Here is a 115,343-nt window from a genome sequence, read left to right as displayed (position 1 = left end):
GAAACCAGCCAAATGCATCGCATAAGCCATTTCTCTGTCTCCATTCACACCTTTCTCTCTGATAATGGCCGCTTTAATTCCAGAAGCTTCTTTACGGTCAGGGTTCAAGCCTAAAGCCTCATATTGACCTTGGAAATCTTCAGGGAAAGTGAACTGTAGAGGTTGGTTTTTATAGTTCTGGAAACGCTCATTGGCCATGGCAGAACCACTTTGCTTTTTGTCAAGTAGGTAAGAAGTTTTGTACCAAGTGTCCCTTTTCTCTTCAATATTGAAAGTGTATTCCTTAGCAGAAGTTTTAACCACAACATCTTTACCCGCTAAAACAGGCACAGCAATTTCGTAATGAGCAACTTCAGCTTTTGCTAATCTTTCCTTGATTTCAACATCATGTTCGTTCGAAATCTGAACAAGCAATCCTGGTTTTTCAGAGAATAACAACTGGATATCGTCAGCAGAAGCGATAGCAGAAAGGTCAACCATAAGGCCGAATTCATTCTGAGCAAAACACATTTCAAGCAGTGCGGTAACCATACCACCAGCAGAAATATCGTGGCCTGCTAATATTTTTTCTTCTTCGATAAGGGCTTGAATCAGATTGAAGGCAGCTGCAAACTTGTTGCTGTCTTTAACAATAGGAGCAGACGTTCCTACTTTGCCAACCACTTGCGCTAGAGAGCTACCTCCCAATTTGAATTCGTCTTCCGAAAGGTCGATATAAAGAAGCGTTGAATTAACGATAGGCTGAAGCACAGGCTCAACCACTTTTTTCAAGTCGGTTACTTCGCCTACGGCAGAAATGATTACCGTACCTGGCGCATAAACCACATCGTTTTCGTATTTCTAAGTCATGGACATAGAATCTTTTCCTGTCGGAATGTTGATTCCTAAGTCGCAAGCAAAATTGCTTACACCTTCCACTGCTTTGTAAAGTCTGGCGTTTTCGCCTTCATTTTTCGCAGGCCACATCCAGTTAGCGCTTAGTGAAACTCCTTTCAAACCATCCTGAATTGGAGCCCAAATTAAGTTGGTGAGTGCTTCGGTGATTGAAAGCTGAGAACCTGCCACAGGATCTACCAAAGCAGAAACTGGGGCATGTCCAATTGAAGTAGCAATGCCCTTATTGCCACGGTAATCCAAAGCCATTACGCCCACATTATTCAAAGGAAGTTGAATTGGGCCAGCCGTTTGCTGTTTTGCTACACGGCCGGTAACGCAACGGTCTACTTTGTTTGTAAGCCAGTCTTTACAAGCTACCGCTTCTAATTGAAGCACAGCTGAAAGATGTTCTTCCACTTTAGAAGTGTCATAAGCTACGTCAGCAAATTGGTTTGGCTGAGAAACATCTTCCAAAACAGTTTTAGGCGAAGAACCAAACATGTGAGAAAGGTTCCAATCGATTGGATTCTGGCCGCTTTCTTTGTTTTCGAATTTAAAATGATGATCTCCCGTAGCCTCGCCCACTACATAAATCGGAGCTCTTTCTCTTTGCGCTACGCGCTGAAGAAGTTCAATATCTTTTTGCTTCATCACAAGCCCCATGCGCTCTTGTGATTCATTGCCAATAATTTCTTTGTCAGAAAGGGTAGGATCACCCACAGGCAATTTTTTAACGTCAATGGTTCCGCCAGTTTCTTCTACCAGTTCAGAAAGGCAGTTCAGGTGACCACCGGCACCATGATCGTGAATGGATACGATTGGGTTTTCGTCCATTTCGGCCATAGCTCTTACAGCGTTGTAAACACGCTTTTGCATTTCAGGATTTGAACGTTGAATCGCGTTCAATTCAATGCCACTAGCAAATTCGCCAGTGTCTACAGAAGATACAGCGCCACCGCCCATGCCAATGCGGTAGTTGTCGCCACCCATGATTACGATTTGATCGCCAGTTTCTGGACTATCTTTTAGGGCGTCTTTCTTTTTGCCATAACCGATACCACCAGCCATCATCACCACTTTATCGAAACCATATTTTTTGCCAGCTTCTTCGTGTTCGAAAGTCAGTACTGAACCCGAAATAAGCGGTTGGCCAAATTTGTTTCCGAAGTCAGAAGCTCCGTTAGAAGCTTTGATCAAAATATCCATTGGAGTTTGGTAGAGCCATTTACGCTCTGGCATATTGGCTTCCCAAGCTCTGTCTTTTTCTAAGCGAGAATAAGAAGTCATGTAAACGGCAGTTCCAGCTAAAGGCATAGAACCTTTTCCGCCCGCCATTCTATCTCTAATTTCTCCTCCTGAACCAGTGGCAGCACCGTTGAAAGGTTCTACTGTGGTCGGGAAATTGTGTGTCTCAGCTTTTAATGAAATTACTGATTCAAAATCTTTGGTTTCAAACCAATCGGCTTTGTCTTGAGTTTTTTGAGCGAATTGCTCTACTACTGGCCCTTCTACAAAAGCTACATTGTCTTTATAGGCAGAAACCAATCGGTTTGGATGCTCTTCCGAAGTTTTTCTGATCAATTTGAAAAGGGAAGTTGGCATTTCCTTTCCATCGATAATGAAAACTCCGTTGAAAATTTTGTGGCGGCAGTGCTCCGAGTTTACTTGAGAAAAACCGAACACTTCACCGTCAGTAAGTTTTCTGCCAAGCTGCTTACTTACGTCTTCTAGATATTCAATTTCTTCAGAACTTAAAGCCAAACCTTCTTTGAGGTTATAAGCTGCCATATCGTCTATGAAAAGAACCGCTTCTGGCTGAATATCGATAGTGAAAATTTCTTGATTCAAGCCATTATAAAGTACCTGAAGCATTGGGTCGTAAGCAATATCGTCAGGGTTTACCTTATCGAATTCTTCAATTCTTTCAATGCCAGAAACACCCATGTTTTGAGTGATTTCCACAGCATTTGTACTCCAAGGCGTAATCATTTCCTTTCTTGGGCCTACAAAATGGCCGCTGAGCGAGTCAGCATCGATAAGTGAGGAATTTCCGAATAGCCAGTTGAGCTTGGGTATGTCTTGATTTTGGAGCGGTTTAGACAAACCTACTGCATAGATTTTGTCATTCCCTGCATCGAAAAACTGAATCATTAGAAAGGGGTTTTGGGTGTACTTTTTACAGCCGCAAAATTAGTAAAAGATTCGGGTTTGGTATTTGCTTTTTGCGGAATTCATGTGTTTGTCTGTAACAAGTATTTTCGATGTGTTTGTTGTTGGTTTTTGTAAGATGAAATTGAGAGATATCTTCTTCCTTTAATGTTGTTTTGGCTTTTGCATTACTACTCAATTCTGTAGGTATTTTTACCTGTAATAAAACTTAGGTTATAAGAGGTTGAGAATAAATTATATACTTGAATAGTAAATCATTCTAATTTTTTAAGAGAACCAAATGAAACTTGTAGACAAAACAATTGTGGCTCCCATGCGGGCGAAATGGGCCGATGTTCAAGCCAGAGATATTGCTTCGCTTTTTTTTAAAGAAAATCAAGAAGTAAAGTCGGACTGTAATTGCACTAATGAATTTGCGCGTTTAGCGGCCATCGATTTGGGCACCGCTTCAACAGAATTTAGAGAAGCTGTCGGAAAGTGCCTTTCTGACGATTTATCGAGCCTTTCTATGCAGTTGGCAGTTGATGAAGAAAATGGCTTTATGGTCTTTTTCTCTTTTCAAACGAAAAAATCGGTAGATGACTTGAATCCTACAACTCAGGAATTTATTTCTTCCGCTTCTGATATGGGTAAAGTTTACGTGAGCAACAAGTCTAAGGAAATGCCAAATCGAAGGAAATTTGGGATTTCAGCCGAACTGAAAGATCAGTTGTGTATTAACTGGTGGTTTACGCCATACACTACCATGGGCTCTTTTTTTAGCAGTGTTGGGCCAAAAAAACCAGGAGAGCATATTTTTACCAAAAGAGGAAAAATTGATCCTTACTCATTGACCTATTACAGGGCTTTGATGTATCCTGTGGTTGGCAAAAACTTAGAGGCACTGGGTAAAATTCTGCGTGATAATTCTCAGGTCATTATCCACTTTGGAATTAATCCATCAGATGCATTTTATAATGAAGATTTGTTCACTCTAATCATTGAAGTGAATAATCCTGTGGGAGCGAATAAAGAATTGGCGCTGCCGCATGAAGATTATAATGATGAAGACGATGATTCGAATTTCTTGGATTTTGTTCAAGCTTGTCCACCACTGTGTTGCCGACCTGGCGAACCAGATGATCCGTGTAAACAGAATTAGGATAATAATTTGAAAACGCCTGTTGGTGTAAGATTCAAGTGACTAACTTGTATTTATTTCAACCAAATAAATACAGAGACTTGGCTGATTCAGAATTGATTAGGATTGTGGAGGGTTATGCGAAGCAATCCTTTTACCTCATTTTTATTCCAGTAATTGTGGGAGGAATATTTTTTAAAAGATTGAATTACGAGCAAAGGGTTTTGTGGCTTGCTGTGCTTTTGGCGCTGCTAAATGATAGTATTACTTATATACTCAGAGAAAAAGGCCAGTTTAATCTCTGGGTTTACCACATTTATGTGCCCTTGCAATTTGTAATTATGAGCATTATGTATGGCAGAATGTTGTCCGATTTGGTAAAGCCAAAGCGGATTTATGCTTTAGCCTTGGCTTTTGCTTTACTTTCTGTTTTAAACAGTCTGTTTCTTCAAACCATAGACACATTTAACAGCCATGCCATTGTGCTGAGTAATTTATTGCTGATTGCTTTTTCAATCATGTACTTTTTTCAATTGTTGAGAAAACCTCCCGTATTGAAATTGGAAAAACTCCCTCAGTTTTGGATTAACCTTTCGGTGTTGATTTATTACACCAGTTCGCTTTTGCTCTTTGTTTCAACCACCTATGTGTTGAAAATGTCGGTTGACGTTATCGTGATGGTTTGGATTATGAACATCATTCTCTATCTCATTATGAACGGCCTTTACACCATTGGATTGATGAAAATAGCCCCAAAACAGAATGAGCTGGTCTGACTTTATTCTCACCGGTACACTGGCGCTGTTTCTACTGGCCCTTGGGGTTGTGCTTTTCTTTGTGGCTTACCAACGGAGATTGCTTAGCCAACAAAAGGAACATCAAGCCAAGGAAGCCGAGTATCAGCAACAGCTGCTCAGGGCCAATTTGATGAGCCAAGAAAGGGAGCGAAACCGAATTGGAAAGGATTTGCATGATGAAGTAGGAGCCATGCTTACAACTTCAAAACTATATTTCAGGCATTTAAGTCAAGATTCGGAACCCAATAATTTTAATCAGGTAAAACAAAAAGCCTTGAGTTTATTGGACGAAACAATGGTTAGTGTGCGCAGCGTTTCTCACGATTTAAGACCTGTAGTTTTGGAAAGATTGGGTTTGGTAGAAGCCATTGCCAACATGGCCGATCAAATTAACGAAGCAGGTGGCGCTCATCTTGAATTTAAAAGCCCTCATAATCTTTCTTTAGATAAAGAATTTGAGCTGAACTGGTTTCGTATTGTGCAAGAGCTAATTAACAATACCCTCAAACACGCTCAAGCTTCAGAAATCACGATCGAAATCTTGGGACAAGATCAAATGCTAAAGTTGATTTATCGGGACAACGGATTGGGTTTCGATTCAAAAAAGACAATTGAAAAGGGTTTGGGGATGCAAAATATCGAGACCCGATTAAAGCTGATGGAGGGTGAAATGATTGTGCTGAAGCAGGAGCAAGGCATCAAACTTGAACTTATTTCTCGAAGTTTTCCCACGAGCAAAAAACTGTAAAATCAACAAAGCAATTAATATAATTCGAAATGATAAGAGTAGCTGTAGCCGATGATCATAATCTTTTTCGCGAGGGAATCCGCTTTTTGCTGGACCAGATGGAAGGAATTTCCCTTGTTTTCGAATGCTCTAATGGGGAAGAGCTGCTAGGTCAATTGAGAGAAAAAGATGTGGATGTAGTGCTGCTCGATTTGGACATGCCCGTTTTGGACGGCATTGATGCTTTGAAAGAAATTAGGCCTCTTTACCCGGATTTGGGTGTGATTGTTTTAACCACTTATAACGATTCTAAAATGATGGCTTATTTGATGGAATTGGGAGCGAACAGCTATTTGCTGAAAGATTCAGAAGCTGAAGTCCTCGAAAAGGCAATTAGGAGTGTTAATAACGAGGGTTATTATTTCACAAAGGAAGTTTCGCAGGCTATGCTCACAGGTTTAAAGGGCAATTCGAAGAAAAAGCCAGTATTGAAAAACAACCTTGTTCTAACTTCTCGCGAGATTGAAGTTCTTGAGCTGATCTGTCAAGAGTTTACTGCGAAGGAAATTGCCGACAAGCTCTTTATAAGCCCCAGAACGGCAGAAGGTCACAGAAGAAATTTGATTGACAAATTGGGCGTGAAAAACACTGCTGGCCTTATCGTAAAGGCCATTAAAGAAGGTATAATTCAGATTTAATTCTGAACGAATCTACTCCAATCCGTCAGGTGTAATACTTTGGTTTTTATGGCCACAATTCGTTATTCTCAAGTTTTCTGAAAGCGGAAATTGATGAGCTTCCGTTTCGTAGAAATGCATCATATAACCTGCAGTATTTGGAAAACAAACCATGTCGCCCACTTCAGGAATGAAGGAAAGACGAATCGATCTTTTCAAAATCAAGTCTTGTTCCAAGCAATAAGCACCCACAAAGTAGACACAAACCGATTGTTGGTTGGTTTTCTTTTCTTTTTGAGGAATTACAATCGGATCAAGAAGAAAATCGGCACTGCTGCTCATCATTTGAGTGCGGTTCATTTCCAACCCAATCAAAAGATTGTTTTGGCTATCATACTTTCTGAAAACGACTTTGGCTAGTGTAATTCCACACTGGTCTAGAAGTGATCTGCCTGGTTCCAGCCTGAGTTGAATGCCTCGTTCTTTCAAACGCTGAGCCACTGAATCTTTCAATGGTTTGTAGGTTAGAACCCTTTCTAAAAACTTCTCTTTTGGGGTTTTATTGAAGTAAGGATAAGTCTCTAATTTCCCAATCAATCGGCCGCTTTCTAGTTGATATCCCAGCCCATTGTTCTGAAATGTAATGGCAGGCCTTTGTTTTTTAACGGCTTTTTTTAGCTCTTTCTCAAAGGTTTTCCATTCTTCCTCGCTTTCCAGGTAGTTCATTAGCAAACCACCGCCCATGTCGATAAAGTGGGTATCAACGCCCATCGATTTTAGCGTGTCCGCGCATTGTACTAAGCTCAGAATGGCAACGCTGCGTTGTTCCATGCAATAACCATTCAGGTGGAAATGAAAGCCTTGGAAGTTAAGGAGGTTGTTGGGCTGAATATAGGTTTGCACAATGCGCACGATACTATCAATATCAAACCCAAAACGGCTGTAGAGTTTTTCGGAATCTACCTGAAATCCGCTGACCCTAATGCCAATATTTACAACTCTATCTAGTTCTTTGGCAATAGTTGTCACGGCTTTGATTTCATCAAGATTATCCAGCACAATGAGTACATCGTGTTTTACAGCCAACTCAATCAATTTTTTGGGTTTAACAGCCGCTGTAACCACCAATTTCGATGGTTGAATGCCTTCTTTCAAACATTGTTCGAGCTCATTGTAACTGGCTGTATCTACTCCAAAACCTTCTTGATGTGCCGCTTTTACAAACGAAATGCACTTGTTTGCTTTTCTGGCATATAAGATGGTGTGGTCAATTTCGTGACGATCCAATACATTTTTATAAGCTCTGTAATTTTCTAAAAAAGGATCGGTATTGATAATGTTAATAGGTGATCCATATTGCTCAAAGAGCGCGTTAAGCGTTTTCTTCTGACCCAAAAAATCTTTGATCCAATCACTTAGAATTGGAGTTAATGGTGGGTTTTCAATCATGTTTGATTTATTATGAGAAGATGTCATTTAAATGATGTTTTTAATTTGAGAAGCCCAGCTACTCACCAGATTATTTCTGTAGGGGGTGAGCGCATCGTTGTCGTAAGTAATGCCTTCGGTAGGCGTACCGGTTGCTGCTAGTGTAGCCGAAGTGTTGGTAAGGGAGTTTTTGACAAAACCTTTTGAGGTAAGGTCGAGTCCTCCAGGGCTGTAGGTGGTGGCTGAGTAAGGCGAGTGATTCGTATAGGGTCTTATCAATTTTTTTTTCAACAGATTGTTATATAGAGAGTGCCCGTTATTCTGAAGAGAAAATTTTGGTATTCGGGCATCCACCAGAAAATCCGTTTCGATGCTTGTCTTATGGTATTTAGGTGTAATCACGTACTTTTCAATTTCTGATTTATAGCGAACGCTTTCCGCAGGGCCACAACCGAAATCCAAAATTCCAGCTTGGGCCAACGCCACTATTTTTTGCATACTTTTAACCGGAGGTCCATAAGTGATTCGGCAAAGTGTACTGGCAAAGTCGGAGTCGAATTCTTTTTGAGACTCTGGTGTAAGCCCCCCGAACTTGTAAATCACTCCGAACAAATCGCAGGCACATGCCCAAACTTTACTTAATGCTACTAATGGATTTTCTCCTGCCTTCGCAATAAGTTGTTCATTCAAATTGTTTAGGTATTCTGTAATAAATTCATGAGTTTCTTCTGAAGAATTGATCTTTCGGTGAATCAAAGGGCTGATGAGTTCTTTGATATTCAAAACTGGACTTTCAGGGTGTTTTTGATGAAATTTTTTAACGGCCTTTTGTAGTTCTTCGAATGTTTTTAACTCTTCTGAATTGACCTCAAAACCTTTATTCTTGAAAAGCACTTTATAATAAGCCAAAGTCATATCTTGTTGAATGAGCGGCCATACCTGAGTTTTAAAGTCTAGCTTTCCAAACTGATCACCCTCAAGGTTTTTTGTGGCTTCCGAAGTAAAAAACTGCAATTGAGGTTTTGAATCCTGTACATCGACAGTTCGGGGGATCATCGGCATTCCGCTTCTGGAAAAAGGATAGATTTTAGAAGGTTCTTTCCCCGATGGTTTATAAACTAACCTTTCGTTTTCTGTTTTAAATTCTCCATCTCTGCCTTCAGTTAAGGCCAAGACGGCATCCACAAAAGTCAATCCCATTCCTTGCAGCGCCACAGTACTACCTGCTTCAATCTTTTTCAATTTTGTTTCTACAGGATAAATGAAAGGGATGAAGGATGAGGCAGAGGTTTTCGTTTCTTCTTTAGTATAAAACCGATGTACATCCGTTTCTCTCGGATGACCTGTGGCCAGAAGCACATGCTTGTAAGTTTGCGTGTTTTCTGTTTTTCCATCTAAAAGAAGTGAATAGCCTTCTTCCGATGAATGAATATCGATTACCTCACCTTTGATTTTTTTCAGTTGAATATTCGCTGGTAGATTCTTTTCGATTTGTTCGAATCCCCATTCCAGATATTCGCCAACCAAAGCCCTTGGGGGGAAGTCGTCAGTGGTTAAGTTTTTTTCGGTAAGCCATTCTTCGAAATTCAAATGATTAGGAACCACAGATTCTGGCAGTTCCTTCCACCACATATCAATCTGAGAAGTGCTGATGTTCATTTTCAGAAAATCGGGCTGATCGGGGCGATATACATCACCGGACCCGAAGTGTGGGCCACGGTTGTATATATGGATTTCCAAAGTTTTTGAAGTTTGCAGGGTATTGAATTCGGCCACTAGCCGTTCGAGCCCATACATCCCTTTTGGCCCACCACCGATTATGGCTACCGCACAAGAACTCATGCTACTTTCTCATTTAAAATCGGAGTTAAATTTTCGTTTGTTTCTTCATCCAAGTTCAAATCAATTTCTCCGAAGTGTTCTCGAACCCAGTGTTTTGAATAAACCGTATTCAAATATCTTTCGCCTCTATCGCAGAGAATAAGCACGCAATTGGAGCCTTCCGGAATTGTAGGGAGAAGTTTGTAAAAGGCCATTACAACCGCGCCCGATGAGCCTCCAGCCAAAATGGCTTCTTTGTCGAGCAAATGGTTACAGCCAATTACACATTCTTTATCACTGATGTGAACCACATGATCGATCATTTCGGGCTTTAACAACTGAGAAGCTCGACCTGCACCGTGTCCGGGAATCAATCTTTCCGAAGGTTGATCGTTGAAAATGACACTTCCCATAGCATCTACCGCAACCATTTTAGTTTGCAGCCCACGCGATTTCAAATAATTGGCGCATCCCATAATGGTTCCGCAGGTGCTGGTGGCCGCGAATACATAATCGACTTTGCCTTCCAGTTCTGAGACAATTTCTTGCATGGTCTGTTTGTGAGCCATCGGGTTTGCCTGATTCGCATATTGGTTTGGCCAAAAGGAATTCTCCGTTTCTTGAAGTAATTGCTGAACACGTGATAAACGAGCATTCAAAAAGCTTCCATTTTCTTTTTGATAAACCATTTCAACTTGAGCTTTGTAAGCTTCTAAAATCTTTATGGTTTGGCTGTTGATCATCGGGTCTACCACAACGATCAGTTTAAAGCCATATCGTAAGCAAGATTGAGCCAAGCCAATGGCCATATTGCCCGAACTAGATTCAATTATCGTATCTCCTTTTTTAAGCCTTCCGTTGCTAATCGCATCCATAAGAATGTGATGCGCAGTTCTGTCTTTTATACTTCCGCCTGGATTGAAGGCTTCTAGTTTTCCGTAGATATTTACATTACTCTTCGGAAAAATATCGTGTAAGCAAATCAGGGGCGTGTCGCCAATGGTCGAAAGGATGCCCTGATTTGGATAGTGTCTATGTTGATGTATCATTTGATTCAAGCTGATGTTTCTGTCAGAAAGAGATTGTCTCTTTCCTATTGCTCAGTGCATCAAATCAAACCCGTTTGGAAAAAATGACTTCTTGAGTTAAACTTTCGAGCGTACCGGATTGATAAAACTTGCACAAAGTTTCAGTCTCAGGTTCAAATGATTTGCCATTCTTAATGAATGGCTTTAAAGCCAATAAATGGCGGTAGGATGGTTTTTTAGTGGAAAATCATCACAAATTAAGAAAGGGTGATGTGTAATATTTCCTCAATCTTTAGGCTTATGTAAAGGTGGTTACTGCAATGTTTTTATCAATTGGCCTACCATCATAAGCTCGAGAGCAAAGAGTGCCATGCAAATAAAAAAGAAGAGTTTGATCCGCATTTCACTTTTGAAATCTTCCCAATAATCGCCTCGAAGCAAAGAGATTAAATCCCATCTAAAAAGGTATTTCAAGCAGTAATTGAAGTCTTCTTTGCTCTCGAAGAAATGCCTGAAAAATGCTTTCCAAATGGGAATGTCAATAAGAATTAAAATAGGGATTGAGATAAGGAAAATGATCGTTGCACTCATTGAATTCTATACTCCTGATTAATTATTGCCCCCTTTTCACGGTAGGATAGGTAACCCCAAGCTGTTCTAAGTAAGTTTTGAACTTGGTTTCGTCAAAGTAAAACTTCTCAAGCTGAGGTCTAAATTCATCCATGATCTTCTTATTCAAATAAATTGGTGGGGCATCATCAGCCGAGATCATCGGTTTGTATTGGGTTTCTTTGATTTGCTCATTATTGAAGTAATCCCAAGCTTGTTCTACCAATTCAGGTTTTAAAAGAAAATCGAGAATGGTCATGGCTTCAGCTTTTGCCCCCGCAGTGGCTCCTTTGTGGGCAATAGGAGTGGCCATAGCGATGGCGTTGCTCCAATGGTGCCCAGGTAGGCCTGGGATATTGGATGGAAAACGCAAAGTAACTGTTGGCACTTTCCAAGAAACATCACCAATATCATCGGAACCGCCACTGACTGGACGCTCTACAGGAAGCCCAATGTCGGACAAGCGAGTACTCAAGCCGCGCGGGTTATCGTTGCCAAGTTCAGATTGAACTGCTTTGGCTAAGGTTTGGTCTTCTGTACTCCATTCGGGTAAGCCAACTTGGCGAATGTTGTGAAACATGGTTTCTGCAATCACTTTGTTGAAATGTCTTGGCCATGCCGTCCCCAAAATCCTTGAACTCATTTGAGTGTCTGTCATCAATGCTGCACCTTTCGCAATGTTGTTTGCTGACTCGTACATATCCATAATTCCTTCGTAAGAAACATCGCGGAAATAGTACCAGATTGATGCTTTGGAAGGAACTACATTGGGCTGATCTCCACCATCGGTAATAACAGAATGTGATCTTTTGAGTGGATCGAGGTGTTCTCTCTTGTAATTCCAGCCTACATTCATCAATTCTACTGCATCCAAAGCGCTTTTTCCTCTCCAAGGTGCTCCGGCAGCATGTGCGGCTTCTCCATCGAAAGAATATTCTACGGAAATAAGTCCTGTTCCAGCTGCTTGCCCCCATGAAACAGAAAGATTACTGCTTACATGGGTGAAAATAGAAATGTCAACATCATCGAAAAGGCCATCTCGGGTATACCACGCTTTAGCCGCCACCAATTCTTCGGCTATGCCAGGCCAAACTATCAAAGTGCCTTGAATATTTTCTCTTTCCATGATTTGCTTTACCGCAAGGGCAGCAGTGATATTCAATGGAATGCCGGAATTGTGGCCTTCACCGTGACCAGGCGCTCCTTCAACAATAGGTTTATGATAGGCTACTCCCGGGTACTGAGAAGCTTTTGGGATACAATCCACATCGCTACCCAAGGCGATAACTGGGCCATCTCCTTGGCTCCATTTTGCAAACCAAGCTGTAGGAATTCCTGAAACTCCTTCTACGATTTGAAAGCCGTTTTCTTTTAAAATACCAGTCAGATATTTTGAGGATTCGAATTCTTGAAAACCCAATTCGGCAAAGCTGAAAACCTTGTCGATCATGATTTGTGTTTGATCGTGGCGATCTTCAACAATTTGAGCTACTTCGGTTTTAAGCTTTTCGATTTGCTTAGGATTGAACTTTTTTTGAGCGCTTAAAGAAAAGCTCAAAAGGCAGGCAAGGCATAAAAAAGTGACTCTCATGGCATGAAGATTAAGGTTGATAGAACCAAAATAGACATTTCTTGACAACGAAGGTTTACCGTTCTTAAAGTTTGAGAGTCACTAGGTTGATTATTCGCTTTTAATGGCCACTGCAATGCGCGAATCGGCAGTGCCATAATATAAAAACCATTGATTTTTGAAGTATACCAAACCTTCAACAAAACAGACTTCGTTTACTTCGCCCACACGCTCATAATCTTTGTCCGGATGAATAAAGTATTCTTGGGTTCTGTCAATAAGTTTGTTGGGATTTGACTTGTCAAAAAGGGCTTGACCAGCCGCATAAGTGAATTTTGGTAATTCAGGATCGTTCAAATTAGCTGCGTTACTGGCATTGTAAATCAAAACAATGCCTTCTTCTCTTAAAAGTGCATAAGGGCCTGGCTCCACCAATCTACTGTCGAAATATCCACTGCGAGGATGAAGCACGGAGATTAGCTTTTGATTTTCTTCATTTTCAACAGCCTGCCAATGGACTAAATCGGTTGATGTTGCCATGAAAAGATCAGTATCTCCAAAATACATCCAATACTTTCCATTGATTTTAGTAGCTACCATTCTGCTGCCAGACTGCTTCGCTACAATGGCTCCAGATTTAGACCAGAAATCCTTGTATTTGCCTTCGCCTAAAACCGGGCCGTATTTAGTCCATGTTTTAAGATCTTTTGAAGTGGCTAAACACAAACGTGCAGTTTTACCATCGTACGAAGTGTAAGTAAGAATGTAGGTTCCGTCTTCGCTTTCAACAATTCTAGGATCTTCAACGCCTCCGGGCCACTCATAATCTTTCATGTTGTCGTCCGCTGGGTAGAAAATTGGCGCATCTTGTTTTTCAAAGTGAATGCCGTCATCGCTAATGGCCAAACCAAGGCGGGAAGTCATATTGTTGTCTTGAGCACGATAAATCATGTAGACTTTATCGTCTTTAACAATGGCTGTGGGGTTCAGTACATTTCTTTCTTCCCAATGCACAAGGTTGTTGGAAATAGGAGAGGTGAAGCTCAATTCTGAAGAAGGCTGCATGATGGGATTGGCCTCATCAACTTTTTTAAAGCCTGAGAGCGTCCAATCGCTTTGCGCTTCAACTTTAGTGCTTTCGGTTATGGTTACAGGATTACAAGCGGCAAGAGCCATTGCCGTGGCGGAGAGAAAAATAACTTTTTTCATAAAAGTTTAAGGTTGTAAATATTATTGCAATCCGCAAAATGGCTTTTATTCTTGAAAATTAATAGTACTCGAAATATTGTGTTGAAATTTATGGAAATCGTTAGCAGTCTAATGTGCTTCTGTATTTAATGTACGATGGTTCTAAAAGTCAGATTGATTCTTGGTTCGGTTACTTTTTTTGTTTTTGGTAGGCTGTGGAGCCAATGGCTTTGAGTGCTGCCTTTCATAAGTAGTAAACTTCCAGATTCTAAATGGACTTCTACTTTCTCTTTGGTGGTTTTATGTTTGAAGGCGAATTTTCTTTCTGCTCCAAAGCTTAATGATGCAATTACACCGTTTGGTTTCAGCTCTTTTTCGTCATCCGTATGCCAGCTCATGCCTTCTTCCCCTGAATGGTAAAGATTCAACAAACAAGAGTTGAAGGTTTCTCCGGTTTTTTCTTCCGTGAGTTCTTTTAAATCCATCAAAGCCCTTGTCCATGGAAGTGCATTTCTCACAATTTTGGAATATGAATAAGAAAAAGGCTGACTTCCGTACCAAGCTACTTTTCGTTTTGTAATGATGTGTTTGCCGTACATTACCGCTTCATCGTTTTTCCATTCAATGTTATTCATCAGAACCTTAAAGAAATTAAGGCTTTGATCTATGCTCATGACTTGGCCATAATAGTTTACGATTCCATCCTGAGGAAGCAGATTTTTAGCTGGGTTAGAAGGAAGGTCAAATAAATTCATAGTGAAATGAGTGAGAACACTAGAGCGTGCCTTAACTTCGAAAACAAAATTGGTGATAATTCCTGTTATCTGTTCAAAACTAAAAGTATGCGATCTCTTAAAAACCTTCTTTTCCTTTTCTTTTTTGTCATTTATGCCTGCGATGGTCAAACTTCTACCGAAGAACCCAAGCAAACTGAGAACTCTTGAATCTTCAGCCTTGGTTCCTGAGTTGGTAATTGATGGATTACAAAACCCTTGGGGTATGGCTTTTTTGCCTGATGGAAAAATTTTACTTACGGAAAAGGAGGGCAAGATTCTTCTTATTGAAGGAAACAGCATTATAGACGGAGATGTTCAAGGCGGGCCGAAGTTTAAACTTCAAGGCCAAGGAGGACTTTTAGATATTGAATTGCATCCTGAATTCACTACAAATCATTGGGTGTATTTTACTTTTTCTAGTGATGAAGGAGAGGGAGAAGGTGCTATGACTGCACTTTCTAGAGCCCAATGGAATGGTACAGGTTTCGAAAATCACGAAGTTCTTTATAAGGGTTCTCCTAACACCACAGCCAGTCAGCACTTTGGAAGTAGAATCGCCTTCGATTCTCAAAAGCATGTGTTTTTCTCTATTGGTGATAGAGGAAACCGCGATGAAAATCCACAAGATATAACCCGCGATGGTGGTAAAATTTATCGTTTATACGATGACGGTTCAATCCCTTCTGACAATCCTTTTGTGGGCGTAGAAAATGCTAAGGAGGCTATTTACTCATATGGTCACCGCAACCCACAAGGTTTAGCGCATAACCCAAATACCGGTGAAATTTGGGAACACGAACATGGTCCACAAGGTGGTGATGAGGTGAATATTATCCGCTACGGAAATAACTATGGCTGGCCCGTGATTACCTATGGTGAAAACTATGGTGGTGGGGCTATTTCTGACAAAACTGAAATGGAAGGAATGGAACAGCCGGTAACTTATTGGGTGCCTTCGATTGCCCCATGCGGGATGGCCTTTGTGAGAAACTCCAAATACAAAGGTTGGGATGGAGATTTAATTGTAGGCTCGTTGAAGTTCAATTATTTGGAAAGGTGTATTATCAAGGATAATCAAATTGTAAAGCAAGAAAAGGTTGCTGAAGGGATTGGCCGAGTAAGAAATGTTGAAATGGGCCCTGATGGCTATTTATATGTAGGTATTGAAGGTAAAGGACTTTATAAATTGGTAGAAAAGAAATAAACTTTGGGTGGAGATAAAAAGGGGAGGCTTTCTGAAAAGCTTCCCCTTTTTTTGCTATTTCTTGAAGATGAAATAAACGGCTAATATTAGAAAGCAGAATCCAATAATATGATTCGTGCGAATGGTTTCTTCCTTAAATGCTATGAGCGTAAAAATAGTGAATATGATAAGTGTTATGGCTTCTTGAAGCACTTTCAGTTCTACTAAAGAATATGGGCCACCATTTCCTTTAAAACCAATTTTATTGGCAGGTACCTGGAAGCAATATTCAAAAAGAGCAATTCCCCAACTGATTAGAATAATTGAAACAAGACCAAGCTTGCTAAACCATTTCCATTCGGAAAACTTTAAATGGCCATACCATGCTAATGTCATAAATGAGTTGGAAAGCACCAACAAGCCAATTGTAAGCAGATGTTTCATAAATACAGATCGAGATTTTTTGACAAATGTCGATCTGCGATTGAAATTTTTAATACTTACTTCGGGATTTTTTTTCGACTATACTTCGCTTAATTCCTTGGTGCTCAGTATGCTTTCATTGATGCCGTCCCAAAGCTGAATTCTCTGTTCTAAGGCTAGTTCGGCTACGTTCATTGCTTCTTGCCATTTTTGCGGATCGTCTCCACAAAGTTCAGCGATCATTCTCAATGAAAGAGGGCCATGTTCATCACCATCTAATTCAATATGTCGCTTTAGGTAATAAGTAAGCTTGCTGTAAGATTTTTGAGATTCCTTTTCCGCTCGATTAATGATTTCGATAAACATGTCAGGAATTAAATCTTCGCGCCCAAAGGTAAATGCTGAAGCAATTAAATGAGGTTTTCCAGTTTCGATTACTGAAAAAGTGAAATTCACAAAATCGCGTGTGGCGTGATCTATTTTTACTTTACCAAGGGCATTCTTTACAGAAATTCCATTGGCTATTTGATTGATAAACTGATGGATAGGTAGGGTTTTGGCTCCTACTTGTTCCATCGCATCTATATACATTTCAAAATGACTTTTGGCTTCTCCTAACTCGTTTTCGTCACTTTCTTCACCCAAAACAATTTCATTAATAAATCTGGCAATGGATGGGTTGGTTGCGGGAATCCATGGGTATGAGGTGCATGTAAGGTTTTGCTGAAGGGCCTTTAGTAAAGACATAAAATCCCAAACGGCATATACATGCTGTTCCATGAAAATCTTAATATCATCTAACGATGAAAGGTGGTCGTAAAGGGGGTGTTTCTGGAGTTGAACTTTCAACGGCTCAATCGCTCTCTCAATCTTCTCTAGTTCATTCATAACTTCCGTAATCAGCGGACAAAGGAAATACACATAATCTCGTCAAGCAACAGAAAATCAATGGATTTTGTTTCTCACTTTTACTAGAACGAAAAGTATGTGGTTTTGAAACCTTTGTGAGTTTTAAAAGATGTTAAAATGAAAAGCTGGTTGCTTTTGGATAGTTAAAAGTCATTCAGCAATGGACTCCATACCATCAAAAATGCCAGTAGGTTTACCATCAATACTCTTTACGTTCTTTTCTTCCCAATAAGTCTTAACACCGTCTTCACCTTTAACTTTTGCCCAATCGGTTAGAATTTCGCGATCTTCTTTGTAGTCCATGAAAGGAACGGCAAAACCGCATGAGGTTTGAACAGTCTGCACATCGACCACAAAAATGTTTCTTGCCCCATGATCTGGAGTGAAGAGCTCATAGTAAGTGTCCCATTGAGCATCTTGGCGATGGATAGTTTTTGCTGAACCAAAAAGTCGCATGATCATAGGCTTGCCTTCAAAAGCACAAAACATAATGGTGATTCTGTTGAGCTCTTTTAAATGAGCGGCCGTTTCGTTTCCGCTCCCGGTTAAATTCAGCCATGCTACTTTGTTTGGCCCCAATACTCTGAATGAATCTAAACCTTTAGGTGAAACATTTACCCGGCCATCGGGCGCTGCTGTACCAGTGAAAAAGATTTTCTGAGCTTCTATAAACTCTTGTTGCTGAGGGGAAATCGAATCGAAGAACTTGGCCATTTTTAAAATAGATGAGTTTGAAGTTAAGGTTTTAACCTGAAAATGGCAGAAGTAATTCCTTGTTTTGGCTTTTGCATAAAAAAAGCTCTCTCCAAACGGAGAGAGCTTTCAGGTGTATATTGTTAATAATTGTTAGTCTTTTTTGCTCATTCTTAAACGAGTATTCTCGTCTAAGTAGATTTTTCTCATTCTAATGTTCTGAGGAGTGATTTCCAAATACTCATCTTTTTGGATGTATTCCATGGCTTCTTCCAAAGAGAATCTTTTTGGAGGAGCAATTTTAGAGTTGTCATCAGAACCAGCTGCACGCATGTTGGTAAGTTTTTTACCCTTTTGGATGTTCACTACCAAGTCGTTTTCACGGCTGTGCTCACCAATTACCTGTCCGGTGTAAAGGTCTTCTCCAGGAGCAACAAAGAATACGCCTCTGTCTTGAAGCTTGTCGATAGAATAAGCAGTTCCAGGACCATTTTCCATAGAAATCAATGAACCGTTTTGACGGCCTTTGATTTCACCTTTCATTGGTTGATACTCTTGGAATCTGTGGTTCATTACAGCTTCACCAGCAGTAGCGGTAAGAATGTTGTTTCTTAAACCGATCAAACCACGAGAAGGAATTTCAAACTCCAAATGTTGCTGATCGCCTTTTGGCTCCATGATTTTCAGCTCACCTTTTCTTTGTGTAGCCAATTCAATTACCTTTCCGGCAACAGTTTCTGGCACATCTACTACCAAAGATTCGATAGGCTCACATTTGACGCCATCAATTTCTTTATAAATAACCTGAGGCTGTCCAACCATCAATTCATAACCTTCTCTTCTCATGGTTTCAATCAAAACAGAAAGGTGAAGAATTCCTCTACCGAAAACCAAGAAACGGTCTTCAGAATCGGTGGTTTGAACTTTAAGCGCAAGGTTCTTTTCAGTTTCTTTGAAAAGTCTATCTCTTAAGTGGCGAGAAGTCACAAATTTACCTTCGCTACCAAACCCAGGTGAGTTATTGATAGTGAAAAGCATGTTCATAGTTGGCTCGTCAATAGAAATACGCTCCATTGGTGCTGGGTTTTCAAAATCGGTAAGCGTATCACCAATTTCGAAATCTTCTAAGCCCACAATAGCACAAAGATCGCCAGCCTTAACTTCGGTTACTTTAGCTCTGCCAAGCCCTTCAAAAACTTGAAGCTCTTTGATTCTAACTCTTTTCATAGAACCGTCAGCTTTTGTCAAGCCCATTGATTTACCTTCTTCCAATTTGCCTTGGTAAACACGGCCAATTGCAATTCTACCCACGAAAGGAGAATAATCGAGAGAAGTTACTTGAAACTGAGGGGTTCCTTCTGGAGATGGAGCTTCAGGGATTACTTCAATAATTTTATCAAGAAGAGGGAAGATGTTATCGGTTGGTTTTGTCCAGTCTTCACTCATCCATCCTTGTTTAGAAGAACCATAAATGGTTTGGAAGTCCAATTGTTCTTCAGTTGCGTCTAAGTTGAACATAAGGTCGAAAACTTGTTCGTGAACTTCGTCAGGACGACAGTTTTCTTTATCCACTTTGTTTACTACAACGATAGGAGTTAGGCCAAGCCCCAAGGCTTTGCTCAATACGAATCGAGTTTGTGGCATTGCACCTTCGAAGGCATCTACCAACAAAAGTACACCATCGGCCATTTTGAGCACGCGCTCAACTTCGCCACCAAAGTCTGCGTGACCAGGAGTGTCAATGATATTGATTTTAATGCCTTGGTAAACTACCGAAACGTTTTTAGAAAGAATGGTAATTCCTCTTTCACGCTCCAAGTCGTTGTTATCCAGAATCAATTCGCCTGATTCCTGATTTTCTCTAAAGATTTTAGAGGCGTGGATGATTTTGTCAACCAAGGTAGTTTTGCCGTGGTCTACGTGTGCGATAATCGCGATATTTCTTATGCTTTGCATAGCCGCTTAAAATTGAAGCCGCAAAGGTAAGGTTTAATTATGAATTCAAGATTAAGAATATAAAATGAATTATAGCAAGTGTTGGAAAATCAGGTAATTGAACAAGTGGGAAAACTAAATATACCTTCTGCGGGGCGTTTTGTGACTATAAAACCTCGATTAGAAGTTTTTTGCCTTCGGAATCAAAAATTCTGAATTTCGTTTGATTTAGAATTGAAATGTTTTCGCTGGTTTCAATAACTTCACCTTTTGGGTTTATAAAGTAGATAATGCCAGCTTCGTAGCCTTTTGATTTATACCTTCCCTTTTTTTGCTCTCCAATGGTGATGTTTTCAATAAGCTCACCTTGCTCATAAGCATTGAGTTTTACATCAAATTTGGCCTTTACATCGCCATTAATGAAGAATTCTGTAAAAGAACCATAGAGCTTGTTCATGTAGTATGTTCTTTCACTTTTTACTTCGCCAGAAACATAAAATTCCTGCGCTACTCCATTCAGTCTGCCATCTAGAACGCCATATCGAAATTTCAGCTTCTCATTTTCATAATAGTCAACAATGTCTCCATTGAAAATCTTTTCATGAAAATAATATACGCCATCCTTGAATTCCACTTCTGAAATCAGAGCACTGTCAGAATCTTTATTAAAATCTGTTGAGAATGGGTTGAAGAAAAAAAATAGATAGAGAACAAAGTATGTCTTCATAAAAAGGTAGCAGGTTTTAGATAGTTACTTACAAATTTAGTTGAGTGAAAAAAAATCTACAAATTTTAATGTTGTGTTTTTGTTGAAAGGTTGAAATTTCTTTTCAACAGTATCGACACGTTTTGGAATTCTCTGGTTGCAAAATGACTTTAACCTTTTAATAAAATCCTTAGACATATCTGTCGTTAGTGGGTTTAGGTATAAAGATGGCTCTCATTCTTTAGTGCCAAACGAATTGCGTATTTTCGCCTGATTTTAACCTCAAAAACAGATTTTATTGAAAACCCGAATTCTTATAGTCGCAATTATCCTTTTGTTTCTTTCCGCAGGAGGTTATTGGTTTTTTGTTCTTAAACCTAAATCAGAAGGGAGCCACATTGCCAAGTGGATTCCAGCTAACAGTTTAGCCTTGGTGACAGTTGATAACTTGAAGAAAACCATTGATGATTATTCGGTATACGAATGGTGGGACGAAGCTAAAACGCTCCCTTTTATCAACGCACTAGTAAATGCTAATTCGAAGTTGGATTCTTTGATTTCTAAAGATGTGTTGCACTCAAAAGTCAATGAAAATCCTGTATATGTTTCGCTTCATATAACCTCAAATAGTGGGGTCGAACCCTTGGTTTTTGTAAAGTCAGAAGGCTTTGAATGGTTGCCTACCAACATAAAAAAACTAGCATCTATGTGGATGGGCAAAGAAGAAATGCTCTTTAAATCAAGGGTTTTTAGCGAACAATTGATTTATGAAGCCGATGAACCCGGAATGAAATGGGGATTTATTACAGTAGGAGATTTTCTTGTTGTTTCTACAAATTCGGTTTTGCTCGAAGATGTGATTCGCACTGAAGGTGGCAGTGAGTTTAGGCTTTTCAAAGAAGGGGAGGATGTACAAGTGGTTGAAGGAATTGGTTTCAGCTTGAATACATCTCGATTGAACCGAATAGAAACGGTGTTTAAGAGCAAGCCAGCCGGAGTTTATGCAAAATCTATGAGTGGCCTCGTAAGCTTTAAACTTTCACCAAACGATAAGGGCATTGTGTTTAATGGTGTGGGGGTGGTGGCTTCAGAATCGGTTCCTGCAAATGCTGAAATTAGGGTGGAGAATTTTATTCCTTCTTCAGCAACTTCCATCCGATGGTTCGGTTTAGACGATGCCAAAGCACAGATTCCGGAATTTAACATTGCCGAATTTTTAAAGGCTCAGAATTTTGAGTTATGTCAAATTCAAATGGATTTGGGAGGTGATGCTCAAACTACTGTGCTCTTGAATGAAGTAGAAAATCCTTTGGAAGTTTTAGGTCAATTGGAGAACCTTTCAACCAAGAGCAGAAATGCAGGAGATACTCTTTTTGTAGAAACTTATTTGGGTCAAGAGATCAGATTTATCAATAGAGCTTCTTTCTTTTCCGAAGCGTATGGCGAGAAATTTAAGGATCTGAATAAGCCTTATTATGCTATATATAATAACGTATTGTTAATGAGCGATAGGATTGATGGACTAAAAGCAGTGCTCAGCGATTATGACGCTGAGAATACTTGGGGTAGAGTTCCGGAGAAAAGAAGATACTTGGATAATCTCATTCGCGAAGCAAACATTACTCAACTCAATAACTTTGAATACTTTTTAGATCCCTTGGTCAATTCTTTCAATCCCAAATGGAAAGAATTCTTTAAGAATCATGAAAGTTTTTTTTCTGCCTTAGATAACTTCAACTATCAGGTAAATGCCAGTTCAGACAAGGTAATTGTTAGCGCGTCCTTAACGTTTAATGAATCTGCTGGCGGAAGAATAAAACCGAATCGCCCAAAAGTTGAGGCTGTTGATGCACTAGAATTGAAAAGCAATGGTTACGCTGATGCAAAAATCGTAACCAAGCCCTTTGTGGTAAAAAATCACAATAACGGAGATCAGGAAGTGATTTTTCAAGATGAAAACTCACAAGTTTACTTGTTAGATAAGTCAGGTAATATTCTTTGGAAAAAGCAATTGGATTCTAAAATCACCGGCCCTATAGAGCAGATCGATTTTTATGATAATCGTAAACTTCAATTCGTTCTGTTTACCGAATCTAAGCTTTATGTAATTGATAGAAACGGAGATGACGTAGAGAATTTTCCAGTGGATTTAGGTGCTGAATTACCAATGGTGTCTTACACAGTCGTGGATTACGACAAGAGTAAGAATTACAGATATGCTGCGGCCGATAGAAGAGGCAATGTTTATTTGTTCGATAAGGGAGGCGAAGCATTAGAAGGCTGGAATCCAAAGGTTCTGGGTTCTGGTTTGATGGCCGCTCCAGAGCATGTAAGAATTCGAGGTCGTGATTGCTTTATCATGGTTCAGTCGAACGGAGTGATTCATCTTACAAATCGTAGAGGAGAAGAGTATCCCGGTTTTCCATACAATTATAATAAGCGGCTAACCGGGGATTTCTTCATCCGTCAAGGGCCTTCTTTTGAAGATTCTTTTGTTAAGCTTTTGAGTGAAGACGGAGAAGCCATCAGTGTCGATTTTAATGGTAAGGTGAAGGGAAGGAATCAGATATTGAAACCTTCGACTACAAGTAAGTTTTATGCTGCAAAGGATAAGCTTTCTACAGGACTAATGTTGGTGAGACAAGATGGTGACCGCTTTACATTTTTTGACGAAACAGGTAAGAAGCGCTTTGAAAAACAGCTTTCCTCTTCAGGTACATGGAATTTTGAATATTATAATTTCAGAAATGATAGTGAATTGTTCGTTGTTCAAAGTTTGACTTCTGGAGATCTTGTAATTCTCGATGAAAAAGGAAACGAAAAAGTAAACCGATCTGCTTTTACTTCAAATTCAGTGGCTTTGGTTTATTATCAGAGTAAAAAAGAATACGAACTCTTTGCTAACTTCGATAATCAATCGGCCATCTTTACTTTTGCTAAATAGTTGTACCCCAATGAAGTACCTTATTACCAGTTTTTTACTTGTATTAGTTGTCTTTTCAGCCTCGGCTCAAGACGATCCTTTACCTAGTGAGTTCAATTCTCCGTATGAAGTGATTTATAATCACTTAAAATACCTTCAGGAAGACAGTTACGATCCTGCTCAGGCGGCCAAGTCTCTTCATTCAGGAAATCTCACGGAAGAAGAACTTGAAGATTTAGCAATTGAGTTGCTTCAGATTTTTGATGGTTCAGCCAATTACGTTTACCTCGATGAGGTGCCGCGCAGTCCGAATTATTACGATAGCGCTCTCTATAAAAATCGTTACGTTCTTTTCGAGGAATTTCCTGATATCTATGTTCAGAAATACGGTGATAAATGGCTTTATTCTGAGAAAACCGTTCAAAGGATAGATGAACTCCACAAAACAGTTTATCCCTTTGGAACGGATAAACTGCTCAACTTGCTGCCGAAGCTCGGTTCAAAAAAGTACATGGGTTTACACCTGTGGCAACTTGTCGGAATGCTCATCATTATCGCCATTGCCTTTACACTTCATTTGTTACTAACACTCTTTTTAAGAGGTTTGATTTTCAGGTTGGTTCATAAGTACGGAAAGGTTGATTTGGCTCATAATCTTATTTTGCCTGTAGCCAAACCGTCTAGTTTACTGCTGGTTTTTGGCTTGGTGAGTTTGCTAATCCCAACGCTTCAGTTGCCTATTTCCATTAGCAAGTATTTGATTTTAGGAGTGAATGCAGTTCTACCTCTTTTTGCCACTATTTTCTTTTATAAAATGGTAGATATTCTGGGCGCTTACATGAAGAAAATGGCGGAACGTTCGGAAAATACTTTAGACGATCAGCTTGTTCCCCTAGTTCGTAAAATCTTGAAGACTTTCGTGATTCTGGTGGGAATTATGGCGATTTTAAGAGGTTTAAAATTCGATATACTACCCATAATTACAGGGCTTTCAATAGGAGGTTTGGCCGTTGCGTTGGCTGCTCAAGACACACTGAAGAACTTTTTCGGTTCTGTAATGATCTTCATCGATAGGCCATTTCAAATCGGAGATTGGATTACATCTGATGATGTGGATGGAACCGTTGAAGAAGTTGGGTTTCGCTCTACGCGGATTCGTACTTTTAGGGATTCACTGATGTATGTGCCAAATAGTGTGATTTCAAATCAAATGGTAGATAATCATGGAAAGAGAACCTACAGAAGATTTTTTACCAAACTGTCCATTACTTACGATACTCCTGCAGATCTTATAGAGGTATTTGTAAAGGGCGTAGAAAAGATTGTTTTGGCTCACCCTGATACACGAAAAGATTACTATAATATTTTCTTGAATGATTACGGAGCTTCTTCTTTAGATGTAATGCTCTATATCTTCTTTAAAGTACCGAATTGGACGGAAGAATTGCGATGTCGTCAAGAAATTATGTTGAACATCAACAGGTTGGCCGAAGAGCTGGGCGTGAGGTTCGCCTTCCCAACGCAGACACTTATGGTGGAGCAGTTTCCCGGAAAACTTTCGCTAACCCCCAACTATAATCAAAGTAAAGAAGAAATGAACAGTCAAATGGAAAAGTTCTTTACTCAAAAAGGAATGGAAAATGGAAAATAATTCAAAAATGAAATTTGGAACCAAAGCGGTGCATGCAGGGGTAAAACCCGATCCTTCAACAGGAGCTATTATGACACCTATTTATCAAACCTCAACCTATGTTCAAAGATCTCCTGGAGATCATAAAGGCTTTGAATATTCCAGAACCCAAAACCCAACCCGTTTTGCTTTGCAAGATAGTATTGCGGCTTTAGAGAATGGGAAGCACGGACTTTGTTTTGGGTCGGGTTTGGCTGCTATCGATGCTGTAATTAAGCTGCTAAAACCTGGTGATGAAGTGATTACTGGTGATGATCTTTATGGTGGAACTTACAGGATTTTCACTAAAGTGTTTGCGAAGTATGGCATCAAGTTCAATTTCATTTCAATGGAAAATATTGATGATATTGAAACTCATATCAATGAAAATACCAAATTGATTTGGATTGAAACCCCAACCAATCCAATGATGAATATAATCGATGTACTAGGCGCTTCTAGAATTGCCAAGAAACACGGTTTGCTCTTGGCTGTAGATAACACTTTTGCTACGCCTTATTTGCAGAACCCTCTCGATTTAGGTGCTGATATTGTAATGCATTCTGTAACCAAATATTTGGCCGGCCACTCTGACGTTGTAATGGGTGCTTTGGTTGTAAATGACGATAAGCTTCATGCTGAATTGGCGTTTATTCAAAACTCATGTGGTGCTGTTTGTGGCCCACAAGATTCTTTCCTCGTGCTTAGAGGTATAAAAACACTTCATTTAAGAATGCAGCGACATTGCGAGAATGGAGAGAAGGTAGCTAAATACTTGGTAAATCATCCGAAGGTAGGCAAGGTTTATTGGCCTGGTTTTGAAGATCACCCAAATCATAAGATTGCCAAGGATCAAATGAGTGGTTTTGGAGGCATGATTTCTTTCGTGTTTAAAGAAGATGATCAAGCGCTTTCTTTTAGGGTTATGGAGAAGTTTAAGCACTTTGCTTTGGCGGAATCTTTAGGAGGAGTAGAGTTGCTTGCCAATCACCCAGCTACCATGACTCACGGGTCAATTCCGAGAGAAGAACGTATGAAAGTTGGCTTGTTGGATTCATTGATTAGACTCAGTGTTGGTATTGAAGATGTGGAAGATTTAATTGAAGATTTAGAACAAGCATTGACTTAACAAAATTAAATTTCAGGAAAAAGCCCGCTGTCAGCGGGCTTTTTTTGTTTTTAGTATTGACTCGAAATAAAATTCTGTAATGATGGGTTAATATTTAGGTCATTAAAATTTTATACTTTTTTTCTCCTTATCAGTAAACTTTTATAGAACTTTGTCGTCAAATAGAGAGTAAGTAAAAACGAGGAATTAAGACGAACGAAAAGCAAAAATTAAAATTCCTCTGATTAGCAAACAGAATCTCTAAAAAGCACAAGGTTACAAAGCAACAAGGTCATGAAAAAAGCACTCACCAATCAAAAAAGAATGTCAACCATTATGGCAATGGGTTTGGCAGCACTTATCACATTGTTTGCAGCTTCTAGCTCATTCGGTGTTACTTCTAACGAAGATTTATCAGAAGATGATGGCGCGTTAAGAAAAGAGATTTTAGATAGAGCCGTAGCCGATGTTATGAATGATAATCTCGACTTCAATATCGAAACGGATGATTCTTCTTTAATTAAAGTTTATGATAACGACAATCAGCTGGTGGATGTGATTTCATTGACTGCTGATGGAAGAATTGAGAACAAAAAGGACGAAATTTTGTTGAATAAAGCGGATTACCTTTCTACTTATGGAAAGACGTCAATCTACAGAATATCAAAATAAAGAAATAGTTAGTAAGTTAGTTAATAGTAAGGTTGTTGATAAGGTCAATCCAGTGGATTGACCTTTTTTATTTCGATATTTTTTAATATTTCAAAATTAAATATTAAAAAATAATATGATTTCAGATTTTAATTTTGAAATAGCTTCGTTTGTGGTTAACTTATTAGAATAGCAACCGTATAAAACACTTAGTGTTGGCAATCGATTGCTTTTTTGAAATTTAAATGAAGTGGCCATGAAAATCGTAACTCTTAAACAATCCGTATCGGCTTTGGCCTTTGTTGGCCTTACAGGTGTTTTGGCACTACTCATCGATACTTATTCCGCGCCAGTAGTAGAGGATGTTCCAGAAGAACTGATGCTAAATCAACAAGAGGTATTGAATAGAGCCTTGAATGATTTGAAAATTGAACCTTTTCAAATGATTGATGATGAACAAAAACCTCTTTTGATTAAAATTTATAATAGTGATGATCAGCTTGTAGAGCATTTTGAATCTACGGAAAGCCCTGATTTACTTTCTTCAATTCTGAAGCGGAAGGCAACTTTCCTTTCGGAATATAATAACACTGCTATTTATAAAATCATGCAGTAGTTCTCTTTCGCCTCAACCATTTTCTTTCCTCCTCTTGTGTCCATTTGTGTAAAAATGGAACTGTAATCACTTTTATTCCTGCTAAGTTTTCTATCTTTTGAAAGTAAGATTGACACTAGTACCCCAGTGTCTATACAAAAGACCAAAACTATGATCAAATCAAAAATTAAAAACAACCGAATTGGTCTGTTGTTGATGATCGCGTTTTGCCTTTTAGCATTTGATTCGAATGCTCAGAGGAGAAACAAAAAACAGCAGGCGCCTCAAGAAGATCTTCAGGCAAAAATTTACAATCAAATTGAATGGCGCTCAATTGGGCCTTATCGTGGAGGCCGATCGGCTACGGTAACGGGTGTGCCAGGTAAACCAAACTTATTCTATTTTGGCTCAACCGGTGGCGGTGTTTGGAAAACCGAGAATGGTGGAGAAACATGGCACAATATCTCCGATGGTTATTTTGGAGGTTCTATTGGAGCAGTAGCCGTAAGTGAATCCGACAACAACGTAATCTATGTTGGAGAAGGAGAAGAGACAGTTCGTGGTAACGTTTCTTCAGGTTTTGAAGGCATGTGGAAGTCCACAGATGGTGGTAAAACTTGGGCCAACGTTGGCTTGAAAGATGCCATGCACATAGGCCGAATTAAAATTCACCCAACAAACCCAGATGTCGCTTGGGTTGCTGTAATGGGCGATCTTTTTAAATCCACTTCGACTAGAGGAGTATACAAAACCACGGATGGCGGAAAGAATTGGAAGAGAGTTCTTTTTGCTAATGAAGATGCTGGTGCTGTTGATGTAAGTTATGATCCAAAAAATCCTGACTTCTTAATGGCTAGCACGTGGAGAGTAAGAAGAACTCCTTACAGCTTGACTTCTGGTGGTGAAGGTTCTGCCATTTGGAAATCAACTGATGGTGGTGAAACTTGGAAAAATGTGATAGAAAATCAGGGAATGCCAAAAGGACCAATCGGAATAAGTGGTGTTTCTATTTCTCCAGCTAATCCTGATCGCGTTTATGCCATTATTGAAGCGAATGATGGTGGTGTTTTCCGTTCGGATGACGCGGGTGAAACATGGAGAAAAATGAATTCAAGCCGTGACTTACGTCAAAGAGCTTGGTATTATTCAAGAATCTATGCCGATACTCAAGATGAGAATCGAGTTTATGTAATGAATGTTGGCTACCATGTTTCAAACGATGGTGGTAGATCTTTCGACAGAAGAAGTGCGGCTCATAGTGATCACCATGATCTTTGGATTGCACCTGAGGACAATCAACGCCTAATCATTGCCGATGATGGTGGTGCTCAAGTGTCTTATAATGCGGGTGGTTCTTGGTCTTCAATGGAAAACCAACCAACTGCACAATTCTACCGCGTAGTAACTGATAACAGCTTCCCTTACAGAATTTATGGTGCTCAGCAGGATAATTCTACCGTAAGAATTAGACACCGTTCTTTCGGTTTCGCCATTACAGGTAGTGATTGGGAAAATACAGCAGGTGGTGAAAGTGCACATTTAGCACCAGACCCTGACAATCCAGAAATTGTTTATGGCGGTAGCTATGGCGGTTTGCTGATCAGAGAAGATCATGCTTTGGGCATTAGCAGAAATGTGAATGCATGGCCTGATAACCCAATGGGGCATGGCGCAGAAGATTACAAGTATAGATTCCAGTGGAATTTCCCAATCTTCTTCTCACCACACGATTCTGATAAGCTATATACAGCTTCAAACCATTTGCATGTAACGCATAATGAAGGACAAAGCTGGGAAGTAATAAGCCCTGATTTAACCAGAGCTGAGCCAGACAAACTTGGTAAATCTGGTGGGCCGATTACATATGATGATACTTCAGTAGAGTACTATGCTACCATTTTCGCGGTAACTGAATCACCTTATGAGAAGGACGTGATTTGGGCAGGTTCTGATGATGGATTGATTCATGTGACTAAAGATGGTGGTAAGAATTGGGAGAATGTTACTTCTCCAGATATGCCTAAGTACTTAATGATCAATAGTATTGATGCAGATCCGTTTGTGAAAGGCGGAGCATATGTGGCTGGAACTCAATATAAATTAGGCGATTACCAACCTTACTTGTATAAAACCAAAGACTACGGCAAAACCTGGACTAAAATCACCACAGGTATTCCAAATGATTACTTTACCAGGGTTGTAAGAGCTGATCAAAAACGTCAAGGTTTGCTTTATGCAGGAACGGAAAGAGGTATGTTCATTTCGTTTGATGATGGAGCAACTTGGAAGCCTTTCCAAATGAATCTTCCTATTGTTCCGATCACGGACTTGACTATTAAAGAAGATAACCTGATTGCAGCCACTCAAGGTAGAGCTTTCTGGATGATTGACGATTTGACTTTACTTCATCAATTATCTGACGAAGTGGCCAATAAACCTGTCTACATGTTTAAACCAATGGATGCTTACCGCATTGGTGGAGGTTTCCGTTTTGGTAGAGGTGGAGGAAGCAACGATATGAGTTTGCTTTATGGCACGAATAAACCAGGTGGAGCTGTAATTTACTATAATATGCAAGCTGAGCCTGAAAAAGGAACGAAAGCAAAAATGGAAATCTTCGATCCAAAAGGTGATTTGGTGAAATCGTACCCTGTAAAGCCAACTGCTGGACTGAATTCTTTCAATTGGGATATGATGTACGACAATGCTGAAGGTTTTGACGGCCTCATTATGTGGGCAGGATCACTTAGAGGCCCAATGGCGGCTCCTGGCGAGTACACTGCAAAACTTACTGTAGGAGATGATACTCAGGAGCAAACTTTCAAATTATTGAAGGATCCTCGTTATGGATCAACAGATGCTGAACTTCAACAACAGTTTGACTTCTTGATTAAGGTGAGAGATAAGGTTACTGAAACTCATCAGGCCATAAAAGACATCCGTTCTGCGAGAGATCAAATGAATGATCTGATGTCGAAAATCAAAGGTGAAGAAAAGTACAAAGAAGTGGTTGATGCAGGAAAAGCGTTAATGGAGAAAATGACTACCATAGAAGAAACGCTGTATCAGACTAAAAATCAGTCTGGTCAAGATCCTCTCAACTATCCAATTCGCCTAAATAATAAATTGGCAGCCTTAACAGGAGTAGTGAGCAGCGGACATTATGCTCCAACGGCCCAATCCGAGACGGTTAGAGTAGAGCTTACTGAGCAAATTGATGCTGAATTGGCTAAGTTGAAAAACATAATGGAAAATGATTTACCGGCCTTTAACGAGTTGGTAAAACAGAAATCTGTTGATGCGATTGTAATTAAGAAGAAGTAATTCTAACATTGAAAAAGGAAAGGTCAGGTTGTTAACAGCCTGACCTTTTTTGTTTTATAGGCATTATTGTTTTACTGCTTAGTGTCATTTTACTATCTTCTAAAACTATTCTGTATAGTGCTTTTTTAACTTCAACCAAAACCTATGGATCGAACACGCAGAAATTTTATTAAGTCCGCCTCTACAGTGGCACTTGGTTTAAATACCTTTCCTTCATTTTTATCAGCGGCTCAAATGGCATCTCCAAATGACGTAGTCAGTATGGCCGTGATAGGCTGTAATGGCATGGGATGGTCAAATATTAGTTCTCATCTGAAAATGAATAATGTGCAATGTATTGCTCTTTGTGATATTGATGAGAATGTATTGGCAAGAAGGAAAGAGGAATATGCTAAGATGAGAACTAACGCTGTTTCACTTTACTCTGACTATAGGAAGCTTTTAGAAAATAAGGATATAGATGCGGTAGTTATTGGAACGCCAGATCATTGGCATTGCAAAATTATGGTCGATGCGCTAGAAGCGGGTAAGCATGTTTACGTAGAAAAGCCATTGGCAAATTCTGTAGAAGAATGCTACATCATGGAGGCTGCTGCAAGAAAATATGACAAGCAAGTGGTTCAAGTTGGGCAATGGCAACGAAGTGGTACTCATTATGCAAAGGCCATAGAAATCGTGCAAAGTGGTCAGTTGGGGAATATTAGGTTAGTCAAAGTTTGGGCTTATCAGGGTTGGATGAAACCTGTACCTGTTCAACCTGATAGTGCAGCCCCAAAAGGAGTGAATTATGATATGTGGTTAGGGCCAGCGCCCAAAAGAGCTTTTAACCCAAATCGCTTTCATTTCAATTTTAGATGGTTCTGGGATTACGCAGGGGGCCTCATGACCGATTGGGGTGTTCATGAAATCGATATTGCACTTTATGCTATGAAAGCTAGGGCACCTAAATCAGTAATGGCTTCTGGTGGCAAGTTGGCATATCCAAACGATGCTTCCGAAACACCTGATACTCTACAAGCCGTTTTTGAATATGATAATTTCAATATGCTTTGGGAGCATGCAACAGGTATTGATAATGGTAATTATGGAAGAACTGAAGGAATTGCTTTTATAGGTAATAATGGGACTTTGGTGCTTAATCGTCAGGGTTTTGAGGTAATTGTTGAGGATGAACAAGTGAATGGAGAACGTAAAGTATTGATGAATGAGATTCAACCTGAGCATACAAATGGTAATTATTTAGATTTCCATACACAGAATTTTATTGATTCCATTACTAAAAATGATCCTTCACTGGCCAAATGTCCACCATCTTCTGGAAGCGTTGCCGCTATTAACGCGCATATGGGGAATATAGCCTTTAAAACAGGTCGAAAGGTGTATTGGGATGCAGAAAAAAGGAATTTTGGAAGTGATAAGGAGGCGAATGCTCTAATCAAGGCGCATTATTACAATGGGTGGGTGAAGCCTAAAATTTAATAAGAAAGTGATTTGAAGAAATGCATAAGTGTTTTGGCGAAAGACTTATGCATTTCATTTTTTATTAGGCCCTAACCAACATGGCACCACTTGAGTAACCACCACCAAATACGGTAACTACAGCATATTCGCCTTTTTTCATATCATGGAAAATTTCTGAATAGCCAATGGACGAACTGGCTGCTCCCGTATTGCCGTATTCAGTCATATTGATTACCACCTTTTCTACAGGAAAATTTAAGGTTTCAGCCACTTTATTGATGATTCTGATATTGGCCTGATGAGGGATTAAGTAATCCAATTCTTCTACCGATAGGTGATTCGCTTTTAGAATGCTATCCGTTTTTTCAGACATAAAAGTAATTGCATTGTAGAACACATCGCGACCATCGGGCATTACAATTCCACCATCAAAAGGCTTAAGACAAACGCCTCCAGGGCCTCTGCCAATATGGGCGTGCCCTTCGGTAGAAATCCCTAAAATTTCGTGATCGTTCTCTGTTGCCCTTTCTTTGGAAATGAATACCGCTGAAGCTCCATCGCCCCATAAATGAGCCGAGATGGGATCGTCTTCATTCACATAAGCCCAATTGTGCTCAGCATTTACTACAATGGCTTTTGTGGCTTTTCCTAAAGCAAAATATCCTTCTACAATTTCCACAGCATTTAGAAATGAGCTACAGGCCGAAGAAATTGAAAATACAATTGCCTTTTCGATGTTGTATTTCTGTTGAATTACGTGAGCTAATGTGCCTACCGTATCGTAAGGCGAATAGGTAGCGCCAATGATTAAGTCTACATCCTTAATGTCATAGGGAAGTTTATCCAAGCCAGCATCTACGGCTGATACCGCCAAGGTGTTGGTGTTTTCGTTTTCAGAAGCCCTTCTACGGTTTTTTATGCCCGACTTTCTAATGATGGATTCTTCGTCCATTCCATTCTTATCTAAAAAGTAACTATTGGGAACTACATTAGAGGGAATGTAATGCGATGCTAAATTGATATACATGAAGTGTTGATACGTGAACTAAAAGCAATAGTTAATTATGGTTTCAAAACTAGAGCGATTTGAATAAAAACTCTAATCTGAACATGAGATATTCAAAAAATGTGCCCTTAAACTCTATATTTTAACTTTTTACCTGAAGAGTTTTGAGTTTTTTGTTGAATGCCAGATAGTTAATTAAAGGATTTGCTTTACCAGACTTTGTAATTCTGGGATAATCTGTTCCGTAAACCATTCATTTTTCTTCTGCCAAATGCCATTTCTTGGCGAAGGGTGAACCAATGGAAAATATTCTGGAAGGTAAGAATCGTAGTTTTTGACTGTCTCGGTTAAGGTACTTTTTCGCTTTTCTTTTAAATACCAAGCTTGAGCATATTGTCCAATCAATAGAGTGAGTCGAACTTGTTCGAGCTGAGATATAATGGTGTTGTGCCAAAGTGGAGCGCACTCTGGTCGAGGAGGAAGGTCACCGCCTTTTCCTTTTCCAGGATAGCAAAACCCCATAGGTATGATGCCAAAGTTGTTTGTATTATAGAATTCTTCAGAACTAACTCCTAACCAATTTCTGAGGTTTTTCCCCGAAGCATCGTCCCAAGGTATTCCAGAGGCATGTACTTTTGTGCCTGGTGCTTGGCCGATAATTAAAATCTTGGATTGTTGGCTTATGGAAACAACAGGCCTTGGCCCTAAAGGCAAATGTTTTTCGCAGAGTCTGCATGCTTTTACTTCGTTTAACAAACTTTGAAAATTCACCAAGCTCATGGTTGCAATAAAAGCCAAATTGATCGAATTCTTCTCCATTGATGACTTTTATGATTCAATAAAGTAAGAAAGGCAACATTTGGTGGCATGCTGAAGATTGGCTTAAATTCGTGGCGAATTGAATGCCTATGAAAACCGCTGATCTAATTTACTTTTTAGACCTTGGAGGAACGCTGGTTTTTGCAATCAGCGGATGGCTTACAGCTTCAAAAAAGGAATTAGATCCTTTTGGAGCTTCGGTTATTGCATTTATTACTGCGGTTGGTGGGGGAACCCTTCGCGATCTTCTGATTGGTAGTCAGCCAGTAGGGTGGATGCTCGATGAGAACTATTTGATCATGATTGGTTTGGGCATTGTTTGCGGCTTGCTCTTCAAAAAAGTACTTCAAAAACTTAGGCGAACCATGTTTCTATTCGATTCCATAGGTATTGGCCTTTTCACGATTTTGGGTATAGAAAAAACGTTGTCTTTTGGGCTAACGCCAACCATTGCGGTTTTGATGGGTACGGTTTCGGCAGTGTTTGGCGGTGTAGTTCGTGATACTTTGGCTAATGAAGTGCCTCTAATTTTTAGGAAGGAAATTTATGCCACAGCCTGTTTAACGGGAGGAATTCTCTTTTTGCTTCTCGGTTACTTCAACTTAAATGAAGACCTGACCATCGTAATTACGGTTTGTTACATTATCGCCTTGCGCATTATTTCTGTAAAAAATGGATGGTCTTTAAAACCCCTAAATTGATTTCAAGCATTTTAAAATAAAATGCCACTAGCATAAGCAGTGGCATTTGGGTTTGGGTATTAAGGTTTAGGTGAAGGGAGATAAAGCCAAATTGCTACATCTGATTTTGTGGACTTTTTGATGTTTATGGTATTGCCGTTTCAGCTTTATCAGGTTCACTTACGTAAGTCTTCACCGTTTTGGATTTTCTAGCGCTTTACTTTTCTCAACAAACTGTTGAAACATCCAACACATTGCTGTTGGGTTCATCATTTAAAAAAAAGCTGAAAAACTTCTTTAATTAATTAAGTTATTGGTTTTCAATTATTTGTGTTTTTTCAATTCTGTTGGCACAGCTTTTTCAATACACTTGGCACAAACAATTAATCATAAAACTAAAATTTAATAAATCATGAAAAAGCTAGTTCTAAGCATAATGGCCATCGCCACTTTCGGATTCACTTCTGTTGCATCATTTTCTCAAGCTACTGTAACGCCAGTGGTTCAAGAGCAACAACAAGAGCAAAAAACTGAAATCCTAATGAAGGATTTAACTAAAGAAGTTAAAGAAGGTTGGGAGAAAACAGCATATAAAGACGAGAATGTAGAGAAAATCTACAAAGTAAAATCTCAGTCTTCAGAATACATTCAGTTCATCGTTCAAGGTGAAGAAAACAAAATGGCTGTTGACTTCGACCTTACAGGTAAACTGTTGAGAGAGAAAGTAATTGACGCGAAATAGTCATGAAAACATTGGTTGAGCAACTTACATGAGTGACCCTTTGTGTTAGTAGAGTGGAGGCTGTCCGGACGGGATGGCCTCCTTTTTTTGTGAACAATTCTCGCCATTTGTGATTATTGAATCATAAATGGCTATCTACTTAATAAGCTCGGTAGGCCTGCGTTACAATTTTAAGGACTTTTGTAAAGTAATTTATGCAACAAACCATTCTAGTTGTTGATGACGATCCGTCTTTCAATAAGATGCTTTCTTCTTTCTTGAAGAGAAACGGATTTAATGTGAACTCGGTGTTTAGCTCAAAATCGGCTATTGAAAGCATGTCGGAAGACAGGCCTGATTTGGTGCTAACGGATTTCAAATTACCCGATTTGGATGGCTTAGAATTGATGGAGCTTATTAAAGCTAAAAGTCCTCAGTCGGGTATAATCCTGATGACAAATTATTCTGATATAAGAACGGCCGTAAGATCAATTCAATTGGGTGCATTTGAATTTGTAACCAAACCAGTTGTACCGGATCAGTTATTGATAACCGTAAAAGCGGCTTTAAAACAGAAAAATGAAAGTTCTCCAAAGACCGAGGAATCAAAGCCTAAATCCAGTGTTTCTAAGGTAAATCAATCAGAATATATCGTAGGGAAAGGAAAGGCTTCTCAGCAAGTCTGGGAACATATCCAATTGGTTGCTCCTACAAAAATGAGCGTTCTGATTTTAGGAGAAAGTGGTACTGGTAAAGAGTATGCTGCCAAAATGATTCACGATAAAAGCAAACGTGCTTCTAAAACTTTTGCAGCCGTAGACTGTGGATCGCTTTCCAAAGAATTGGCTGCAAGTGAATTGTTTGGCCACGTGAAAGGTGCTTTTACGGGGGCTTTGAAAGATAAAAAGGGCCAGTTTGAATTGGCCAACGGTGGAACGCTATTTTTGGACGAAGTTGGTAACCTGCCTTATGACGTTCAAGTTCAGCTTTTGAGGGCTTTACAAGAACGAAAAATCAGAAGGGTGGGCAGTGAAACAGATATTGCAGTAGATGTACGCGTAATTGCCGCAACCAATGAACAGATGATTGAGGCGATTGATGAACAACAGTTCAGGTTAGATTTATATCACCGTCTCAATGAGTTTGAACTGAGATTAAGTCCGCTTCGCGAAAGGCTAGAAGATTTAAATGAATACCTCGATTTTTTCTTGGCTCAGGCAAATGAAGAATTGGAGAAAGATATTCACGGCTTCAGTGATGAAGTTATGGCTGTGTTTAAAAAATACACTTGGCCAGGAAACCTGCGTGAATTGAGGAATATTGTAAGAAGGTCTGTATTGCTGTGTCAGAATTCCGTGATTGAATTAGGCCAAATACCTGAAACGCTTATCTCTGAATCAAAAATTTCTACTCAAAAGGAAGCTGAGAGTAAAACTGAGGACAAAACTCACCAGCCGAGCACAAATGATTTAAGAGAACTTCAGGAAAGGCAAGAAAAGGAAACCATTGAGAAAGTATTGATCCAAACCCGTTACAATAAGTCTAAAGCGGCAGCTATTCTGAATATTGACAGAACTACGCTATATAACAAAATTGCTAAATATAAGATTGAGGCTTAATGTTTTGAAGTTCTTCATCCACTTCTTCAAGCAAAGGAATCAAGTCTTTAGAAATGGTGAACATCGCCTCATGTTTGCCCAAAGTATGATAAACTTCTATGCTTTTTAAGGCTTCAGCAATTGATGTCAGGTTGATGCTATCGTAAGTGTGAATCATCTTGTGAGCCAAATTGGAAAGTAAAACCTTATTTTCTTGATTGAAATGCTGTTTGAAAAGCTCTACATTGGCGTGATTGTGAATGACCAATTCTCCGATTAAATCGGTAAGCAATTCATTATCATCTCCCGTAAATTCCTTGATATGTTCAAAGTTGAAATCGAAAGTTTTATCGTTGGGTATGGCTTCTATTATCGATGTTTTTTCACTCGGAAGTGTTTCTGAAAGAACCTGATCAATTCGGCTTTCCTTGATAGGTTTAATGATGATGTCTTTAAAGCCTTCGTTTTTGAAAGCTTTGATTTTTTGAGGTAGCGCATGTGCTGTAAGCGCTATCACGGCTATTTCAGGGAAATTCTGCCTTATTTTCTCCAATACTTTTAGGCCACTAATTTGAGGCATATTAATGTCCGTCATCACAACATCAACTTCTGCTGGGTGATTTTGTATTAGAGCTAAAGCTTGATGGCCATCCTCAAAAAGAGAAAGTCTTCTGACTTTTTTAGAAAGCATACTTTTCAGCAGTTTATGATTCCATGTATCATCATCAATAATAATTAAATGAATATCGAAAAACAGCTTTCCTTCAAGTTGAACACTTGTTTTTTCTTCTAAAATATGTTCTGTAAAAGGAAGGGCAATTTTCAGCGTAAACGTGGTGTAAGAATCCAGTTGGCTGTCCACCATGATTTTGCCATGCATGGCATCCACCAATTTCTTCACAATGGCGAGCCCCAAGCCCGTTCCGCCATATTCCTTGGTTACGGAAGCATCTTCTTGTTCAAAAGAGTTGAAAATCGTCTTGAATTTAGATGGCGCAATCCCTTTCCCCGTGTCATGAACTTTTATCGTCAGCTCCTGTCTGTTGTGTTTATTAATTGATTTAATATCGACACTGATTTCCCCTTCTTTGGTGAATTTAAGAGCGTTGCCTAATAGGTTGGTCAAAATCTGTTTTAGGCGAAACTCGTCTCCAATCAGATCAATTTCTCTTAAGTCCTCATCGTATCGAATTTTGAAATCAAGGCCCTTATCCGCGCATTGAAGTGAAAATAGAGATTCCATATCGGCCAATAGCTGAGGCATGTAAAAAGGTTCTGATACCAAATCCACTTTGTTCGACTCTAGTTTTGAGAAATCCAGAATGTCGTTTACCAAACTGATGAGAAAGGTCGTGTTTTCGGAAAGGGCATGAGTGTATTGCTTTTGGGTTTCATCGAGCTGAGTTTTCTTCATGAGTTCAGAAAACCCAAAGATGCTATTGAGTGGGGTTCTGATTTCGTGACTTATATTGGCCAAAAATTCCTCTTTTACCTTAGCTAAATGGTTGGCTTTGTTTTTCTCAAGCTCTAGTCTTTTACTCAAGTAATGCGACTTTGTTAAATCTCTGCCAATGGCAAAAAGAAATATGCCGCCTAGTACAATTCCTGCAATTCCAAATGCCAAAACCGCCTTACTAGAACTGCTAGTAACCGCGTAAATTTCTTCTTTTCTTTTAAGATCCTTTAGTCCTTCGGCCTCCTGCAATTGATTAATAAGTCGATCTATTTCCGCTCTTAGTTTAATGTCTTGGCGAAGCAAATTGAGTTCTTTGGCTGAAAGAATGTATTGGCTTCTGAACTCCTGATTGGCTACTTCTTGCAAAATGTTTTTCACTTTCAGCAGTACAGTATCGGGGTTGTAATTGGTGAAATGTAGTGTGTCGATCACTACTTCCATACTGCGAACCGTATCATTTTCTAATCGGTATACCGTGTCGACACGGATATTCTTTGACCCGAAAATTCTTTTAATGCCTTCCCAAACGCCTTTTGCTTTGTATTCTTTTTCTACCAAGTCCTTTACGATTTTAGGCTTGGCTTTTTCAATGGTTTTCAGTTTGGTTAATACTTTGGCATCGGTAGCCGTGCTGTCCGCTGTTGAGCTTTCTATTTTTTCTAAAGCTTCTGAACTGAAATTTTTCCTTTGATTCTTCTGCTTTTCTACTAGAAAATCACTCAAATAAGTCAGTTTTTGAAGGAAGAGAATTTCGAGTGAATCTACCCGTTGAATTTGCAAACTGTCTTCAGCCATTCTATCGCGCAGCTTATCTATGCTTAGTTGCACATTGTTGATTTCCTGTTTATAAAGAGAATAAGTTTCAGTTTCGTTGGTGAGAATATAGGATTGAATATAGTTTTCAGCTTTGGTAATGCTTTGCACCGTGCTCTGAATTAAAGCGGTCTTATCGTCAGGGCTCGAAAGTTGATTGATGGAATCTGTTAGCTCTTTATAGCTTCTATAGCTCCAAAACACAGCAGCACCAACCATAATTAAAATGATGATGAAGACAAGCCAGATTTTGGTGGTTGATCGCGTATTTCGGGAAATACTCATGACCTATATAACGCACAAAAGGCACAATGTTCTTTTTGAAAACCAAAAAGTTATACCAACTAATTGGTAAAGTTTTGTGTCGAACCTAGTGTGTAAAAGATGATGATATGAAAAAGACGATTGCTCTATTTTTTAGCCTAGGGTTTCTTCTGACTACTGCCTGTGATAAAGATGAGGAACCTGATTGTTATGTTCAGATTGAAAACAAAAGTCAGGTTTCAATGGAGGGTGTTACGGTTTACATAGGAAGTCAAAAACGAGAATATGGAGATATTGCGGCAGGGGCTACATCGGACAAGTATGTTTTTACAGGAGCTTACGTTGCTGATTCTGTGGTATTAACAATTAATCAGTCTGAGCAAAAACTTTATCCAAACGATGGACTAATCAATTGGATGCCCATTGAAGCGGGAGCTACTTACCGCTATCAACTCGATTTGAACCAGCAGAATTTTGTGTATTTAGACATCATTCAACTTCAGTGATTCTGAATGATTAAACAAGGGCTAGTAGGTTACCAGCCCTTTTATTGAGTTCAGAAATGGTTAAGCTTTATTCAGTTTTTCGTAATAAAGGAAAGAAACGGCTAAGAACGCTAGAAATATCACGGGCATTATGGTGTAAGAAATGGCATCTCCGCTGGCAGCATGCGCTATGGTGGCTGAAATTAGGTTGATGGTAAAGCCAGCATATGCAAAGAATTTGACTTTGTAAGGTAGTTTCGGCAATAGCAACACTATGGCACCAAGGAGTTTGGCAATACCTAATTCAATTCTGAAATAATCGGGAAATCCTAAGTGCACAAAAGCTTGCTTCACATCTTCTACATAAAAATAATTGTAAGCGCTAAAGAGCATCATTAATGAGAAAATGACGGTCGTTGACCAATAAATGATTTTTGCTGTTTTCATGATTCTATTGTTTTAGTTTCTATTCTTCTTCAAAAAGAGTACAATAGTAAAATGATTACTATATAAAATATAGTTGTTTACTAAATTGTAGTGCTATACTTTTGTATAGTAATTTGAAATTCAGAAGCTTATGTGTGGTAAAGAATTAGGGTTTCATGATGCGGTGAGTTGCTCATCAAGTTTTGTAGTGGCAATCAACGACACCTTGAATGTGATTAGCGGGAAGTGGAAATTGCCCATAATTGGCTCTCTTATTTATGGAAAGAAACGTTTCAAGGATTTGGAAGCGGATATTGACAAAATCACGCCACGAATGCTTTCTAAAGAACTGAAAGAGTTGGAGTTGAATGGTATTGTAAAGCGAACAGTTTATGACACAACTCCCGTAAAAGTGGAATACGAATTGACCGAAAGTGGTAAATCAATCAGATGTGTGTTAGAATCGATGATTCAGTGGGGAATGCACCATAGAAAGACCGTAATGGGTAAAAAGTAAAAAGCCACCCCAGCACTGCTGAGGTGGCTAAACAGAAAGAGATTGCAAGGCTTTCTGTTCGATTTGACTCTCCACCGTTAAAAGAGAGTATGATTGATTGTATTATTTCTTTAGAGCGTAATGTTTACGCCTGCTATAATTTGTCTAAACCCACCAGGGAATATGCCTGAAGCCGCTCTGTTCAATCTTGAAGCCCTGTAGACGTTGTTCGTGATATTTTTTGCATTGATAAACACATTCAACTTGTTAAAACCATCTACGTGGAAATCGTAGCTCATTTGAGCATCCATATTGAAGTACGATTTCAATTTTCCGATTCCACCATCGGCAGATTCGCTCTCGAAATTGGCAAACTCCGCATATTGCTCGCCTACATAACTGCCTGTAAAGCCTAGCGAGAAGTTTTGGTAGGTATAATTCAAGTTTCCGCTAAGGTTCATTTTTGGCGTATAAGGCACCTCTGCATCTTCAACATAACCCTTGCCGTAGTGAGTAACTGCTCTGGTAATGTTATCGAACTGAGCACTGGTTAATGTGGCATCGGTAATTTCTACCTCGTTGCCTTGACCATTGGTTGTGTACAAATCATAGGCGTTTCGGTTAGCGTTTACCTTTGCAATGAATTCATTCTTTGTGGCCTGAGAATGAACGATTGGGCCGAACAAATCCTTGTCTTCTACGGCTCCAGCCGAAATTTTGGTCCACATAAGGGTGGCGTTTAAGTTTAAAGTAAGGCTGTGTAACGAAGACCTAGGAATAAGAGAAGTAGCAAGAGAAGCTTCAATTCCCTGAATATTCACTTTGCCTGGTTGGCGGAAAAGCTCGTTTTCTCCTGCTGCTACAAAATTATCAACGGCTGTATTGAAGAAGGTGGCTTGGCCTAGGAGTTTATCCATAAGAAGACTTCCTCTCCAGCCAACTTCTACATTCACGCTAAGCTCAGGTTGAATATTCAAGGTTTCGCCTTGGGTAGGAGTGGTAAGTACTCCATTGCGTTCTACAAAGAAGCCGAAAACCTTAGATGGCGCTATAAAACCACGATAAATACTTGTGAAGAATTCGTGATTACCCACTTTATAATCTGCCGTAAATCCTGGTAGGGCAACCGTGTAGCTGTTGTTCAGTGTATATTCATCAGGGCTTTGAATGTTAGGATCGGCCGAAAGTGCAAGCAAATTTTGCTGATCCATATCCACATGCTCAATGCGGACGATAGGGGTGAGTGTCCAATTGTTTAGGTTGAATTGGTTTCTGATGAATCCAGAAGCAGACCACATGGCGAACTGTTGATCCGTTGCAGGAGCTCCGCTGCGTGCCCATCGTGAATTGTCTGCCACTAAGAAACGATTTTTATAGGTTTCGTGGTGAAGTTTAAAGCTCGCTTCTAGCTCATGTGTTTTTTCACCTGCTTGCCAATTGGCTTTTAAAAGTTCTCTCAAGCCACTCACTGTGAAAATCCATCGGCTATCCGTAGTACTTTCTTTTCCATTTAAAATTCTCCCAACGCGTACGTAATCATCCTCATCAAAATCATTCTGAGTGATATAACTGTAACGATCTTTGAAGATTTCTTCTCCCACATAACTGCGAACATCAGAAGCTTTTACCAATGTGGTCACTTGTCTCCACCAGTCTCTTTCAAAGTCAGAAGCATAGATTTTGGAAGTAAGATTGATCTTAGAATTCGGAACCCATTTATGGATAATATCCATTCCATATCTTCTCATGGTAAATCTGTCGGCATCAAAAGGGTTTTGAGTGGGGTCGTGTTCAAACGTAAATGGTGTGATAGAACTCAATGAAGCTTGATTATCTTCAAACTGCCCGCTCACTTTGAAATAAAGAGATTGGTCATCGGAAAGCTGTGCGAAGATTTTAGCGTTCAGGTTTAGAACTTCTACCGAAGAATTGTCAGTAAAGCCGTCAAACTTTTTGTAAACACCTTCTACTAAGGCTCCTAGATTGTTCCAGGTTCCTCCGTAGGAGAAAAGCCCTGTGGTATAATTTCTCTGTCCACCAATTAGTTTTACCCTTAGCTTTGGTTTTTGAGGTGGAAGAGCCGTGATATAATTAACGCCTCCATACATGTTGTTAGGGCCGTATCGTAACATGTCGGCTCCTTTGTAAACTTCAATGGCCTGAATTCTATCACTTACAGGATTATAGTAAGCACCAGGAGCTATGTAGGGTGCTGGAGCTGAAGGTGTTCCGTCTTCCATAAGAAGGATTTTCTTTGATCTACGACCCCAAGAGCCACGAATGCTGATGTTGGGCCGGTTGGAAAGCCCCATATCACCAACAATGTTTACGCCTGGTACAATTCGGAGTAATTCTTCAGTGTTCAGTGGGTTCGATCTTTCAATGAGTTTTGGATTCAACCTAAAGTTTGAACCCGTAAAATCGTCTCTATAGCTTTGAGAAGAGCCGGTTACGATAATTTCACTCAAGCTGGTTGGGTTGAGCTGAAGTACAATTGTGCCTAAATCTGAGGTTCCTGAAGTCAGTTCAATGGTTTTGGAAGTATAGCCCAGATATGTGATGGTAAGGTTTTGATCTTGAGAAGAAATGGCAAGGTCAAACTGACCTTGCTCATTTGTAATAGTGCCATTGCTGTTGTTTGTGATAATTTGAGCCCCGATTAAAGGTAGATTATCATTACTGGCAATGACTTTGCCTGAAACGTGTTTTTGGCTCTGGGCCCGAAGACCCAGACTGAAAAATGCCAAAAGAAGTATAAAAAGTGTTTTGTTAGATGATTGTAAGGTTTTCATAAGATTGAATCTTTTTGAAATTGTTAGGTTAGTTGGCTCCGTCTGTTCGAGCTAGGTTAATGGTATAATTGGCTACTTTTATGCCCTGATCAGTTCCTACTTCTGCATCAAAACTCCAGTGAATTCCCCCATACACCCTAGATACAGCAGCTTCTAAAGCCCAGTCTCTGTAGGTTTGTGCATGTTCTGGAAAAATATAAGCTAGAACTTCCGCTGCTGCGGCTGAAAAAACGCTATGTCCTGAAGTGTAGCTTGGGAAATTTGGAGTTCCAGCGATGGTTTTAAAATTTGGTATTTGCTGAATAGGTCTTGGGTAGTGGTAATAATATTTAGCGTCCCAGCAACTGATACCTGCATCCATCATAGCCATATTTAAATAGGCAAGAGTTCGCGCAGATCGGATGGGGTTTTGCTGATATTGAATAAGATATTCTTTCGCTATTCTGTTCCAGTGGCCTGGGGGGGTGTAAGTTCCCAAACCATCTTGCCAAAAATTCGCGATAGCTCTTTGCTCCTCAGTTACATTGTTGGCAATGTCTACCAGTTTTTTCACATCAGCTTCATAAGCTGGGCTTCCCGGAGCAGGAGGCGGAATGGGTCTTACCTCTTCTACAGTAGGAACATTCCACATTTTTACCTGCCCAAATAGGGGAGTTAAACCTACAGGACGAAACGGCTCTTCAAGATTGTCCCATTGCCAACCGTATCTTTCAAAGGCAGAAGCCTTAATAGAATCTGAAACCGCTTTCGAGGTTTGAGCTTTCGACATTTTATCTGTTTTGGCTCTTGCCAAGGCTGTTTTCGCAATCTCTTCGCCAATAAGTTTTCCGGCAGAAATATCACTTTCAACATTAATTCCTGCCCAGATTAAACTGTTCATATGCTGTTGAGCAAGCGACTTTAGGTATTCTTCTTCTAAAGGAAACATGGCGATGAGCACCTCGCAAGACGCAACAGCTACAACGGCTCCATCAGAAGGGTATGAAGGCAAATTGTTTTCGCTATAGGCTGGGGTGATTGTAGGATCAGTTTCCGATGGAGCAGGGCGATTGTAAGTGTATTTATAATGCCATGCAGAAATAAGTCCATCGAACTGCGCTACACTCATATAGGCTAAAGCTCTAACAGCGTACGGAGGGTGTGCAAATGGAAAAGGTGGTGGCCCATCAGGCGAATTTGGATTTGGTAATGTATAAGAACCATCATCGTTAGGGCCTGGGATCAAATTGTATTTTGCTACCAATTCCAGTGCAATTTCATTCCATCGTAGTACCGAATTATTAGTCCAATATTTTACGACAGATTTTTGATCAGCCGTAAGTGAGCTCATAGAGGCTTTCATATTGGCTAGTTCAGAGCTATAAGCTGAAGAGTTTACTGCTTCTGGTTCAGCAATTTCAATCTCGGAAGGGGAGGAAAGTAAAATCGGTTTCCAACTTCCAGCTTGTTCATCGTTGCTTGCGTAGTCGTAGGCTTCATATTTAGCCATAGTAGGTAAGTCTTCTTCGCAAGAAAAAATGGCTATGGCAACGCATAAGATCATAAGCTTTCTAAAAGCTGAATGATTATGGAATAGAGTTAAATTCTTTTTCATCATACCCCAAATTGAAAAGTGAGACCTACACCAACTTGCGTGAACTTACCTGCGTTTCGGCCATTTACATTATGCAATACATAGCCCATAGCACTAAGCCCAGGTAAAGGTTTTAAAAAGTACTGTGTAGAAAATCCGATTTGATCGAATTGAACTTTATTGGTGGGCTGTCCGGCATTATAAATCCGGATATCGTCTCCGCTTCGGGATTTTAAGCCCATATAGCTGAATTCTAATTTCCAAGTATTCTCAAAGAGCCATCGGCCAGCAAATACATGGTAATTCCAGGCATTAGGCACGTCCATAGTTGAAGTGTAATAGCTTCCATTTGCATAGTAATAATCACGTTCTGCTTCTGTTGTTCCTCGCCATAAATGGGCAAAGTCGGCTCTAGCAAACCATCCTTTTTTCAACTTGTATTGAAGTATGGCTCTAGTGTTTATTTCATTGGCTCCAAAGCCTATGCTGTAAGGGCGGTAATCTGAAAGGTAATTGGTGATGGGAGTCGAAAAGCCAACATTTGCTAATGCAGTTAAAGTACCTTTTTCTGTTTCATTACGATACAGTTGAACTTTTACATTCAAATTCAGGTCTTGTAGGCCTTTTGCTCCCGCCATTCTTCCACCGTTGGGTTCGCTAGAATGCGTTTTAACATAAGGTAGACTAACTAAAAGGTTCACACGATCGTGAATACCAATAGCAGCGGCAGCTTGAACAATCTCTCTATTTAACTGAGCTACATTTCCATTTTGTCGAAGGCGAGGCCCTTCCCAATAATGGTCCCAAGCCCCATGTTCATAGACAAGGACTGTACAAATTTCACGCTTCTTCATAAGTATGGCATCGGTGGTTGTTTGTGAATGCGCGTAATTCACACCGATCAAAAGAGCCATACCCGCCAGAACAGCAGATACTTTCATTGATTTGGTTTGTTTGATTGAAAAAAATTAGTGGGCAGAAATACCAACTAAAGGAAGCTCTTACAATATGTTATACAGCCATACACGGAAGGAAACGATTGCATGAACTAAGGTTCATGCACGAGCCTAATCAGGTGTTTTCTAAACACCAATAATGAGGTGTTTACCTATTTGAATTGGACTATTGCTTTAACTGTAAGGTTAAGCCGCCAGCCTTCATGTGAATGATTTGTATGGAATAAAAAAGAGCTTGTTTAAGCTCTCCGAGGAGGAGGGGTATTAACTGATATCGTATTGGCCACAAACAACGGATTGACAAAACTTTGATAGCTCTGCGGTATAACAAAAGTTGCTGGTGGAGTAATGTAGTTGGATTGACTAATGATATAGCGAGGTAGAAGCTGACTCAATAATTCAGCATCTTGATTATTTTTCCTTTGTTCGGAATCAGTATTTTCAGAAACGCTTTGACTAATTTTTAATCCTGATGGTCTCATTTGAAGAAAGGAATGATCTCCATTTTCATCTGTCTCGATCACAAAGCCATTAATATAGCCTAAAGAATTGAACTGGTCAGGAGAAATTTCAGATAGATTAAATTCTGAACCTGTTTCTTCATAAAGCAAATCAGCAGCAGACGATTCTATAGAATTCATCTGAATAGCAACCAACTCTTCTTTAATCACTTTAAAGCTAAAATAAGCCCCAAAACAATTAAAGAGGGTAATGGCCATTAAAAAATATGCACTGATAACCTTCATTAGATCAAATTCCAAAATGGAATATTAGATCGAATATTGGAAAAATATCTGGAATTGCAAAAGAATTAATTTTCCTCTAGAATATTTGTGGTTATAAGTTTTGTGAAAAACCTCATTTGAAGATTTAAATGAGGTTGTCTTCTTTGCTTGACTCAATACTTTTTTGCAGTCCTAAGATTTGATAGGCGTGAGATTTACACTGTTCCATAATCTGATCTTGCCTGGCAGAATCCTTCTCCATACATAAATAATAGTAAGCGCCTTCTAATACTGTATATATAAGGCGTGATGTAGTCGCGGGATCTTCAATAGAAATGGAGCCTTCCTTATTGCATTCAATTAAATGCATTTCCAGAGAAGTTCTAAGCGAGTCGTGGAGCTGCTTGTATTTAGTGCGGATAATCGAGTTTCTGAAAATCAAACTGTAACAACTATAGTATACATCGTCACTGATTAATGTATTCCACTTACGTGAAAAAATGTTGTCCAAAACATGGCGAAGTTGCTCAATGGGCGACTCATTTTTGCCGATTGTGTATACTCTTTGATACCTGCTTAATATATAGTCGATTAAGGCCAAAACCAGATCGTCCTTACTTTTAAAGTAATGTAGAATTAAACTCGGGTTAACATCCATAACCTCGGCTATTTTGGCAATAGACGTATTTTGAAGGCCTTCGCCCTTTGCCGTTTTATAAAAGGCTTTGACAATTTCTTGTTGTCGTGTGTCCTTGATACTTCTTCTCCCCATCAGTGGTCAATGTGTTTTCAGCGTTAAAGATGCATAAAATAGATTGATTGAGTATTCAATTAAAATTAAATCCCTGTTAACCCCGAGGTAACATAGCCGATCTACCTTTGATCAACTAAAAAATACTCAATTACAAACTTACCTCTATGAAAAGATCAGTACCAGTTTTTCGGATAAGCAAGCTGCCGTTGGGCAAGTTTTGCTTCATCCTTGTGTGTATGCTGATCAGTAGCTTGGCCAATGCTCAATCTGTTAAGGTTGAAGGTAAAGTTACTGATGCGAATGGTGCCCCGATTTTCGGTGTTACCGTTTTTGAAAAAGGAACTTCTAATAATGGAGTGGTAACCACAGCCGATGGTGATTACTCTATTACTGTAGCTAGTAAAGAATCTGTATTGATGTTTTCTTCAATAGGATTTATAAGACAAGAGATTGTTGTAGGAAACCAAACTGCTTTGAATGTAACGCTTCAAGATGATTTAACAGAGCTTGAAGAAGTTGTGGTGGTTGGCTTTGGTACTGAAAAGAAAGTGAACCTTTCTGGAGCTGTAGATATGGTAGATGCGGAGCAATTGGCAAAAAGACCAATTAGCAATGTAAGTGAAGGTTTGCAAGGGGTAATTCCTAACCTTAATATCATGAGCAATTCAGGAGCTCCGGGTTCTGCTCCAAACATTAATATCAGAGGTATTACTTCATTGAATGGTGGCGATCCATTGGTTCTAATTGATGGGATTCCTTCTAGCGTAGCCGACCTTAACAGAGTGGCTCCTCAAGATATTGAAAGTATTTCGGTTATTAAGGATGCTTCTGCTGCTGCAATTTATGGTGCTCGCGCTGCCTTCGGTGTGGTGATTTTAACTACCAAAACTGGAAAAGAAGGCAAAGTTAATGTAAGCTATACGGGTTACACTTCTTTCAACAAGCCAACCGTTCTTCCTAATAAAATCACGGATCCATATATCTATATGAGATTGTTGGAAACTTCTACTGACAATACGCCTTGGGATTACGTGAATTATACCGACCAACAATATTTGTGGGCAAAACAGAGGTCTGAAGATCCTTCAATTCCTGGTGTAAGAATTAACCCATCAAACGAAACGGCTTGGGAATATATGGGAGATCGTGATTGGTCTACTTATTTCCTTCAAGACCAAACAGTTTCTAACAACCATTCCTTGTCTATCAGTGGTGGACAGGATAAGGTAAACTATTTGCTTTCTGGTTCTTATAGCCGTCAGAATGGTGTTATGGCTATTGCAGACGATTATTTTGATAGATACACTGTTCGTAACAAGGTGAATTATTCGCCATTTGAGTGGTTGAAAGTAGGTAACAACACATTCTTAACAACTACAAAAAGAAAGCAGCCTTCTTACTTCGACTTAACAGGTATTTATGATTTGTTCCCAACAGATTGGAACATTAACCCTGATGGAACTTGGGCAAATTCTGGAGCAGGTAGAATGGCCGCTCAAATTACTGATGGAGGTGAAGATATTACCGAATTCACAAGCGTTCAGTCTCAATTTACAACCCAAATCGATTTTATTAAGAATAAGCTGACTTGGAATACTGATTTCACTTTCAGAAGAGGAAGACAAGACAGAAACTGGTTCCAAACCAAGTATCAAATTGGTTATGGCCCTGGAGATATTCGCGAAGAAGGGCAAAACACGGCTTACAGAGCCAATGTGGTTGAAAACTACTACGTGTTGAATACCTATATGAAATACAACGAGAAGTTTGGCAATCATGCTTTGAATGTTACTGCTGGTTTTAACCAAGAGCATAACAAATGGAATCAATTCACAGCACAAAGAAATAATGTAATTTCTGCATCGCTACCAACCATGGCTTTAGCAACTGGCGACCAGTTTGTTGACGAAAGCGTTTCTGAGTGGGCTGTGCGTGGGGCTTTCTATCGATTAAATTACATTTTTGACGATAAATACATTGTAGAATTCAACGGTAGATATGATGGCTCTTCAAAATTCCCAAGCAAAAAGAGATACGGCTTCTTCCCATCAGCTTCAGCAGCTTGGAGGGTTGAAGAAGAAAACTTTATGGCTGATTTAAGCCACGTTGTGAGCCAATTTAAACTGAGAGGTTCTATCGGTTCATTGGGTAATCAGGCCATTAGCCCATATGAATACATTTCTACCATGGATGCTTACCAAGGCAGTTATTTGATTGATGGAAAACGTCCGTTGAGCATTTCGGCTCCTCCATTGGTTTCTTCAAACTTTAGCTGGGAAAAAGTAGTAACTACCAACTTTGGTATCGACTTAGGTTTGTTCAAGAATAAGTTCGAGGCTTCTTTCGATATCTACAGAAGAGATACCAAGGATATGTTGACCCAAGGTAAGGAATTGCCAGATGTTTTAGGAGCTACTGAACCTAAAGAAAACGCTGCAGATCTTAAAACAAACGGATGGGAGCTTTCTTTGAATTATCAGAATGAGTTCAATGTTGGCGGAAAACCATTGTTCTTCAAAGCGGGTTTCCTTCTTTCTGATAGCAAAACTTTTATTACAAGATTTGACAACCCAAGCGGAAGCATTACTCAGTACAGAGAAGGAATGCAATTGGGCGAAATTTGGGGTTTACAAAGTGATGGATTATTCACTTCTGAAGACGAAATCGCTGCTTTAGATGAATCAGACATCATTCCTTGGGGAGCACTTTCAATTGTACCAGGCTGGCCTAAATACAAAGATTTGGATGGTAACGGTAGAATTGAAAAAGGGTATACCGTTGGCGATACCAAAGACCTTTCAATTATTGGTAACCAAGCGCCACGTTACAGCTATGGTTTCAACTTCTCCGCAAACTGGAATGGTTTTGATGTAAGCGCAATTTTCCAAGGAATTGGAAAAAGAGATTACTATCCTTTGGATTATTTGTACTGGGGATTCTATCAGCAGCCTTATGCCGGTGGTTATCCTCATTTGAACGATTTCTACAGGCCTACTACAGAAACTGGTGCTGACAGAGACAGACACTCTCAATCGTATATCGATGCTGGTTTAGCAGATCAAAACTTAGATGCTAAATACCCAATTCTTCAGTCTTGGTTGGCCGATAGAAACCTGGGGGAAAGAATTGACCAAGCACAAGGTTTGGCGGTTCCTCAAACTCGCTATATGCTAAGCGCTGCTTATTTAAGATTCAAAAACTTAACTATAGGTTATACGCTTGCAGAAAAATTCAGCAGCAAAGTTGGTTTGTCTACAGTTCGCTTCTACGTAAGTGGAGAAAACCTTTTCGAATGGTCTCAGCTTAAAGATTTCTTCGATCCTGAAGCCGTTAACAATGCCATTCAATACAATCCTAATGTAAGTCAGTCGAGATCAGTTGGTAAAGGTTACACTTATCCTTTCCAAAGAAGATACGTGATCGGCTTGAACGTGACCTTATAATCAACGACTTAAGAAGCATTAAAAAATGAAAAATTTTAAAATACTTATCGCCCTTTGCTTGGTGCTGATAGTTTCGGCTTGTAATGATGACTTCTTGGAAGTTGTTCCTGAAACTTCCATCGGGGTTGAAAACTTTTTCAATACTGAAGAAGACTTGAATATTTACATCAATAGCCTATACAACTTTCCTGGGGTTGGCATTTACAATGCGGATAGAGCTACTGATAACGCGGCTACAACAGGTAATACCGAGTTGAAAACCATGATGGTGAGTGATCCTAGCTCAACCACGATCACTTCTGGCTGGAGCTGGGGTACGCTAAGATCTATCAATTTGTTTTTAGAAAACTTCGACAAAGCTGCCATTCCACAAGAAAAGCTCGATCATTTCGAGGGCTTGGCAAGATTCTTCAGGGCTCAATTCTATATGGATAAAGTGAAGCGCTATTCAGATGTGCCTTACTACGATTATGTGATTGAAACTGGCGATCAAGAAGCTTTAATGAAGGCGAGAGACCCTAGAGAATTCGTGGTTCAGAAAATCTTTGAAGATTATCAATTTGCTGTAGAACACATTTTTGAAACCGCTGCTGAAGGTGCAGTAAACCGTTGGGTTGCCAAAGCTTACATGGCCAGAAATGCGCTTTATGAAGGTACTTTCAGAAAGTATCATGGCGAATTGAATTTGTCGGGTTCGGCAAATGAGTTTTTGACTATGGCTAGAGATTTAGCCAAAGACATTATGGACAATGGTGGTTTCAGCATTCAAAACTCAGGAAATGTAGAAACGGATTATCTTAACCTATTCAACAGTACAGATCTTAGCAATAATTCTGAAGTGATTTTTGCAGTATATGGTGAAGATCAAGTAGTGAACAGCGGTTGGAGTTCTACCATTTTCGGTAATTACGAAGTGAGCCCAAGCAAGGATTTAGTGCAGACTTATTTGATGAAGGATGGTTCGGCTTACACTGCGCAGCCTGACTATGAAATGAACTCTTTTATAGAAGAGTTTGAAAATCGTGACCCTCGCCTTGCTCAAACTTATGCTTATCCTGGTTTTCAGTTGATTAACACGAATACTTATGCTCAAGGTGGAGGAATTTACGTGCAACAATTGGCTAAAAATTTCTCTGGTTATCATCAAATCAAAGGTTATATGAACGTAACCGATCAGAGCGTAATCAACAGCGTAGATTTCCCAATCCTTCGCTATGCTGAAACGCTTTTGGTTTTTGCTGAAGCTAGAGCTGAGTTGGGTGAAATCACTCAAAGCGATTTAGACAATACCATCAATGTGTTGAGAGATAGAGTTGAAATGCCACATTTAAGCATGAGCGTTTCTGCCGATCCTGTATTGCAGGCCAAATTCCCAGGTATCAGTCCTCTATTATTAGAAATCAGAAGAGAAAGAAGGGTAGAGTTGGCTTTGGAAGGTTACCGATATGACGACATCATGAGATGGAAGGCTGGTAAATTATTGGAAGAAGAACCAAAGGGTTTGTATTTCGATGGCCTTGGTAAGCACGATCTAACAGGCGATGGTATTGAAGATATTGTGTTATTAGATGCTTCATCATCAATTCCTGATACTAAAGAGAAGAACTCATTAGGAACCACTTTGGTGTATTACAAAGCAGGAAATCCTGGTCAAGATGTAGGCGTTTTCCTTTCAGAAGGAGATAAAGGCTACATCATTACCGTAGCAGAAAGAGGAACTTTCAACGATCCTAAATACTACTACAGACCAGTACCAGCTTCTCAAGTAGCATTGAACCCAAACTTAACTCAAATTTTCGACTGGAATTAGGTTTTACATTATATACAATAACCGGTTGGGGTTTTGCCCCTTCCGGTTTTATTTGTTAACCGAAATTATTTATTCTTAGAGACTCCCATATTCACTTAACTCACCTCAAACCACAAAGCAATGAAAACTAAAATCCTCTTATGTTCTGCTCTTGTTTTGGCTGCATTTTCAAGTTGTCAAAAAACTGAGCCACAAAAAGAAAAAAAGGCCATCATGATTTTGATTGATGGAGTTCCAGCCGATGTTCTGGAAAAAGTAAACACACCTAATATTGACGAAATCGCAGCTCAAGGCGGTTATACACGTGCTTATCAAGGCGGTGAAGCAGGTGGTTATTCTCAAACCCCAACCATTTCTGCTCCTGGTTATATGAACATGATTACAGGCGTTTGGGGCTACAAACACAATGTTTGGGGCAATGCGGTAAGAAACCCAAATTATAACTATTGGAGTGCTTTTAGAGCGGTGGAAGAAGTCGCTCCAACTAAGAAAACTGCGATTTTTTCAACTTGGTTAGATAACAGAACCAAGTTGATAGGAGAGGGAAAACCCGCTACAGGCAATCTTAAGCTAGATTATGCTTTTGACGGTTTTGAACTTGATACTGTTAATTTCCCTCACTTACCAGATAGAAAGTTTATTTCTGATATCGATGAACATGTTTCGTCAGATGCGGCTCAGTATATCCTTTCAGAATCTCCTGACCTGTCTTGGGTTTATTTAGAATTTACCGATGACATGGGCCATGCCTTTGGCGACAGCCCCCAAATGGACGAAGCGGTAGCTAAAGCCGATGCGCAAATCGGTAAAATATGGAAAGCCATTAAAGAGCGTGAAGCCAATAATAATGAAGATTGGATGATCACAGTTACAACCGATCATGGTAGAACAGCCGAAAACGGAAAAGGTCATGGCGGTCAATCAGAAAGGGAACGCACAACTTGGATTGCTACCAACAAAAGCAATTTGAACAAAGAATTTACTGGCGCACCTGTGGTAGATATTATGCCAAGCGTATTACATCATATTGGTGTTGAATTGCCAGAGCAAGTAAAAGCTGAGGTGGACGGCATCTCTTTCATAGACGAAATCAGTTTGAAGAGCCCAAAGGCAACTTTAGCCAATGGCGAACTGAAAGTAACTTGGTCGCCATTGAGCCAAAAAGGTGATGTTGAAATTCTTTACACCACTACTAACCATTATGCCGAAGGTGAGAAAGATAATTACCAGTCTTTAGGTAAAGTGTCCGTGAGTTCGGGTGCTTTCGAAACCAAGCTTTCAAATGCTGGGGACACCGTGAAGGTATTATTGAAAGCACCACAAAACTGGGCGAATACTTGGGCTATCGAAAAATAGGAAATGGATAGAAGAAGCTTACTGAAAAACATTGGTCTTGCGGGTTCGGGTATCTTGGTTGGTGCTCAGAAGCCAAATTTTGCAAGAAAGCGTTCGCTCAGAATTGCTCATCTTACTGATGTTCATTTGAGAGATAAAGACAATGCTCCACAGATTTTCGCAAAATGCCTGAACTTGGTTCAGGATATGAAAGATAGGCCCGATATTATTTTCAATGGTGGTGATACTATTTTCGATGCATTGGGTGCTAATCGCTCAAGCGTAGATAATCAGTGGAAGGTTTGGGATTCGGTAATCAGTCAAGAAAATGACTTACCGATAGTTCACTGTATCGGTAATCACGATGTTTGGGCTGGCACAGAAAAAACGGATCCATTGTATGGTAAGAAGTATGCTATGGATAAAATGGGTTTGGTAAAACCTTACCATAGTTTGGAAAAAGCTGGGTGGAAGTTCATCGTGTTGGATAGTACTCATCCTGTGAATGGCGGTTGGTACACAGGAAAACTGGATGATGAGCAATTCGATTGGTTAGAAAACGAACTGAAGAGCACTTCAGAAAACACACCCGTAATGGTTATGTCTCATATTCCTTTGCTAACCGCAACTGGATTTTATGAAGGCAATGAAAAAAATGGCCATTGGGAAGTGCCTGGTTCATGGATGCACATCGATTTTAACAGAATCAAAAAGCTTTTCCTTCAACATAAAAATGTAAAACTCTGTGTGAGTGGACACATGCATTTGTTGGATCAGGTGATGTACAATGGTGTTACTTATTGCTGTAACGGGGCTGTTAGCGGCAATTGGTGGGGCAATGAATATTATTACGAAGCACATGCGGGCTTTGCCATCATCGATTTATTTGATGATGGGGCTTTCGAAGTTTCTTATCAAGAATATAGCTGGGATTAAAATGAGCGAAACGGTAATTGATATTGTAATTCAAGGAATTGGATGGTTAGGGACAATTCTCTTCATCATTTCCTATGTGCAGCTAAACCGAGAGGTTTGGACACTCCAAACCATTAAATACCATGTTTATAATGTTTTGGGTAGTCTGTTTCTGGTGATTAATACCGTTTACGATTTCTCTTATGCTGCGGCCATGGCCAATTTGTTCTGGGGCATTATAGCTTGTTATGGCTTGATGAAATACAGAAAGAAGAATAAAGCCGAAGCTGCAATAACGACTTAAGTGTTGTGATTAGATGTTGATAAAATCCGTTGGGTTTTACTTAAGGCTGCTGAAAAGTGGCCTTTTGTTTTTTGTGCTTGCTGGTATTAAATAAGCCTTGGTTCAGCTTTTAAGCAATTCATAAAATCTTCAATTAAAATTAAGTGAACCGAAAAACTTAAAATCCTTTCGTTAGTTATTTTCTCAATCTCGTTTTACTGAAAAATGTATATCCATGCCATAGGTTTTGGCTCTACATTTTTTAATCGAAGCAAGATTTCTGTTAGGTTAAGAGCAATGTTTTAGTCATATCTTTAGTCGCTTTATCGCATTGTCTCAACCATGAAAGGGCTCATTTTTATAAGGGTCTTAAAGAAATTATAGATGCAGCAGAAAAATAACGACTATCCATTCCTTTCTGGAGGAGGCGAAATGGGTGAACTTATGCGCTCAAAAGATTGGAGCGAAACATCTTTAGGTGATCCTGCAGATTGGCCACAGAGTTTACGAACAACTTTGAGTATCATTCTAAATTCTCGGTTTCCTATGTTTCTTTGGTGGGGGCCAGAGCTGTTGTGTTTCTATAACGATGCCTACCGACCAAGTTTGGGTAATGAAGGCAAACACCCTTCAATTTTGGGGATGAAGGCCGAAGAGGCTTGGAGCGAAATATGGGAAGTCATTCATCCATTGATCGGAAGGGTGATAGATCATGGAGAGTCTACTTGGAGTGAAGACCAGCTTATCCCGATTTTTAGAAATGGTAAAATCGAGGATGTGTATTGGACCTTCAGTTACAGCCCTGTAAATGATAAGTCGGGTAGTGTGGCTGGGGTTCTGGTCACTTGCTTTGAAACAACAGAGAAAACACTTGCTGCAAAAAATCTTCAGGAAAGCGAAGAACGATTTCGAACCATGGCCGAAGGATCCGATATGCTTATCGGTGTGGAAAATGAACTTGGGAATGCTACTTATTTTAACAAGGCTTGGCTCAACTTTACTGGCCGCTCCTTAAACCAACTGACTGAGTTTGGTTGGGTGGATTTAATGCATCCAGAGGATAAGGATAAGCATGTTCAGGCTTATATTGAAGCACGTAAAGAACAAAAAGCTTTCAGTTCAGAATTTCGAATTAAAAACGAAGAAGGCGAGTACAGGTGGTTTCTTTCCAACAGTCAGCTAAGACTTTTAAGCGATGGCCAATTTGCCGGATACATCGGTTCTTCGGTGGATATTACAAATCGTAAAAAGGTAGAAGAAGAGCACATTCGCTTCAAATTCATGGCTGATAATGCTAGCGATCCTTTCATTTTAATGCATAAGGATGGAAGTTTTGAGTATTTAAATAAAGCTGCGCTGGAAAAATGGGGATATACCGCAGAAGAGGCCAAGTCATTGAAAGTTGCAGATATCGATCCAATGTATCGGTACGATATCTTCTCCACAATTTTTGATAAGGGGCAAAAGGAGGACTTACCTCTTTTGGAAACGCTTCATCGCAAAAAGGACGGAACGCTTTATCCTGTGGAAATAAAAATGGGAGGTGTAAGTATCCATGGTGAAGAGTACATTTTTGCCATTGCTAGAGATATTCGCGACCGCAGAACCGCTGAGAAAAAAGTGAAACTGAGTGAAAGAAATCTCAGATTGATGATTCATCAGGCGCCTCTTGCCATTGCAATTTTCCGCGGTCCAGAATATGTTGTCGAAATAGCCAATTCTCATGCTTTAGAGCTTTGGGGGCATCAAAACGAAAAAATGATTGGTGTGCCTATTTTTGAGGCCATGCCTGAATTATTGGACCAAGGCATTAAAGAAGTTCTCGATGATGTATATAAAACAGGCCATCGGTTTGAAGCCAAAGAATTGCCTGTACGACTGCATCGTCATGGCGGTTTAAAAACGGTTTACATCAACTTTTCTTACGAACCACTTTACGATACAGAAGGAAACATCAATGGGATTATGCCTATTGGTTTTGATGTTACTGATCAAGTTGAGGCACGCAAAAAGATAGAAGCCACTACGGAAAAACTCAATATAGTCATTGAGGCTAGTGAACTCGGGACTTGGGAATACGATCTTCCTTCCAATGGAATTACGTATTCGGATCGATATTTGGAAATCTTTGGACATAAATCAGGAAGCAAAATTCCGCATCGTTCATTTTTGGGTCAGATTTTTCCCGAAGATTTAGAGGTTAGAAAGAAAGCCTTTGAAGAAGCTGCCAAAAAAGGGTCGTTACAATATATGGCTCGTATCATTTGGCCCGATGAAAGCATCCACTGGATTGATGTGAAAGGCAAAGTTTTTTATAATGAAGAAGGCGAACCCAACCGAATGATTGGTACGCTGCGAGATGTAACAGAAGAAAGGCATACACAGCAGAAGTTGGCTGAAAGAGAGCAGAAATTTAGGCTTTTGGCCGATTCTATGCCACACCATGTTTGGACAACCACCCCCGAAGGTAAACTGAATTACTTCAATCAATTTGTGTTCGATTATACAGGTTTAACACAAGAAGACATCGATAGGAATGGTTGGTCGCAGGTAGTTCATCCTGATGATCGGGAAATGAACAGAAAGCAATGGGATAAGTCGATTGAAACCGGGCAAGAATATATTTTCGAACACCGTTTTAAGCGGTTCGATGGAGAATATCGTTGGCAATTGAGCCGTGCAATTCCGCAAAGGGATGAAAATGGAGACATCAGAATGTGGGTTGGGTCGAGTACTGATATCCAAGATCAGAAGATGTTTCAGCATGAGCTTGAGAAACAAGTTTCGCAAAGAACAGCCGAACTCGCTGAAAAAAATCTTGACTTAGAAAGAATGAATAAAGAGTTGCAGTCTTTTGCCTACGTTTCGAGCCACGATTTGCAAGAGCCTTTGCGCAAAATTCAAGCTTTCTCTTCTCGTATTCTGGACAAGGAAATTGGAAACCTTTCCGAAAAGGGACAGGATTACCTTGTGCGTATGCAGAATGCCGCCAAAAGAATGCAAACCTTGATCGAGGATTTGTTGGCTTACTCACGGACAAGTACAGGCGATCAGAAATTTGAAGTCTTACCTCTGGAGTTTGTAGCGAAAGAAGTAGCCAAAGATTTAAATGAGGAACTGGAACAAAATAATGCCAAAATAGAGATTGAAGCACCTTGTGTCGTGAGGATTATTCATTTTCAGTTTAGGCAAATGCTCACCAATCTGATTAGCAATTCGCTGAAATTTACTAGGCCCGGAGTTTCTCCACTGATAAAAATTACAAGTCGCCAAGGCAAGGGTGAAATACTAAATGCCGACAGACTTGTTCATGGTACTTTTTACTGCCACATTAAAATTGAAGACAACGGTATTGGTTTTGATAAACAGCACAGTGAAATAATTTTTGAGCTTTTTCAGCGCCTTTATGGTCGGTCTGAATACAAGGGCACAGGAATTGGTTTAGCTATAGTGAAGAAAATTGTAGAGAACCATAATGGGATTATAGTGGCTGAAGGAGAGAAAAATAAAGGTGCTATTTTCAATATTTACCTTCCTGCTTACAGAGAAAATTAAACCGAAAATTTCTTAATATGGGAGAAAAATTAGTTCTCCCATTTATCCGCTTTTTTGTACGCTTATCGGCCAAGTGTACGCTACTTAACCCTTTTTGCTTCCTTTTACCCTACGCTAGCTAACGTTCATTTGGCTTTTTCGCCATTTCATCCTTGATTTTTGCAGGTTCATCCTGAGGTTGTACGCTAACCAATCAGTGGTGTACGTTTTTGTGACACTTTTTCGGGTAAATTCATCTGGTTAATTTTTAATTAACTGAAAATCAATTAATTAAAAGTATTGGCATGTGCGTTGTAAAAAGAATGGCACAACAGAAAATCAAAAAAAACAAACATAAAACAACACGGTCATGAATAGCTCAAAAGTTAAAACTCAAAAGAACATAAGTGCCATAATAGCTCTTGCTTTAGCAGTAGTAACATTGTTTCAAGCAAGCTATGCAAAATCGAATGAATCGGACAGCAGAGTAGTATCTAAACAAGAGGCTGAGCTTCTTGCAGAAATCGAAACCATGTTAATGGAAGATGAAGATACCTCAATTGTTGAAGAGGTTTATGAAGAAATGGAAGTGGAAAACACAGACAAGGTAAAAGTATTTGATGCCAACGATCAATTGGTAGGCGAAGGCTCAACTGTAGAAAATCAAGATTTAAGGTCTCTTGTGAATACAGCCGATTACCTTACTGAAAATGCTGGTCAGAAGTATTTCAGAATATCAAAATAACAACAGAGAGGCGATTGGTTACCGCCCCAGTTTAATAGAATAGTTAGTAGTTAAATAGTTTAGTCAAGTTTAGTTCAAGAAAAGTCACCTTTGGTCGGGTGGCTTTTTTGGCTTAAAGGGTTTTTCACACCCAACTATTTGACAATTAATTAACTTCAAGAGCTTAAGTAATCAATAACTTTTATGTTACTTACGAGTTGATTCGACAAACTCTTTAAGTTGAAAAGGCTCTATCCATACTTATCGCTTCTACTTTTTGCTTTTGCATGTTCCAATGCCGAATTGCAGACAGAGGTGAACAAAAAAGTTGAGCGAGCATTCGAACTTCAACCTTCATTAGCCAATACTTCTTTTTCTAAAACAGCCCTTTTTGATGTTGCCGAAAATGATTTCGCAGAATACAATGTGGAAGCTTTTGACCTGAACAAAGTCTATTTTCAGATTTCAGGAATAGAAGCAGGAACAGCAATGGGCTTAAGTTTAGAAGGTCTCGATTTTAAAGTAGGAGATGCCATTACAAATCTTAGGCAGTTTCTGTCGACTGATGAAAAATCCAGCCTAAGTCAGCTGCTTTCTATTGCATTAAGCACTTCTAATGGAATTATCCCATTATACGAGCAGGGAAGCGAAAAGGGGCTTTTGGATGAATCTTCCGATGCTATTTCTACAATCAAGAACCTTTTGAATCAGCAACAAGCATTTATTGTCAGTTTAAATGCAGCTATGAAAGGCGGTGAGAAGTTAAAAAGGGAAATTGTGTTCACCCTTGTTTTGGATGTAACAGCCAAAGTAACCTTGAATTGATCACTTTGGCCTTTTGATTTATTTTCCTTTAAAGTCAGGCTTTCTCTTTTCTACGAAAGCGTTCATGCCTTCTTTCTGATCTTCAGAAGCGAAAAGCAAATAGAAGTTCTTTCTCTCAAAATGTAGGCCTTCTTCCAAATGCGCTTCGAAAGATCTTTTTACCGATTCTTTCGCCATTTGAACAGCAATAGGAGACATTGCAGCAATTTCAGAAGCCAATTTTACTGCTTCATTCATATACATTTCAACAGGCACAACCTTATTGATCAGTCCGTAACTGAGTGCTTCTTCGGCACCGATAAACTTTCCAGTAAGTACCATTTCCATAGCCTTCGCTTTACCCAGCGCTTTGGTGAGTCGCTGCGTTCCCCCAGCTCCTGGCATTACTCCAATTTTAATTTCAGGCTGCCCAAATTGAGCAGTTTCAGAAGCTACAATCATATCGCAGGTCATGGCCAATTCGCAACCACCGCCCAAAGCAAAACCTGAAACGGCAGCAATGATTGGTTTGCGTGTTTTGTTAATCTGGTCCCAAGTGCTAAACTGGTCAACTTTCCACATATCGATGGTGGATTTTCCTGCCATCTGTTTAATGTCAGCACCTGCCGCAAATGCCCTCTCATTACCGGTTATAATAATTACTCGAACCATATCGTCTTGATCGAGTTCTTTCAATGTGTCTCTTATTTCACCCATTAATTGAAGGTTTAAAGCGTTCAATTCTTTAGGTCTATTCAATTCAATAAGAGCAATGTGTTGAGCAAAAGCTTTATTTACTTTAATAAATTCCATAGGTTAATTCCTCTAATTCCAATAAACAAAAATAGAAAGAAATACACATGACAAAGGTTAAGGTGCTGTTTGTTTGCTTAGGTAATATTTGTAGATCACCTTTAGCAGAAGGCATTTTTAAAGAAAAAGTTGAAGAGAAGGGTTTGTCGAGTCATTTTGAGATTGATTCTTGTGGCACTTCCAATTACCATATTGGTGAATTGCCCGATCCCAGAACAAGGGCCAATGCGCGCCAAAACGGTATTCAGTTGAACCATAGAGGGCGACAGTTTGAGGCTGAAGATTTTGTAACGTTTGACTACATTTTGCCGATGGACGAATCGAACATGGCGAATGTCAATAAGTTGAGGCCAGAAGATGCCAGGGCTAAAGTGGTGAAAATGCGTTTTTATGACGAAAAATCACCAGATGCTGATGTGCCCGATCCCTACTATGGCGGAGATCGAGGTTTTCAAGTGGTATTCGATATTCTTGAGCGTTCTACCGAAAAATTCTTGAACGAGTTGATAGAAGTTCATCACCTAAGATGATTGCAGAAGACTTCAAAGGACTTATTGAAAGCATGCTTTTTCAAGTTTTGGGAGAAGCTTTGGAAGTCGAAAATCTAATATTTCAGGGTGGAGGTTGTATCAACAATGGGGTTAAAGCAGAAACGAACAAAGGCAGTTTTTTCATCAAGTGGAATGAGCTTGGCTTTGATGATATGTTTGAGAAGGAAGCTTTGGGGCTTGAATTACTGTCAGAAGCTCGAGTGATTGGTGTTCCCAAGGTTTATGGTTTTGGAAAAGTAGGAGAGAAGTCCTTTTTAGTGTTGGAGTTTATCGAAGCTGAAGGTGATGCCGATACTTATTGGCGCAGCTTAGGCGAAGGTTTAGCAAGGCTCCATCAGTGTACTCACCAATTTCACGGGCTAGATCACGATAATTATATCGGTCGGTTAGTTCAGCCAAATCATCAAACAGAGCATTGGGGCGACTTCTTTATTCAACAAAGATTGAATGTTCAGGCGGGTTTGGCTTTTTACAATGGCCTTATCGATGAAGGTTTTTTGAATCGGTTCAAACGGTTTTATGAACGCATTCCAGAATTGATTCCCGCTTCAAAGCCAGCTTTGCTCCATGGCGATCTATGGAGTGGCAATGTGCTCCATGGTTTTAAAGGGCGAGGATATTTGATCGATCCAGCAGTTTATTATGGTTGTCGCGAAATGGATTTAGCCATGACGCATTTGTTTGGAGGCTTCAATCGAAAATTCTATGAGGCTTATCAAGCGATAAACCCTCTGGATTCTTATTTCGAAGCGAGAAGAGAGGTTTATAACCTATATCCACTTTGGGTTCATGTGAACTTATTTGGGCGAGATGCTGGCTATTTGGCAGGGATTGAGAAGGTATTAAGAAAATATGAGAGCAGATAAATTACCTGCTCTCAATTTCTTGTTGAATTTTCTTACGGATTGGGGTAAATACCAAAAACGGAAATACTACGCCTCCAATAATTAGAAAGGGCACCAGTTGAAAGGCCTGCATATTGTGTTTTACTCCCGCAGCAATAGATACAATAATGATGGCTACGCCAGTCAAAACCAACATCATTATTTGCAGCCTTTTAAAGTGCTTTTTCTTTTTGTTGAGTTCTTCCAAACTGTATCGTGCAAATTCGTTATTCGGTGCCATATCAATTTTCTTCAATGATTAATTGGATTCTAAAATCTTTAGAAGCTCATCTAATTTTGGAGTAAGAATAATTTCTGTTCTTCTGTTTTTCGCTTTGTTTTCAGCGGTGTCATTTTCTGCCACAGGAGAGTTATCACCTTTGCCTGAAGCTGAAATGGTAGTTGGGTTTACTCCGTTTTCAACCAAAATTCTTACGATGGAAGTCGCTCTCAAAACGCTCAAATCCCAGTTGTCGTTCATGTATTGACTTTTTCTAGAAATTGGAACATTGTCGGTATGGCCTTCAACCATAATGTTGATGTCGGGGTTGTTTTTAATCGCACCAGCCAACTGCTTAAGTGCATTAGCTCCTTTTTGGTCTACTTTAATGCTGCCCGAACCAAAGAGCAATTGCTCTGCAAGCGAAACGTAAACTTTGCCGTTTTTAACTTCAACTTTCAAATCTTCTTCTTGAAAATTGAGCAACGCATTAGTAACCTTGTTCTTGAGAATTTGAACGGCCGCTTCTTTATCGGCAATTACTTTTTCTAATTCAATTACTCTTTTTTCGCGCTTGGCTAAATCTTCAGCCAATTCTTGATTACGTTTTCTTTCAATTTCCAGATCGTCTTGAATTTGCAAGAGCCTTTTCTGCTGACGAACCAAATCTTGATTCAATTGACCACTGTTGGTTAAAAGATTTTCGTACAAACCTTTGATTCTGCTGTGCTCGGCCTTCAATTCTCTCAACTCTTTATCTACCAAGTTGAAATCGTTTTGAAGGGCAGCTTTTTCGTTTTTCAAATCTTCGAATTGAACTTCGAGCCTTTTGATTTTTTCATTGGCCACAGCCAAATCGTCTTCTAATTGAGTTTTGTCTTTTTCCAGACCAGTTTTTTCGTTCATCAGTGCATCGAAATCCTTTCGGGCTACACAAGATGAAACCATTACAGCAAGTAAAATGAGGATGGATGTTTGGGTGAAAATTCGCTTCATAAATGATACAATTTAGCTTCACAAATATGAGTAATCCGAACCACAATTTCATGAAACTCTTTCAGCAATCCATTGGGCGGTTATGCTGCATGCCTAATAATTTTTAACTTAGGAAAAGATAGAAAGTAACTATGAGAACAGATGGAATGCTCAAAGAAGGAGCGCTAAAGGGACAGACCATAATTGTAACCGGTGGAGGAACTGGTTTAGGCCGTTCTATGGGTAATTATTTTTTGGAACTCGGTGCCAATTTGGTGATTACTAGCCGAAAAATGGAGGTTTTGGAACAATCGGCTAAAGAACTGGAAGCCGAGACTGGCGGCAAGGTTTTACCCGTTCAATGCGATGTAAGAGATTATGAACAGGTTGAAAATGTGTTGAAAGTAACTGAGGAAAAGTTCGGCCAAATTCATGGTTTGCTCAACAACGCTGCGGGTAATTTCATTAGCCCAACGGAGCGTCTCAGCCATAGGGCTTTCGATTCTGTAATAGATATTGTTTTAAAAGGCACTACAAACTTTACTTTGGCTTTGGGTAAAAAGTGGATAGCGCAAGAGCAAGCCGGAACGGTGCTCAATATTGTGACGACCTACGCATGGACAGGTTCTGGCTATGTGGTTCCTTCGGCCTGCGCTAAGGCGGGCGTGCTAGCCATGACACGTTCTCTGGCGGTAGAATGGGCTAAATACAAAATCAGATTGAATGCGATAGCGCCAGGTCCTTTCCCTACAGAAGGTGCATGGAGCCGCTTGTTGCCAGGCGATTTGGTGAAAAAGTTTGACCCTGCTAAACTTGTGCCCGTGGGAAGGGTGGGAGAGCACCAGGAATTGGCGAATTTGGCCGCTTACCTTATGAGTGATTATTCGGCTTATGTAAATGGCGAAGTGGTGACCATTGATGGAGGTGAATGGTTAATGGGTGCCGGAGAATTCAGCCATTTAGAGAAAATACCGCAAGAAATGTGGGATATGATGGAAGCGCAACGCGGAAAAAAGGGATGAGCCCCAAGCTAATTTGGGGCTATTGGAAAGCGAAACGTAAACTTAAGCGAACTCAGATTCCCTGAGTTGAGCCATGTTTTATTTCATAAAATCTTTTTGTCACCCTGAACTTGTTTCAGGGTCTTTTTTTACCATTTGAGATTTTCATTCGATATTCTATTCAATAATTGAAAACAGCCTAAGTAGGCCTATGATTGTGAATAGTATCCAACAGGGTATATAGAATAAACTTATTTTTGTTTTAAAGTAGAATGTTAAAGCGAAATTCCAACCCCCTGTAACTAAAGCATTAAATCTTTCTATTAGGTCAGTGTCAAGTATGTCAAATATTCCATTTAAGATGAACATAATTGGGACTGGCGTTAACACGACAAGCAACATAAAAAGTCCTCCAAGAATTGGTAGGTCAAAGATATCTCTGAGCCATTCGGTTTCTGTTTTAAGTGAAATTATCATATTACCTTCCTCTTGATTAAAAATAGGAAATAATACATTTTTTAAGCAAAGCTTATTCCTGTTTCGCCAGTTTCAATTTTCAGTCTTTTGAGTTTTCTGATAAACGAGAGATTCAAAACAGAACCGATAATGAATAGATCGAGAGTTGAAATGACAACTTCAGCTTTTCTCTCTTATTATGTATCAGTACAGAGCGCGAAATTGTATTTATATATGATATAATAAGTCCTTTGAATAAAGTCTAATGGCCTTAATTGTTGGTGGTTACATGTTTTCGAATGATGATATTGGGAAGAGCTGAATTAAATTTGAGTGTGGAGGAATGTTAGAGTCTGTTTTAAAAAAGCTCGAAACCAAATGACAACGAATAAAATTTTAATCTTTAGGCATCTAATAAATCATGATTAAAAGCTGATTTTTTTTAATTTTGACCATTCAATTGCTTGCCGGATTGAGATTGAATTTTTTGATAAAAACTATCTATAGTTGATGTTGCATATGTGGATATTCTCAAGGTCTGTAATACTGAATAGGTATATCATTTCATGTTTAAGTTGATTGATGTGTTTTGAATTTTAATATTTTACTATTTGTTTTTGTGATATAATTCGAACGATTTTTTTAATTTTTTATGCTAAACAAAGCCTCAAATCTAGATGGCCTTTCATCTGAACAACGTAAGTTTCTTGAAATAAATGGATATTTAATATTAGAAGGCCTTCTTAATCCTAAGGAAATCCTAGAAATAAAGAAGCAATTAAATGAAATTAGGAACCACGAGGGACCTAGGGTAGGTGAATATGGTTATTCTAAGGTTCGGGAAGATCTTATTAGAAGGAATTCGAAATTTAAGTTGTGGAGCTTTGATCTCTTTTACAGCATTCTCAAATTTCTTTGTTCTTTCTTCCCTTTGGGAATAGTTTCCATTCAGTCAAAGTCTGCATTCTATAATGGACGGAATTCTTGGAAGATAGAATTCAGACAAATGCTGATTACAATCCGGGAACAATTTGATTCTAAGGATGAAAGAATTTGTGATCTTGTCAACAAAGGGGAAACCTTCTCAGTTTTTTATAGGCACCCAGTGATCTTAGATGCTGTAAAAAGTGTGGTGGGAGAGGATTTTAAGCTTTCTTCTCTTAATATTCGATCTCCAAAACGCAACAATAAGGCTCAAGATATGCATGTAGATTGGCCATGGGCAGTTGGGAGTGGTGAGTTTTTTGCATGTAATGCACTTTGGTTATTGGACGATATGGAAGAGTCGAATGGGTCGACAAGGCTCATCCCTGGTTCGCACAAATGGGGAAAGATTCCTTCTGAGGAAATGCAAAACCTTAAAGCTGCGCACCCTAAAGAAATCCTGATTACGGCTAAAGCTGGTGATGTTCTTTTTTTAAACTCACATACTTGGCATGGAGGAACTGCAAATGCCTCAGGGAAGCCGAGGGCTATAGTACAAAGTTATTTTGTCCATAAGGCACACCCTGCTCAACAATCGCAGAGAAACCAGATTCGAGAAACCAGTTATGATTATTTGACTGATGCGGATTTGAAAGTTCTTGATATTCCTATTAGGTAATCTATAAAGGGGTGTATTCAGGGTTCCGAATTAAGGGTTCCGGGTTTTTATTTATGTTCGCCATTCTTATTATAGCTAACGCGCAATGATTATCCGTAATAGGAACTTTTCAAAGTTCTTTAAAAGTATTGGATCGCACTAGCCTTTGCAAATGACTCAATAAGCTTATGGATGATAGTGTTTGGTAACGATATTTTTAAATTTTCAGTAGCAGATTAACTGCCCCTATTAGTATTGCAGCTGTTGATAAATACATTTCTAAATTTCTATTGAGCATTCGTTTGTCATATAGATCTCCGCCATAGGAAACTAATTTTATGTATGAACCCGATGATGGAGGAATGTACAGTCTACGGTAATTATTTAGTTGTTTTTTGATGACATTGACATCGTCAGGCATATATTCTACAATAACATAAAGTTTGCAAGTCCAGTGATTTCTCATGTATTGAATATTTTTCCAATACCTCAAATTCACCAAACCATCAAACTCTTTTCCTTTTAATAGAATCTCTTTGCTATCCTTATGGTCAACCCAGTTGATATATAGACTAAAGGAACCTACTATTATTAAGAGAGCTGATAAAGACATGTAAAAAAATGATTGCAATAATAACTACCCTCTAATTTAGAATGTATTTTCATTATCTGTTATCCATTTTTTTCTTATAATGCTTTTTTAAACCATCTAGAATTAGATGCCTTAATCTGTTCTTTCTTTTCAACTGAAAGTTTTGTGTTGCAGATTAAGGCATGTCTGCCTGATTCATCACATCTTCTTCATTTTGAAGGTTTATATATAGGCCTTCACTGATTTTCTGTATTGTTCCTATGGTTTTAATTGGCTACAACGTCAAGCTAGCAAGAGTGCGCCTAGGGCCGGGCAAGTTCCGATAAAACTAAGTGCTTCCAAAGTTTCAGAATTCACTGGGTTCTGCATGTGAAAAACTCCCACGAGCAGAAGTGAGTAGAGAGGATTGCCGATTCCCAGAGGCAGATTCATGGTCGAGTTTCATTGAGACTGGCTAAATGCTCAGTTCGCACATGCGTTCATATACAATGTTAGGTGCCGCTTACCTCGTTATGTTTGTAATTAGCCAGTTACCTGATTCTTTCGTTAGTTCTACGGTAATTTCTGGGGTCGTAACAATTCTATCAGTTCCTTCGATATAGAGTGCCTGTAACTTCACTGTTGCGGTTCCACCGTTGATTTTTTGTTCGAGAATTTCGATAGCGTTAACAGGTTCTTGAGACCAAACCCAGCGTTGATAGTCCAGAAAGTCACAATAGCCATCATAAAGAGGTTCTTCCAATTGATACTGTTCCCATGTCCACTGTCCAATGAAAGAATTGCAGCGTTGGAAGGTTCTAAGTTCGGAAGCAAAAAAGTCACTATGAAATGTTTTCAGCTTCTTCAGAGAGTCGAAGTACGGTTGATATTTCAGATATGTTTGACCGTCCTTCTCATCTGGGGTCACCAGTTGATAAATTTTGCCAGTTTCAAGCATGTTCAGATACCAGTCGTAGAATTTCGTGACTTGTTCCTTGGGCTCTAAGGTGTTCAGGGATAAAAGTAAAATCAGGAGTTTCATTCTGCGTTCTGTATAGTGAACATCTAACGGTCTCGGGTATGAAACGTAGGGCATTTCGAAGCTCTTAACTGTCCGCCTAAAACTAAGCTTGCTAAGAAACCGAAACTTGCGAAAACCACTGTCCGCCCTATGTTTTATACCCATTGTTGTGCTTTCGTGCTTTACTTTTTCTTCGACCGTGTGTGGCTTTTTACAAGTCTTCCCATTCTTCAGGAATTAGTTTTTCCCCTTTCCGCCAAACTTCGATTACTGAATTTTCGAATCTCTCATTTCTGAGATAGGCATGATCTGTAACTATTACTTGGAGTTTTGGAGTTAGAGATTCAACAACATCAAACATAAAATTGAACATCTTATTTACTGCAATATCATCTGAACTCTCACCTACTTCTACAATCTCTTCACTTTTTTCCGGAGGATAATAGACTTGGGTTGGTTGGTCAAAAACTATGAATCGGGGAGAAGGACGATCATTTTGAATGAAGTGCTTTTGGAGTGCGAATAGAATAAGTAAATGATAGGCAACCCAATTAGCTCCACTTCCAATTTGGGGCAAAGCAATTGGCTTTTTATCTGTATCGACATAAATGGTCAGTTTATTTAGATCAAACCTAATAGGCGAATCTTGGTACTCTACATCTAACTGACTAACCCATTTACTCATTTGTAAATTGATTTTATTGAGAATTGACAACAGTCTTTCTTTTTCGCTATCGGCATCTATCTGTGCTTCTAGTCGTTTTATTTGACCTTTAATGTTTTCAATCCGAATATCAAGTTCTGTATAATCGTCAACTACTTGAGTGCTTTCAAGAAACAAGCTTATTCGACCTAAAATCTTACCCCTTCTAATATTTAGATCTCGAAAAGTCTTGGCCCGTTCATTTTCCTGATAAATGGAAGCTATACTATTTTCAATATTTTTTAATTCCGTCTTTACTTTGTCTTCTTCTCCCTTTAATGAATCAATGTAAGATTGAAGCCTAGGGCTTTCTACGCTTGTTGTCTCTAAGTCTTTTCTTAGTTGGAGAAGTGAATTATTCAATTCTTGTACAGTTGGTATTGGTGTTTCCATTTCGCTTGAGCATAATGGACAGATTTCGCCTTTCTGGTTTTCCTTGCTCAGACCTAAGACGTGGATACTTGATAGCCGTATTTCTTGTTGTCGGACTTCATTGTTATAGCCAAGAGTAGTTTTGGTAAAATCACGAGCAGCTTTAAGATTATCTTCAACTTTATCTAATTCAATTCTTAATTCATTTCTTCGATCAATTAGTTCTTTCGTAACATTGTTGTCAGACTTAACTTCTAATGGTTTATACTCCCAATTAGATATTTCTCTAAGAAGTATAAATGCTTCGGCTTCATTTTCAGGTTTGGCTACGTTTTGAATAAGACCTATTTCTTTAGCTTCTTCAATTAAAGAGTAGGCTTGACTAATTCCTTCTGATTTGATTTTTTCTGACTCTCTTTTCTCACGAAGTAGCTTGTTAAGCTCCTTTTTTAATCGTGTAATTTCAGATTCAATACTTAAACTCTCCTCATTTATAGCACCAAGGAAATAGGGTAAAGTGTCTTTTATTGATTGTGGAATGAAGTCCTTATTCTGATTATAGAACAATTGATTAGGGTCTGCAACCAAGTATTGAGGTTGGTAACTATAAAATCGAGAATGTTTAAAATTTGCTTTTAATGGTTCCCTTGTTAGTAAGTCAGGAATGTGAATGTTTTCGTTGATTCCTATTTTTCGAGAGAGAAAATCTTTCAGGCTATCAATATTAAAGTTTGAATCTATTTCATCGGTCTTGGGAATGGAATCACCAATGTTTCTTATTAAACAAACTGAGGAAACAGCACTAACTTGTTTGATGTTTGGGTTTTGCCTTGCAATGAATGTTCTTTCACCATCATTGAACCTTACTACTACTGCAAAATAGTCAACTGTATCCTTAATCTTACCTTCTGAAATGTCACAGCTACTGCTAGCAAGACAGTAATCTAGAATTCCAATTATTGCCGTTTTACCTGACTTAGATTCACCCGAAATAATATTGATCTTGCCTAAATTGAATGGTAGAATTCTTGTTTCACCTGCTTTATTGTAGAGTATGATTTTTTCAATTTGCATGTTTACGGTGTTATTCTGAAAAATGAGAAAACAGAGTTGATGTTGCTATTATGTGATAACCACTTACCAAGCATTTCAGACTTTTTTAATATCATATTGACTTCATCTAAATCTTCTCCCCTGAATTTCTTGACCCTTTTGGGTGTTACTATTAATTGGCCTTTGTTATCGATCTCAATCAATTCATTTTGGATGAGAAAAAGAATTGCTTCCTTGGTAAAGGGAACCATTTGCTTAGCTCGAACTGAGAAATTGTAAAATAGGTCTTCATTATCTTCAACCCATGCAAAAAGATAGGAACGAGTAGTTTTGGGCATTCTGTCTCTAGTTTCTTTATGCAAGAGAATGGGTAGAATTATAAAGGAAAATGCAAATGGGAAATTTGAGTTCGTTGCTTTATTGTAAGAGTTCGCAGATTTTCTTATGACTTCTCCACAAAATGCAGGATTCAACAAGTTTGCAACAATTGGATTTCTTTGATTCCAAGCTTTCATCATATTAAATCTTTAAAGTTTGGATGCCAACCAATTCTTTTATTGTCGGATAATATCTGATAACTGCCACGAGTTAGATATTCTTCATTAAATTTTTCTCTGATCTTAACAGGTGGGCATTGTTTTGCAAATTGGTTTAAATAGAATTTATGGCCAATTTCCCTAATATGTTCAATCTCTTTTTCAGCACATTCATCTTGAATTATATCAAAGAGATTTTTCCAGTGATCATATAGCCTATCATCATATTCATTTTGTTCAGTTGGGCTTAAGAGCTCGAGTTTAAGCCATTTGGATCTTTGTTGATATGCTCTTCTAAAATCGCTTATTGCTCTCTTTGCAGTATTAGAAGACATGTTGATAGCAATTAGCTCTAATTGCTTAATGTAGGTTTTGTCTTTAACGTCTTTTACTTCTTGATCTGTTATTTCTAATTGCTTACCAAAGTGATTTGGTAGATTGTCCTGACTAAACGAATCTCTTATGCTGGATACCTTAGACTGTAATTCTTGGAAGCTTAGACTTTCTTTTTGACCGAGTAGGTGATTTATAGCGACTTGAAACCACCAACCTTCTAAAATTTCTAAGAAGCTGTTGATTTGATTGTATGGTGCGGATAAAGCTAATGCAGATCTCAACTTTTGAGTTATGTCATTAATATCAGCAGCAGAATCTGCTATATGAATGTTCTTCACTAGTTCTTTTTTGTTTTCAATTGAAAGACTGAGGTATTCATCATAAGCCTTCTTATTCGTAGCATTCTTAGAAGTTGTGGCAATCGAATCCATTTTTACGACCAATTCAGAAACAACGGTATCTGATTTTAAATCATCTTTTATCGTTTTTAGAAAACTATCTTCTGAGACTTCTTCTGTTGTTATAAGAGTAAAAATTGTTTTTGTTGGGTCAATTCTGCTATTGTTGATGTTATCTGCCCAAACCCTGACAGATTTCCAAAAGTCTACACTTGAATTTGTTAAGTTGGCTTTAGACTTGATTTTCAGCTTAGTCTGAAAAATTTCGATATCATTTGGAGTTTCAATTTCAATATCATCTAAGCTTTCGATTCTCAATAACGGGTTATGAATATTCCGATTTGAAAGAAGCAAGTAAAGACCATATCGAATTTGATAGAAATACCCCAAGGAGGGTTCTCTAGCTGCAAATTCCGAAATACTACTATGTTTTTCCATTCTAATTTAATGTCATTTATCTGTTCAAGCGTTTGCTAAAAACAGGCTCTTTTGGTTTTTCAGCGTTGCCTTTGCCTGTCAGCAAAACCAAATGTGCCTGTTTGCCTGTTTGCCTTTTCGCATGAAGCACAACTCGTTTATCCGCGGAATTTGCTAAAAACCTCAGCAATAACCTACTTTTGAAATAGAAACAGCATCATTTTTTCCTTAATTACTCATATTTAGCAAGTGCTTAAGTTGCCTTCGATTTGGCGGTTATTGCGGAACTACGATGGAATTATGACAACCCAAAGAAACGGATTCCGTGTTGCCCTAACTGAACCCTGAACCCTGAACCCTGAACCCTGAACCCTGAACCCTGAACCCTGAACCCTGAACCCTGAACCCTGAACCCTGAACCCTGAACCCTGAACCCTGAACCCTGAACCCTGAACCCTGAACCCTGAACCCTGAACTCTGAATTTTAATACTCTACAATTAGGAAATAACCTATTGATGGTCTTTCTTTGCAATACTTCAATTAGGAAATAACCATGGGTAAATATCAGATTGGCGAGTTTGAGGAAATAGTTTTGCTTACCATTGCCGTTTTGCATGGCGATGCTTACGGGGTGTCGATCAAAAAGCAAATCGAAGAGAAACTCAATAGAAAGGTGAGCGTGGGTGCGTTGCAGACTTGTTTAATGCGGCTTCGGGATAAAGGTTATGTAACTTCAAAAGAGGGTGAGGTAACAAGCGAGCGGGGAGGGCGCCCCAAGCGCTATTTCGAAATTACGGCTTACGGAAAGAAAACCCTTGAGGCGTCACGCGAGGTGCGCAACCAAATGTGGAACCAAATACCTCAAGTAATCCTCGACCTTTAATTTGTAGCCCTTTGAAACCTCAGCCACCCAAATTGTTTCTGGCCTTTTTCCGCTGGTTTAGCAAAAAGGATATTAGAAGCTCTATCGAAGGAGACTTAATGGAGCTTTTTGAAGAGAATCAACAGCAGAAGGGGCTCACTAAGGCCAAGCTCATCTTCATTTTTGAAGTATGCAAACTTTTCCGTCCAGGAATTATCAGATCATTTTATCCCACCTCAGTTCACATGCCTCACTTGTTTGTTAAAACCGCTTTTCGCCATCTTATTAAAAATAAGGCCTATTCGCTTATCAATTTGGTGGGGCTGGTGGTTGGCCTCACTACCGTTTTCTTTATGGCCAAATACCTAGGCTTTCACTTTACAACAGACGATTGGTGGCAGGGAAAGGAACAGGTTTATAAAGTAAGCCAAAAGGAATTTCAGGGAGAAAGATTGGTGTACGAGCGACAAGCTACTTTTTTTGGGTTTGGCCCATTCGCTAAAAATGAGTCACCTTCAGTAAAGGCCATGAGCCGCTATATCACCATCATTGAGTCGCTGGTAACAACTGAAAATGAGGCTGGAGAATTGGTGAAATACAACGAAGCGCATATTTCCGAAGTCGATCCTGATTTTTTGACCATGGTTCCTCTTATTTATTTGGAAGGTGGAGGAAAATCAGCTCTTGATAATCCCAATTCCGTGATGATCAGTGAGTCCATGGCTCGTAAATATTTTGGAGAAATCAACGCAGTAGGAAAAATGCTAAAAATGATTTCGCCTTGGGATGCTCGCAGTACCTTGCAAATCACGGGGGTGTTTAAGGATTTGCCCGCTAATTCTAGTTTTAAGTTTCAGTTCTTGAAGTCTTTGGTGGGGAAAGATCCGAAAGAAGATCCGCTTTGGGAATTCCCTTCATATAAAATCTTTCTTCAGATTGAAGAATCTACCGAAATCAAAAATCTAGAAGTCAATCTTCAACAGAAATTAGATGAAATGCCCTTTTTTAAGTCGGTAGGAAAAACCTTTGAGCTGGACTTTAAAAGCGTTAATAAAACCGAAATCAGCCAGTCGAATGCGCTACTGATTTTAGTGGGCATTTTGATTCTGGGCATTACTTGGGTGAACTACGTGAGCTTAAGCAGTGCCAAAATGCTTTCAAGGTTGAAGGAAATGGGAGTGAGGAGAATCATTGGTTCCGACAGAAAAACACTGATTATTCAATTTGTTACTGAAGGCTTGTTGCTCAATTTCATGGCTTTTTTGTTGACTCTGCTGTTGATTTACGGACTTTATCCTTTTGTTAATTCGCTCACTTTTGGCCAACTTTTGCCTCTTCAAGAATTCGCCTCATTTATCAACTTAGGCTTTGTTCTTCTGGCTTTTGTTTCAGCCTTGCTCTTTTCTTATTTGCCCATTCGTCCTTTTTTGTCCAATACGCCCACTTTTTTACTCAAAGGCCAAGTTTCAAAAAAAGGAACCAAACAAAGGGTTCAAAGTGTATTGGTGGTTTTTCAGTTTTCCATTTCCATCATTTTGCTGGTGAGTGTTTATGTGATTATGAACCAGCTTCAGCTTTTGAGAAATCAGGATTTTCAACCCGATTTAAACCAAACTCTGATTATAAAAACCACCAAAGATGGTTGGGATGGAAAACTCAAGCAACTCAGTACATTTAAGCATAATGCCCGTTCGTTGGCTCAGGTTAAGAGTGTGGCTTCTTCTACTAGAGCTCCAGGGCAAAGTCTTGGGCCTTCAATTTTTAAAGTTCAAGGCAGTAGTTTAGAAACGCAAATCTCGCTTTTGGGTGTCGATTCAGACTATTTTGAGCTATATGGAATTCCTCTTTTGGAAGGCGAGGCTTTTGAAAATGATCGTTTTGCCTTTAACAGGCGCTCTGTGATTTTAAGCCGTTCGGCTGCTTTGGCTCTTGGTTTTGAAAATTTGAAAGATGCTCTTGGTAAAAAAATTGAAAGCAATCGGTTTACATCCAATGAACTTCCAACTGTGATTGGCGTGGTTGAAGACTATCATCATCAGTCTGTGAAAGATGGATTGCAGCCCTTTATTTTCGATTATAATCCTTTTCGCGGGCATATTTCAGTGAAGTTTGAAGCCGCTACTTTTGGTGATTATGCTTCGCTTTCAAAGGCCATAGAAATGCTGGAAAAGGAATGGGATACGGTTTATCCCGGTCAGGTATTCGATTATTATTTTGCCGATCAGGCTTTTAATGAACAATACATGGAAGAAACCCTTTTTCAAGAAATATTTACCGTTTTTGGAGGCGTTTCGGTTACCATTACCTGTTTGAGTTTGATCGGATTGTCAATGTTTGCGGCTGCAAAACGAAGAAAAGAAGTGGGCATAAGAAAGACATTGGGCGCTTCTGTATTTCGGATTTTCATGCTCTTCAGCGGAAGGTTTCTTTCCCAAATTATGATTGCCTGTGTTATTGGCGCTCCAACGGCCTATTTTCTCATGAAACAGTGGCTTACCGATTTTTCTTACCAAACAGAAATTTCAGTATTTACCATCCTGTGGCCTTGTCTGCTCATGTTTGCCATTGCTTGGATGGCTTTGAGTTATGAAACGATTAAAGCCGCCTTAGTAAATCCAGTTGATGTACTGAAAGATGACTAAGAACGGCTTTTATTGAGTCTAAGGTTGTAAATCTTAAGTGAATTAATGGGTTACCATTTCACTTTTACGTTTTTCCAGAAGCACTTCCAGCTCTTTAATGGTATGAGCCACGGCAGCCTCATGCGATTCTTCCTGAGAAGAGGCAAAAATTCTTGGACCAGGGCAACTTAATCTGATTTCACAGATTTTTCCTTTGCCATGCGAATCGTTTTCTTCTTTAAAGAAAACATCAGCCCGAATGAGCCATTTGTATTTTTCCTTCAAATGACTCAGTTTCTCTTCCACCAACCTTTCGGCAATGGAGTTGGAAGAAGTATGAACAAATTGAATTATAGTATCCATGTTTTATGCTTGTTTAAGTAAAAGATAATGATGGGTGAAGTGAGTTTCTGCCAAGTGTTTATCTCCACAGGTTTTAGATTTCAAAAGACCAATCGAATATCACGTTTAACCGCATCTATTGTGATAACAACAGCCCAAAACGCAAATGGTTAGAGCTTTTGTAGGCTTGTGAAAAGGATCAAGGGTTATTTCAGACTTAAGCATTATGAGCAAGCTTTTGAATTTCATAGCTTTACACCATTAGAATCTCTTTATAAAATATTCCTCTTTTGAATAGTGAGAAGCTGGCTTTCTCGCTCATTTCTATTCGCTGATTTAGGCGAAATCAATATTCTATTTTCAAATTTTTGGTCGCTTACGGAAACTGTAAAGATGAGCACTTTGTGAAGTTCAGGCTAAAACGAAACTCTCAGCAAAGCAGTTCGAACAGGCAAGTGACCTAACTCATTAAATGAATCTAACATGCGTAGATATAAATCAATTGCCGTGCTTGGTGGCGCGGGCAGAACAGGCAAAATTCTAGTTGCTTATTTATTAAATCAGGGTTTTGGTGTGAAACTTTTGATTCGTAATCCAGTGGATTTCGATTTCAAACATTCAAATCTCCAAATAGCAAAAGGCGATGCTTTGGATTATTCTAAAATCGAAGAATTACTGAAAGGAACCGATGCCGTTTTGAGTGCATTAGGTCAAAGGCAAGGTGAGCCTTTGGTAGCGAAAGGGGTTACGGAACATGTTTTACGAGCCATGCAAAAGTTCGGTATTTCAAAATATGTTGTACTGGCTGGTATTAATGTCGATACTCCTTTCGATCGTAAGGGAATAGAAACTCAAGCGGCTACCGATTGGATGAAAATGAAGTTTCCAGAAATTCATCAAAACCGACAGGAGTCATATGAGGTTTTGCTGCAATCCGAAGCGGAATGGACTTTGGTTCGTGTGCCGATGATAGACTTTAGCGAAAAGGTTGAACCCATAATCGTGGATATTGAAGACTGTAAAGGTCAAAAAGTTACGGCAGGTTCTATTGCCGTTTTCATGACTGAGCAGCTTCAAAGTGATGAGTTTGTCCGAAAGGCTCCCTTTCTAGCAAATTAGAGGTAATGAAGAGGTCACTTTGAAAACTTAAACTTTTGAGGTGGCCTCTTTTGTTAGCAATTCTTTACATAAACTTCAAATTGCCTAGTTATTAAACTAACATTAGCGGTTTAGCTTGCCGATTGTGAAGCGAACTGTACTTTTTCCTCTGATTTTTCTGTTTGTTTCGGTTGTGGCTAATGCTCAAATCCGAAGCAATAACGTGCTAATTCCTACCTCCAGCAACTCGGCCAATACGCTTTCTGTTCAGCTGAGGTCATTTAATGAATTGGGGTCGTTTTACGCCTCAACGGATCCAGATTCAGCATTTTATTATGCGAAACTGGCTTTGGAAGAAGCTGAAGAAACAGGGAATGATTTTGATTATGCCAAGGCAAAACGCACCATGGGGCAGGTGTTCTATTTGCAAGGTGCTTATGACAATGCCATTGCCTATTTAACCGATGCGCTGGAAGTTTTTCAGCAAATGGACGAAAAAGCAGAGACCTCCAAAACCTTACTTTCTTTGGGTGCGGCTTATCAATTCCATGATTTATGGGCTAAGGCATTGCAGGAATTTCACGCGGCAAGGATCATGTTTTTGGATTTGGGCGATATGGTGGGCTTGGCAGAAACTTATGGAGTGATTGGTCATTATTATGAGAAAACCGCGGTTTACGATAGTGCTTTTTATTATCAGAAGAAGGCTTTGGGCTTGTATAAGCAACTGGATAACAATCGGGGGCTGGCGATTATTTACGATAACATCGGCAGTATTTATGAAGACCTCGAGAAATTCGAAGAAGCTTACGACTATTTTGTGCTCTCTGCCAAATACGATTCCTTAAGCCAAAATTTGCCTGCTTTGGTGAACACACTCAACAATTTGGGAGACACTTACCGGAAGCGAGGCATGGTTTCAGAGGCTGTTGGCTATACCAACAAAGCCCTGAAATTGGCAGACTCACTTCATTTGAATTATGAGATTTTGAGTGCCTATCATGATTTAGCGAAGGTTTACAGAGCCAATAAACGCGAGGATCTAGCGCTGATCTACTACGATAGCGCCTATGAATTTTCTCAAGATTTGTTCAATTCACAGATCGCTGGTCAGATTGCGAACTTTCAAACCCTTTATGAAACGCAGGAAAAGGAACAGGCCATCGTAAGGCTGGAAGCGGAGCAGAAAATCAGCAGACAAACCCGGAATTCTTTGATTTTGGGAACGGTTACCCTATTGCTTTTTGGAGGAGTGGTTTTCTATCAAGAAAGAACCAAGCGTTTTAAAGAGAAGCGATTTTTTGAAGCTGAAAAATCATTGGACAATGAAAAAATCAAGAATGCTGAGTTGAAGCGAAAAACTTTGGCCGCTGAACTTGAAAACAAAAGACTGAAGGAAGAACAGCTTCATGCTGAATTGGAATCGCGAAGCCGTGAACTCACTTCAAAGGCTTTACACATTATTCAGAAGAATAAGTTGCTAAGGGAATTGAAAGAACAGATTGATGGCTTGCAAAAAGAAACCAAAGACAGGACAAAGTCTAAATCTTTGAAGCAAGTTGCCGGACTGATCAACGAAGGTTTTCACTTCGATAAAGACTGGGAAGAATTTGAGAGCACCTTTGATCAGGTTCACTCCGAATTTTTTGAAAAGCTAAAAGAAAAGTTTCCAAAACTTACTTCATCGGAGCTTAGACTTTGCACTTTAATTCGCTTGAATTTGAATTCGAAAGATATGGCAGCCATTTTGGCGATTTCTCAAGACAGCCTTCGGATTGCGCGCTATCGTTTACGCAAAAAATTGGGACTTCAACAAGGAGAAAACCTCACGAGTTTTATTGTTGGACTCTAAGTTTTAGAGCAAAGTCTCCATGAAAAGGTCTTCAAATCCGATTTTCTATTCAGAATCATGAAATTTCATTGTTTACATAAGATCTGTTTTAACTTATTGAAAATCAATTTGTTGTTAGTGGTTGTTGCCTTTTTGTTTACGCAAAATGCCCATCTCTTGCCTTTTTCATAACCTTTAAGCAACACCCAGTTTTTGTTAGGTTTTCAGTTTTGTGTCAATCAAAACCTAATCAAAATCACATGACGAAACTTTTACACACGTTATTGTTATCACTTCTTATTAGTACTGTGGCTGTGGCCCAAAACGGTATTATCAGTGGTAGAATTACTGACGAAGTTGGGCTTGGCTTGCCGGGTGCGACTGTTTTTATTACAAGCATTAACAAAGGAAGTATTACCGATGTAAATGGAAATTTCACCATGGTTGAAGTGCCAGAAGGAGCTTACCAAATCATGGTTTCTTATGTAGGGTACAAAAAGCACGAGCAGAACATTACTGTAACTGCCGGAACTACTACCGAAATGAATGTATCACTTGAGCCAGGTTATACTGAAGCTGGTGAGGTGATTGTAATCGGAGATAGATTGAAAGGTCAGGCGAAGGCTTTGAACCAGCAAAGAACTAACGCGAACATCACTAACGTTGTTTCTGCTGATCAAGTAGGTCGTTTTCCTGATGCAAACATTGGAGATGCCCTTAAGCGTATTCCAGGTATCACCATTCAAAATGACCAAGGTGAAGCCAGAAACATCATCATCAGAGGTTTGGCGCCAGCTTTGAACTCTGTGACTTTGAACGGAGAAAGAATTCCTTCCGCAGAAGGTGACAACAGAAACATTCAATTGGACCTTATTCCTTCTGATATGATTCAAACAATTCAGGTAAACAAGGCGGTATTGCCAAATATGGATGCCGATGCAATTGGTGGTTCTGTAAACTTGGTAACGCGTTCTGAACCAACTGGCGAGCGTATTTCAGGAACTTTGGCTTCTGGTTACAACTTCCTTTCTAACAAACCTATTTGGACAGGTTCTTTAATTGCTGCCGATCGTTTCGCAAATGGTAAACTAGGGGCTGTACTTTCTGCTTCTTACAATAACCACAACTTTGGTTCAGATAATGTTGAGGCTGTTTGGATTCAAGGAGATGATGGAAACACTTACATCGATGAGTTGGATATCAGAGAATACCGCGTTCAGCGAATCAGAAGAAGTGCCAACTTGGCTTTGGATTACCAAATCAACAAGAACAACAAAATTTATCTTTCAGGTACTTACAACTGGAGAGATGACTGGGAAAACCGTTTCAGAATGCGTGTTTCTCAATTGGAAGATGCCTTCAACGATGGTGACTTTACTTCTCTTGGAAACAATAAATACAATGTTTCTGCTGCCAGAGTTGAATTTCAAACCAAAGGTGGTATTGGAAACGATAGAGTTGACAATCGTAGATTAGAAGATCAAAGAAATAGAAACCTTTCTCTAAAAGGTGAACACCAATTAGATAAGTTGAAAATTAACTGGTCCGCTACTTATGCAAAAGCTTCTGAAGAAAGACCGAATGAAAGGTACTTGAGCTACAGATCTAAAAAGCAGGATGTAACTGTTGACTTGAATGATCCCAAATTCCCATTGGCGATTTTGACCAACCCAGCTGATAACTTGGGAATTGAGTTTAATGAGCTTTCTGAGCAGTATAGCTACACTTTCGATAGAGATGTGAACAGCAAATTGGACTTTTCTCTTCCTTTGTCTAACAAAGCGGTATTGAAATTTGGAGCAAGAGCAAGGCTTAAGAAAAAGGAGAGAAACAATAACTTCTTCTCTTACGAGCCAGTTGACGAAGATGCTTTCGGAGCAACTATCGCTGATGTTCCCAACGGAAACTACTCTGATTCAGACTTTTTACCTGGTGGTAAGTACCAAGTTGGAACGTTTGCAACGCCTCAGTTTTTGGGTAGCATTAACTTAAACTCAGGTCAATTCGATAAAGTAGATGTTCCTGAAGAGTATTTGGCTGGTAACTATTCTGCTACTGAAAACATCATTGCCGGTTACGCCATGTCTGATGTTCAATTAAACGACAAACTTTCGGCAATTTTCGGATTGAGAGTAGAGTCAACTAGCGTTGATTATACAGGTTATGTATATGATATTGATGATGAAGAAGGTGATGGTAAAGTAGAAGATTCTAAAAACTACACCAACTTTATGCCAGGTGTTCACTTGAACTATAACTTCACGGATTACTCAATCTTGAGATTCGCTTTCACTAACACTATCGCCAGGCCAAACTATTACGATCTTGTTCCTTACGTTCAGTACAGTATCGAAGACCAAGAATTAGAGAAAGGTAACCCAGATTTGAAGCCTACTACTTCAATGAACTTTGATTTGATGTACGAAAACTACTTCCAAAACATCGGTATCGTTTCTGGTGGTGCTTTCTACAAAAACGTAGATAACTTCATCTATCCTCAAAGGGTTGAAGGTTACAATGATCCTGTTTATGGTAACGATCTTCAGTTTACAACTTCCCTTAATGGTGGTACTGCGGATATTTTTGGATTCGAATTCTCTTTCCAAAGACAAATCTGGAAAGGTTTAGGTTTATACTTGAACTACACCTTCACAGAATCTAGCACAACAGGTATTCAAGGTAGAGAAGCTGATGACCTTTCTTTGCCAGGAACAGCCAAGAACATGTTCAACGCTTCACTTTCATACGAAACTGATAAGTTGGTTTTGAGAGCTTCTTTGAACTACGCTAGCGATTATATCGATGAATTGGGTGGAGAAAACTTCGAAGATAGATTCTACGACAAGCAAACTTTCTTAGACCTTAATGGATCTTATGCATTCACTAAAAACTGGAGATTCTTCTTCGAGGTGAACAACTTGACTAATCAGCCATTGCGCTACTACCAAGGCATTAGCTCTAGAACCATGCAGGCTGAATACTACAATGTAAGATTCAACGCAGGTCTTAAGTTCGATTTGTTCAACAACCAATAATTGAAATAGGTGGTTTGATAAAATAAGGTCGCCCTGAGCTTGTCTCAGGGTAGACTTTTTTGGTAAAACCCTCTCTTTTTATCAACACGCCTACTTTATATCTTATGAAAAAAGCAACACCAATAGTTTTTTTGGCGCTTGCAGCGAGTGTTCTAACTTGCGGCAAGTCTGAAAAAACTGGCAATACAATAGAAGAGAAAGTAAAGCCAACCCTGGTTACCGAAGCTACCAAACACGATACAGACGATCCTGCAATTTGGGTCAATCCAAATGATCCTGCGCAAAGCATGATTATTGGAACGGATAAAGATGTTGATGGAGCTCTATATGCCTTCGATTTAGAAGGAAAAATCATTCCTGAAAGAACGGTAAGAAATCTACAAAGACCCAATAATGTAGATATTGAATATGGTTTGGTTGTGGGAAATGATACTGTAGATATTGCAGTTACCGGAGAGCGTTTAACGCATAACATGCGCATTTTTTCTTTGCCTGAAATGAAGCCTATCGACAATGGTGGAATTCCAGTTTTTGAAGGTGAAGAAGGTGCCGAATTCCGTGATCTCATGGGAGTAGCCCTTTATAAACGTCCATCAGACGGAGCCATTTTCGCTATTATGGGGAGAAAAGCTGGTCCTAGAGAAGGTTCTTATTTATGGCAATATCTTTTAGAAGGTACCGATGAAGGAACTGTAAAAGCTACTTTGGTTAGAAAATTCGGAATCTTTAGTGGGGTTAAGGAAATTGAAGCGATTGCTGTAGATGATGAATTGGGCTATGTGTATTACTCTGACGAGAACATAGGCGTGAGAAAGTATCATGCCGATCCAGAAATGGGAAATGAAGAACTTGCTTTATTCGGCACTGAAGGTTTTACCGATGATCATGAAGGTATTTCTATTTTTGATTCGGGAAATGGTAAAGGATTTATTCTGGTTTCTGATCAGCAAGCCAATCAATTTCAGATTTTCTCTAGAGAAGGGGTTTCAGGAAATCCTCACGATCATAAACTGCTGAAAGTGGTGAAGGTATCGACCAATGAGAGCGATGGTTCCGAAATTAGTAATGTCGCTTTTAATGAGACGTTTAAGAACGGAATTTTCGTGGCTATGTCTGATAACAGAACTTTTCAGTACTACAAAATAGAAGATGTTCTAGGTGATTTATTGAAGTAATCAAAGCTGAGTTATGAAATTTTACTCTTCTCGAATTGGGTGTGAACTTAGCTCGAGAAGAGTTTTTATTTACACTTAATTCCATTCAAAGACCTTTTTTTCAACATGAAAAGAGAATATCTTTGGTAAAATTCAAAAAACCTGTTCTACTTAGGTAGAACCGTGGTTAGTACTTTTATAATTTTTCGGCCGATTCATAACTTGTATGTCAACCCCTCCATTAAAAAGAAGATTACGTAGATATTGGCAGAAGTCAGGACCCGCCAGATATCTAAAGAACCGAAGAAATAGAATTCTTGATAGACTTTGCGAGGGTAATATTTTTAGGGTTCACAAAGAGCCGTTCAGTATTCTGGAAGTAGGATGTAACCGAGGGAAAGATTTAATTAAGTTTTTGGATGGCCGCAATGATCTTAAAATCTACGGGATCGATGTTCAGGATTTAAATATCAGACAAGAGAATTTCGAGTTCATTAATGCTGATGCTGAGCAAATGGATTTTCCTGATAAGCATTTCGATTTAGTAATCAGTTTCGGTATGATGGAACATATTGAACCGATTGAAAAGCTTTCTAGGATATTGAAAGAGATAGATAGAGTTGCTAAGTCATATTTAATTGTAGTTCCTAGTATTGATACTCCTTTTGAACCTCATGTAGGCAGATTTTTCTGGCAACTTAGAAGCCATAATAAAAAGAAGGCTTTTCGAAAATTGAATTATTATAGTGATGAAGCCTGGCTTCAGTTCGAAGGTTTCTCTGGCGCTAAAGTCAAACGTTTCTACTATATCCCTATGCTTGTAAAGAACCTTGTGATATACAAAAACGGGAATTAGGCTATTCTACACAGTTAATCACCAAACGAAATACCAACACCTTTTGCAGCTTTTACAAGAGAAGAATCAGGGTTGACCATCTTTACACTTTCAGTAGCGGCTTCTAAAGGAACCGTTCCAATTTGGTTGTTTTTGAAAGTCACCATTTTTCCGAAGTCACCTTGCAAGGCCATTTCCATTGCTTTAACTCCAAATTGAGTAGCTAATAATCGATCGAATGGAGTAGGGGTTCCTCCTCTTTGTAAATGCCCCAAAACAATTTCTCTGATATCGGCCTTGCAGCCAGCTTCTTTTAATTGGTGACTTAGTTCAAAAGCAACTCCCCCCAATCTTACGTTCTGATAACCGAATTCATCACTTTCTTTGGCGGTGATTGAACCGTCTTTAGGTTTTGCTCCTTCTGCAATTACAATGTTTACAAAACCTCTTCCGTTTTTATAACGAGCTTCAATACGCTCCTTTACCTTTTGTATGTCATATGGGATTTCTGGGATCAGGCATAATTCGGCCCCGCCAGCAATGGCGCTGTGTAAAGCAATCCATCCTGAATTTCTCCCCATTACCTCCAAAATCATTACTCTATGGTGGCTTTCGGCCGTAGAAACGAGCTTGTCTACCGCGTGAGTTGCTTCATCTACCGCGGTTTGGAAGCCGAATGTATAATCGGTACAAGCAAGGTCGTTATCGATGGTTTTGGGTACGCCAATCACTGGCATTCCCTTATCAAAAAGTCTTTTGCTAAGCCTTTGGGAGCCATCCCCGCCAATGCTGATCACGGCTGAAAATCCCATCGATTTGATTTTTTCTACCATTTCATCAGAACGATCGACCATCATTTTTTCACCATTGGGGAGCGTTTTTACAAAATTGAATGGGTCGGACTTTGTGGTTGTTCCTAAAATGGTACCTCCTTTAACATGAATGCCAGCAATTCGCTGATTGTCCAGTCTGATGATTTCTTGTGGATCGCGCAAAACACCATTGTAAGCCTCAATACTTCCGTAAACTTCAACATTGTTTTCTTGATCTGCACGTTTTACAATGGCTCTGATCACGGCATTTAAACCTGGGCAATCGCCACCGCCAGTCAGTACGAGTATTTTTTTCATGGAAAGGAATTTGTTGGGTTGGTTCTGTTAGAGGTTTAACAGAAAAGCCCTTCAAAAGTTGGTTTTTACCTAGCTTAATATGGCTGGCAAACTCATTTCTTTTGAAGGGCTTTTGGCCTTATTTATTTAATCGCTTTTTCCAGAGCAGTTTTTCCTCCTACTACAGGAATCGAAATGGTAGTTCCGTTTAAGTCGACTGTTAGTTCGGTGCCTGGTTCTGGCCAAAGGGTGAAATCTCGATCTGTTGACATGATCATTAAACCGATTTGCTGGCCAGCTTCGATAATTTGATCATCAGGTTGAAGTTCGAATGACATTTCATAGAATTTGCTAGGAACAAGCGGCTCACTTTCTCTTAATGATTTGTAATTCTGAGGGTCTGCCCAGCCGCGAGTGATTAAGTTGTCTGTTATTTTACTATTTCTTCCTTCTCTCCATGGCAATGAAACCAACCAAACAGAAAGGTTAGCTGCTGGTTTACTACTTGCCAACTTAATATTCACCTTCACTTTACCAGAAATGTGAACAGGTTCCTTCAAAGTAGGTGTTACATACAACAAACGATGATCAGTATTTTCTGCCTGGGCAAGTGTAGTGCCTGAAAAGGAATAATTGTCAACCAAAGTCTCAGTGCCTTGATTCGAACTTTGAGTAGTACTTAAGCCTCCTTTTTCTGGAGCTCCTTTGGATAAAAACATTTGAACCAGCTGAGCTGCTGGGTTTGGGTAATCAGCATAAGGAGTAGGCTCACCTTGAGCATCGTTTTCACGAACAATCCATGCTTTAGGATCATTCTCTACAACATTTTCAACGCCATGAAGATATCGTGTAAACCACTTGTTCATCATGCTTACAGGCGGAGGGCCTCCATGTCCGTTTTGGTGATAATAAATCTGATGCGGTAAGCCTTTGGCCTTTACAGCTTCATAAATTCTCAGACTATGCTCGGGCACCACATTCCAGTCGTTAAATCCATGAGACATAAGCAAAGCCGCCTTCATTGGGCCGAGGTCGTTAAGGTAATCACGGCCTGCCCAGAAATCGTTGTAGTCACCCGTAACTCTATCCATACCTTGGGCCATTTCAGTGTCCCGAATTACCTTGTCGCTGTATGCTCTTTTGGATTCATCTCCACTATGGATAAAATCGTAAAGCACATCAATGTCTTCGCCTAACCATCCGCCAGGATGCCTAATCAAACCATTAGATCTATAATAATGGTAGTAAGAAGTGTTTGGCGCTACTGGAATAATGGCTTCCAAGCCGTCTACTCCGGTGGTAGCTGCTGCTAAAGGAAGGGTTCCGTTGTAAGAAGTTCCTGTCATTCCTACTTTGCCCGTACTCCAAAATGCTTCTACTTTTTCATTGCCATCTGGGGTTGTATAGCCATTGGCGCGGCCATTTAGCCAGTCAATTACAGCTTTAGGCGCTAGAGATTCATTATCTCCACCCACGGTTGGCGACCCTTGAGAAAGGCCAGTTCCCGGAGAAGAGGAGTGAACCACGATATAGCCTCTTGGTACCCAAGTTTTGATTTGTGAATTAGAAATGATTGGTCTTTCACCTCTTCTTTTGATTGGTTCTGGGTGTTTTCTTTCCTTGGGTTGAGTGCCTAATTCTTGTCTTACATCCCAAAGTACACCGTTGGCCAAAGAAGCGGTTCCTGCGTAATATGGGCTTGATTCATAAACAATCGGAAGTTTTAATCCCTCAGTTTCAGTTTGTGGAGGGCGAGTAACATCCACATGTACTCTGTCTGGCTTACCATCTCCATCGCTGTCAAATTCTGTTTCTACCCAAAGGTCATGCCTGATCCAAGTGTCAGGATTATTGAATTCGGGAACGATTTGAGCTTCGCCATCTTTGAAAATGGGTTTTACTTTTTGAGCGTTTAATCCGATACTAAAGAAGAGAAGCATCAGTATTGAGTAGGCTCGTTTTGAGTTGAATTTCATATTCGTTTGAGTGTTTTATCTTAAAGATTATAGTTCACCACAAGTGACGACATATTTTATAGCTCCTTCATCACGCGTGTTGATTTCCCTGCGCGCATAATCAAAGAAATAATCCATGGTTATGGCATTCAATTCAACATCGGTTTTGGGAGGTACTATTTCAGATATGATTTCATCTGCGGAATTTTGCTCCGTTTTATTGCCGTAAAGTGCAGTTTGAACCCATAAATCTTCATCCGTATTGTTGATCAAATAACAATGGCTTCCATAACTCATAGGGTGATTGTTAGGCGTTGAAGTCGGTAAAATCATGTATTCGGTAATCACTGTGCCACATTCATTTACCGTGTAAACATTCGGGAAAACCCATCGATTGCCTGCGACAACACCAATCGCCAATAGAAATCCAAGGCTTTTCAAACCTTGACTATCTCGACCTGCTAAATAACAAACGCCCCAGACAAGGGCGGCTAAACCAAAAACGATGGCTACATAGCCAAAAAATCCAACAATCATATCTAAAAAGTTTATGTGAACATGAGTTTTGGAAAACCTGATTTCTAAACTATTAGATCATCAGGTTGATCCATTACTTATTAAGCTGAAGTTTTTATTCATTTACTTGATTCATGATCTACACTCGATTTATAACGTTGAAAGCCCCTCCAAAAATTGATATCAACAACTAAGTCAGAAGCTAAAGCTTGAACTCGTTAGCAAACTTTTGGAGGGATGAAGAACATGAATCTTACTTAACGATTTTCTTATTCGTGATATAGTAGTTTCTATCCACTTCCACCTCGTTTATCTCTTCACCGAAAGTTTTACTTTGGGCTTTATCCGTTGCTTTTAATCTCACGATTTGGCCATTTACATGAACATCTACAGGCATATCAAAACCTGGTACCACATTGAACCATTGGTATGTTAGTTTTTTGCCATCAACAGCATATTGTAGTTCTGGAATGCGAACATCTCTTAAATATTGATCGAAAAGCTTTGAGAAATCAATGCCGGATTTTTTCGATATATAGTTCTCAATTTGAGCCGTTGTAACCGTTTGGTGGTAGAAATCTTTATTTAAACCTCTTAGAATTCCTCTCCATTTTTCATCATTATCAATAATGGTTCTGATGTTATGAAGCATATTAGCTCCTTTGGAATACATGTCGCCAGAACCGGAATAATTCACATCATAAGCTCCAATAATTGGCCTATCGTTGCGAATACTTCTTCGGGTTCCGATTACATAATCTTGGCTCGCCTTTTTACCAAAGTGGTAGTCAACATACAGATTCTCTGAATAGGCTGTGAATCCTTCATGTACCCACATATCAGCGACATCTTTATAGGTGATATTGTTGGCAAACCACTCGTGACCTGACTCATGAATAATGATGAAGTCGAATTCTAAACCCCAGCCCGTTCCGCTCAAATCGCGGCCTAAATATCCGTTTCCGTATTTGTTGCCATAGGTTACAGAGCTCTGGTGTTCCATGCCTAAATAAGGAACTTCAACCAATTTGTAGCTGTCTTCATAAAATGGATAAGGCCCGAACCAATGTTCAAAAGCTCGTAACATTTCTGGTGCTTGTCTGAATTGTTTTTTCGCTTTATCCAAGTTTTCGCGAAGTACATAATAGTCGCAGTCCAAAGCGCCTTTTTCGCCATAATAGGTTTCAGAAAAGTGAACATAATCCCCAATGTTCATATTCACTCCATAATTGTTCAAAGGATTGGAAACGAACCAATTGAAGGTTTTGGTTTTGTTGTTGTTTTGTACCACCGATCTCAGCCTTCCGTTAGAAACATCCATAAGGTTTTCTGGAACGGTAATGCTGATTAACATGCTGTCTACTTCGTCATACATGTGGTCTTTGTTGGGCCACCATAAGCTGGCGCCATCTCCTTGGCAGCTGGTGGCGATAAAGTCCATACCATTGTTGTCTTTCTTCCAAGTAAGGCCACCGCTCCAAGGTGGATTTTTACTGATGACAGGATTGCCTTCAAATTCTACTAACAATTCTTTTATGCTGCCCACTTTTTGGTTGGCTGGTAAATCAAGAAAATAAGCATTGCCATCGCGGGTAAACTTCACCGATTTTCCATCCTGACTCGCGGCAGTTATTTTCATAGGTTCTTGCAAGTCAATCTGCATCTTATTATGGCTTTTCAATACTTTGTACTGAACCAAATTGCTGCCTTTCAGGAGTTTATTGGGGATGTCGGTATTGATGGAAAGGTGGTAATAAGTCAAGTCCCACCATTCGCGTTCAGGAGTAATACTGCCTCTGAGCGTATCTTGATGGGTGAAGTTGGTTCTTTGCGCATTTGCATTGATGGCTACAACCAGCATCAAGAAAAGGAATGTGTTTTTTAGAATTCTCATAGTGATGAAAAGTACTTTATTCATGGGTAGAAAATACTAAAAAATAAGATGATTGGGGTTATTCTGTTCTGAGTGCCGTATAATACATTCTTGCAATCCATCTAATTTTCAGAAACAAATGACCGATTTCGAGGTAATAACAGAGTTGACAGATGGGCAAGGTTTAATACCTTAGCTTTTAAAGCAGGATTATGAGCAAAAGAGCACTGGTAAAGTATCTACAATCTTTGGATAAATCTGAACTGGAAACGCAGATTCTGGAGCTCTACGATAAGTTCAAGCCAGTAAAAACCTATTACAACTTTGTTTTCAACCCCAAAGAAGACAAGTTGATAGAAGATGCCAAGCTGAAAATTTCCAAAGAGTATTTTCCTGTAAATGGAAGAAAACCGAAAGCCAGACGATCGACTGCTCAAAAGCTGATTAAGCATTTTTTTGAGCTAGGACTGGATCCAACGTTATTGGCAGATGTAATGGTTTTTAATATAGAAATTGCACTTCGTTTTAATGAAGAGAAGCAAGTAAAGCAAGATGCATTTTATAAAAGCATGTTCAATTCCTTTCAGGAAGCCGTAGAATTTATTCAAGTGAACGGACTGAAAACTGTTTACAGAAGACGCCTTGAAGTGGTTCTGGATGATGTTGAAAATCAGGATTGGTTTAATCAAGTTGCCTTTGCCAATGCTTTGGATTCTCTTTATAGCTCCCCAGAAAATTGATACAACCTGCTGAAGGTATAAAACCACACTTGGGGAATTTGATTCCTTTATACTTTCCTAAATCGCGTTTTATTCTGTCAGAATAGGCTTTATTCTTTGGCACATTTCTTTTGTTCTACACATCATCTTTCAAATTAAAACCCAATTGATATGTCATATACAGAAGAATTATCCGACAAACTAAACGAAGTGCTAAAAAGGTCTTACGATTCTATTTTAGGATATAAATCGGCCATCGATGATGTTGAATATGAACCTCTGAAAACTTTCTTTAACGATCAGATTAACGAGCGAAGAAAGTTCGCAAAAGAATTGGCTGCTGAAATTGCAAGTCTTGGTGGTGAACCAGCCACAGAAAGTAATTTTACGGCAACGCTACACAGAGCCTGGATGGATATTAAATCTTCCGTTTCTTCTAACAGTACAGAAAAAGTTCTGGAAGAATGTATCAGAGGAGAGAAGGCTGCAAGAAAAGACTACGAAGAGATTTTGAAGAGCGATTTATCGCTTACACCTGCTGTAATCAATATGCTTAACAGGCATCAGCTCAATATTGACAAGTCTATCATTACGCTGGAAATGATGGAAATAGCAGCGTAATCCACCTTAAAAATACTGCCTTACCTCGTTGAAAGCGGATTCCGATATTGGGAAGTTTCGGAATGGCCAGAGTGAGAGGTAAGGCAGTTCTATTTATTCACTTCTTAAACTTTTAGTAGGATTAGCCCTCGCTGCTTTTATAGTCTGCAGGCTAACCGTAATCCACGAAATGGCCAAAGCTAATCCTCCAGCTAAAGCAAAATACCAAAGCTTTGGATCGATATGATAAGCAAACTCGTTGAGCCAGTTTTGAAGCATATAATAACTCAGCGGAAGTGCAATTAAAATGGCGATGCCTACTAATAAATTGAAGTCGACTGATAAAAGTCGGATGATATTTACACTGGAAGCTCCAAGCGCTTTTCTAATTCCTATTTCTTTCGATCTTCTTTCTGAGGTAAAGGAGGCCAAGCCAAATAATCCAAGGCACGAAATAATTATGGCAAGCACTCCAAAGTATTTGGTGAGCTGAGAAACTCGCTGTTCTGCTACGTATTGCTTGGCAAATTCTTGGTCAAGAAAGGTGTAGTTGAATTCATAATCAGGATTGTAAGTTTTGTATAATTCTGAAATACGATCTAAAGTATTGCTTTCATTTCCTGCTTGAATTCTGGTTAAAATATTGAACGTGAATTTATTGTCTAACTTGAAGAACATCGGAATTATGTTTTCGTGTAAAGAGCTGAAATTAAAGTCTTTAACGATTCCGATAATCGTCATGTCATTACCCCAAAGGTTGACTTTTTTACCAATTGGGTCATCGTAGCCAATGATGTTAATGGCTGTTTCGTTTAAAATCAGATTGTTTGCATCCGTACTGAATTCTTCAGAAAAACTTCTTCCTGCTATGATTTCTACCCCAAGCGTTTCGATAAAATCATAGGTTACCGTCATGTTGCCAAATTGGGTTTCAATATCAGGATCTTCGCCTTCCCAATTCAAGCCAGTAGTATAGCTTCCACCGTTTACAATCGTGTGAGTTGTGCCTCCAGCGTTTATCACACCTGGCACATTTCTCAATTCTTTGATGAAGATACCGAAGTCATCGGCAATTTTGCCTTCATTGGTAAAGAGCACAAGGTTGTCTTTGTCGTAGCCAATATTCTTCTTTTGAATGAATTCTATTTGTTTGGTTATCACTAAAATAGAAGCGATGAGAATTACTGAAAGTACAAACTGAAAAACCACTAAGCCTTTGCGAACCCAAGTTTCACCAAAGGAAATATTGAGTTTTCCTTTTAAGGTTGCCACGGGTTTTAAGCTGGAAAGGAAAATGGCAGGATAGCTGCCAGCCAATAAACCGGTGATAACGGAAATGCCCAGTAGCAGATAGATCAATTGAAGATCAAAGACTAGACTAATTTCGTGGCCAGTCATTCGATTGAACTGAGGTAGGAGCAATGCTACCAAACCTAAGGCTACAATAATGGACATCACCGTGATGAGCCAAGCTTCTTGCAGGTATTGAACTGCCAAATTTCCTCGTTTGGCACCAATGGCTTTTTTAACGCCTATTTCTTTTGCTCTGGTTGAAGCTTTGGCGGTAGAAAGGTTGATAAAGTTGATGCAGGCAATTAAAAGTATGAATACCGAGACGATTGAAAATAGGCGTACGTACTCAATTCGTCCACCCGCTTGAACACCGTTTTCATATTTTGTGTAAAGGTATTTGTCGGAGAAAGGGCGCACAAAAAGTTCTACGTTCGACCAGTCCACTTTTTCTTTTACAAAGGTCTTAATCTTATCGTTTAGTGCATCTACATCGGTTCCTTTGGCAAGCAATACATAAGTTTCTGCATTGTAATTACCCCAGTGAATTCCTTCAGGCGTAAGTATATCCCGAAACTTGTCGAATGGCAGAACGAACTCGAAATCGTCTGTGGTGTTGGAGGGAAGGTCTTCGAAAATACCAGACACTTTATAATCGCCTTTGTAATCCAATAGCTGCCATTTGAGCGTTTTTCCGAAGGCTGCTTCTGCGCTGCCAAACATTCTGGTAGCGAGGTTATTCGAGATCACAATTGAGCCTTTGTCCTTCAGTGCGGTTTTGGGATTCCCTTGAACAAAAGGGAAAGTGAACATTTCGAAGTATGCAGGCTCCGCAAATTTGCCAATGGCTTTTATGGTTTTATCGTCCGTGCTTAATGGCATTTTCCCAAACCAATGGGTTGGGGTGGTTTGTATTGCGGTTGTGATTTCGGGAACTTCTTCTTGTAAAGCGGCTGCCAATAGGGCCTGAGTGCCGTCTTTGGTGTTGATTTGACCTGATTCCTCATGGTTCAACATAACCTGATAAAGCTGATTATCGAGCTCATGGAATTTGTCTATGCTGGTTTCGGCTTGAACCCACAAATAGATGAATAGCGAACTGGCTAACCCGGTGGAAAGCCCTAAAAGGTTGATGATAAATGTGCTTCTATGCTTAAAGAAGCTTCTTATCGTGATTTTGAAATTGTGTTTAAACATACCGTAATAATTGAGTTTTTGATTTCCTTCTAACCTTTTGATCATGCTGGGGCGAAAGAGCTTCAGCACGTCCGTAATAAATAAGCGTTTGGCTTTTTTGGAACCTTGGCGCTCGTTTCGCAGCTCGAACCTTTCGAGCAAATCGCCTTCAATGTCTTCGGCATAATCATGGCGGCAGAACCATCTGAAAAACCGTAGCCAAAACTTTGGAGGACTTATATTGTCATGTGACCGCATGACAATTAATCGTTCAAAACTATGTTGGGAATAGCGTTCCAAAGGCTCATGCGTTGCTCTTTCGCTTCGCGAAGCACCTTTTTGCCAAGTGTGGTGACAGAGAAGTAGCGCTTGCGTTTGCCACCGCGAATGTTAGTGGCTTCGCCAAATTCAGAATTCAAGAAGCCTTTGTCTTCCAATCGTCTGAGAACCGTTTGCAAAGCGCCAATACTAACAGACCTGTCGAGGCGCGATTCCATTTCTTCTATAATGGCTACACCATAGGCTTCACCATGCAAAATGGCAACGGTTAGCAGTACAATCTCTTCGAACTCGCCCAAGTTTTGTTTGCCCATAAAGTTATATTTACCTCAAATGTAGTTAATATTAATAAGCAAGCAATCAAAGGGTTGTATATTTTTACCTCAATTGTAGTTTATATTCAAAGTCAGAGCAATATTAGTACTCTGACTTTGTGGTTTTAAAATGTATAAGAAGTGAGTTTTTTCTCGTAAAGGAATGTTGTTAACGATCATTGAAGTTGGAATCGCTATTATATACCATACAAGGGTAAACTATTTCTGCGAGCTTATCCATGAAACTTTGTTCGGCCTGAAGTTTAGTAATGCGTTTTCTTTCCTCAGCAAAAAAGGTCATGAATTCGAGATCCTTTTCGATGCTGTTTTCTTCACCAAATCTATTGTAGGGCTTAATCGCTTGATTTATTTCTTCCATAGTTGATACATGCAAACTCATGTTTATCAATGATTCTGTTGAAGTTTGGAATTCTTGAAGAGCGAAAAAAGGTGTGTCTCCTTTGAATGCAATGGTGATAAGAACTGCAATTTTATTCTTGGGCATTAGCATTTCTTTTTCTTGCCCATTACCTACATAAAACAACTCATTATCGTAGGTATTTAAGCGATAAAGACTTTTGATATAATAATAGAAAATGTATGTGTTTATTTGATTGTAACTTTTTCCATTTTCAACCATTACTTCAAGCTTTTCAGGTCCCCAGAATTTAGGTTCTGTTCCCATATCGATATTGATCCAGCCGGTACTTGTTTGTTGGAATCCATAGGCTTCCATCCTATATTTTTCCCTTTTACCAATCAACACCTTATATTTATTTACCATAGTTTTCGCAATTTCTGCTTTGGCTTGAAGTTCCTTAACCATGATTTCTTTGGTTTCTTCCAACTCTTTTCTGGTAGCACTCAATTGTTCTTCATAGAAAGTTTTGAGCAAAGCGGCATATCGATTAGCTCCTTTCACATTTGTCAATTTTTGCTGGGCAAAGTCGTCAAACGTGATCATGAGATCTTCAGACTCTGTTGAGAGTGCAACCATGCTATCCAATTCCCAAAGGTTTTTGTCTAAATTATTAATATATATTTCTAAGGCCTGTTGATTTCCTAAACGAAAGAGGGATTGTAATCTGGTCTCAAATTCTCTAGTGGCAATTAGAGTGTTTTGGAATTTCTCATTCTTAATTACTTTGATCGTTGCTGGGTCGATTCCGCAATTAACAAAAGCGGCAGTGTCATAGTCTGTGATAGTTCTATCTTCATATAAAGTATCATAATAAGTTTCGTTGAAATCAAGGTTGTTCGATTCATCTAAAGACTCATTCCTCCATTTTGTAGAAAGGCTATAATAGAGGCTGTCCGTTAGCTCTTTGGATGCGGTTTGGTGATTTCTAAACGGAAGTCCTTTGAAAACTTCTTCTTCAAATCCACTTGGGTAAAAATTGAGTAAATCTAAATCTACTGTGGTTAGAAACTTCTCTAGTTCACGAGGTTCAATCCAGTTCATATTTCCCAAACTGTCACGTTCTCCTTTATAAACCATCATTCCCGGAATTCGTCTTGTCGTTGGTATTTCAATATAGAGGGGGATGTTTTTATCAATGACTAGTTGTTTATTATTAGCTGTGGCATTGATGTAGATCATTCCATCTGTTTGTAGCGGTTTACCATCCGAAGTAGTAGTTAAATTGGAGGTAACCATGGTTTCAAGCGAAAGTCCCTCAGCGAGTTCTAATTTAATTTTTCCTGAAACCTCACTACCATTAGCATTTTTGAAACTTCCTTTTGGGATTACAATTCTGGTTCCTTCCTTTCCTTCAATAACATGGTCTTCACTCGCATCAATCTCGAAGTACTGGCTTTTCGCCAATGTTTTTTGGAAAGGATCGCTAGGATGGAATTTGGTTGTTTTAACAACCTCTGGTGACGTAGTACAATTAGAAAGAGAAAAAATAAGTAGGAGTGCACCTGCGGTAAGAAATGACAGCTTCTTCATAAGACAAATGAATTGATACCATGTAGAAGGTAGCTTTATTTTTAGAGAACTTCGGAAAGAAACTGCTTATCGGAGATTCAATATGGGTAAAAGGCAATTAGGTTCGGTGACGTTTTTGTTTATTGATTTTTAATATGCTTAAGATAGCAAGGTCAGGAAATTTAATTTCCTGACCTTGCTATTTAACTCAAATGCTTTTTGAAAAACTCAATCGTGCGGTCCCAGGCTAGGGTAGCGGCTGCTTCATCGTAGCGTGGAGTGGTATTGTTATGGAAACCATGGTTCACTTCTGGATAAATAAAGGCCTTATATTCAACGCCAGCTTGTTTAAGTGCTTCTTCATAAGCCGGCCATCCCGCATTTACACGCGTATCCAATCCAGCGTATTGAAGCATCAACGGAGCTTTGATTTTTGCAGCTTCTTCCGCTGAAGGCTGACTACCATAAAAGGGAACTGCCGCGCCAAGTTCGGGCAAACGAACCGCCATCATATTGGCAATGCCACCTCCAAAACAAAAGCCAACCACACCTACTTTTCCATTCGATTCAGGTCTGGCTTTTAGCCATTCATAGGCCGCAATAAAATCTTCCAACATTTCATCTCTATCGCGTTTGCGCTGCATGGCTCTTCCTTCGTCATCATTGCCAGGGTAACCTCCAAGTGGGGTAAGGGCATCGGGCGCGAGACTCATAAAACCTGCCACGGCACATCTTCTGCCAACATCTTCAATATAGGGGTTGAGGCCTCTATTTTCATGCACTACAATAATGCCGGGCAATTTACCGCTGGCACCATCGGGTTTTGAGAATAAACCTTTGATTTCACCACCACCTTTGGGGGAATTGTAAGTGATATACTCTGAGGTTAAGCGTTTGTCACCTTCTTTGATCATGCGAGTGGTCTCATAATCAGGCATGATAAAGCTTAGCAATGAAGAAACCGTAAGGCCTCCCACAGCATAAATTGACAGTTTTTCGATAAAACTTCTTCTATCGATTTGGTTATGGGCATACTGATCGTAAAGGTCGAATACTTCTTGGCTGATCTCAGATTTGCTTGGCTTGCTCATGTTGGGAAGATTATGTGTCTAGTCAAGTTAGGTAAAATCAATGAGTTGGAGAAGATGTAACTATAGGAGCTTAATGGATGATTGGTTTTGAGCTTTTTATCAGTTGTTTTTTGCCTGCTTAAATTTTTCTAGAGTGTCGTCAATTAAATTTGCCATGCTTACAAAGTTATTGGCAAGCCTTACAATTATCTTATCGAGGTTTTCACTTTCAAAATCTTCCCAACCTTCCATTAAAGTTAATGGCCCGAATTTTACGCTCGCATTCTTCCAATTCTGGTCAAATCTCAAAAAGTCTTCCCTGAAACTATTGGCAAAATCCCGACTGGCAATAGAGTAGCCTTTCAATTCCCGAAGCTTTAGTGCATGGATATTGTAAAATACTCTGTTCTTTTTTAATGTGTCGTCATTTACCCAAATGGCAAAAAATATTCTTGTTTTTGCATTTATGGGGTCGGTTTGATCATTCGACCATTCCTTTTTATATAGTTTAAGAACGACAGAGTTTAAAGTAACCCCAACGTAAACTTCAAGATGGTTTTTGCTTAGTATTGCTTGATCAAGTTGCTGTGCCGACTTCCTGAATTTCGCTAAATAATATTCATAGTCCATGAGTTTGGATTGTTAATGTCTATTGATTTGCAGCTAATCAAGTTAGACAAAATCGGTGATTTGTTGAAGGTGTAATTGTGAGCTAGGCTATTGATCTTCTTAAACTGTAAACTTGTAAATGGTGATTATCTTCATTGTAAGAATGTGAGATGTGAATTTTTGTTTGAGTTGTTCTAAATAAATTAAGATGATAGTCTTCCTGTTTGATTTAAGAACTGAGTTAAGAAATTATGTCTTTTTAAAGCTTTTATGTATCATTTCTACTTTGCCTAATTCATCAAGTACGTCAAGTCCAAAGTGGATGATATCCTTATTTTCAACAAAAAATGGAATGGTTGATTCATTTAGGCAAAGTGCGGCATTTGTCCTGTGAAGTCCATCTGAAATCAAAAAATATCCTTTATCAGATAATGTTATTCTAGGAGGCAATAGAGGTGTTTTATGATTCCACGCATCTAAAATACTTGATGTTTTGGCATCATATCTCTTTGGATTATACATCTTTCTATAATTGAACATTTGCTTTCTGCTAGGGTCTTGTTTTTCAATTAAAGTATTGATATCCGCATTTAGAAATAGGCTGGTTGTTCTGTATTCTGGTTTTTCCCAATCTCTTATGTCAGAATTATTTATAGATTCCCATGATTCATACCAGTGAGCTTTAAGGTCTGAAAGTTGGTTGTTCAGGTATTTGTCTTTAATACTTTCAAGATATTTAGTTCTTGCATCGTTAGATTTATAATACATACTTATCAATTATTCAATTGTCGATAATTGTTATCCTTATTAATTGGGTGTTAATGTCTGTAAATGAAGAATTATAAATCTTAAAGAAATTTATAATTCCTTCTTGTATACCAATGTTAAAAGACTAATTTCATTCTTTTGCCCTATATGAAGCCTACTAATTTATTTGCTTCTTAAACAATCTATTTTAAATTTTGATTGGTGAAAACATTTACAGTTTTTTAGGGTAATTCTACTGAAAATTATTTTGTTTTTGTGGTGTTAGAATTTCTCTTTCTTTTAGCTTTCAATCCAACCTTTGATTACAACTTTCTAAAAAAGCCATTGGCGGCCCAGTAGGCTTTCCATTGCGGCCAAACATTTAAGAATTCTTCTTCTTGGCCGTTGATTTCTTGTAGAAAAGCCTGTTTTGTGGCTTCGAAAGTTTCATGGGTTTGCCACAGCTTTAAAAATCCAAATTGTCCTTCGTTAAGATCGAAAAGGCCAATTCTAAAATCCTTTTTTCGAAGAATAGCGGTAAACGAAACTTTAAAAGGAGGGAGGCTGGGCTGGTTTTCTTTTACCACCAACTGGTAAAATTGATTTACCGGAAATTGAAAAGCGAAAAGTTTCAGTCCATCTGTTAAGCCTAATTGATCATCGGCTGTATGCTTGGTAGTGTATTCAAAATTGGCATCAAACTGAGCATCAAAAATCTGATTGATGGCATACTCAAAATGCACCAATTCAATCATAAAATCAGGCCAGGTTTCCCTTTCTTCCTTGGGCAAATCTTTATCGGGTCGGGTTTCTTCAAGAAACAAAGCAAAGCGGTCGCCCAAATTGCTCAGCGTATAACTTTCCGATGGGTAGCGCTGAAGGTAATCGTCAGTAAAAGCCTGAAAAAGCTCATCGCCCAATGCATATTTTAAAGCCACAAACTGCTTTTCCATGCAGTCGCGCAAACGAGCCAAGTAACCCGTTTGATAAATCATCAGCCTTTCTTTTCCGCTTAAACGGCTATTGGGGGCAATGATTTTTTCCACATCACCTTTAAGCGATTCAGGCAAGTAATCAGAAGGGTCGGTCTCAAAATTTAAAGGCGAAACCAGAATTTGCTGCATCCATTTTTGTGTGGCCTGTAAGTTGGGTTTTTCGCTCATACTTCTGCGCTCACTTCAGGTACCAAAAAGCTTACAGGGTTCGAAACATTGGAAGCTGTTTTAGCAGGAGGGTTCATATCAATAGGCTGAACTTCGCCCTGCATATATTCTTTGGCTTTTAAAACTTCGGCATGGTATTCATCAAAGGAAGGAATGTGATTGTCCCATTCCAGCAAAACAGAACAGCCGCCAGTTTTTTGCCAAGCAAAGCGGAAGAGCTCCCAAACAGAGTCGATTACATGGCTGTCGTGCGTATCGATAATGTGTGTGCCGCAATGTAAATGGCCTGCCAAATGCATTTGTACAATGCGATCGTGAGGTAGTTTTTCTATATAATCGATCGGATCCAGTTCATTGTTAAAGCAGGTAACGTACACATTGTTAACATCCAGCAAAAGTCCACAGCCCGTTTCTTCGGCCATATGTTTAAGGAAAATGGGTTCTTCAATACTGGAATGTTGAAAGCTTAAATAGGTGCTGGGGTTTTCCAATACCAAGGGCCTTTCTAAATAATCCTGAACTTGATTTATGCGTTCGCAAATGTGTTTTAATGTTTCATCTGTAAGGGGAACGGGCAATAAATCGTGGGTATTGAGGCCGAGAACCCCAGTCCAGCAAAGGTGGTCGCTGATCCATTTGGGCTGAACAGCTGTGGCCAAAGCTTTTAGTTTTTCTAGATAATCGAAATTCAAAGGGTCGGTGCTGCCAATGGAAAGCGAAACGCCATGCATAACCACAGGATATTGCTCAGCAATTTTGTCGAGGAAATAGCGTGGTCTTCCGCCCGAATCCATGAAATTTTCAGAGATAATCTCGAACCAATCTACCTTAGGATTTTCTTCTGTAATATGCTTGAAATGTTGGCTGCGAAGTCCAAGCCCCAAACCTAGGTTAGGTAGTAACTTTAATGCTTCGGTGTATTGCTCTTTGGTCATCATGCGACACGTATTAAAAAATGAAAAGGCTGCCTCAAAAGTCGCTTATTTTCTCTAACCTTAAAGCACTTTGGGGCATGAGATTTAAGCGTAATTTAAAAGGCAGCCTTGTGTAATCTATTTTTGTTCTTTACTCTCTTTATGCTCGAAAGCCTCGTTTTGCTTGCACTCAATACAAGTTTCTTTCAAAGCTTCTTGGCTCTTTTTAATCATTTCTTCAGCATTAGCTGCTGGGTTGTTGAAGCCAAATGAGCAGTATTTATCTCCACTGTTTCCGCAAGAATCATATTCTCCATTGGCTGCTACAGATTGAAGCCATTTTTGTGGAGGACCCGCCTCGTATGGCGAAGCGCCAAAGGTGCGCTTAGATTTTTCCATGCGCTCTTCAAACAGTTTTCTGGCTAATAACCACGTGCTTTTGCCTGCATTTGGGCCTTGGGTGCTGAAGCGTTCCGCTTGAATTGGTGTGGCGCAGCTGCCTTGCCATGAACAGTCGTTTGCGGCTGGGCGGCATTGCTCAGAAGCATCGCCATAAAGGCCGCATCCGCCTTGACCTCGGCAGTTGTTCAAAGTATGGCAAACGTGAGTTTGTGTTGCGCAATAGCCCATTCCTGCGCAGTCGTTAGAGCCAAATCTGTCGTGGCCTTTGCAGGCGTTTAAGCCCATGCAAGAATGGAGTTCCAGTGGAGTGACTACATCTTTCTCGCTTTTTTTGTTGGTTCCACAGCCGTTTGAACTGCCGCAGCTGCTGCCTCTTCCACCGCAGCTATCGAATAAAAATTGGTTGTTATCAAAAATAAACATGGTTTCTGAGTTTTAAGGTTGAATTAGCCAGCAAAAGAAAGTTTGCCCTTTTCTTTATCTAAATAGGGTTCAAGCGAAACATCCGGTAAATCGTGGATACGCTGACCTAAATAGGCAATGCCATCGTAAGCACTTACTGCACTATTGAACAAATCGATAATTTGTGATTTTGGGCTTGAAGAAGTGGCAAAAATGTAATCTTCAAAAGTAGGAGCAGCATTATAGGTTTTTCCATCGTTGCCCACATAGCTCATGCCTGTTAATTCACCACAAAGTGAATTCAGAATGAAAATCATGGATTTATGAATACCAAACATAAACAGTTCGTACTGCGTGTGTCCCGATCTTCTGTAGCAATCTTCGCTCATTAAGAAAATATAAGTGTAAATGGCGTTGGTAAGCGTTGCTACTTTTTGAATTACCGGACTGGTGTAATCGGCTACGCTTGGGTTTTCAGGTACATTCAAAATGAAGTACTTGGTGAAGAACTGGTCGTTGATTTCATCCAATTTAGCAGGGTCGAAGTAGGTTGTAGCGCTGGCATCTTGATCGCCTACATTTTTCACATCCACACCCATGGCTTCAGCAAATTTGTTAAGGTATTTGTGCATGTCGCAGTACACCTCGTTGAATTTGAAGAAGTGAGATTCTTCTTCTACATGATCGTAGTTGTCTTTTTTGTCCGGATCATTATCAATATCATCCTTGTTGCCATGCGCGCAATTAACCGTTCCATTAGGATTCAAACCTGTCTGTAAACTACTATTAGGGTCGGGTTGGTGGCCTTCGCCTTGTTCCACAATCAAATCCATTGCATTTACAGCAGAATCAGCATCGTGAACGTAAACCAAATCGCCACTGTCATCGGCATTGGTAAATACGGGTTTATGCTCTCTGTTATAATAAACCGTATCGATGGTATTGTTGGTGTAATAGCCTTTTCCAGGAACAAGTTGAGGTCTTTCAGGGTGATATTCTACTTCGGAACTTTTTAAAAAGTCGATAATCTGATTGTAGAATTCTCCAATGGTGGTGTAATCAATAGGTTTGGCCCCTAGTAATAGGTTGGTGCCTGGTTCTTCAAGCTTGTGAGGCGATTCGATTTGCAGGAAAGTGTAAAGCGATCGGAAAGAAAGTTTAGATCTGTTGATCGGGAATTCTGGAATATGGCCAGGCAAATAAGCAGGCCAAGTAGTTGGAGTTTTGTAAAGTAAATCAGGCACACCTACGGTTGCTTGTTTTATGTTAGAAGAAAGGGCCATATGAAGCATTTCTTCAATAACAACACTCATTATTAGGGCGCCAGCTCTGTTGGCATACACCATCAAATCGGCAGCAAGATCGGTTACCATGCCATCGGCTTCGCTTTCAGTTTTACCGGCTGCAATTAAATCAGCTTTGATCTGGGTTTCAAGCTGACCTTGGTCTGGGTTTCTTACAATAGAATAATAGGTATATAAGTATACCGGAATGGTCGCTATTTCAATTTCAATAGCTTGTTGAATGGCCTGCGGGTAATTTTTAGCATTAACCACGGGGTCACCACCCAATAATTTGGGAGCTTTCAAATGATTACTCATGGGATTGTGTTTGTGAGTTTAAAAATGTTTTCAGATCGAAAGGCTTCTCTCTAGCCAAAAAATCACCTTTAATTTATATGATTGATTAGTGAAATGAAAACAATTTCTTTTTCATTTCATTAGGGTGTTAGTACTGAGTGATTTAGCACAATGTTTTTTTTAAGGGTTTGAACATGGAGAAAATTGCTGAGATAGCTAAAGTTTTAAGCGGTTGAACTGGCATGGTAGGCTATTAAACCCTAATATTATAAGGCTTGAATCCAAAAGATATGAAACCAATGTCGCGAAGAAATTTCAATGAAAAATTAGCGAAAGGCGTGGGGAGTGCTGCCATTTTAAGCTCACTTCCGTTAGCCAGTGCTGCATGTGCTTCACCACAGAACAAGTTGGGCATTGCTTTGGTAGGATTGGGTTCTTATAGTTCCGGTCAGCTGGCTCCAGCATTGCAAGAAACACAACATTGCTATTTGGCCGGTGTAGTTACGGGAACACCAGAAAAGGAGAAAGTTTGGGCCGAAAAATACAATATCCCCAAGGGTAATATTTATAACTACGAGAATTTTGATTCCATTGCAGAAAATGATGACATAGACATTGTTTATGTGGTTTTGCCCAATGCCATGCATGCTGAATTCTGTATTCGCGCAGCGAAAGCAGGAAAACATGTGATTTGCGAGAAGCCGATGGCGGTAAGCGTAAAAGAATGTGATGCAATTATAGAAGCTTGTGAAAAGGCAGGAGTGAAGTTGGCTGTAGGCTATCGCTTGCAATCGGAGCCTTATACGAATGAGATAAAGCGAATTGTAAGGGAGAAAACGTTTGGCGAAGTACGCTATGTTTCTGCTGAGGCGGGTTATCGTTCCCGATCAAATCCTGAGCAGTGGAGGTTGAATAAAGCTTTAGCAGGTGGAGGTGCTTTAATGAATATGGGCGTATACGCTATTCAAGGTGCTATTTATGGCACAGGGCAAAATCCCATTTCGGTAACGGCTCAGGAATACAGCACCGATCCTGAATATTTCAAAGATACGGATGAGTCGATTACCGCGCAGTTTGAATTTCCGAATGGTGCTACTGGCAGTATTTTCACTTCGCATAGTGCTAATGTCAATCGCCATTATTCTGCGTTCGATAATGGTTGGCTCGAACTAAATCCCGCTAATAATTATGGTCCTTTAGCAGGAAGGCTTTCAACGGGAGAAGCCATCAGTTTTCCTCACGAAAGGCAGCAAAAACTTCAAATGGACGATTTTGCTCTCCATATTTTAGAAGGGGCACCCAACAAAGCACCTGGTGAAATGGGTAAGCGAGATATGATTATTGTAGAAGCGATTTATCAATCCATTGCAGAAGGTGGAAAGAAAATCGATTTAGATTTAGGTAGAATGGGGATAGTCGAAAGTTAATTTTCCTCTTTAAATAACTCCAGCGCTTTAAGGTATTTTATAGCACCTGCTTTGGTTTGGTCGTAAAGAAAACCGTTAAGTTCAGGGTGGCTTTCTTCCACAAAAGAAACCAATTCAGCTCTTTTATTGGCCCAGGTTTCCTCGTTAAATACTTTGTATTCGGTAATGGTTATGCGCTGAATTTTATTTCCGTCAAAAGTCATTTTTTCTTTTGTTACGATGGGCTCTTCATTCAAGAACAGAATGCGTGGGCAACTTTTGGAAACCGTCATAAGCACTTCACCTTCTGGGGATTCTTCGATTTCTAAAATCTTATAGGTAGGGTTAAAAGTAGAATCCCATTGGAATAGGTTCAGGTAAGCATCCTTGGAATAAGACATGTCATATACGATTTCTTTCATACGAATACTGTCTTTAAAAAGAGCGATAGATGCCTTATAATCGCTCTCATTTTGCGCTTTGATGTAATCTTTGGCGATATCGATTTTTGTAGGGTTTTGAATGTTTTTTTCGGTACAAGCCAAACAGAAGACCAAAGAAAGAAGAGCTAATTTTTTCATGTTTGTAAAAAATCAACTTTGAAGATAGAAAATCTTTTTGGCTCTTAACCTTCTCATATTCTGTTTTTCCTCCCTACAAATCTGATTACGGAACCTTTGCCTAAGTGATAAATACCTTCGTTCAGTTCTATTTCTTCCTCTTTTAAATAGAGTATTTCAAAGTCGGGAAAATCAGCTTTAATTTCGTCTACCGAGTAAAGCATATCTACCTCTTTTGGGCCGCCAACTTTTGGGTTTTGGGCTAAATAATCGAGATGTGATTTACTGAAAGCTTCTAGAATAATGATGCCATTAGGCTTCAAAAGGCTTTTTAATTCTTGATGATAGGCCGTTTTCTTGGCTGCGGAAAAGTGAGCATAAATTAGGCCAATGGCTTCAAAACTTTCGTTCTCAAATGTCAAGTCACTAAAGTCAGCGACATCATAGTGTAGGTTTACATTTCGCTCTTTGGCCAATTGTAAAGCTTTTTGCTTGCCTTCTATGCTTAGATCGAAAGCCGAAACTTTCCAACCCAATTCAGCAGCAAAAACACCATTTCTGCCTTCGCCTTCTGCTGGCATTAAAATGGATTGAGCTTCGAATTGAGGAAGCCATTGCTTGAAAAACTGATTGGGTTCTTTGCCATAAGCGAATTCGGGTTGTTTATAGCGGTCGTCCCATCTTTGTTTGTATTGATCGTCCCAAGTTTGATTCATAATTTCTGATTTTCTTCATGCAAAATTAGCCTGAGGTGAAGCTCATTTATAGGACAAAAATCAAGTTGACGGGTACTTAGTTAAAGTTATTTCTAAAAGTTTCAGGAGAAATGCCGACTTGTTTCTTGAAGAATCGGGCGAAGTATGATGCATCTTCATAGCCCAAGGTGTAAGCAATTTCACTCACTTGACTTTGGGTGGCAAGCAAGAGCCTTTTGGCTTCGAGTATAATTTGCTCGTTAATAAGTGCGGAACAGGTTTTTCCTAAAGTTGATTTTGAAATGGCATTAATTTGATAGCTTGAAAGATTCATCATTTCGGCATATTGACTCACTTGTTTCTTGTTTGCCACATGCTTTTCTAGAAGAGAAAACAGTTCGTCCAGCCTTTCATTCTTATATAGGTTTTCTGGCGTTTCGGTCTGGGTTACATCTTTTCTGCTGAGTTCTACTAACAAAACCTCCAAGTATGCCTTTATTGAAAGTTCATGATTTTCTTTCTTCTGGTCGAATTCTTCAAGCATTCTGCTGAGTGTCTCTTCAATCTTTACAAAGCTTTCTGTATTGAATTGAAAGAGGTTAGTACGACCAACTTTCCGCAACAACGATTTTGATGTTTTGTGCTCAGGATGATAGAATGCTGCATCGAACTGTAATAAATAACCTGAACTTTTTGCATTTAAGTGGAGCCGATGAACTTGGCCAGGACGCATAAAAAACACGCTATTAGGCTTAATGGAGAAAGATTTAAAGTCTATTTCATGAATTCCGCTTCCATTTTGTAGAATGAGCACAAAGTAGAAGTCATGCCGATGGAGTGGCTGCTCCAAATCGGAACCGTTCATCAGGGTTTCCAGGCTTCTAAGGCTAAAGCCAGAAACTAATTCAGGTTCATTGTTAAATGAATGAAGTTGCCGAACGGGAATGCTTTCCATAGTGATTTTTCATATGCACGCATTCAGTTTAGAAAAGGATGCGAGATTACTGAAGAAGTTCATCTAATACACCAAAGGCTTCTTCGGTACTTCCCACAAAACGGTTCAGAATTTCACCATCGGGTCCTAGAATGAACTTGGTGGGAAAGCCGGCCACATTGAACTTTAGCACCAAATCCTGTTCTCCATTTTGTGCTAAAACCTGTTGCCAATCGTAATTTTTCAACTCAATGAATTTTTTCATTTTCTCCATAGAATCCCCGCTATTTACTCCCAAAATCGTCAATTGATCTTTGTACTTCTCTTGGTACTCTTTCACCGTTGGCATTTCGGCTACACAAGGGCCGCACCAAGTTCCCCAAAAGTCAACCAGAATATATTTTCCCTTTAAGCTGTTAAACTCAAAGGTTTCTCCTGAAGGTGTGGCATCGGTAACGAAATTCGGCAGAATTTTGCCAACCATGGTGGATTCAATGCCTTCTACACGCATAGCCACAGCATTGTAGTAAGGGTAATCCGCTAAATTTTTGTCCATGGCTTTGAACATTTCAATGGCTTTTTCTTGTGACACTTGGCTTCTTACCATCATGTCCGATAAATACCAAGCAGCAGCTTCTGAGCTCAAATGGCTCGAGACAAAATCCTTTTTCATTTCATCAACCTTATCGTTCAGCAGATTGATAGAATCGTTAAGTACAGTCGCATTGGGATCGTTTTTATCCATTTTGTCTAACCTCAATTGCAGGTTAACCGCTTGATTCAGAAGAGGGAAAATCTGTTTATTGATACTTGCCAAATCGTCATTGGCTTTGGTGCCCGTTGGGTAGGCATTCACAAAATCAGTGATTTCTCCTTTAAACTCTATATGATCACCCGGACTTGCTAAAAATGCAAATTGAGAAGATTTGGCAGGATAGTAGCCTCTGCCAGTTCGTTTCATTGTACTTTCTACATTCGGCCAAAAAATGATAAACTCAGGCTCACTTAATTTTGCTGAATAACTGAAATGGCCATTCTCCACAAAAATGGAATCTGAAACCCGATTGCCATTAGCATCTTTATAACTCCTCGACATGTACTCAGTATCCAATCCTTTGATGGTTCCTGTAACGGTAAAACTGTCAGGTGCCACTTTGTTTTCAGGTTGACAAGCAAAAATCAAGAAGACCAAGAAAAGACAAAGAAGTGAAGCTTTTTTCATTATAAAGGCGGTTTTGGTTGATTCTGTATAGAAAGCTGTTACTAAAGAAGTTGAGAATACTGAAAATTCACTACCGAATTTCCTTAAGCGGTGAGGGTTCTGGGTAAGAAATGGACTTGTTCAACTTTTATGACCTAGTTCCTTCGCGAAGCAGAAGATATAAAGCTTAATGATGGAGGTAATGAATTGAACATTGTTTGAGTTTTTTATTTTTTAACTTTTAAAGTTTAACGAAATAATGGTATAGTTAAATTAAAGCGTGTAATTTGAGGTGTTAAATTATCAATTCACTTTTTAATTAATGCGCATTATGGGAAATGTACATCCTTCGGTCTTAGGGGCCAAACTTTTGACAAAAGCACAAACGAACGACATTGATCTTGGGGTTCTCCAAGGTTTTCAAGGAAAATGGGAAAGCAAACCGGGTGATGGAATGGGGTGGAATGTGATTGCCGTTCCTGGCAAATCGGATTTTACACCTGCTTCAGATGGTTTTGTTTTGGAAGTAATTCCATATTACGAAACTTGGTCTTTTACGCCAGCAGTAATTGCGGGAAATAGAGGGCCTGATGGAGATCAGACCATTGTGGGTTTGGTTTACGAACAGAAGGTTTTTAGCGATTGCGATTCTGATTTCTGCAATGCACGTGGTTTTAGCAAAGGCACAGAAATTCATGCTGAAACAGGAATGTTATTGAATATTACTGATTTCAATACTGGACTGAATGTGGCTAGATTGGGCACTATTCCTCATGGGAATTCAATTTTATTGATGGGCAGATCCGTTGAAACTCAAGGGAAATTCGATTTTCCTGTGGCAAGTACCGGCCCTACACTCACCACTGGGCAAACGCTAGCAGGTTATGGTGAAACTCAGTATCAACGTGAACCCAGATTTCCCAACTTTCCTCAAGGAAACCCCAATTTGGTGTTAGAAAAGGCTGTTGAAAATCAGAAGTTTGGGAAGGTTATTACTTTACATCTTTCTTCTGAAGCTGAAACGGGCGGTATTTTAAATACGCCATTTATTACCAAAAATGCTGATGCTACAAAAATGACTTCTGTTTTTTGGCTGGAAGAAGTTTTAAATGAAAATGGAGGTAGTTCTTGGCAGCTTCAATATTCACAAACTATCGATCTGGTTTTTCCTCCTTCAACTAAGCCTAGTGGTCCTAAATTTATTTGGCCACATGTGGATATTAATACGATGCAGAAGGTAGCGGATATCTAATTTTGAATTCAATAGAAGGAGTTTATTGATATGATGAGCTCCTTCTTGTATATGGAATTCTTAGAGATTTAATCTTGTAAGAATGTGATCACTGCTTTGGCAAAATCCTCAGTTTTGGCTGTGTTGTTATGGTCTCCCGATACAATTTTCAAAGTGCTGTTGGGTAAGATTTTCGCTAATGCTTGAGGTTCTCCATTATCATGGTCTAAATCTCCGGCAATAACTAAAACAGGGATTTTGATTTTTTTCAATGCCCGAACCGAAGTAACGGGTTGAAAATCTTGAAGCCAACCCAAAACTTTTAAATCTGCACCAATGGCTTTAGCATAATTTACAGCACCTTCCGTTTCTGAATTTAAGGGCGACCTTCCTGAAAATGCATCGGCAAACATGATGCGTCTTGGCCAATTAGGATTGGTGAAATCTAAGCCCATTCCGCCAAGAACAGCCTTTTTTATTCTAGGGTCTTTTGTCATCCATTTTGCTAGAACGATTGAGCCCCGAGAATAACCTATCGCCATAAAATTTGGGAGCTTAAGAAAGTCAGCCAGCAGTTTTAAATCTTTAACTTCAGCGTCATTTGAGTATGCCTCAGGTTGTTGTGGCTTGTCGCTTTTTCCATTTCCCCTCAAATCAGGAATGATAACTCTGTAGCCCACTTTGAGTAGCTCTTTTTTAAGCGCTGTCCCGTTCCAAGAATCACCACTATTAATAAAGCCATGGATCAAAATTACAGCTTCACCTTTACCTTCATCCGTAAAGGCAATTCGTGTGTTATCGAATGATTTAAATGAGTTCTGACTCAAGAGTTGCAAAGGAAGAAGAAGGGCAACAAGAAATAGCGTTTTCATATGGGATCATATCAAATGAACACATAAGATAGCCAAACAATCAAAAGATCGGTCTGAAGAGAATGATCTTCAGACCAAAAAATATTACTCAGATCTCAAACTCTTTACAGGGTTCGCAATGGCAGCTTTAATGGATTGAAAGCTCACTGTAACTAGAGTGATGAAAATTGCACCGAATCCCGCCATAGCAAATACCCACCAGTAGAGTTGAGTTTTGACTTCGTATCCGTTAAGCCAATCTTGCATCACATAGTAGGCAATTGGAATGGCGATAAAGCAAGAAATCAACACCAACCAAGCGAAGTCTTTTGAGAGCAATTGCCAAAGGTTGAGTACGGTTGCTCCTAGCACTTTTCTGATTCCAATTTCTTTGGTGCGTTGCTCCGCTATAAAGGAAGAAAGTCCAAAAAGTCCCAAACAACTGATTAAAATGGCGAGAAGGGTAAAGAACTTGGCTAAGCTGCCAATTCTGAGTTCGGCCTCAAATTTTTCGTTGTACTGGTCATCGGCAAAGTGAAAATCGAATGGGGCTTCTGGTAGAATTTGGCTGTAAACTTCACCGATGGCTGCAAGCGATTCGCTTGGACTTACACTTGGGTTCAAGCGAATGTACATATAACTGGTGTACTCCTGATCCAAAAACATAATGGACTGATCGGTTTGTTGAAACGGAGAACCCTTAATCATGTCTTTTACCACACCAATAATTGTATAGTTGACAGCATCGCGCCAACTTGGATTGTATTTTACTACTGTGCCAATTGGGTTTTCCAGTTGCATGGCCTTCATGGCCGATTCATTGATAATGATGGCGTTCTTGTCTGTCTCACGGTTCGGATCGAAGTCTCTACCGGCTATGAATTCCATATCAACCGCATCGGCATAGCCATTAGAGATGGTGATGGTGTTGAAAGACTGATCAAAGCCAGGATCCATGCCTTCCCATGAAAAACCATGATTCCAACCCAATGTGCTGGTTACTGGGTAATTAGAAAAGCCAACAGCTTCGGCCATACCTGTATTCAGAATCTCTTGTTTCATGAGCTCCTTTTGCTGACCAAATCGAGGAGAACTTGGAGCCAATGCAATCATCCCTTTGGGTGAATAGCCAATAGGACGGTCTTTAGCGGCTTGGATTTGGTTGTTTACCGTAATGGTGCCAATGATCAAGGCTATGGAAATGGTAAACTGAAAAACCACCAATACTTTTCTGGAAAGAGATGCACCTTTACCAGGTCTCAGCCCACCTTTTAAAGCTTTAATAGGCTTGAAACTCGAAAGGTAAGTGGCAGGATAAAAGCCGGAAACTACAGCGGTGAACAAGATAAAAGCCGTACATGCTAGCCAGAACTCAGGGAGATTCCAAGGTGCAGCAATACCTTTGCCAGCTGTTTCATTGAACCAAGGGAGTAATGCCCAAAGTAATATTAGAGAAAGTCCAAAGGCAGAAATCGTGTAAAGGAATGATTCCATATAGAATTGCGTGACCAATTGCTGCCTCAGTGAACCAAGTGTTTTACGAATGCCCACTTCTTTGGCTCGTTTTTCTGATCTGGCCGTACTTAGATTCATAAAGTTGATGCAGGCTAAGAGCAATACGAAAATGCCTATGGCTCCATAGAGTCTGACGAATTTCATTTCCTTGCTCAAAACTGGTTTGCCATCGATCCATTCGGAACGCAAGTGCCAATCCTGCATAGGATGTAGTATAAAAGTTTGACCTGATTCTTTTGCCCAGTCATCATAGTGCCCTTTGATCTTTTCGGTAATAAGTTCGGCAAGCTGTTCTTGATTTACATTGTTGGCCAATTTTACATAGATGTCTATGTTGTAGTTGTTCCAAACATTCATAAACTCATCATTTTCCCTGAAAAGTAGGAGAAGTCGAGAGAAGAATGCCGCTTCTGAAAACTTAGAGTTCTTAGGTAAGTCTTTATAAACACCACCAACTAATAAGTCTTTGTCGGCATTGAGTTTTACGGTTTTACCGACTGGGTTTTCTTCTCCAAAAAGCTTTTTAGAAAGTGTTTCAGAGAGCATAATGGAACGAGTTACTTTCAAGCCATTAATGCTGCCATAAACCATTTCTAATGTCAGTATGCTCGGTCCATTTTCTTCCAGAAAAATACCTGTTTCGCGAAATTTCTTATCACCATTGGATATTACTGGCACTTGCTTTCGGGCTCTTACCATAAAGAGGTCTTCTATTTGGTCGGGGAAAGATTCTCGCACTAATGCACCCATGCCGGTTGCCAGGGCATTGTTTACGGCTGTTCCACCTAGCCCATCGGATTCTACTCGTAGCATTTGGGCTATGCTATTGTAGTTTTTGTGATATTGGTTGAAAGTCAGTTCATCTTTGACCCATAGTCCGATGAGCATGGCTACTACCATTCCCATGGCAAGTCCACCAATATTGATGAAGGAGTAGCCTTTGTTTTTGAGCATTTGTCTGTAGCTCACTTTAAAGTTGTGATTGAACATAGTATTTGAGTTTTTGAATTTGAAAAACCGAAAAGCAAACGGACGCAGATAGTTTATGACCTGAAACCAATAGTTGCGCTTTGCCTTTCGTGTTGAATGTTTTTCGGAGGTTGAATAGAACTTCTCGTCTAAATCGCCCAACACCTCTTCTGCCAGCTCATCTTTCAGAAACCAGAGGAGTAGTTTTTCAGCTAGTCGGGGAGGTGCACCCCCTTGTATTCCCCCTGAAGGGGGAAATTTGGATTGAGGTTTGATATTTTCTTTTGGTTTTCTCATTTCAAATTCTCCCCTAAGGGGAGATACAGAGGGGTTTTATTCAGACCTTAAAGACTTAACCGGGTTTCGAATAGCTACTTTTATGGTCAAAGAACCTGAAGTGAACCAGGTAATGAGGAGCGTAAACAAGGCGGTAATTATAAAATACCAGGCATTCAACTCAATACCTTCGGCAAAGTTGCTGAGCCATTGATTACTGATTAGATAAGCAATGGGAAGAGCAATAGCCAAAGCCATCAGGACCATTTTTGTGAAATCTTTGGTTAGGAGTATCACTATTCTCCAGCTTTCACTTCCCAGCACTTTCCGAATCCCAATTTCCTTAGATCTTCTTTCCGTAGTGAAGGCCGTAAGTCCCAATAATCCCAGGCAGGTAATGACAATAGCTATGAGGCTAAAAAGCTTGGAAAGTGAAGCAACCCTTCTTTCTGACTGGTACATGGCTTCATAGTCATGATCTATGAATTCATATTCGAATGGAAAAGCGGGGTTGTATTCTTCATAGAGAGACTGAAGCTGAGCCAGACTCTGTTGTTCTGTGCCTGCCTGAATTTTTACCATGGTTTTACCTACCATGGGATAGGCTTGGATGAATGTCGGTTCCATAGAACTGTACAGTGACTGAGCCCGAAAGTCTTTTACCACACCAATGATCTTCTTGTCGTTTCCCCATAGCTGAATGGTTTTTCCAATGGGGTCTTCCAGGCCCATCATCTTAATAGCGGTTTCATTGAAGATGATTTCCTTTCGAATATTACCTACAGACTTATCGAATGTTCTTCCTTCTAGCAATTCAATTCCAACCGTTTCAATGAAGCCAACGCCCATTTCCAGATTCATAAAGTCAATCTGTTGGTCAGCTGTTTTGCCTGGCCATTTTAGTCCGCTGGTGTGTCCGTTGTCTCCGGTTAAATCATGCCCGGTGGTAGTTACATGGGCTACTCCCGGAATGCTTTCAATTCGGCTCAGGAAGGTTTCGTAGCCCTCAGACTTTAAACCGTTATTGCTAAAGTAGAGCACATTGTTTCTTTGGTAGCCGAGGTTGGTAGATTGTATGTATTCAATTTGTTTTGAAATGACCGTGAAGCAGGTAATCAGAATAATGGCAACTACAAACTGCAAAACCACCAGCCCTTTTCGAGCCCAGATATCTTTGAAGCCCTGAGAAAGCTTTCCCTTTAGCGAATCAGTGGTTTTGAACCTGGAAAGGTAAAGAGCAGGGTAGCTGCCCGCCAGAAGACCGGTAATAAAAATGATGGCTAAGATGGCAAGAACAACATCTGACGAAAGCTTCAGTATTAAAGATTTACCGGTAATGGCACTGAACTGAGGTAATACCAGCCAAACAATTAAAAGAGCAAGTAAAGAGCCAAGAATAGTGAGCAGAAACGACTCGGTATAATACTGTGAAATCAGAGTTTTTCTCTTGGCTCCCAGTGCCTTCTTTACACCAATTTCCTTCAGTCTTACAGTGGCCTTTGCAGTAGACAGGTTCATGAAATTGATGCAGGCGATAATCAGAATGATAAGGGCTATCAGTGAGAACAACCTCACATATTCAATTCTGCCTCCCACAACCACTCCGTTTTCGTAGTTGCCATAGAGGTATGTTTTAGAATACTTTTGGATGAACAAAGTGGATTTGGAGCGTTCATCATGTGCTTTGATGAGGTTTGTAATCTTGTTGTTGAAGGACTCAGATGAGATACCCTTTTTAAGCATTACATAGCCATATGGATTACTGTTACCCCATTCATTCATAAACTCGTGGCTATCGAGTATTAAATCGTAGTTCAGCAGCACATCGAACATCTGAGAAGAGTTCTTAGGTACATCCTTAAAGATTCCGGTTATCATGTAATTGCCTGAGGTGCTGTTCTCATTCCATTCAACCGTTTTGCCAATGACATCGTCAGTTTGCCCGAATAACTTATGGGCCATGCTCTCTGAGATCAATATGGACGACTTGTCCTTAAGAGCATTTTCCTTGTCTCCCTGAATCAACGGAAAGGAGAAGATTTGGAGAAAATTAGGCTCAACGAATTGTTCTGTAGCTTGTATGAATTTCTCTCCTGAGGAAATGTAGGCCTTGTTTCCAAAGAAACTGGGAGGTATAACCAGGGTGGCTTCTTCAACTTCAGGATAGTTAGCTTCGAGCGTTTCTGCCAATAAACCAGGCATGTAGGGGATAGTTATGACCTCACCATTGCTCATGTCGTTCTGAAGCACCTGGTAGATTCGGTCATCATTTTCATGGAACCTGTCGAACGACATTTCATCATTCACCCAGAGGTAAATGAGCAGTGTGTAGGCCAGTCCACAGGAAAGGCCGATTAGATTGATGAAGAAATTTCCTTTGAACCGAAGAAAACTTCTGTAGCTGATCAAAAGATTGTGTTTGAACATAGTTGCTGAGTTTGACTTTTTGAGTTTGAAAAACCGAAAAGCAAACGGACGCAGATAGTTTATGACCTGAAACCAATAATTGCGTCTTGCCTTTCGGATAGAGTGTTTTTTTGTAGTTGAATAGAACTTCTCATCCAAATCGCCCAAAACCTCTTCTGCCAGTTCATCTTTTAGGAACCAGAGG

90 protein-coding genes and 1 pseudogene (2 of these 91 running past the window's edge) are annotated in these 115,343 nt (G+C 39.5%); 40 read left to right on the top strand and 51 right to left on the bottom strand.

Annotation, left to right across the window (positions count from 1 at the left end; translation table 11 throughout):
- A pseudogene (purL, locus tag ACXACJ_RS10600) lies at window positions 1–3,027 on the bottom strand (phosphoribosylformylglycinamidine synthase); it reaches 672 nt to the left of the window's first position.
- Window positions 3,028–3,325: 298 nt separating this feature from the next.
- Here purL and ACXACJ_RS10595 point away from each other — a divergent pair.
- Genes ACXACJ_RS10595 through ACXACJ_RS10580 form a run of 4 tightly spaced genes read left to right on the top strand, consistent with a single transcriptional unit; the run spans window position 3,326 to window position 6,387 of the window.
- Window positions 3,326–4,186, top strand: a complete 861-nt coding sequence (locus ACXACJ_RS10595) for a hypothetical protein (RefSeq protein WP_475134339.1) — start codon at window positions 3,326–3,328, stop codon at window positions 4,184–4,186.
- Between the two features lie 47 nt (window positions 4,187–4,233).
- Window positions 4,234–4,941, top strand: coding sequence for a hypothetical protein (locus ACXACJ_RS10590; protein ID WP_475134338.1), 708 nt, complete (start codon window positions 4,234–4,236; stop codon window positions 4,939–4,941).
- Window positions 4,928–5,710 (top strand): sensor histidine kinase, encoded by a 783-nt coding sequence (locus ACXACJ_RS10585; RefSeq protein ID WP_475134337.1) that lies wholly within the window; start codon window positions 4,928–4,930, stop codon window positions 5,708–5,710. Before ACXACJ_RS10590 ends, ACXACJ_RS10585 begins: the two co-directional genes overlap by 14 nt.
- A 29-nt stretch (window positions 5,711–5,739) precedes the next feature.
- Window positions 5,740–6,387 (top strand): response regulator transcription factor, encoded by a 648-nt coding sequence (locus ACXACJ_RS10580; protein WP_475134336.1) that lies wholly within the window; start codon window positions 5,740–5,742, stop codon window positions 6,385–6,387.
- A gap of 12 nt (window positions 6,388–6,399) precedes the next feature.
- Here the strand turns inward: ACXACJ_RS10580 and ACXACJ_RS10575 are convergent, their stop codons facing one another.
- From ACXACJ_RS10575 to ACXACJ_RS10550, 6 genes are all read right to left on the bottom strand, one after another.
- Window positions 6,400–7,842: a Y4yA family PLP-dependent enzyme gene (locus tag ACXACJ_RS10575; protein WP_475134335.1), complete on the bottom strand. Its 1,443-nt coding sequence runs from the start codon at window positions 7,840–7,842 to the stop codon at window positions 6,400–6,402.
- Window positions 7,843–9,636, bottom strand: a complete 1,794-nt coding sequence (locus ACXACJ_RS10570; RefSeq protein WP_475134334.1) for an FAD/NAD(P)-binding protein — start codon at window positions 9,634–9,636, stop codon at window positions 7,843–7,845. It lies immediately after the preceding gene.
- Window positions 9,633–10,664, bottom strand: a complete 1,032-nt coding sequence (gene sbnA, locus ACXACJ_RS10565; protein WP_475134333.1) for a 2,3-diaminopropionate biosynthesis protein SbnA — start codon at window positions 10,662–10,664, stop codon at window positions 9,633–9,635. The genes ACXACJ_RS10570 and sbnA overlap by 4 nt, the downstream gene beginning before the upstream one ends.
- 592 nt (window positions 10,665–11,256) lie before the next feature.
- Entirely contained in the window at window positions 11,257–12,843 is a 1,587-nt protein-coding gene (locus ACXACJ_RS10560) for an amidohydrolase (protein WP_475134332.1), read from the bottom strand.
- A 90-nt stretch (window positions 12,844–12,933) separates the two neighbouring features.
- Window positions 12,934–14,031: a glycoside hydrolase family 130 protein gene (locus ACXACJ_RS10555; protein ID WP_475134331.1), complete on the bottom strand. Its 1,098-nt coding sequence runs from the start codon at window positions 14,029–14,031 to the stop codon at window positions 12,934–12,936.
- A 125-nt stretch (window positions 14,032–14,156) separates the two neighbouring features.
- Window positions 14,157–14,765 carry an alpha-ketoglutarate-dependent dioxygenase AlkB family protein gene (locus ACXACJ_RS10550; RefSeq protein ID WP_475134330.1) on the bottom strand — a complete coding sequence of 203 codons (609 nt, stop codon included), beginning with the start codon at window positions 14,763–14,765 and terminating at the stop codon, window positions 14,157–14,159.
- Window positions 14,766–14,907: 142 nt separating this feature from the next.
- Between ACXACJ_RS10550 and ACXACJ_RS10545 the strand changes: the two genes are divergently transcribed.
- A complete protein-coding gene (locus tag ACXACJ_RS10545; RefSeq protein WP_475134329.1) occupies window positions 14,908–15,990 on the top strand; it encodes a PQQ-dependent sugar dehydrogenase in 1,083 nt (360 codons plus the stop codon).
- A 54-nt stretch (window positions 15,991–16,044) separates the two neighbouring features.
- Here ACXACJ_RS10545 and ACXACJ_RS10540 read toward each other — a convergent pair whose 3' ends face one another.
- The 5 genes from ACXACJ_RS10540 to ACXACJ_RS10520 form a co-directional block, all read right to left on the bottom strand.
- On the bottom strand, window positions 16,045–16,413 hold the full coding sequence (locus tag ACXACJ_RS10540; protein WP_475134328.1) for a DMT family protein: 369 nt from the start codon (window positions 16,411–16,413) through the stop codon (window positions 16,045–16,047).
- 78 nt (window positions 16,414–16,491) lie between these two features.
- Window positions 16,492–17,280, bottom strand: a complete 789-nt coding sequence (locus tag ACXACJ_RS10535; protein ID WP_475134327.1) for a DUF3050 domain-containing protein — start codon at window positions 17,278–17,280, stop codon at window positions 16,492–16,494.
- 171 nt (window positions 17,281–17,451) lie between these two features.
- The gene (locus tag ACXACJ_RS10530; RefSeq protein WP_475134326.1) at window positions 17,452–18,015 is read right to left on the bottom strand and encodes a pyridoxamine 5'-phosphate oxidase family protein; all 564 of its coding nucleotides are present in this window, start codon (window positions 18,013–18,015) and stop codon (window positions 17,452–17,454) included.
- 132 nt (window positions 18,016–18,147) lie between these two features.
- Entirely contained in the window at window positions 18,148–19,950 is a 1,803-nt protein-coding gene (typA, locus tag ACXACJ_RS10525) for a translational GTPase TypA (RefSeq protein WP_475134325.1), read from the bottom strand.
- Window positions 19,951–20,095: 145 nt separating this feature from the next.
- The gene (locus ACXACJ_RS10520; protein WP_475134324.1) at window positions 20,096–20,656 is read right to left on the bottom strand and encodes a toxin-antitoxin system YwqK family antitoxin; all 561 of its coding nucleotides are present in this window, start codon (window positions 20,654–20,656) and stop codon (window positions 20,096–20,098) included.
- Window positions 20,657–20,933: 277 nt separating this feature from the next.
- On the opposite strand from ACXACJ_RS10520, the gene ACXACJ_RS10515 reads away from it, so the two are divergent.
- From ACXACJ_RS10515 to ACXACJ_RS10485, 7 genes are all read left to right on the top strand, one after another.
- Window positions 20,934–23,579, top strand: a complete 2,646-nt coding sequence (locus ACXACJ_RS10515; protein ID WP_475134323.1) for a hypothetical protein — start codon at window positions 20,934–20,936, stop codon at window positions 23,577–23,579.
- Window positions 23,580–23,589: 10 nt separating this feature from the next.
- Window positions 23,590–25,209: a mechanosensitive ion channel family protein gene (locus ACXACJ_RS10510; protein WP_475134322.1), complete on the top strand. Its 1,620-nt coding sequence runs from the start codon at window positions 23,590–23,592 to the stop codon at window positions 25,207–25,209.
- 7 nt (window positions 25,210–25,216) lie between these two features.
- Entirely contained in the window at window positions 25,217–26,356 is a 1,140-nt protein-coding gene (locus ACXACJ_RS10505) for a cystathionine gamma-synthase (protein WP_475135082.1), read from the top strand.
- A gap of 273 nt (window positions 26,357–26,629) precedes the next feature.
- Complete coding sequence (locus tag ACXACJ_RS10500) at window positions 26,630–27,007, top strand: hypothetical protein (RefSeq protein WP_475134321.1); 378 nt, start codon at window positions 26,630–26,632, stop codon at window positions 27,005–27,007.
- A 235-nt stretch (window positions 27,008–27,242) separates the two neighbouring features.
- The gene (locus tag ACXACJ_RS10495; RefSeq protein ID WP_475134320.1) at window positions 27,243–27,602 is read left to right on the top strand and encodes a hypothetical protein; all 360 of its coding nucleotides are present in this window, start codon (window positions 27,243–27,245) and stop codon (window positions 27,600–27,602) included.
- Window positions 27,603–27,752: 150 nt separating this feature from the next.
- The gene (locus tag ACXACJ_RS10490; RefSeq protein WP_475134319.1) at window positions 27,753–30,905 is read left to right on the top strand and encodes a VPS10 domain-containing protein; all 3,153 of its coding nucleotides are present in this window, start codon (window positions 27,753–27,755) and stop codon (window positions 30,903–30,905) included.
- Window positions 30,906–31,049: 144 nt separating this feature from the next.
- Complete coding sequence (locus ACXACJ_RS10485; RefSeq protein ID WP_475134318.1) at window positions 31,050–32,384, top strand: Gfo/Idh/MocA family protein; 1,335 nt, start codon at window positions 31,050–31,052, stop codon at window positions 32,382–32,384.
- Window positions 32,385–32,448: 64 nt separating this feature from the next.
- Here the strand turns inward: ACXACJ_RS10485 and ACXACJ_RS10480 are convergent, their stop codons facing one another.
- Both ACXACJ_RS10480 and ACXACJ_RS10475 read right to left on the bottom strand, forming a co-directional pair.
- Complete coding sequence (locus ACXACJ_RS10480; RefSeq protein WP_475134317.1) at window positions 32,449–33,393, bottom strand: 3-oxoacyl-ACP synthase III family protein; 945 nt, start codon at window positions 33,391–33,393, stop codon at window positions 32,449–32,451.
- A 174-nt stretch (window positions 33,394–33,567) separates the two neighbouring features.
- On the bottom strand, window positions 33,568–34,191 hold the full coding sequence (locus tag ACXACJ_RS10475) for a uracil-DNA glycosylase family protein (RefSeq protein ID WP_475134316.1): 624 nt from the start codon (window positions 34,189–34,191) through the stop codon (window positions 33,568–33,570).
- An 89-nt stretch (window positions 34,192–34,280) separates the two neighbouring features.
- Here ACXACJ_RS10475 and ACXACJ_RS10470 point away from each other — a divergent pair, with 89 nt between their 5' ends.
- From ACXACJ_RS10470 to ACXACJ_RS10460, 3 genes are all read left to right on the top strand, one after another.
- Complete coding sequence (locus tag ACXACJ_RS10470; protein WP_475134315.1) at window positions 34,281–34,892, top strand: trimeric intracellular cation channel family protein; 612 nt, start codon at window positions 34,281–34,283, stop codon at window positions 34,890–34,892.
- Window positions 34,893–35,283: 391 nt separating this feature from the next.
- Window positions 35,284–35,613: a hypothetical protein gene (locus ACXACJ_RS10465; RefSeq protein WP_475134314.1), complete on the top strand. Its 330-nt coding sequence runs from the start codon at window positions 35,284–35,286 to the stop codon at window positions 35,611–35,613.
- Window positions 35,614–35,807: 194 nt separating this feature from the next.
- Window positions 35,808–37,211, top strand: coding sequence for a sigma-54-dependent transcriptional regulator (locus ACXACJ_RS10460; RefSeq protein ID WP_475134313.1), 1,404 nt, complete (start codon window positions 35,808–35,810; stop codon window positions 37,209–37,211).
- Here ACXACJ_RS10460 and ACXACJ_RS10455 read toward each other — a convergent pair.
- On the bottom strand, window positions 37,189–39,744 hold the full coding sequence (locus tag ACXACJ_RS10455) for a hybrid sensor histidine kinase/response regulator (protein WP_475134312.1): 2,556 nt from the start codon (window positions 39,742–39,744) through the stop codon (window positions 37,189–37,191). The two genes, ACXACJ_RS10460 and ACXACJ_RS10455, sit on opposite strands and share 23 nt — an antisense overlap.
- Before the next feature lie 107 nt (window positions 39,745–39,851).
- Between ACXACJ_RS10455 and ACXACJ_RS10450 the strand changes: the two genes are divergently transcribed.
- Window positions 39,852–40,229, top strand: a complete 378-nt coding sequence (locus tag ACXACJ_RS10450; protein WP_475134311.1) for a hypothetical protein — start codon at window positions 39,852–39,854, stop codon at window positions 40,227–40,229.
- A 60-nt stretch (window positions 40,230–40,289) separates the two neighbouring features.
- On the opposite strand, the gene ACXACJ_RS10445 is transcribed toward ACXACJ_RS10450, so the two are convergent.
- On the bottom strand, window positions 40,290–40,655 hold the full coding sequence (locus tag ACXACJ_RS10445; RefSeq protein WP_475134310.1) for a DoxX family protein: 366 nt from the start codon (window positions 40,653–40,655) through the stop codon (window positions 40,290–40,292).
- A 130-nt stretch (window positions 40,656–40,785) separates the two neighbouring features.
- Between ACXACJ_RS10445 and ACXACJ_RS10440 the strand changes: the two genes are divergently transcribed.
- On the top strand, window positions 40,786–41,151 hold the full coding sequence (locus ACXACJ_RS10440; RefSeq protein WP_475134309.1) for a winged helix-turn-helix transcriptional regulator: 366 nt from the start codon (window positions 40,786–40,788) through the stop codon (window positions 41,149–41,151).
- A 110-nt stretch (window positions 41,152–41,261) separates the two neighbouring features.
- On the opposite strand, the gene ACXACJ_RS10435 is transcribed toward ACXACJ_RS10440, so the two are convergent.
- From ACXACJ_RS10435 to ACXACJ_RS10415, 5 genes are all read right to left on the bottom strand, one after another.
- The gene (locus ACXACJ_RS10435; RefSeq protein ID WP_475134308.1) at window positions 41,262–43,922 is read right to left on the bottom strand and encodes a carboxypeptidase-like regulatory domain-containing protein; all 2,661 of its coding nucleotides are present in this window, start codon (window positions 43,920–43,922) and stop codon (window positions 41,262–41,264) included.
- Between the two features lie 28 nt (window positions 43,923–43,950).
- Window positions 43,951–45,516, bottom strand: coding sequence for a vanadium-dependent haloperoxidase (locus ACXACJ_RS10430; protein WP_475134307.1), 1,566 nt, complete (start codon window positions 45,514–45,516; stop codon window positions 43,951–43,953).
- Window positions 45,516–46,436, bottom strand: a complete 921-nt coding sequence (locus ACXACJ_RS10425) for a transporter (protein WP_475134306.1) — start codon at window positions 46,434–46,436, stop codon at window positions 45,516–45,518. The genes ACXACJ_RS10430 and ACXACJ_RS10425 overlap by 1 nt, the downstream gene beginning before the upstream one ends.
- A gap of 254 nt (window positions 46,437–46,690) precedes the next feature.
- Complete coding sequence (locus ACXACJ_RS10420) at window positions 46,691–47,197, bottom strand: hypothetical protein (RefSeq protein WP_475134305.1); 507 nt, start codon at window positions 47,195–47,197, stop codon at window positions 46,691–46,693.
- 124 nt (window positions 47,198–47,321) lie between these two features.
- Window positions 47,322–47,948, bottom strand: a complete 627-nt coding sequence (locus ACXACJ_RS10415) for a TetR family transcriptional regulator (RefSeq protein WP_475134304.1) — start codon at window positions 47,946–47,948, stop codon at window positions 47,322–47,324.
- A gap of 146 nt (window positions 47,949–48,094) precedes the next feature.
- Between ACXACJ_RS10415 and ACXACJ_RS10410 the strand changes: the two genes are divergently transcribed.
- The 8 genes from ACXACJ_RS10410 (at window position 48,095) to ACXACJ_RS10375 (ending at window position 60,799) form a co-directional block, all read left to right on the top strand.
- A complete protein-coding gene (locus tag ACXACJ_RS10410; protein ID WP_475134303.1) occupies window positions 48,095–51,373 on the top strand; it encodes a SusC/RagA family TonB-linked outer membrane protein in 3,279 nt (1,092 codons plus the stop codon).
- A 25-nt stretch (window positions 51,374–51,398) separates the two neighbouring features.
- Window positions 51,399–53,183, top strand: coding sequence for a RagB/SusD family nutrient uptake outer membrane protein (locus ACXACJ_RS10405; RefSeq protein WP_475134302.1), 1,785 nt, complete (start codon window positions 51,399–51,401; stop codon window positions 53,181–53,183).
- Between the two features lie 120 nt (window positions 53,184–53,303).
- A complete protein-coding gene (locus ACXACJ_RS10400) occupies window positions 53,304–54,539 on the top strand; it encodes an alkaline phosphatase family protein (protein ID WP_475134301.1) in 1,236 nt (411 codons plus the stop codon).
- A gap of 3 nt (window positions 54,540–54,542) precedes the next feature.
- Complete coding sequence (locus ACXACJ_RS10395; RefSeq protein ID WP_475134300.1) at window positions 54,543–55,454, top strand: metallophosphoesterase family protein; 912 nt, start codon at window positions 54,543–54,545, stop codon at window positions 55,452–55,454.
- A gap of 1 nt (window position 55,455) precedes the next feature.
- Complete coding sequence (locus ACXACJ_RS10390; RefSeq protein WP_475134299.1) at window positions 55,456–55,737, top strand: CBU_0592 family membrane protein; 282 nt, start codon at window positions 55,456–55,458, stop codon at window positions 55,735–55,737.
- A gap of 363 nt (window positions 55,738–56,100) precedes the next feature.
- A complete protein-coding gene (locus ACXACJ_RS10385) occupies window positions 56,101–59,271 on the top strand; it encodes a PAS domain S-box protein (RefSeq protein ID WP_475134298.1) in 3,171 nt (1,056 codons plus the stop codon).
- Between the two features lie 349 nt (window positions 59,272–59,620).
- The gene (locus ACXACJ_RS10380; RefSeq protein WP_475134297.1) at window positions 59,621–59,995 is read left to right on the top strand and encodes a hypothetical protein; all 375 of its coding nucleotides are present in this window, start codon (window positions 59,621–59,623) and stop codon (window positions 59,993–59,995) included.
- 219 nt (window positions 59,996–60,214) lie between these two features.
- A complete protein-coding gene (locus ACXACJ_RS10375; protein WP_475134296.1) occupies window positions 60,215–60,799 on the top strand; it encodes a hypothetical protein in 585 nt (194 codons plus the stop codon).
- Between the two features lie 18 nt (window positions 60,800–60,817).
- Here ACXACJ_RS10375 and ACXACJ_RS10370 read toward each other — a convergent pair whose 3' ends face one another.
- A complete protein-coding gene (locus ACXACJ_RS10370) occupies window positions 60,818–61,591 on the bottom strand; it encodes an enoyl-CoA hydratase-related protein (RefSeq protein WP_475134295.1) in 774 nt (257 codons plus the stop codon).
- Window positions 61,592–61,638: 47 nt separating this feature from the next.
- Between ACXACJ_RS10370 and ACXACJ_RS10365 the strand changes: the two genes are divergently transcribed.
- Both ACXACJ_RS10365 and ACXACJ_RS10360 read left to right on the top strand, forming a co-directional pair.
- Window positions 61,639–62,121, top strand: coding sequence for a low molecular weight protein-tyrosine-phosphatase (locus tag ACXACJ_RS10365; RefSeq protein ID WP_475134294.1), 483 nt, complete (start codon window positions 61,639–61,641; stop codon window positions 62,119–62,121).
- Window positions 62,118–63,008 carry a fructosamine kinase family protein gene (locus ACXACJ_RS10360; protein WP_475134293.1) on the top strand — a complete coding sequence of 297 codons (891 nt, stop codon included), beginning with the start codon at window positions 62,118–62,120 and terminating at the stop codon, window positions 63,006–63,008. Before ACXACJ_RS10365 ends, ACXACJ_RS10360 begins: the two co-directional genes overlap by 4 nt.
- Before the next feature lies 1 nt (window position 63,009).
- Here ACXACJ_RS10360 and ACXACJ_RS10355 read toward each other — a convergent pair whose 3' ends face one another.
- Window positions 63,010–63,267 carry a hypothetical protein gene (locus ACXACJ_RS10355; protein ID WP_475134292.1) on the bottom strand — a complete coding sequence of 86 codons (258 nt, stop codon included), beginning with the start codon at window positions 63,265–63,267 and terminating at the stop codon, window positions 63,010–63,012.
- Window positions 63,268–63,285: 18 nt separating this feature from the next.
- Window positions 63,286–64,242: an OmpA family protein gene (locus ACXACJ_RS10350; RefSeq protein ID WP_475134291.1), complete on the bottom strand. Its 957-nt coding sequence runs from the start codon at window positions 64,240–64,242 to the stop codon at window positions 63,286–63,288.
- A gap of 131 nt (window positions 64,243–64,373) precedes the next feature.
- On the opposite strand from ACXACJ_RS10350, the gene ACXACJ_RS10345 reads away from it, so the two are divergent.
- Window positions 64,374–65,243, top strand: a complete 870-nt coding sequence (locus tag ACXACJ_RS10345) for an SDR family oxidoreductase (RefSeq protein ID WP_475134290.1) — start codon at window positions 64,374–64,376, stop codon at window positions 65,241–65,243.
- A gap of 1,087 nt (window positions 65,244–66,330) precedes the next feature.
- Window positions 66,331–67,281 (top strand): phytanoyl-CoA dioxygenase family protein, encoded by a 951-nt coding sequence (locus tag ACXACJ_RS10340; protein WP_475134289.1) that lies wholly within the window; start codon window positions 66,331–66,333, stop codon window positions 67,279–67,281.
- A 196-nt stretch (window positions 67,282–67,477) separates the two neighbouring features.
- Here ACXACJ_RS10340 and ACXACJ_RS10335 read toward each other — a convergent pair whose 3' ends face one another.
- From ACXACJ_RS10335 to ACXACJ_RS10315, 5 genes are all read right to left on the bottom strand, one after another.
- Window positions 67,478–67,873 (bottom strand): hypothetical protein, encoded by a 396-nt coding sequence (locus ACXACJ_RS10335; RefSeq protein WP_475134288.1) that lies wholly within the window; start codon window positions 67,871–67,873, stop codon window positions 67,478–67,480.
- Window positions 67,874–68,354: 481 nt separating this feature from the next.
- Window positions 68,355–68,927 (bottom strand): hypothetical protein, encoded by a 573-nt coding sequence (locus ACXACJ_RS10330; protein WP_475134287.1) that lies wholly within the window; start codon window positions 68,925–68,927, stop codon window positions 68,355–68,357.
- Between the two features lie 136 nt (window positions 68,928–69,063).
- Entirely contained in the window at window positions 69,064–71,001 is a 1,938-nt protein-coding gene (locus ACXACJ_RS10325; RefSeq protein WP_475134286.1) for a DUF3732 domain-containing protein, read from the bottom strand.
- Between the two features lie 2 nt (window positions 71,002–71,003).
- The gene (locus ACXACJ_RS10320) at window positions 71,004–71,498 is read right to left on the bottom strand and encodes a three component ABC system middle component (protein ID WP_475134285.1); all 495 of its coding nucleotides are present in this window, start codon (window positions 71,496–71,498) and stop codon (window positions 71,004–71,006) included.
- A complete protein-coding gene (locus ACXACJ_RS10315; RefSeq protein WP_475134284.1) occupies window positions 71,495–72,688 on the bottom strand; it encodes an ABC-three component system protein in 1,194 nt (397 codons plus the stop codon). Before ACXACJ_RS10315 ends, ACXACJ_RS10320 begins: the two co-directional genes overlap by 4 nt.
- A 533-nt stretch (window positions 72,689–73,221) precedes the next feature.
- Between ACXACJ_RS10315 and ACXACJ_RS10310 the strand changes: the two genes are divergently transcribed.
- Together ACXACJ_RS10310 and ACXACJ_RS10305 are read left to right on the top strand one after the other, a co-directional pair.
- Window positions 73,222–73,551 carry a PadR family transcriptional regulator gene (locus ACXACJ_RS10310; RefSeq protein WP_475134283.1) on the top strand — a complete coding sequence of 110 codons (330 nt, stop codon included), beginning with the start codon at window positions 73,222–73,224 and terminating at the stop codon, window positions 73,549–73,551.
- Window positions 73,552–73,562: 11 nt separating this feature from the next.
- Window positions 73,563–76,172 carry an ABC transporter permease gene (locus ACXACJ_RS10305; RefSeq protein ID WP_475134282.1) on the top strand — a complete coding sequence of 870 codons (2,610 nt, stop codon included), beginning with the start codon at window positions 73,563–73,565 and terminating at the stop codon, window positions 76,170–76,172.
- 42 nt (window positions 76,173–76,214) lie between these two features.
- Here ACXACJ_RS10305 and ACXACJ_RS10300 read toward each other — a convergent pair whose 3' ends face one another.
- Window positions 76,215–76,514 (bottom strand): HPF/RaiA family ribosome-associated protein, encoded by a 300-nt coding sequence (locus ACXACJ_RS10300; RefSeq protein WP_475134281.1) that lies wholly within the window; start codon window positions 76,512–76,514, stop codon window positions 76,215–76,217.
- A 462-nt stretch (window positions 76,515–76,976) separates the two neighbouring features.
- Here ACXACJ_RS10300 and ACXACJ_RS10295 point away from each other — a divergent pair, with 462 nt between their 5' ends.
- The 5 genes from ACXACJ_RS10295 to ACXACJ_RS10275 all read left to right on the top strand — a co-directional run bounded on the left by ACXACJ_RS10295 (window position 76,977) and on the right by ACXACJ_RS10275 (window position 84,467).
- Complete coding sequence (locus ACXACJ_RS10295) at window positions 76,977–77,612, top strand: NAD(P)-dependent oxidoreductase (protein ID WP_475134280.1); 636 nt, start codon at window positions 76,977–76,979, stop codon at window positions 77,610–77,612.
- A 124-nt stretch (window positions 77,613–77,736) separates the two neighbouring features.
- Complete coding sequence (locus ACXACJ_RS10290) at window positions 77,737–79,443, top strand: tetratricopeptide repeat protein (protein ID WP_475134279.1); 1,707 nt, start codon at window positions 77,737–77,739, stop codon at window positions 79,441–79,443.
- Between the two features lie 239 nt (window positions 79,444–79,682).
- Window positions 79,683–82,457, top strand: a complete 2,775-nt coding sequence (locus ACXACJ_RS10285; protein WP_475134278.1) for a TonB-dependent receptor — start codon at window positions 79,683–79,685, stop codon at window positions 82,455–82,457.
- A gap of 104 nt (window positions 82,458–82,561) precedes the next feature.
- The gene (locus ACXACJ_RS10280) at window positions 82,562–83,632 is read left to right on the top strand and encodes a phytase (RefSeq protein ID WP_475134277.1); all 1,071 of its coding nucleotides are present in this window, start codon (window positions 82,562–82,564) and stop codon (window positions 83,630–83,632) included.
- A gap of 205 nt (window positions 83,633–83,837) precedes the next feature.
- A complete protein-coding gene (locus ACXACJ_RS10275) occupies window positions 83,838–84,467 on the top strand; it encodes a class I SAM-dependent methyltransferase (protein ID WP_475134276.1) in 630 nt (209 codons plus the stop codon).
- A gap of 14 nt (window positions 84,468–84,481) precedes the next feature.
- On the opposite strand, the gene ACXACJ_RS10270 is transcribed toward ACXACJ_RS10275, so the two are convergent.
- From ACXACJ_RS10270 to ACXACJ_RS10255, 4 genes are all read right to left on the bottom strand, one after another.
- The gene (locus ACXACJ_RS10270) at window positions 84,482–85,576 is read right to left on the bottom strand and encodes a 6-phosphofructokinase (protein ID WP_475134275.1); all 1,095 of its coding nucleotides are present in this window, start codon (window positions 85,574–85,576) and stop codon (window positions 84,482–84,484) included.
- Window positions 85,577–85,698: 122 nt separating this feature from the next.
- The gene (locus ACXACJ_RS10265) at window positions 85,699–87,531 is read right to left on the bottom strand and encodes a Xaa-Pro dipeptidyl-peptidase (protein WP_475134274.1); all 1,833 of its coding nucleotides are present in this window, start codon (window positions 87,529–87,531) and stop codon (window positions 85,699–85,701) included.
- Window positions 87,532–87,558: 27 nt separating this feature from the next.
- The gene (locus ACXACJ_RS10260) at window positions 87,559–88,047 is read right to left on the bottom strand and encodes a hypothetical protein (RefSeq protein WP_475134273.1); all 489 of its coding nucleotides are present in this window, start codon (window positions 88,045–88,047) and stop codon (window positions 87,559–87,561) included.
- Window positions 88,048–88,279: 232 nt separating this feature from the next.
- Window positions 88,280–89,944, bottom strand: a complete 1,665-nt coding sequence (locus ACXACJ_RS10255; protein ID WP_475134272.1) for a M1 family metallopeptidase — start codon at window positions 89,942–89,944, stop codon at window positions 88,280–88,282.
- 167 nt (window positions 89,945–90,111) lie between these two features.
- On the opposite strand from ACXACJ_RS10255, the gene ACXACJ_RS10250 reads away from it, so the two are divergent.
- Window positions 90,112–90,639, top strand: coding sequence for a DUF6155 family protein (locus tag ACXACJ_RS10250; protein WP_475134271.1), 528 nt, complete (start codon window positions 90,112–90,114; stop codon window positions 90,637–90,639).
- Between the two features lie 150 nt (window positions 90,640–90,789).
- Entirely contained in the window at window positions 90,790–91,239 is a 450-nt protein-coding gene (locus tag ACXACJ_RS10245) for a ferritin-like domain-containing protein (RefSeq protein WP_475134270.1), read from the top strand.
- A 93-nt stretch (window positions 91,240–91,332) separates the two neighbouring features.
- On the opposite strand, the gene ACXACJ_RS10240 is transcribed toward ACXACJ_RS10245, so the two are convergent.
- The 10 genes from ACXACJ_RS10240 to ACXACJ_RS10195 all read right to left on the bottom strand — a co-directional run bounded on the left by ACXACJ_RS10240 (window position 91,333) and on the right by ACXACJ_RS10195 (window position 103,115).
- Window positions 91,333–93,942 (bottom strand): ABC transporter permease, encoded by a 2,610-nt coding sequence (locus ACXACJ_RS10240; RefSeq protein ID WP_475134269.1) that lies wholly within the window; start codon window positions 93,940–93,942, stop codon window positions 91,333–91,335.
- A 5-nt stretch (window positions 93,943–93,947) separates the two neighbouring features.
- Window positions 93,948–94,277, bottom strand: a complete 330-nt coding sequence (locus tag ACXACJ_RS10235) for a PadR family transcriptional regulator (protein ID WP_475134268.1) — start codon at window positions 94,275–94,277, stop codon at window positions 93,948–93,950.
- Window positions 94,278–94,446: 169 nt separating this feature from the next.
- Window positions 94,447–96,228, bottom strand: coding sequence for a hypothetical protein (locus tag ACXACJ_RS10230; RefSeq protein WP_475134267.1), 1,782 nt, complete (start codon window positions 96,226–96,228; stop codon window positions 94,447–94,449).
- Between the two features lie 182 nt (window positions 96,229–96,410).
- Window positions 96,411–97,298, bottom strand: coding sequence for a dienelactone hydrolase family protein (locus tag ACXACJ_RS10225; RefSeq protein WP_475134266.1), 888 nt, complete (start codon window positions 97,296–97,298; stop codon window positions 96,411–96,413).
- A 99-nt stretch (window positions 97,299–97,397) separates the two neighbouring features.
- Window positions 97,398–97,907 carry a hypothetical protein gene (locus ACXACJ_RS10220; RefSeq protein WP_475134265.1) on the bottom strand — a complete coding sequence of 170 codons (510 nt, stop codon included), beginning with the start codon at window positions 97,905–97,907 and terminating at the stop codon, window positions 97,398–97,400.
- A 228-nt stretch (window positions 97,908–98,135) separates the two neighbouring features.
- On the bottom strand, window positions 98,136–98,654 hold the full coding sequence (locus tag ACXACJ_RS10215) for a hypothetical protein (RefSeq protein ID WP_475134264.1): 519 nt from the start codon (window positions 98,652–98,654) through the stop codon (window positions 98,136–98,138).
- Window positions 98,655–98,956: 302 nt separating this feature from the next.
- Window positions 98,957–99,796 carry an HvfC/BufC family peptide modification chaperone gene (locus ACXACJ_RS10210; RefSeq protein WP_475134263.1) on the bottom strand — a complete coding sequence of 280 codons (840 nt, stop codon included), beginning with the start codon at window positions 99,794–99,796 and terminating at the stop codon, window positions 98,957–98,959.
- The gene (bufB, locus tag ACXACJ_RS10205) at window positions 99,793–100,734 is read right to left on the bottom strand and encodes an MNIO family bufferin maturase (protein WP_475134262.1); all 942 of its coding nucleotides are present in this window, start codon (window positions 100,732–100,734) and stop codon (window positions 99,793–99,795) included. The genes ACXACJ_RS10210 and bufB overlap by 4 nt, the downstream gene beginning before the upstream one ends.
- A gap of 114 nt (window positions 100,735–100,848) precedes the next feature.
- Window positions 100,849–101,535: a hypothetical protein gene (locus ACXACJ_RS10200; protein ID WP_475134261.1), complete on the bottom strand. Its 687-nt coding sequence runs from the start codon at window positions 101,533–101,535 to the stop codon at window positions 100,849–100,851.
- 23 nt (window positions 101,536–101,558) lie between these two features.
- Window positions 101,559–103,115, bottom strand: coding sequence for a ferritin-like domain-containing protein (locus ACXACJ_RS10195; RefSeq protein WP_475134260.1), 1,557 nt, complete (start codon window positions 103,113–103,115; stop codon window positions 101,559–101,561).
- Window positions 103,116–103,393: 278 nt separating this feature from the next.
- On the opposite strand from ACXACJ_RS10195, the gene ACXACJ_RS10190 reads away from it, so the two are divergent.
- A complete protein-coding gene (locus tag ACXACJ_RS10190) occupies window positions 103,394–104,521 on the top strand; it encodes a Gfo/Idh/MocA family protein (protein ID WP_475134259.1) in 1,128 nt (375 codons plus the stop codon).
- On the opposite strand, the gene ACXACJ_RS10185 is transcribed toward ACXACJ_RS10190, so the two are convergent.
- From ACXACJ_RS10185 to ACXACJ_RS10170, 4 genes are all read right to left on the bottom strand, one after another.
- The gene (locus ACXACJ_RS10185) at window positions 104,518–105,081 is read right to left on the bottom strand and encodes a hypothetical protein (RefSeq protein ID WP_475134258.1); all 564 of its coding nucleotides are present in this window, start codon (window positions 105,079–105,081) and stop codon (window positions 104,518–104,520) included. The two genes, ACXACJ_RS10190 and ACXACJ_RS10185, sit on opposite strands and share 4 nt — an antisense overlap.
- 53 nt (window positions 105,082–105,134) lie before the next feature.
- Window positions 105,135–105,776 (bottom strand): class I SAM-dependent methyltransferase, encoded by a 642-nt coding sequence (locus ACXACJ_RS10180; protein ID WP_475134257.1) that lies wholly within the window; start codon window positions 105,774–105,776, stop codon window positions 105,135–105,137.
- Between the two features lie 76 nt (window positions 105,777–105,852).
- On the bottom strand, window positions 105,853–106,710 hold the full coding sequence (locus tag ACXACJ_RS10175; RefSeq protein ID WP_475134256.1) for a helix-turn-helix domain-containing protein: 858 nt from the start codon (window positions 106,708–106,710) through the stop codon (window positions 105,853–105,855).
- Window positions 106,711–106,756: 46 nt separating this feature from the next.
- Window positions 106,757–107,911, bottom strand: coding sequence for a thioredoxin-like domain-containing protein (locus tag ACXACJ_RS10170; RefSeq protein WP_475134255.1), 1,155 nt, complete (start codon window positions 107,909–107,911; stop codon window positions 106,757–106,759).
- Between the two features lie 349 nt (window positions 107,912–108,260).
- Between ACXACJ_RS10170 and ACXACJ_RS10165 the strand changes: the two genes are divergently transcribed.
- A complete protein-coding gene (locus ACXACJ_RS10165) occupies window positions 108,261–109,142 on the top strand; it encodes a heme-binding protein (RefSeq protein ID WP_475134254.1) in 882 nt (293 codons plus the stop codon).
- A 68-nt stretch (window positions 109,143–109,210) separates the two neighbouring features.
- On the opposite strand, the gene ACXACJ_RS10160 is transcribed toward ACXACJ_RS10165, so the two are convergent.
- The 3 genes from ACXACJ_RS10160 to ACXACJ_RS10150 form a co-directional block, all read right to left on the bottom strand.
- Entirely contained in the window at window positions 109,211–109,993 is a 783-nt protein-coding gene (locus tag ACXACJ_RS10160; protein ID WP_475134253.1) for an alpha/beta fold hydrolase, read from the bottom strand.
- A gap of 84 nt (window positions 109,994–110,077) precedes the next feature.
- Window positions 110,078–112,753: an ABC transporter permease gene (locus ACXACJ_RS10155; protein ID WP_475134252.1), complete on the bottom strand. Its 2,676-nt coding sequence runs from the start codon at window positions 112,751–112,753 to the stop codon at window positions 110,078–110,080.
- 36 nt (window positions 112,754–112,789) lie between these two features.
- Window positions 112,790–115,343, bottom strand: the 3' portion of a protein-coding gene (locus tag ACXACJ_RS10150; protein ID WP_475134251.1) for an ABC transporter permease. Its footprint extends 53 nt past the window's final position; only the last 2,554 of its 2,607 coding nucleotides appear in the window; the start codon falls outside the window, past its right edge; it ends in the stop codon at window positions 112,790–112,792.

The sequence above is a fragment of the Roseivirga sp. AWQ4_251 genome (assembly GCF_056158225.1).
This window is presented reverse-complemented; position numbering and strand designations above follow the sequence as displayed.

Excerpts from the sequence above, each read along its gene's own strand:
- ACXACJ_RS10455 (WP_475134312.1), bottom strand. The coding sequence starts at position 39,744 with ATGAGTATTTCCCGAAATACGCGATCAACCACCAAAATCTGGCTTGTC.
- ACXACJ_RS10570 (WP_475134334.1), bottom strand. The coding sequence starts at position 9,636 with ATGAGTTCTTGTGCGGTAGCCATAATCGGTGGTGGGCCAAAAGGGATG.
- ACXACJ_RS10295 (WP_475134280.1), top strand. The coding sequence starts at position 76,977 with ATGCGTAGATATAAATCAATTGCCGTGCTTGGTGGCGCGGGCAGAACA.
- ACXACJ_RS10350 (WP_475134291.1), bottom strand. The coding sequence starts at position 64,242 with ATGAAGCGAATTTTCACCCAAACATCCATCCTCATTTTACTTGCTGTA.
- bufB (WP_475134262.1), bottom strand. The coding sequence starts at position 100,734 with ATGATGACCAAAGAGCAATACACCGAAGCATTAAAGTTACTACCTAAC.
- ACXACJ_RS10265 (WP_475134274.1), bottom strand. The coding sequence starts at position 87,531 with ATGAAATTCAACTCAAAACGAGCCTACTCAATACTGATGCTTCTCTTC.
- ACXACJ_RS10345 (WP_475134290.1), top strand. The coding sequence starts at position 64,374 with ATGAGAACAGATGGAATGCTCAAAGAAGGAGCGCTAAAGGGACAGACC.
- sbnA (WP_475134333.1), bottom strand. The coding sequence starts at position 10,664 with ATGATACATCAACATAGACACTATCCAAATCAGGGCATCCTTTCGACC.
- ACXACJ_RS10300 (WP_475134281.1), bottom strand. The coding sequence starts at position 76,514 with ATGGATACTATAATTCAATTTGTTCATACTTCTTCCAACTCCATTGCC.
- ACXACJ_RS10255 (WP_475134272.1), bottom strand. The coding sequence starts at position 89,944 with ATGAATAAAGTACTTTTCATCACTATGAGAATTCTAAAAAACACATTC.
- ACXACJ_RS10560 (WP_475134332.1), bottom strand. The coding sequence starts at position 12,843 with ATGAGAGTCACTTTTTTATGCCTTGCCTGCCTTTTGAGCTTTTCTTTA.
- ACXACJ_RS10200 (WP_475134261.1), bottom strand. The coding sequence starts at position 101,535 with ATGTTTATTTTTGATAACAACCAATTTTTATTCGATAGCTGCGGTGGA.
- ACXACJ_RS10430 (WP_475134307.1), bottom strand. The coding sequence starts at position 45,516 with ATGAAAAAGAATTTAACTCTATTCCATAATCATTCAGCTTTTAGAAAG.
- ACXACJ_RS10380 (WP_475134297.1), top strand. The coding sequence starts at position 59,621 with ATGAATAGCTCAAAAGTTAAAACTCAAAAGAACATAAGTGCCATAATA.
- ACXACJ_RS10425 (WP_475134306.1), bottom strand. The coding sequence starts at position 46,436 with ATGAAAGTATCTGCTGTTCTGGCGGGTATGGCTCTTTTGATCGGTGTG.
- ACXACJ_RS10555 (WP_475134331.1), bottom strand. The coding sequence starts at position 14,031 with ATGAAAAAAGTTATTTTTCTCTCCGCCACGGCAATGGCTCTTGCCGCT.
- ACXACJ_RS10550 (WP_475134330.1), bottom strand. The coding sequence starts at position 14,765 with ATGAATTTATTTGACCTTCCTTCTAACCCAGCTAAAAATCTGCTTCCT.
- ACXACJ_RS10230 (WP_475134267.1), bottom strand. The coding sequence starts at position 96,228 with ATGAAGAAGCTGTCATTTCTTACCGCAGGTGCACTCCTACTTATTTTT.
- ACXACJ_RS10335 (WP_475134288.1), bottom strand. The coding sequence starts at position 67,873 with ATGTCTTTATCAGCTCTCTTAATAATAGTAGGTTCCTTTAGTCTATAT.
- ACXACJ_RS10385 (WP_475134298.1), top strand. The coding sequence starts at position 56,101 with ATGCAGCAGAAAAATAACGACTATCCATTCCTTTCTGGAGGAGGCGAA.
- ACXACJ_RS10285 (WP_475134278.1), top strand. The coding sequence starts at position 79,683 with ATGACGAAACTTTTACACACGTTATTGTTATCACTTCTTATTAGTACT.
- ACXACJ_RS10465 (WP_475134314.1), top strand. The coding sequence starts at position 35,284 with ATGAAAAAGCTAGTTCTAAGCATAATGGCCATCGCCACTTTCGGATTC.
- ACXACJ_RS10490 (WP_475134319.1), top strand. The coding sequence starts at position 27,753 with ATGATCAAATCAAAAATTAAAAACAACCGAATTGGTCTGTTGTTGATG.
- ACXACJ_RS10440 (WP_475134309.1), top strand. The coding sequence starts at position 40,786 with ATGTGTGGTAAAGAATTAGGGTTTCATGATGCGGTGAGTTGCTCATCA.
- ACXACJ_RS10330 (WP_475134287.1), bottom strand. The coding sequence starts at position 68,927 with ATGCCCTACGTTTCATACCCGAGACCGTTAGATGTTCACTATACAGAA.
- ACXACJ_RS10310 (WP_475134283.1), top strand. The coding sequence starts at position 73,222 with ATGGGTAAATATCAGATTGGCGAGTTTGAGGAAATAGTTTTGCTTACC.
- ACXACJ_RS10275 (WP_475134276.1), top strand. The coding sequence starts at position 83,838 with ATGTCAACCCCTCCATTAAAAAGAAGATTACGTAGATATTGGCAGAAG.
- ACXACJ_RS10450 (WP_475134311.1), top strand. The coding sequence starts at position 39,852 with ATGAAAAAGACGATTGCTCTATTTTTTAGCCTAGGGTTTCTTCTGACT.
- ACXACJ_RS10245 (WP_475134270.1), top strand. The coding sequence starts at position 90,790 with ATGTCATATACAGAAGAATTATCCGACAAACTAAACGAAGTGCTAAAA.
- ACXACJ_RS10365 (WP_475134294.1), top strand. The coding sequence starts at position 61,639 with ATGACAAAGGTTAAGGTGCTGTTTGTTTGCTTAGGTAATATTTGTAGA.
- ACXACJ_RS10280 (WP_475134277.1), top strand. The coding sequence starts at position 82,562 with ATGAAAAAAGCAACACCAATAGTTTTTTTGGCGCTTGCAGCGAGTGTT.
- ACXACJ_RS10220 (WP_475134265.1), bottom strand. The coding sequence starts at position 97,907 with ATGGACTATGAATATTATTTAGCGAAATTCAGGAAGTCGGCACAGCAA.
- ACXACJ_RS10185 (WP_475134258.1), bottom strand. The coding sequence starts at position 105,081 with ATGAAAAAATTAGCTCTTCTTTCTTTGGTCTTCTGTTTGGCTTGTACC.
- ACXACJ_RS10170 (WP_475134255.1), bottom strand. The coding sequence starts at position 107,911 with ATGAAAAAAGCTTCACTTCTTTGTCTTTTCTTGGTCTTCTTGATTTTT.
- ACXACJ_RS10580 (WP_475134336.1), top strand. The coding sequence starts at position 5,740 with ATGATAAGAGTAGCTGTAGCCGATGATCATAATCTTTTTCGCGAGGGA.
- ACXACJ_RS10585 (WP_475134337.1), top strand. The coding sequence starts at position 4,928 with ATGAGCTGGTCTGACTTTATTCTCACCGGTACACTGGCGCTGTTTCTA.
- ACXACJ_RS10325 (WP_475134286.1), bottom strand. The coding sequence starts at position 71,001 with ATGCAAATTGAAAAAATCATACTCTACAATAAAGCAGGTGAAACAAGA.
- ACXACJ_RS10445 (WP_475134310.1), bottom strand. The coding sequence starts at position 40,655 with ATGAAAACAGCAAAAATCATTTATTGGTCAACGACCGTCATTTTCTCA.
- ACXACJ_RS10195 (WP_475134260.1), bottom strand. The coding sequence starts at position 103,115 with ATGAGTAATCATTTGAAAGCTCCCAAATTATTGGGTGGTGACCCCGTG.
- ACXACJ_RS10520 (WP_475134324.1), bottom strand. The coding sequence starts at position 20,656 with ATGAAGACATACTTTGTTCTCTATCTATTTTTTTTCTTCAACCCATTC.
- ACXACJ_RS10370 (WP_475134295.1), bottom strand. The coding sequence starts at position 61,591 with ATGGAATTTATTAAAGTAAATAAAGCTTTTGCTCAACACATTGCTCTT.
- ACXACJ_RS10190 (WP_475134259.1), top strand. The coding sequence starts at position 103,394 with ATGTCGCGAAGAAATTTCAATGAAAAATTAGCGAAAGGCGTGGGGAGT.
- ACXACJ_RS10210 (WP_475134263.1), bottom strand. The coding sequence starts at position 99,796 with ATGAGCGAAAAACCCAACTTACAGGCCACACAAAAATGGATGCAGCAA.
- ACXACJ_RS10395 (WP_475134300.1), top strand. The coding sequence starts at position 54,543 with ATGGATAGAAGAAGCTTACTGAAAAACATTGGTCTTGCGGGTTCGGGT.
- ACXACJ_RS10225 (WP_475134266.1), bottom strand. The coding sequence starts at position 97,298 with ATGAGCAAGCCAAGCAAATCTGAGATCAGCCAAGAAGTATTCGACCTT.
- ACXACJ_RS10595 (WP_475134339.1), top strand. The coding sequence starts at position 3,326 with ATGAAACTTGTAGACAAAACAATTGTGGCTCCCATGCGGGCGAAATGG.
- ACXACJ_RS10540 (WP_475134328.1), bottom strand. The coding sequence starts at position 16,413 with ATGAAACATCTGCTTACAATTGGCTTGTTGGTGCTTTCCAACTCATTT.
- ACXACJ_RS10215 (WP_475134264.1), bottom strand. The coding sequence starts at position 98,654 with ATGTATTATAAATCTAACGATGCAAGAACTAAATATCTTGAAAGTATT.
- ACXACJ_RS10160 (WP_475134253.1), bottom strand. The coding sequence starts at position 109,993 with ATGAAAACGCTATTTCTTGTTGCCCTTCTTCTTCCTTTGCAACTCTTG.
- ACXACJ_RS10355 (WP_475134292.1), bottom strand. The coding sequence starts at position 63,267 with ATGGCACCGAATAACGAATTTGCACGATACAGTTTGGAAGAACTCAAC.
- ACXACJ_RS10475 (WP_475134316.1), bottom strand. The coding sequence starts at position 34,191 with ATGGAGAAGAATTCGATCAATTTGGCTTTTATTGCAACCATGAGCTTG.
- ACXACJ_RS10410 (WP_475134303.1), top strand. The coding sequence starts at position 48,095 with ATGAAAAGATCAGTACCAGTTTTTCGGATAAGCAAGCTGCCGTTGGGC.
- ACXACJ_RS10435 (WP_475134308.1), bottom strand. The coding sequence starts at position 43,922 with ATGAAAACCTTACAATCATCTAACAAAACACTTTTTATACTTCTTTTG.
- ACXACJ_RS10320 (WP_475134285.1), bottom strand. The coding sequence starts at position 71,498 with ATGATGAAAGCTTGGAATCAAAGAAATCCAATTGTTGCAAACTTGTTG.
- ACXACJ_RS10235 (WP_475134268.1), bottom strand. The coding sequence starts at position 94,277 with ATGGGCAAACAAAACTTGGGCGAGTTCGAAGAGATTGTACTGCTAACC.
- ACXACJ_RS10360 (WP_475134293.1), top strand. The coding sequence starts at position 62,118 with ATGATTGCAGAAGACTTCAAAGGACTTATTGAAAGCATGCTTTTTCAA.
- ACXACJ_RS10180 (WP_475134257.1), bottom strand. The coding sequence starts at position 105,776 with ATGAATCAAACTTGGGACGATCAATACAAACAAAGATGGGACGACCGC.
- ACXACJ_RS10155 (WP_475134252.1), bottom strand. The coding sequence starts at position 112,753 with ATGAGAAAACCAAAAGAAAATATCAAACCTCAATCCAAATTTCCCCCT.
- ACXACJ_RS10480 (WP_475134317.1), bottom strand. The coding sequence starts at position 33,393 with ATGTATATCAATTTAGCATCGCATTACATTCCCTCTAATGTAGTTCCC.
- ACXACJ_RS10250 (WP_475134271.1), top strand. The coding sequence starts at position 90,112 with ATGAGCAAAAGAGCACTGGTAAAGTATCTACAATCTTTGGATAAATCT.
- ACXACJ_RS10390 (WP_475134299.1), top strand. The coding sequence starts at position 55,456 with ATGAGCGAAACGGTAATTGATATTGTAATTCAAGGAATTGGATGGTTA.
- ACXACJ_RS10500 (WP_475134321.1), top strand. The coding sequence starts at position 26,630 with ATGAAAAAAGCACTCACCAATCAAAAAAGAATGTCAACCATTATGGCA.
- ACXACJ_RS10510 (WP_475134322.1), top strand. The coding sequence starts at position 23,590 with ATGAAGTACCTTATTACCAGTTTTTTACTTGTATTAGTTGTCTTTTCA.
- ACXACJ_RS10315 (WP_475134284.1), bottom strand. The coding sequence starts at position 72,688 with ATGGAAAAACATAGTAGTATTTCGGAATTTGCAGCTAGAGAACCCTCC.
- ACXACJ_RS10240 (WP_475134269.1), bottom strand. The coding sequence starts at position 93,942 with ATGCGGTCACATGACAATATAAGTCCTCCAAAGTTTTGGCTACGGTTT.
- ACXACJ_RS10485 (WP_475134318.1), top strand. The coding sequence starts at position 31,050 with ATGGATCGAACACGCAGAAATTTTATTAAGTCCGCCTCTACAGTGGCA.
- ACXACJ_RS10420 (WP_475134305.1), bottom strand. The coding sequence starts at position 47,197 with ATGAAGGTTATCAGTGCATATTTTTTAATGGCCATTACCCTCTTTAAT.
- typA (WP_475134325.1), bottom strand. The coding sequence starts at position 19,950 with ATGCAAAGCATAAGAAATATCGCGATTATCGCACACGTAGACCACGGC.
- ACXACJ_RS10535 (WP_475134327.1), bottom strand. The coding sequence starts at position 17,280 with ATGAATGAACTAGAGAAGATTGAGAGAGCGATTGAGCCGTTGAAAGTT.
- ACXACJ_RS10505 (WP_475135082.1), top strand. The coding sequence starts at position 25,217 with ATGAAATTTGGAACCAAAGCGGTGCATGCAGGGGTAAAACCCGATCCT.
- ACXACJ_RS10575 (WP_475134335.1), bottom strand. The coding sequence starts at position 7,842 with ATGACATCTTCTCATAATAAATCAAACATGATTGAAAACCCACCATTA.
- ACXACJ_RS10270 (WP_475134275.1), bottom strand. The coding sequence starts at position 85,576 with ATGAAAAAAATACTCGTACTGACTGGCGGTGGCGATTGCCCAGGTTTA.
- ACXACJ_RS10530 (WP_475134326.1), bottom strand. The coding sequence starts at position 18,015 with ATGGCCAAGTTCTTCGATTCGATTTCCCCTCAGCAACAAGAGTTTATA.
- ACXACJ_RS10260 (WP_475134273.1), bottom strand. The coding sequence starts at position 88,047 with ATGATTGTTGGATTTTTTGGCTATGTAGCCATCGTTTTTGGTTTAGCC.
- ACXACJ_RS10415 (WP_475134304.1), bottom strand. The coding sequence starts at position 47,948 with ATGGGGAGAAGAAGTATCAAGGACACACGACAACAAGAAATTGTCAAA.
- ACXACJ_RS10460 (WP_475134313.1), top strand. The coding sequence starts at position 35,808 with ATGCAACAAACCATTCTAGTTGTTGATGACGATCCGTCTTTCAATAAG.
- ACXACJ_RS10340 (WP_475134289.1), top strand. The coding sequence starts at position 66,331 with ATGCTAAACAAAGCCTCAAATCTAGATGGCCTTTCATCTGAACAACGT.
- ACXACJ_RS10545 (WP_475134329.1), top strand. The coding sequence starts at position 14,908 with ATGGTCAAACTTCTACCGAAGAACCCAAGCAAACTGAGAACTCTTGAA.
- ACXACJ_RS10405 (WP_475134302.1), top strand. The coding sequence starts at position 51,399 with ATGAAAAATTTTAAAATACTTATCGCCCTTTGCTTGGTGCTGATAGTT.
- ACXACJ_RS10495 (WP_475134320.1), top strand. The coding sequence starts at position 27,243 with ATGAAAATCGTAACTCTTAAACAATCCGTATCGGCTTTGGCCTTTGTT.
- ACXACJ_RS10175 (WP_475134256.1), bottom strand. The coding sequence starts at position 106,710 with ATGGAAAGCATTCCCGTTCGGCAACTTCATTCATTTAACAATGAACCT.
- ACXACJ_RS10400 (WP_475134301.1), top strand. The coding sequence starts at position 53,304 with ATGAAAACTAAAATCCTCTTATGTTCTGCTCTTGTTTTGGCTGCATTT.
- ACXACJ_RS10470 (WP_475134315.1), top strand. The coding sequence starts at position 34,281 with ATGAAAACCGCTGATCTAATTTACTTTTTAGACCTTGGAGGAACGCTG.